106 protein-coding genes and 5 tRNA genes (1 of these 111 cut by a window edge) are annotated in these 111,264 nt (G+C 64.6%); 60 read left to right on the top strand and 51 right to left on the bottom strand.

Going from position 1 to position 111,264, the window contains the following annotated elements; all coding sequences use genetic code 11:
- The first annotated feature begins 43 nt into the window (after positions 1 to 43).
- Positions 44 to 841 (top strand): helix-turn-helix domain-containing protein, encoded by a 798-nt coding sequence (locus KUV26_RS00825; protein ID WP_222502255.1) that lies wholly within the window; start codon positions 44 to 46, stop codon positions 839 to 841.
- 2 nt (positions 842 to 843) lie between these two features.
- Here the strand turns inward: KUV26_RS00825 and KUV26_RS00820 are convergent, their stop codons facing one another.
- The 5 genes from KUV26_RS00820 to KUV26_RS00800 form a co-directional block, all read right to left on the bottom strand.
- On the bottom strand, positions 844 to 1,614 hold the full coding sequence (locus tag KUV26_RS00820; protein ID WP_222507016.1) for a DUF2189 domain-containing protein: 771 nt from the start codon (positions 1,612 to 1,614) through the stop codon (positions 844 to 846).
- Positions 1,615 to 1,862: 248 nt separating this feature from the next.
- Positions 1,863 to 2,990 (bottom strand): peptide chain release factor 2, encoded by a 1,128-nt coding sequence (prfB, locus tag KUV26_RS00815; RefSeq protein WP_222502253.1) that lies wholly within the window; start codon positions 2,988 to 2,990, stop codon positions 1,863 to 1,865.
- A 91-nt stretch (positions 2,991 to 3,081) separates the two neighbouring features.
- Complete coding sequence (locus tag KUV26_RS00810; protein WP_222502252.1) at positions 3,082 to 5,583, bottom strand: penicillin-binding protein 1A; 2,502 nt, start codon at positions 5,581 to 5,583, stop codon at positions 3,082 to 3,084.
- 167 nt (positions 5,584 to 5,750) lie between these two features.
- Complete coding sequence (locus KUV26_RS00805; RefSeq protein ID WP_222507015.1) at positions 5,751 to 6,983, bottom strand: N-acetylmuramoyl-L-alanine amidase; 1,233 nt, start codon at positions 6,981 to 6,983, stop codon at positions 5,751 to 5,753.
- Positions 6,984 to 7,067: 84 nt separating this feature from the next.
- Positions 7,068 to 8,213, bottom strand: coding sequence for a pyridoxal phosphate-dependent aminotransferase (locus KUV26_RS00800; RefSeq protein WP_222507014.1), 1,146 nt, complete (start codon positions 8,211 to 8,213; stop codon positions 7,068 to 7,070).
- On the opposite strand from KUV26_RS00800, the gene KUV26_RS00795 reads away from it, so the two are divergent.
- Both KUV26_RS00795 and KUV26_RS00790 read left to right on the top strand, forming a co-directional pair.
- Positions 8,212 to 9,591, top strand: a complete 1,380-nt coding sequence (locus tag KUV26_RS00795) for a M48 family metalloprotease (RefSeq protein ID WP_222507013.1) — start codon at positions 8,212 to 8,214, stop codon at positions 9,589 to 9,591. The genes KUV26_RS00800 and KUV26_RS00795 overlap by 2 nt on opposite strands.
- On the top strand, positions 9,588 to 10,352 hold the full coding sequence (locus tag KUV26_RS00790; protein WP_222507012.1) for a DsbA family protein: 765 nt from the start codon (positions 9,588 to 9,590) through the stop codon (positions 10,350 to 10,352). The genes KUV26_RS00795 and KUV26_RS00790 overlap by 4 nt, the downstream gene beginning before the upstream one ends.
- An 82-nt stretch (positions 10,353 to 10,434) precedes the next feature.
- Here the strand turns inward: KUV26_RS00790 and ispG are convergent, their stop codons facing one another.
- The 3 genes from ispG to hemA form a co-directional block, all read right to left on the bottom strand.
- On the bottom strand, positions 10,435 to 11,556 hold the full coding sequence (ispG, locus tag KUV26_RS00785) for a flavodoxin-dependent (E)-4-hydroxy-3-methylbut-2-enyl-diphosphate synthase (protein ID WP_222507011.1): 1,122 nt from the start codon (positions 11,554 to 11,556) through the stop codon (positions 10,435 to 10,437).
- 102 nt (positions 11,557 to 11,658) lie between these two features.
- Complete coding sequence (locus KUV26_RS00780; protein WP_222507010.1) at positions 11,659 to 12,885, bottom strand: helix-turn-helix domain-containing protein; 1,227 nt, start codon at positions 12,883 to 12,885, stop codon at positions 11,659 to 11,661.
- A 129-nt stretch (positions 12,886 to 13,014) separates the two neighbouring features.
- On the bottom strand, positions 13,015 to 14,250 hold the full coding sequence (gene hemA / locus KUV26_RS00775) for a 5-aminolevulinate synthase (RefSeq protein WP_222507009.1): 1,236 nt from the start codon (positions 14,248 to 14,250) through the stop codon (positions 13,015 to 13,017).
- Positions 14,251 to 14,639: 389 nt separating this feature from the next.
- Here hemA and KUV26_RS00770 point away from each other — a divergent pair, with 389 nt between their 5' ends.
- The 4 genes from KUV26_RS00770 (at position 14,640) to KUV26_RS00755 (ending at position 18,039) form a co-directional block, all read left to right on the top strand.
- Positions 14,640 to 16,031, top strand: a complete 1,392-nt coding sequence (locus KUV26_RS00770) for a M20/M25/M40 family metallo-hydrolase (RefSeq protein WP_222507008.1) — start codon at positions 14,640 to 14,642, stop codon at positions 16,029 to 16,031.
- Positions 16,032 to 16,377: 346 nt separating this feature from the next.
- On the top strand, positions 16,378 to 17,256 hold the full coding sequence (locus KUV26_RS00765; RefSeq protein ID WP_222507007.1) for an alpha/beta fold hydrolase: 879 nt from the start codon (positions 16,378 to 16,380) through the stop codon (positions 17,254 to 17,256).
- 114 nt (positions 17,257 to 17,370) lie between these two features.
- Positions 17,371 to 17,592, top strand: a complete 222-nt coding sequence (locus KUV26_RS00760) for a hypothetical protein (protein ID WP_222507006.1) — start codon at positions 17,371 to 17,373, stop codon at positions 17,590 to 17,592.
- Positions 17,593 to 17,652: 60 nt separating this feature from the next.
- Positions 17,653 to 18,039 (top strand): nuclear transport factor 2 family protein, encoded by a 387-nt coding sequence (locus tag KUV26_RS00755; RefSeq protein WP_222507005.1) that lies wholly within the window; start codon positions 17,653 to 17,655, stop codon positions 18,037 to 18,039.
- 46 nt (positions 18,040 to 18,085) lie between these two features.
- Here the strand turns inward: KUV26_RS00755 and KUV26_RS00750 are convergent.
- The 4 genes from KUV26_RS00750 to KUV26_RS00735 all read right to left on the bottom strand — a co-directional run bounded on the left by KUV26_RS00750 (position 18,086) and on the right by KUV26_RS00735 (position 18,741).
- A tRNA-Asp gene (locus KUV26_RS00750) sits at positions 18,086 to 18,162 on the bottom strand.
- A 67-nt stretch (positions 18,163 to 18,229) separates the two neighbouring features.
- Positions 18,230 to 18,306, bottom strand: a tRNA-Asp gene (locus tag KUV26_RS00745).
- 82 nt (positions 18,307 to 18,388) lie between these two features.
- Positions 18,389 to 18,465: transfer RNA gene (locus KUV26_RS00740), tRNA-Asp, on the bottom strand.
- A gap of 200 nt (positions 18,466 to 18,665) precedes the next feature.
- Positions 18,666 to 18,741: transfer RNA gene (locus tag KUV26_RS00735), tRNA-Val, on the bottom strand.
- A gap of 236 nt (positions 18,742 to 18,977) precedes the next feature.
- Here KUV26_RS00735 and KUV26_RS00730 point away from each other — a divergent pair.
- Positions 18,978 to 19,682 (top strand): hypothetical protein, encoded by a 705-nt coding sequence (locus KUV26_RS00730; protein WP_222507004.1) that lies wholly within the window; start codon positions 18,978 to 18,980, stop codon positions 19,680 to 19,682.
- Between the two features lie 34 nt (positions 19,683 to 19,716).
- Here the strand turns inward: KUV26_RS00730 and KUV26_RS00725 are convergent, their stop codons facing one another.
- The 4 genes from KUV26_RS00725 to KUV26_RS00710 all read right to left on the bottom strand — a co-directional run bounded on the left by KUV26_RS00725 (position 19,717) and on the right by KUV26_RS00710 (position 21,638).
- A complete protein-coding gene (locus KUV26_RS00725; RefSeq protein WP_222507003.1) occupies positions 19,717 to 20,286 on the bottom strand; it encodes a histidine phosphatase family protein in 570 nt (189 codons plus the stop codon).
- A 116-nt stretch (positions 20,287 to 20,402) separates the two neighbouring features.
- Positions 20,403 to 20,477 (bottom strand) — tRNA-Val (locus KUV26_RS00720).
- Between the two features lie 13 nt (positions 20,478 to 20,490).
- On the bottom strand, positions 20,491 to 21,051 hold the full coding sequence (locus tag KUV26_RS00715) for an HU family DNA-binding protein (protein WP_222507002.1): 561 nt from the start codon (positions 21,049 to 21,051) through the stop codon (positions 20,491 to 20,493).
- Positions 21,052 to 21,182: 131 nt separating this feature from the next.
- Positions 21,183 to 21,638, bottom strand: coding sequence for an Lrp/AsnC family transcriptional regulator (locus KUV26_RS00710; protein ID WP_222502224.1), 456 nt, complete (start codon positions 21,636 to 21,638; stop codon positions 21,183 to 21,185).
- A 133-nt stretch (positions 21,639 to 21,771) separates the two neighbouring features.
- Between KUV26_RS00710 and KUV26_RS00705 the strand changes: the two genes are divergently transcribed.
- Complete coding sequence (locus KUV26_RS00705) at positions 21,772 to 22,827, top strand: Glu/Leu/Phe/Val family dehydrogenase (protein ID WP_222502223.1); 1,056 nt, start codon at positions 21,772 to 21,774, stop codon at positions 22,825 to 22,827.
- Positions 22,828 to 22,975: 148 nt separating this feature from the next.
- Here KUV26_RS00705 and lon read toward each other — a convergent pair whose 3' ends face one another.
- The 4 genes from lon to tgt all read right to left on the bottom strand — a co-directional run bounded on the left by lon (position 22,976) and on the right by tgt (position 28,855).
- Complete coding sequence (gene lon, locus KUV26_RS00700) at positions 22,976 to 25,387, bottom strand: endopeptidase La (protein WP_222502222.1); 2,412 nt, start codon at positions 25,385 to 25,387, stop codon at positions 22,976 to 22,978.
- Between the two features lie 235 nt (positions 25,388 to 25,622).
- A complete protein-coding gene (locus tag KUV26_RS00695) occupies positions 25,623 to 26,282 on the bottom strand; it encodes a hypothetical protein (protein ID WP_261399695.1) in 660 nt (219 codons plus the stop codon).
- Between the two features lie 107 nt (positions 26,283 to 26,389).
- Positions 26,390 to 27,472 carry an alkene reductase gene (locus KUV26_RS00690; protein ID WP_222507001.1) on the bottom strand — a complete coding sequence of 361 codons (1,083 nt, stop codon included), beginning with the start codon at positions 27,470 to 27,472 and terminating at the stop codon, positions 26,390 to 26,392.
- 252 nt (positions 27,473 to 27,724) lie between these two features.
- Positions 27,725 to 28,855, bottom strand: coding sequence for a tRNA guanosine(34) transglycosylase Tgt (gene tgt / locus KUV26_RS00685; RefSeq protein WP_222507000.1), 1,131 nt, complete (start codon positions 28,853 to 28,855; stop codon positions 27,725 to 27,727).
- A 69-nt stretch (positions 28,856 to 28,924) separates the two neighbouring features.
- Between tgt and rimK the strand changes: the two genes are divergently transcribed.
- The 3 genes from rimK (at position 28,925) to KUV26_RS00670 (ending at position 31,728) form a co-directional block, all read left to right on the top strand.
- Complete coding sequence (gene rimK, locus KUV26_RS00680; RefSeq protein ID WP_222506999.1) at positions 28,925 to 30,331, top strand: 30S ribosomal protein S6--L-glutamate ligase; 1,407 nt, start codon at positions 28,925 to 28,927, stop codon at positions 30,329 to 30,331.
- Positions 30,332 to 30,562: 231 nt separating this feature from the next.
- A complete protein-coding gene (locus KUV26_RS00675; RefSeq protein WP_222502218.1) occupies positions 30,563 to 31,453 on the top strand; it encodes an SPFH domain-containing protein in 891 nt (296 codons plus the stop codon).
- A complete protein-coding gene (locus KUV26_RS00670; protein WP_222506998.1) occupies positions 31,453 to 31,728 on the top strand; it encodes an NfeD family protein in 276 nt (91 codons plus the stop codon). The genes KUV26_RS00675 and KUV26_RS00670 overlap by 1 nt, the downstream gene beginning before the upstream one ends.
- A 53-nt stretch (positions 31,729 to 31,781) precedes the next feature.
- Here the strand turns inward: KUV26_RS00670 and KUV26_RS00665 are convergent, their stop codons facing one another.
- Positions 31,782 to 32,537, bottom strand: coding sequence for an outer membrane beta-barrel protein (locus KUV26_RS00665; protein ID WP_222506997.1), 756 nt, complete (start codon positions 32,535 to 32,537; stop codon positions 31,782 to 31,784).
- Between the two features lie 243 nt (positions 32,538 to 32,780).
- On the opposite strand from KUV26_RS00665, the gene KUV26_RS00660 reads away from it, so the two are divergent.
- The 4 genes from KUV26_RS00660 to tpiA all read left to right on the top strand — a co-directional run bounded on the left by KUV26_RS00660 (position 32,781) and on the right by tpiA (position 35,913).
- Complete coding sequence (locus KUV26_RS00660; RefSeq protein WP_222502215.1) at positions 32,781 to 33,143, top strand: SUF system Fe-S cluster assembly protein; 363 nt, start codon at positions 32,781 to 32,783, stop codon at positions 33,141 to 33,143.
- Between the two features lie 122 nt (positions 33,144 to 33,265).
- The gene (locus tag KUV26_RS00655) at positions 33,266 to 34,489 is read left to right on the top strand and encodes a glycerophosphodiester phosphodiesterase family protein (RefSeq protein WP_261399694.1); all 1,224 of its coding nucleotides are present in this window, start codon (positions 33,266 to 33,268) and stop codon (positions 34,487 to 34,489) included.
- A 176-nt stretch (positions 34,490 to 34,665) separates the two neighbouring features.
- Positions 34,666 to 35,025, top strand: coding sequence for a HesB/IscA family protein (locus KUV26_RS00650; RefSeq protein WP_222502214.1), 360 nt, complete (start codon positions 34,666 to 34,668; stop codon positions 35,023 to 35,025).
- 138 nt (positions 35,026 to 35,163) lie between these two features.
- The gene (gene tpiA, locus KUV26_RS00645; protein WP_222506996.1) at positions 35,164 to 35,913 is read left to right on the top strand and encodes a triose-phosphate isomerase; all 750 of its coding nucleotides are present in this window, start codon (positions 35,164 to 35,166) and stop codon (positions 35,911 to 35,913) included.
- A gap of 179 nt (positions 35,914 to 36,092) precedes the next feature.
- Here tpiA and KUV26_RS00640 read toward each other — a convergent pair whose 3' ends face one another.
- The 5 genes from KUV26_RS00640 to KUV26_RS00620 all read right to left on the bottom strand — a co-directional run bounded on the left by KUV26_RS00640 (position 36,093) and on the right by KUV26_RS00620 (position 42,916).
- Positions 36,093 to 37,469, bottom strand: a complete 1,377-nt coding sequence (locus KUV26_RS00640; protein ID WP_222506995.1) for a TRAP transporter large permease — start codon at positions 37,467 to 37,469, stop codon at positions 36,093 to 36,095.
- Positions 37,469 to 38,146: a TRAP transporter small permease gene (locus KUV26_RS00635; RefSeq protein ID WP_222506994.1), complete on the bottom strand. Its 678-nt coding sequence runs from the start codon at positions 38,144 to 38,146 to the stop codon at positions 37,469 to 37,471. The genes KUV26_RS00640 and KUV26_RS00635 overlap by 1 nt, the downstream gene beginning before the upstream one ends.
- A gap of 99 nt (positions 38,147 to 38,245) precedes the next feature.
- Positions 38,246 to 39,247 (bottom strand): DctP family TRAP transporter solute-binding subunit, encoded by a 1,002-nt coding sequence (locus KUV26_RS00630; protein WP_222506993.1) that lies wholly within the window; start codon positions 39,245 to 39,247, stop codon positions 38,246 to 38,248.
- Between the two features lie 697 nt (positions 39,248 to 39,944).
- Positions 39,945 to 41,174: a sigma-54-dependent transcriptional regulator gene (locus KUV26_RS00625; RefSeq protein ID WP_222502209.1), complete on the bottom strand. Its 1,230-nt coding sequence runs from the start codon at positions 41,172 to 41,174 to the stop codon at positions 39,945 to 39,947.
- Positions 41,171 to 42,916 (bottom strand): ATP-binding protein, encoded by a 1,746-nt coding sequence (locus tag KUV26_RS00620; RefSeq protein WP_222506992.1) that lies wholly within the window; start codon positions 42,914 to 42,916, stop codon positions 41,171 to 41,173. The genes KUV26_RS00625 and KUV26_RS00620 overlap by 4 nt, the downstream gene beginning before the upstream one ends.
- 59 nt (positions 42,917 to 42,975) lie before the next feature.
- Here KUV26_RS00620 and KUV26_RS00615 point away from each other — a divergent pair, with 59 nt between their 5' ends.
- Positions 42,976 to 44,160 carry a cytochrome P450 gene (locus KUV26_RS00615; RefSeq protein WP_222506991.1) on the top strand — a complete coding sequence of 395 codons (1,185 nt, stop codon included), beginning with the start codon at positions 42,976 to 42,978 and terminating at the stop codon, positions 44,158 to 44,160.
- Between the two features lie 178 nt (positions 44,161 to 44,338).
- On the opposite strand, the gene KUV26_RS00610 is transcribed toward KUV26_RS00615, so the two are convergent.
- Entirely contained in the window at positions 44,339 to 45,247 is a 909-nt protein-coding gene (locus KUV26_RS00610) for a LysR substrate-binding domain-containing protein (RefSeq protein ID WP_222502206.1), read from the bottom strand.
- A 132-nt stretch (positions 45,248 to 45,379) separates the two neighbouring features.
- Between KUV26_RS00610 and KUV26_RS00605 the strand changes: the two genes are divergently transcribed.
- Complete coding sequence (locus tag KUV26_RS00605; protein WP_222506990.1) at positions 45,380 to 45,649, top strand: hypothetical protein; 270 nt, start codon at positions 45,380 to 45,382, stop codon at positions 45,647 to 45,649.
- Between the two features lie 38 nt (positions 45,650 to 45,687).
- On the opposite strand, the gene KUV26_RS00600 is transcribed toward KUV26_RS00605, so the two are convergent.
- Positions 45,688 to 46,155: an Lrp/AsnC family transcriptional regulator gene (locus tag KUV26_RS00600; RefSeq protein WP_222502204.1), complete on the bottom strand. Its 468-nt coding sequence runs from the start codon at positions 46,153 to 46,155 to the stop codon at positions 45,688 to 45,690.
- 210 nt (positions 46,156 to 46,365) lie between these two features.
- On the opposite strand from KUV26_RS00600, the gene cobA reads away from it, so the two are divergent.
- From cobA to KUV26_RS00565, 7 genes are all read left to right on the top strand, one after another.
- On the top strand, positions 46,366 to 47,121 hold the full coding sequence (gene cobA / locus KUV26_RS00595) for a uroporphyrinogen-III C-methyltransferase (protein WP_222502702.1): 756 nt from the start codon (positions 46,366 to 46,368) through the stop codon (positions 47,119 to 47,121).
- The gene (locus KUV26_RS00590) at positions 47,121 to 47,429 is read left to right on the top strand and encodes a DUF2849 domain-containing protein (protein WP_222502203.1); all 309 of its coding nucleotides are present in this window, start codon (positions 47,121 to 47,123) and stop codon (positions 47,427 to 47,429) included. The genes cobA and KUV26_RS00590 overlap by 1 nt, the downstream gene beginning before the upstream one ends.
- Positions 47,422 to 49,086, top strand: a complete 1,665-nt coding sequence (locus KUV26_RS00585; RefSeq protein ID WP_222506989.1) for a nitrite/sulfite reductase — start codon at positions 47,422 to 47,424, stop codon at positions 49,084 to 49,086. Before KUV26_RS00590 ends, KUV26_RS00585 begins: the two co-directional genes overlap by 8 nt.
- A 4-nt stretch (positions 49,087 to 49,090) precedes the next feature.
- On the top strand, positions 49,091 to 49,852 hold the full coding sequence (locus KUV26_RS00580) for a phosphoadenylyl-sulfate reductase (protein ID WP_222502201.1): 762 nt from the start codon (positions 49,091 to 49,093) through the stop codon (positions 49,850 to 49,852).
- Between the two features lie 5 nt (positions 49,853 to 49,857).
- Positions 49,858 to 50,253: a DUF934 domain-containing protein gene (locus KUV26_RS00575; protein ID WP_222502200.1), complete on the top strand. Its 396-nt coding sequence runs from the start codon at positions 49,858 to 49,860 to the stop codon at positions 50,251 to 50,253.
- A gap of 140 nt (positions 50,254 to 50,393) precedes the next feature.
- Positions 50,394 to 51,260, top strand: coding sequence for a ferredoxin--NADP reductase (locus KUV26_RS00570; protein WP_222506988.1), 867 nt, complete (start codon positions 50,394 to 50,396; stop codon positions 51,258 to 51,260).
- 135 nt (positions 51,261 to 51,395) lie between these two features.
- Positions 51,396 to 51,908: a hypothetical protein gene (locus KUV26_RS00565; RefSeq protein WP_261399693.1), complete on the top strand. Its 513-nt coding sequence runs from the start codon at positions 51,396 to 51,398 to the stop codon at positions 51,906 to 51,908.
- Between the two features lie 94 nt (positions 51,909 to 52,002).
- On the opposite strand, the gene KUV26_RS00560 is transcribed toward KUV26_RS00565, so the two are convergent.
- Complete coding sequence (locus tag KUV26_RS00560) at positions 52,003 to 52,539, bottom strand: hypothetical protein (protein ID WP_222502197.1); 537 nt, start codon at positions 52,537 to 52,539, stop codon at positions 52,003 to 52,005.
- A 369-nt stretch (positions 52,540 to 52,908) separates the two neighbouring features.
- Here KUV26_RS00560 and infC point away from each other — a divergent pair, with 369 nt between their 5' ends.
- Entirely contained in the window at positions 52,909 to 53,457 is a 549-nt protein-coding gene (infC, locus tag KUV26_RS00555) for a translation initiation factor IF-3 (protein ID WP_065269375.1), read from the top strand.
- A 457-nt stretch (positions 53,458 to 53,914) separates the two neighbouring features.
- Positions 53,915 to 55,960: an Ig-like domain-containing protein gene (locus tag KUV26_RS00550; protein WP_222506986.1), complete on the top strand. Its 2,046-nt coding sequence runs from the start codon at positions 53,915 to 53,917 to the stop codon at positions 55,958 to 55,960.
- Positions 55,961 to 56,036: 76 nt separating this feature from the next.
- On the opposite strand, the gene KUV26_RS00545 is transcribed toward KUV26_RS00550, so the two are convergent.
- From KUV26_RS00545 to KUV26_RS00515, 7 genes are all read right to left on the bottom strand, one after another.
- Positions 56,037 to 56,822: an FAD binding domain-containing protein gene (locus KUV26_RS00545; protein WP_222506985.1), complete on the bottom strand. Its 786-nt coding sequence runs from the start codon at positions 56,820 to 56,822 to the stop codon at positions 56,037 to 56,039.
- 56 nt (positions 56,823 to 56,878) lie between these two features.
- Positions 56,879 to 59,242, bottom strand: coding sequence for a xanthine dehydrogenase family protein molybdopterin-binding subunit (locus KUV26_RS00540; RefSeq protein WP_222506984.1), 2,364 nt, complete (start codon positions 59,240 to 59,242; stop codon positions 56,879 to 56,881).
- 97 nt (positions 59,243 to 59,339) lie between these two features.
- The gene (locus KUV26_RS00535) at positions 59,340 to 59,825 is read right to left on the bottom strand and encodes a (2Fe-2S)-binding protein (protein WP_222502193.1); all 486 of its coding nucleotides are present in this window, start codon (positions 59,823 to 59,825) and stop codon (positions 59,340 to 59,342) included.
- 163 nt (positions 59,826 to 59,988) lie between these two features.
- Positions 59,989 to 60,990: a molybdopterin-binding protein gene (locus KUV26_RS00530; RefSeq protein WP_222506983.1), complete on the bottom strand. Its 1,002-nt coding sequence runs from the start codon at positions 60,988 to 60,990 to the stop codon at positions 59,989 to 59,991.
- Positions 60,987 to 61,967, bottom strand: coding sequence for an XdhC family protein (locus tag KUV26_RS00525; RefSeq protein ID WP_409996935.1), 981 nt, complete (start codon positions 61,965 to 61,967; stop codon positions 60,987 to 60,989). Before KUV26_RS00525 ends, KUV26_RS00530 begins: the two co-directional genes overlap by 4 nt.
- Before the next feature lie 75 nt (positions 61,968 to 62,042).
- A complete protein-coding gene (locus KUV26_RS00520; protein ID WP_222506982.1) occupies positions 62,043 to 63,293 on the bottom strand; it encodes a vWA domain-containing protein in 1,251 nt (416 codons plus the stop codon).
- A 58-nt stretch (positions 63,294 to 63,351) separates the two neighbouring features.
- Positions 63,352 to 64,269 carry an AAA family ATPase gene (locus tag KUV26_RS00515; RefSeq protein ID WP_222502190.1) on the bottom strand — a complete coding sequence of 306 codons (918 nt, stop codon included), beginning with the start codon at positions 64,267 to 64,269 and terminating at the stop codon, positions 63,352 to 63,354.
- Positions 64,270 to 64,501: 232 nt separating this feature from the next.
- Here KUV26_RS00515 and KUV26_RS00510 point away from each other — a divergent pair, with 232 nt between their 5' ends.
- The 10 genes from KUV26_RS00510 to KUV26_RS00465 all read left to right on the top strand — a co-directional run bounded on the left by KUV26_RS00510 (position 64,502) and on the right by KUV26_RS00465 (position 75,779).
- The gene (locus KUV26_RS00510) at positions 64,502 to 65,578 is read left to right on the top strand and encodes a glycosyltransferase family 2 protein (protein WP_222506981.1); all 1,077 of its coding nucleotides are present in this window, start codon (positions 64,502 to 64,504) and stop codon (positions 65,576 to 65,578) included.
- Between the two features lie 98 nt (positions 65,579 to 65,676).
- Positions 65,677 to 66,633, top strand: coding sequence for a phosphoadenosine phosphosulfate reductase (locus KUV26_RS00505; RefSeq protein ID WP_222502188.1), 957 nt, complete (start codon positions 65,677 to 65,679; stop codon positions 66,631 to 66,633).
- Between the two features lie 64 nt (positions 66,634 to 66,697).
- Entirely contained in the window at positions 66,698 to 67,738 is a 1,041-nt protein-coding gene (pyrC, locus tag KUV26_RS00500; RefSeq protein WP_222506980.1) for a dihydroorotase, read from the top strand.
- A 131-nt stretch (positions 67,739 to 67,869) separates the two neighbouring features.
- Positions 67,870 to 69,384: a calcium-binding protein gene (locus KUV26_RS00495; RefSeq protein WP_222506979.1), complete on the top strand. Its 1,515-nt coding sequence runs from the start codon at positions 67,870 to 67,872 to the stop codon at positions 69,382 to 69,384.
- A 115-nt stretch (positions 69,385 to 69,499) separates the two neighbouring features.
- Positions 69,500 to 70,177: an orotate phosphoribosyltransferase gene (locus KUV26_RS00490; protein ID WP_222507490.1), complete on the top strand. Its 678-nt coding sequence runs from the start codon at positions 69,500 to 69,502 to the stop codon at positions 70,175 to 70,177.
- Positions 70,178 to 70,510: 333 nt separating this feature from the next.
- Entirely contained in the window at positions 70,511 to 72,037 is a 1,527-nt protein-coding gene (locus KUV26_RS00485; protein WP_222502185.1) for a replicative DNA helicase, read from the top strand.
- Between the two features lie 76 nt (positions 72,038 to 72,113).
- On the top strand, positions 72,114 to 73,106 hold the full coding sequence (locus tag KUV26_RS00480; RefSeq protein WP_315900044.1) for an agmatine deiminase family protein: 993 nt from the start codon (positions 72,114 to 72,116) through the stop codon (positions 73,104 to 73,106).
- Positions 73,107 to 73,219: 113 nt separating this feature from the next.
- Positions 73,220 to 74,257 carry an alanine racemase gene (alr, locus tag KUV26_RS00475; RefSeq protein ID WP_222502183.1) on the top strand — a complete coding sequence of 346 codons (1,038 nt, stop codon included), beginning with the start codon at positions 73,220 to 73,222 and terminating at the stop codon, positions 74,255 to 74,257.
- Positions 74,254 to 75,036 (top strand): MlaE family ABC transporter permease, encoded by a 783-nt coding sequence (locus tag KUV26_RS00470; protein ID WP_222502182.1) that lies wholly within the window; start codon positions 74,254 to 74,256, stop codon positions 75,034 to 75,036. Before alr ends, KUV26_RS00470 begins: the two co-directional genes overlap by 4 nt.
- A complete protein-coding gene (locus KUV26_RS00465; RefSeq protein WP_222506977.1) occupies positions 75,033 to 75,779 on the top strand; it encodes an ABC transporter ATP-binding protein in 747 nt (248 codons plus the stop codon). Before KUV26_RS00470 ends, KUV26_RS00465 begins: the two co-directional genes overlap by 4 nt.
- A gap of 8 nt (positions 75,780 to 75,787) precedes the next feature.
- Here the strand turns inward: KUV26_RS00465 and KUV26_RS00460 are convergent, their stop codons facing one another.
- Positions 75,788 to 76,411: a hypothetical protein gene (locus KUV26_RS00460; protein ID WP_222506976.1), complete on the bottom strand. Its 624-nt coding sequence runs from the start codon at positions 76,409 to 76,411 to the stop codon at positions 75,788 to 75,790.
- Positions 76,412 to 76,561: 150 nt separating this feature from the next.
- Here KUV26_RS00460 and KUV26_RS00455 point away from each other — a divergent pair, with 150 nt between their 5' ends.
- The 14 genes from KUV26_RS00455 (at position 76,562) to KUV26_RS00390 (ending at position 90,265) form a co-directional block, all read left to right on the top strand.
- Positions 76,562 to 77,014, top strand: coding sequence for a paraquat-inducible protein A (locus KUV26_RS00455; protein WP_222506975.1), 453 nt, complete (start codon positions 76,562 to 76,564; stop codon positions 77,012 to 77,014).
- Between the two features lie 146 nt (positions 77,015 to 77,160).
- Positions 77,161 to 77,943, top strand: coding sequence for a DNA repair protein (locus KUV26_RS00450; RefSeq protein WP_222506974.1), 783 nt, complete (start codon positions 77,161 to 77,163; stop codon positions 77,941 to 77,943).
- Positions 77,944 to 78,156: 213 nt separating this feature from the next.
- Positions 78,157 to 79,518, top strand: a complete 1,362-nt coding sequence (gene radA / locus KUV26_RS00445; protein ID WP_222502177.1) for a DNA repair protein RadA — start codon at positions 78,157 to 78,159, stop codon at positions 79,516 to 79,518.
- 42 nt (positions 79,519 to 79,560) lie between these two features.
- Positions 79,561 to 80,115 (top strand): CvpA family protein, encoded by a 555-nt coding sequence (locus KUV26_RS00440; protein ID WP_222502176.1) that lies wholly within the window; start codon positions 79,561 to 79,563, stop codon positions 80,113 to 80,115.
- 387 nt (positions 80,116 to 80,502) lie between these two features.
- Positions 80,503 to 81,183 (top strand): Hint domain-containing protein, encoded by a 681-nt coding sequence (locus KUV26_RS00435; RefSeq protein ID WP_222506973.1) that lies wholly within the window; start codon positions 80,503 to 80,505, stop codon positions 81,181 to 81,183.
- 265 nt (positions 81,184 to 81,448) lie between these two features.
- Positions 81,449 to 82,849, top strand: a complete 1,401-nt coding sequence (locus KUV26_RS00430; protein WP_222502699.1) for a selenium-binding protein SBP56-related protein — start codon at positions 81,449 to 81,451, stop codon at positions 82,847 to 82,849.
- Between the two features lie 3 nt (positions 82,850 to 82,852).
- Positions 82,853 to 83,512, top strand: a complete 660-nt coding sequence (locus KUV26_RS00425) for a hypothetical protein (RefSeq protein WP_222506972.1) — start codon at positions 82,853 to 82,855, stop codon at positions 83,510 to 83,512.
- 371 nt (positions 83,513 to 83,883) lie between these two features.
- Positions 83,884 to 85,404 (top strand): amidophosphoribosyltransferase, encoded by a 1,521-nt coding sequence (purF, locus tag KUV26_RS00420; RefSeq protein WP_222506971.1) that lies wholly within the window; start codon positions 83,884 to 83,886, stop codon positions 85,402 to 85,404.
- Positions 85,405 to 85,507: 103 nt separating this feature from the next.
- A complete protein-coding gene (locus tag KUV26_RS00415) occupies positions 85,508 to 86,095 on the top strand; it encodes a DUF2199 domain-containing protein (RefSeq protein ID WP_261399692.1) in 588 nt (195 codons plus the stop codon).
- A 123-nt stretch (positions 86,096 to 86,218) separates the two neighbouring features.
- A complete protein-coding gene (locus KUV26_RS00410; protein ID WP_222502172.1) occupies positions 86,219 to 86,479 on the top strand; it encodes a hypothetical protein in 261 nt (86 codons plus the stop codon).
- A gap of 134 nt (positions 86,480 to 86,613) precedes the next feature.
- Positions 86,614 to 87,261 carry an SDR family NAD(P)-dependent oxidoreductase gene (locus KUV26_RS00405; RefSeq protein ID WP_222502171.1) on the top strand — a complete coding sequence of 216 codons (648 nt, stop codon included), beginning with the start codon at positions 86,614 to 86,616 and terminating at the stop codon, positions 87,259 to 87,261.
- Between the two features lie 233 nt (positions 87,262 to 87,494).
- On the top strand, positions 87,495 to 88,289 hold the full coding sequence (gene surE, locus KUV26_RS00400) for a 5'/3'-nucleotidase SurE (protein WP_222506970.1): 795 nt from the start codon (positions 87,495 to 87,497) through the stop codon (positions 88,287 to 88,289).
- Positions 88,286 to 88,933, top strand: a complete 648-nt coding sequence (locus KUV26_RS00395; protein ID WP_222502169.1) for a protein-L-isoaspartate(D-aspartate) O-methyltransferase — start codon at positions 88,286 to 88,288, stop codon at positions 88,931 to 88,933. The genes surE and KUV26_RS00395 overlap by 4 nt, the downstream gene beginning before the upstream one ends.
- Positions 88,934 to 89,035: 102 nt before the next feature.
- Complete coding sequence (locus tag KUV26_RS00390) at positions 89,036 to 90,265, top strand: peptidoglycan DD-metalloendopeptidase family protein (protein ID WP_222506969.1); 1,230 nt, start codon at positions 89,036 to 89,038, stop codon at positions 90,263 to 90,265.
- Between the two features lie 75 nt (positions 90,266 to 90,340).
- Here the strand turns inward: KUV26_RS00390 and KUV26_RS00385 are convergent, their stop codons facing one another.
- From KUV26_RS00385 to KUV26_RS00350, 8 genes are all read right to left on the bottom strand, one after another.
- Positions 90,341 to 91,183 (bottom strand): ATP-binding protein, encoded by an 843-nt coding sequence (locus KUV26_RS00385; protein ID WP_222506968.1) that lies wholly within the window; start codon positions 91,181 to 91,183, stop codon positions 90,341 to 90,343.
- A 116-nt stretch (positions 91,184 to 91,299) separates the two neighbouring features.
- Complete coding sequence (locus tag KUV26_RS00380; RefSeq protein ID WP_222506967.1) at positions 91,300 to 91,890, bottom strand: TetR/AcrR family transcriptional regulator; 591 nt, start codon at positions 91,888 to 91,890, stop codon at positions 91,300 to 91,302.
- Positions 91,891 to 92,334 (bottom strand): methyltransferase family protein, encoded by a 444-nt coding sequence (locus KUV26_RS00375; protein WP_222506966.1) that lies wholly within the window; start codon positions 92,332 to 92,334, stop codon positions 91,891 to 91,893. It abuts the gene before it with no gap.
- A gap of 151 nt (positions 92,335 to 92,485) precedes the next feature.
- The gene (locus tag KUV26_RS00370; protein ID WP_222502164.1) at positions 92,486 to 93,127 is read right to left on the bottom strand and encodes a hypothetical protein; all 642 of its coding nucleotides are present in this window, start codon (positions 93,125 to 93,127) and stop codon (positions 92,486 to 92,488) included.
- Positions 93,128 to 93,298: 171 nt separating this feature from the next.
- A complete protein-coding gene (locus KUV26_RS00365) occupies positions 93,299 to 93,547 on the bottom strand; it encodes a hypothetical protein (RefSeq protein ID WP_222502163.1) in 249 nt (82 codons plus the stop codon).
- A gap of 126 nt (positions 93,548 to 93,673) precedes the next feature.
- Positions 93,674 to 94,567 carry a twin-arginine translocase subunit TatC gene (gene tatC, locus KUV26_RS00360; RefSeq protein ID WP_222506965.1) on the bottom strand — a complete coding sequence of 298 codons (894 nt, stop codon included), beginning with the start codon at positions 94,565 to 94,567 and terminating at the stop codon, positions 93,674 to 93,676.
- Positions 94,564 to 95,040 (bottom strand): Sec-independent protein translocase protein TatB, encoded by a 477-nt coding sequence (gene tatB, locus KUV26_RS00355; protein ID WP_222506964.1) that lies wholly within the window; start codon positions 95,038 to 95,040, stop codon positions 94,564 to 94,566. Before tatB ends, tatC begins: the two co-directional genes overlap by 4 nt.
- 6 nt (positions 95,041 to 95,046) lie before the next feature.
- Positions 95,047 to 95,262 (bottom strand): twin-arginine translocase TatA/TatE family subunit, encoded by a 216-nt coding sequence (locus tag KUV26_RS00350; protein ID WP_222502160.1) that lies wholly within the window; start codon positions 95,260 to 95,262, stop codon positions 95,047 to 95,049.
- A 226-nt stretch (positions 95,263 to 95,488) separates the two neighbouring features.
- Between KUV26_RS00350 and KUV26_RS00345 the strand changes: the two genes are divergently transcribed.
- Positions 95,489 to 95,797 (top strand): hypothetical protein, encoded by a 309-nt coding sequence (locus tag KUV26_RS00345; protein WP_222506963.1) that lies wholly within the window; start codon positions 95,489 to 95,491, stop codon positions 95,795 to 95,797.
- 71 nt (positions 95,798 to 95,868) lie between these two features.
- Positions 95,869 to 96,549 (top strand): helix-turn-helix transcriptional regulator, encoded by a 681-nt coding sequence (locus tag KUV26_RS00340; protein ID WP_222502158.1) that lies wholly within the window; start codon positions 95,869 to 95,871, stop codon positions 96,547 to 96,549.
- A gap of 61 nt (positions 96,550 to 96,610) precedes the next feature.
- On the opposite strand, the gene KUV26_RS00335 is transcribed toward KUV26_RS00340, so the two are convergent.
- The 5 genes from KUV26_RS00335 to KUV26_RS00315 all read right to left on the bottom strand — a co-directional run bounded on the left by KUV26_RS00335 (position 96,611) and on the right by KUV26_RS00315 (position 102,054).
- Positions 96,611 to 97,462 carry a GNAT family N-acetyltransferase gene (locus KUV26_RS00335; RefSeq protein ID WP_222506962.1) on the bottom strand — a complete coding sequence of 284 codons (852 nt, stop codon included), beginning with the start codon at positions 97,460 to 97,462 and terminating at the stop codon, positions 96,611 to 96,613.
- 42 nt (positions 97,463 to 97,504) lie between these two features.
- Complete coding sequence (locus KUV26_RS00330; protein ID WP_222502156.1) at positions 97,505 to 98,596, bottom strand: ABC transporter ATP-binding protein; 1,092 nt, start codon at positions 98,594 to 98,596, stop codon at positions 97,505 to 97,507.
- 53 nt (positions 98,597 to 98,649) lie between these two features.
- Positions 98,650 to 100,032, bottom strand: coding sequence for a sodium:proline symporter (locus tag KUV26_RS00325; protein WP_222506961.1), 1,383 nt, complete (start codon positions 100,030 to 100,032; stop codon positions 98,650 to 98,652).
- Positions 100,033 to 100,142: 110 nt separating this feature from the next.
- A complete protein-coding gene (locus KUV26_RS00320) occupies positions 100,143 to 101,264 on the bottom strand; it encodes a hypothetical protein (protein ID WP_222506960.1) in 1,122 nt (373 codons plus the stop codon).
- A 10-nt stretch (positions 101,265 to 101,274) separates the two neighbouring features.
- The gene (locus KUV26_RS00315) at positions 101,275 to 102,054 is read right to left on the bottom strand and encodes an SDR family oxidoreductase (RefSeq protein ID WP_222506959.1); all 780 of its coding nucleotides are present in this window, start codon (positions 102,052 to 102,054) and stop codon (positions 101,275 to 101,277) included.
- A 209-nt stretch (positions 102,055 to 102,263) separates the two neighbouring features.
- On the opposite strand from KUV26_RS00315, the gene KUV26_RS00310 reads away from it, so the two are divergent.
- The 4 genes from KUV26_RS00310 to KUV26_RS00295 all read left to right on the top strand — a co-directional run bounded on the left by KUV26_RS00310 (position 102,264) and on the right by KUV26_RS00295 (position 106,702).
- Positions 102,264 to 103,277: a Hint domain-containing protein gene (locus tag KUV26_RS00310; RefSeq protein ID WP_222506958.1), complete on the top strand. Its 1,014-nt coding sequence runs from the start codon at positions 102,264 to 102,266 to the stop codon at positions 103,275 to 103,277.
- A 157-nt stretch (positions 103,278 to 103,434) separates the two neighbouring features.
- A complete protein-coding gene (locus KUV26_RS00305) occupies positions 103,435 to 104,274 on the top strand; it encodes a glycoside hydrolase family protein (RefSeq protein ID WP_261399691.1) in 840 nt (279 codons plus the stop codon).
- A 184-nt stretch (positions 104,275 to 104,458) separates the two neighbouring features.
- Positions 104,459 to 106,264 carry a CHASE domain-containing protein gene (locus KUV26_RS00300; protein WP_222506957.1) on the top strand — a complete coding sequence of 602 codons (1,806 nt, stop codon included), beginning with the start codon at positions 104,459 to 104,461 and terminating at the stop codon, positions 106,262 to 106,264.
- 15 nt (positions 106,265 to 106,279) lie between these two features.
- Complete coding sequence (locus KUV26_RS00295) at positions 106,280 to 106,702, top strand: response regulator (RefSeq protein ID WP_222502150.1); 423 nt, start codon at positions 106,280 to 106,282, stop codon at positions 106,700 to 106,702.
- Positions 106,703 to 106,755: 53 nt separating this feature from the next.
- On the opposite strand, the gene KUV26_RS00290 is transcribed toward KUV26_RS00295, so the two are convergent.
- Entirely contained in the window at positions 106,756 to 108,210 is a 1,455-nt protein-coding gene (locus tag KUV26_RS00290; RefSeq protein WP_222506956.1) for an NADase-type glycan-binding domain-containing protein, read from the bottom strand.
- Between the two features lie 249 nt (positions 108,211 to 108,459).
- Here KUV26_RS00290 and KUV26_RS00285 point away from each other — a divergent pair, with 249 nt between their 5' ends.
- The 3 genes in view from KUV26_RS00285 to KUV26_RS00275 are tightly spaced (at most 38 nt apart) and all read left to right on the top strand, a layout consistent with a single transcriptional unit that may run on beyond the window.
- Positions 108,460 to 110,067, top strand: a complete 1,608-nt coding sequence (locus KUV26_RS00285) for a peptide chain release factor 3 (RefSeq protein ID WP_222502148.1) — start codon at positions 108,460 to 108,462, stop codon at positions 110,065 to 110,067.
- A gap of 38 nt (positions 110,068 to 110,105) precedes the next feature.
- On the top strand, positions 110,106 to 110,861 hold the full coding sequence (locus tag KUV26_RS00280; protein ID WP_222506955.1) for a hypothetical protein: 756 nt from the start codon (positions 110,106 to 110,108) through the stop codon (positions 110,859 to 110,861).
- Positions 110,851 to 111,264, top strand: partial view of a glycosyltransferase family 2 protein gene (locus KUV26_RS00275; RefSeq protein ID WP_222506954.1) — the beginning only. The gene runs 528 nt beyond the window's last position; only the first 414 of its 942 coding nucleotides appear in the window; it begins with the start codon at positions 110,851 to 110,853; its stop codon lies off the right edge, out of view. Before KUV26_RS00280 ends, KUV26_RS00275 begins: the two co-directional genes overlap by 11 nt.

Below are 111,264 nucleotides of genomic sequence, written 5' to 3'. Positions count from 1 at the left end.
AAGGGGAAAATTCTACGTAAAAGCGGAACCGTCAGGACCCGGAATGAACAGCCAGAACCGCTCCCCAGCCGACTTGAGGAACATGTTTGGCGCAAATTTGCGTCAGCTTGCGCGGCAATACCCGTCCATTTCGGAACTGTCTCGCCAGCTGGGCATCAACCGCACCCAATTCAACCGCTACCTCTCCGGCGAGAGTTTTCCGCGGCCGGATGTTCTGGACCGCATCTGCCGTTTCTTTGACGTCGATGCGCGTATTCTTCTGGACCCGGTGGACACGCTTTCCAAGGCCGGCCAGGTTGTAAACGGCGCCTTTCTGGCAGATTTCCTCGGCCACGGCGTGCAGCAGCTGACGGAGGAGTTCTTTCCCTCCGGTTTCTACCGCTTCACCCGCCGCAGTTTTATTAACGAAGAGAAGTTCGTGATCGGCCTGGTCTACGTCTTCCGGGCAGAGGGCGTCACCTATATCAAGGGGTTCGAAGCCAAGGAGGCAATGCTGAGCCAGGGCCTTCCTGCCACTCCCGGCGTGCGGGAGTTCCGCGGCTACATCAGCGGCCACGAGGATGGTGTCGCCTTTGTCATCGCGCGGCGCAAGGCAATGACCTACTCTTTCAACTACCTGGCGCGGGCGGCATCGCTGGAGAACAACTTCTGGTCCGGATACGTGGCCCGCACCGTCCGCGAAAACGGCGCCGGTGAACGGGTGACGCGGATGGTCTATGAGCATTTGGGCCGTGACACCGGCCAGGTTTTGGCGGCCGCCCGCAGCGCGGGTTTTGCAGATGAAAATGCGCTTCTGCCCTTCCACCGGCGCCTGCTGAACACCGGCCAGCCTTTCCGCTGACGCTAACTGGCGCCAGCCAGCCGGTAGATGTGCCAGGTGGCGTGGCCGAGCAGCGGCAGCACAAGAAACAGCCCCAGGAACCAAGGCAGCAGCGCCGCAAAGGTCAGAATGGCGATTGTGGCGGCCCAGATCATCATCACGATGAAATTCTGCTGCACGTACTGGAAACTGGTGATCATGGCAGTGACGAAGTCCACCTCGCGATCCAGAAGCAGCGGCAGCGCGATCACCGTGATCATGTAAAGCAACAGCGCAAACAGCGCTCCCACAACTGTGCCGACCGTCAGCATGGCCAGGCCGTTGACGGTCAGGAACACTTCGGCCGAGGTCGAGATGTTGGTCATGGTGGCGTGCCCCATGAACAGGGCAAAGATCATGTGGCCCAGAAAGAACCAGAACAGGAACACCACCACGATGATGGCGCAGATCGACGGCAGCTGGCGGCGGCTCTGCTGCAGCACGACACCCAGAATCCGGCCGACCGCAATTCCCCTACCCTGCTCCAGCCGGTGCGACACCTCATAGAGGCCGACCGCGGCAAAGGGGCCGATCAGCGGGAAGCCGATAGCTGCCAGAACCAGCCAGTACGTGGTGCCGGTGTGCACGGTGATCCAGGCCATTACCCAGCCCGCCAGCACATAAACCGCCGCAAAGAACAGCCCGTACAGCGGCTTCTTGCGGAAATCCTCCCAGCCGCGGCGCAGCGCCTCAAACAGCATTTGCGTCGTGACAGGCCGCAGCGGCGGTACGCCAAACGGCTTTTCTGTGCTCATCGCGCTCTGTTCTCCCCTCTGGCAGGCCTGCCCCGCCGGCGTCTCCCGGCTGTTCGGCTTCGTGTCCGATTGCAGCAATCAAAATGAGTCCGTTCAGCCTAGCCGCGAAACCAGGATTATAAAATGCCTTGCAGATGCATGATTTAGCGGCAGCCCGTGCCGGTATACGGAAAAGGGCCGCCCGCACCGGCAGCCCTTTTCACGCATTTCACCGGAAATCCGGCTGCCCCGCCCGGGCAGCGGCGGAGTCAGTCCTCGGCCTGCGCGTCGGCGCGGCTTTTGCCGGAAACATTCAGCGCCAGGGTGGCGGCCATGAAACCGTCGAGGTCGCCGTCCAGAACGCCCTTGGTGTCGGAAGTCTCATGCTGGGTGCGCAGGTCTTTCACCATCTGGTAGGGCTGCAGCACATAGGAGCGGATCTGGTTGCCCCAGCCCGCATCGCCCTTGGCCTCATGCGCCTCGTTGATGGCGGCGTTGCGGCGGTCCAGTTCCATCTGGTATAGGCGCGATTTCAGCGCCTTCATGGCAATATCGCGGTTCTGGTGCTGGGATTTCTCGGACGAGGTCACCACGATGCCGGTCGGCATGTGGGTGATCCGCACCGCCGAGTCGGTGGTGTTAACGTGCTGGCCGCCGGCGCCCGAGGAACGGTAGGTGTCGACGCGGATGTCGGCCGGGTTCACCTCGATCTCGATATTGTCGTCCACCACCGGGTAGACCCAGACTGAGCTGAACGAGGTATGCCGCTTGGCCGCCGAGTCGTAGGGCGAGATCCGCACCAGCCGGTGCACGCCGCTCTCGGACTTCAGCCAGCCATAGGCGTTGTGGCCGGAAATCTTGTAGGCGGCGGATTTGATGCCCGCCTCGTCGCCCGCGCTCTCGGATTGCAGCTCGACCTTGTAGCCTTTCTTCTCGGCCCAGCGCACGTACATCCGCGCCAGCATCGAGGCCCAGTCGCAGCTTTCGGTGCCGCCGGCGCCTGCGTTGATCTCCAGGAAGGTGTCATTGGCATCGGCCTCACCGTCCAGCAGCGCTTCCAGCTCCTTCTCGGCCGCTTTCTCTTTCAGCGCCGCCAGGGCCGCCTCGGCGTCCTTGATGACCTCGGCGTCGTCTTCCATCTCGCCCAGCTCGATCAGCTCGATATTGTCGGACAGGTCCTGCTGGATTCCCTTGTAGGTTTCAATCGAATCAACCAGCGCCTGGCGCTCGCGCATCAGCTTCTGCGCCGCCTCCGGGTCGTCCCACAGGTTCGGATCCTCAACGCGCGCGTTGAACTCCTCCAGCCGGTATTCGGCGGTTTCCCAGTTCATTCGCTGGGCCAGAAGCTCCAGCGATTTCTCGATGTCTGCGACGATATTCTGGGTTTCCGCGCGCATTTCAGTTCCTTGAAATCTCTTGTCAGGCTTGCGTGATAAACCACCCGCGCGCCGCGGGCAAGCGGCGCACGGGAGCCTTTGCAGAAGCAGGTTAGTAAAGCCCGCCGGAGCTAACGGTGCCGAAGGTCGCCTTGGGCCCCAGCACCGCAGTGCCGCCGCTGGAGGTGGTGACCTTGCGGCCCGATTGCTGCACCTCTTCGATCAGCGGCAGGTTCGATCCCATCGCAAAGCCGCCGTCATAAGTGAGGCCGAAGATCGGCTCCGCGCCATCCCGGAAATACTCCGCCACCACATAGGGCCCGGACGCATTGTCCGGCAGCCGGGCGCCGGTGTAGCGGTCGATCTTGATGAAATGGCCGCCCTCCGGCACTTCGAACGGGCCGCCGCCGAATTTCTCGGTCGCCTTCTTCATGAACTGCTGGAACACCGGACCGCACATGGTCCCGCCATAGGCGCCGCGGCCCATCGGGCGGGGCTGGTCGAACCCCATGTAGCAGCCTGCCACGATGTTAGAGGTGAAGCCGACAAACCAGACATCGCGGGAATCGTTGGTAGTGCCGGTCTTGCCCGCGGTGGGCACCGGCAGGTTGATCACGCTCGACGCCGTGCCGCGGTCCACCACCCCCTTCATCATGGAAGTCAGCTGATAGGCGGTGATCGGGTCCATCACCTGCTCGCGATCTGTGACGATGCGCGGCGCCTGACCGGGCGCCAATGCCGGGTCCGAGCAATCCACGCAGTCGCGGTCGTCATGGCGGTAGATGGTCTTGCCGAAGCGGTCCTGCACCCGGTCCACCAGTGTCGGCTGCACCCGCTCGCCGCCGTTGGCGAACATCGCATAGGCCGCCACCATCTTGTAGAGCGTGGTTTCCTCAGACCCCAGCGAGTTGGCCAGGAACGGACCCATGTTGTCATAAACGCCAAAGCGCTCGGCGTAGCCCGCCACCACCGGCATCCCGACCTCCTGCGCCAGGCGGATGGTCATCAGGTTCCGGCTCATCTCGATGCCGGTGCGCAAAGGCGTCGGCCCGTAGAACTTGTTGGTGGAGTTCTTGGGCCGCCACAGTCCCTGCGGCGTGTTGATCTCGATCGGGGCGTCGACGACGATGGTCGCCGGGCTGTAGCCGCTGTCCAGCGCCGCCGCATAGACGAAAGGTTTGAAGCTGGAGCCCGGCTGGCGCATCGCCTGGGTGGCGCGGTTGAACACCGAATGCTGGTAGGAGAAGCCCCCCTGCATCGCCAGAACCCGGCCGGAGTTCACGTCCATCGCGACAAAGCCGCCCTGCACTTCCGGCACCTGGCGCAGCGACCAGTGGCTGAAGGCATCGTCCTTCTTTTCAGCCCTGACCAGCACCACGTCGCCGCGTGTGAAATTGTCGGCGAAACTGCCCTTCATCCACTTGATGTCGGACCGAGGCACAGAGCCGGTGCCTTCGCTGTTCTCGACGCCGACGGTCAGGCTTTCGCTGCCGACCTCCAGCACCACCGCCGGATACCAGCGGCCGCCCAGAACGATGTCACGCGGCACATCGGCGGCTTCCAGCGCCGCGCGCCAGGCCGCCTCGTCCTTCAGCTGCTCCTCGGACAGCGTCACTCCGGTGCCGCGCCATTTCCCGCGCGAGCGGTCGTATTTCTCCAGCCCGCCGCGCATCGCCAGCGCTGCTTCGGCCTGCATCTCGTGGTCGATGGTGGCGCGCACGGTAAAGCCGCCGGTGAAGAACTCGCCCTCGCCGAAATCCTCAGTCAGCTGCCGCCGGATTTCGTCGGTGAAGTAGTCGCGCGGCGGCAGCGTGGTTCGGAAGCCCTCGAAATCGCCGTTCTGGACCGAGCGCAGCGGCTGCGCCACCTCAACCTCATAAACGTCCTTGGAAATATACCCGTTCTCGCGCATCTCCCGCAGCACGTAGTTGCGCCGCGCCAGCAGGCGCTCCTTCTGGCGCACCGGATGGTAGTCGGACGGCGCCTTGGGCATCGCGGCAAGGGTCGCCGCCTCATGCGGGGCCAGCTCGCCCAGGGTCTTGTTGAAATAGGTCTGCGCCGCGGCGGTCACGCCATAGGAGTTCTGACCGAGGAAAATCTCATTCAGGTACAATTCCAGGATCCGCTCCTTGTCGAGCGTTTCCTCGAGCCGGGTGGCGAGGATGATTTCCTTGATCTTGCGCTCGGCCCGTCGGTCGCCGGACAGCAGGAAGTTCTTCATCACCTGCTGGGTGATGGTGGAGGCGCCGCGCACGTTCTGCCCGCGTGAGCGCACCGCCTCGATCGCCGCGGCGGCGATGCCGCGGGCGTCATAGCCTGAATGGCTGTAGAAGTTCTTGTCCTCGGCCGAGATGAAGGCCTGCTTCACCAGATCCGGGATTTCCGCCGACGGGGTGAACAGGCGCCGCTCCTTGGCGAATTCATCGATTAGATGGCCTTCGCCTGAATAGATCCGGCTGATCGTCGGCGGCTGGTACTGGGCCAGCGACTCATGGCTTGGCAGGTCGCGGCCGTAAATCCAGAACACCGCCCCAATGGTCAGCGCCACCATCGCCACGCCAAGGGTGATGGTGCTGAAAATAGAGCCGAAGAAAGAAAGTATGAACCTGAGCACGGATGTTGGCCTTTCACGCGGGGTGCCGCCTATATAGGTGCGGCAACCGCCCGCGTCAAAACGGGAAAGGGAGGGTTAGCGCCGGGAGGGGTGGGAAAATCCTGCCAGATTTCACCGCACCCCGGGCGGGAAAGCGCCCCGCCCCCGGAAAACTGGCACGATTATGCCTACTGCCGCACCAGCGCCCGGCGGGCATCGTCCTGGGCGCGCCAGGTGATCAATCCGTTCAGAATGCCCCGGGCGGCCTTGGCGCGCCATTCAGCATCCACCAGATTGTTCAGGTCGCGCTTGCTGGACAGGAATCCGATCTCCACCAGGACCGAGGGGATATCGGCAGATTTCAGCACCGAAAACCCGGCAGAGCGCAGCGGACGATTGTTGATCGGGCGCTTCTGCCCGCGCAGGCCGTCGATCAGCGCCGCAGCCAGCGCGTCGCTGCGCGGCTGGGTTTCCTGCCGGGCCAGGTCCAGCATCACGCCGGTCACCCGGTCGTCCGCTTGGCTCAGGTCGGTGCCGGACAGAAGATCCCCGCGCAGATGCCGTTCCGCCAGTTTGGCAGAGGCCTGGTCGGAGGCCTCCCTGGACAATGTATAGACGGTGGAGCCGTGCGCGCGGCCCTCGGAGATGGTGTCGGCATGCAGGGATATGAACACATCAGCTCCGGCCTGATGCGCCATCGCGATACGGCGCTCCAGAGAGACAAAATAGTCGCCGTCCCGGGTCATCATCACGGTGAACTGGCCGGAGCGCACCAGCGCCTCGCCCAGTTCGCGCGCGAATTGCAGCATCAGGTGTTTTTCGATGATCCCATGTTCAGTCTCGGCACCCGGATCAATGCCGCCGTGGCCAGGATCCAGCATCACCAGAAGCGGGGCGTTCTCGTCCCGCTCCGTCTTGCCTTCCATCACCTGCGGCGCGGGCAAGTCCCAGCGCGGATCCTGCGGCGCCCCGGCGCTGGCGGCAAACTCTTCTGCGGCGACCGGCTCCAGCGTCACCGCCAGCCGGGCGGCGGCAGTGACCTGATCCACCGACATCGCGGCTGAAGCCACTTTCATGGGTTCCGCCAACTGCAGCACCAGCCGCGCCCAGCCGGGCACATAGGTCCCGAATTGCACGGCAGAGACCTGTTCGCCCTGGACCAGCTTATCCGCCGTCAGCCCGGTCCAGTCGACTTCCTGAAAGTCCAGCACCAGCCGCGGCGGTTCCGCCAGGGTAAACAGGCGGTACGGCACGCCTTGGCTGAGCCCCAGTGAGATCTCGGCCCCCTGCCCGGCGTCGCGCACCCGGCTGGCTTCAGCATCAATCCGCGCAAGCCCGCTGAAGCCGCTGCTGCCCGACTGCGCCCAGGCGCCCGCCGCCGCAGCCCAGATCAATGCGGTAAGAATTATCACTCTGCCCATGCTCGCCCCTTGCCCGGTCTTTTGGCCGGCAGACTAGGCAATTTGCGCAGACTTGAAAATCCGCCTTCTGCGGATATCCCCGGCTTACCCGCGCGAGGCCATGTACAGCGCCAGGCGTGCCAGCCCTTCCTCGATATCCGCGGTGGAGCGCGCATAGGAGAACCGCAGCGTGGCCGCGCCGCGCACGGGATCGAAATCCAGCCCCGGCGTCACCGCAACCCCTGCCTTTTCAAGGAGTTCCGCGGCAAAACTGCGGCTGTCATCCGTGAGGTCCGACACATCTGCATAGACATAGAACGCCCCGTCGGGCGGCGCGATTTTGGTGAATCTGGCCTTGGGCAGCCCCTCCAGCATCAGCTGGCGGTTCTTTGCGTAAACGGCCAGATTCTCCCGCATCTCATCCTCGCAGTCCAGCGCGGCCAGCGCCGCCACCTGGCTGGCGTGCGGCGCGCAGATGAACATGTTCTGGGCGATACGCTCCACCACCCGCACATGGTCCTCGGGCACCACCATCCAGCCGACCCGCCAGCCGGTCATCGAGAAGAACTTGGAGAAGGAATTAATGACGTAGCATTCATCCGTCAGCTCCAGCGCGGTCACTGCCTTCGCCTCATATTCCAGCCCGTGATAGATCTCGTCCGAGATGAAGCTGGCACCTTCTGCCCGGGCCGCATCAATCAGCGTGCCCAGTGCCGCATGGTCCAGCATGGTGCCGGTCGGGTTGGCGGGCGAGGCCACCATCAGCCCTGCCAGATCCTGCCCCTTCAGGTCCGCCGCAACCGGCTGCAGCCGGTTTTCCGGTGCGGTCTGGATATCTACCGGCGTCAGCCCCAGCGCTTTCAGGATCTGCCGGTAGGAAGGATAGCCCGGCGCGCCGATGCCGACCCGGTCGCCGCTGTCGAAAAGTGCGGTAAAGCTGAGCAGAAAAGCGCCGGAAGAACCCGGTGTCACGATCACCCGCTCCGGATTCAGATCGACGTTGTACCAGTCCCCGTAGAGCCTCGCGATCCGCTTGCGCAGTTCCGGCAGCCCCAGAGCAACCGTGTAGCCCAAGGCATTGTTTTCCAGCGCATTCCCCAGCGTCTTTAGCGCCCCTGACGGCGCCCCGGTCGAAGGCTGGCCCACCTCCATATGGATAATATGGCGGCCTGCCTCCTCGGCCTTGCGGGCAGCTTCCATCACATCCATCACAATGAAGGGATCGACCTCGGACCGGGTTGAGTTTCGCATGCTAATCTCCCAATGTGCGCGCATGAGTTTTGACCGTTTCTTCCGGCTGGCGTCAATCCCGGCTCTTTTGCTTTGCGCGCTGGTTCAGTTTGCAGCGGCAGCGCAAGCGGCCTCCATTTCATTGCTGCGCGATCCGGATATCGAACACGGGCTGAACCGGCTGGCGGCGCCGGTGCTGCGCGCCGCCGGACTCAACGCGAACCGGGTTCGCATCCTTATGGTCAATGACAGTTCCTTCAATGCCTTCGTCCTGGATTCCCGAACGATTTTCGTGAATTACGGGCTGATCCTGAAGGTCACCTCGCCGGAGATGCTGCAGGCCGTGCTGGCCCATGAGGCCGCCCACATCACCAACGGGCATCTGGCGCGGCGGATGCAGAACCTGCGCTCCGCCAGAAATGCCGCAGGGCTGGGCCTGGCGCTGGCAGCGCTGGCCGCTGCCGCCGGCGGCGGTGACGCGGCCGCAGGCGTTGCCATCGGCACCCAGAATTCCGCCTTGCGCAGCTTCCTTGCCCATACCCGCGCGGAGGAAAGCTCTGCCGACCGATCCGCTGCCGATTACCTGAACCGGGCCGGCATCAGCCCGCAGGAGCTGGTCGACCTGCACAAGGCCTTTGCCGGCCAGGAAGTGCTCAGCGCCGGCACCCAGGATCCTTACACCCGCTCCCACCCCTTGAGCCGTGACCGCATCCGTGCCGCGCAGGCCTATCTGGCGGCCCATGGCGACAAGGGCCGGACGAACGCCGAGGCGCAGTACTGGTTTGCGCGCGTCCGCGGCAAACTGTCTGCCTTTACCCGCGCCCCGAAATGGACCCTTCGCCGGGTGCGTGAGGAGCAGTTCAAGGACGTGCGCCTGATGCGCGAGGCGGCCGCCTACCACCGCCAGAACAGCCTCCAGAAGGCACTGAAAGCGGTCAACGGCGCCTTGGCCGCGCGCCCTACCGACCCGTTTTATCATGAACTCAAAGGCCAGATCCTGATCGAGAACCGCCAGTGGAGCGCAGCGCTTGCCGCCTACGGCAAGGCCGTGAGCCTTGCCCCCGGGGACCCGCTGGTCCTGACCGGCTACGGCCGCGCCCAGCTGGCGTCCGGCCAGCCCGAGGCGGCGCTCAAATCCATGGAACGCGCCCGCGCTATCGACTTCCGCAATACGGTGCTGCTGCGCGACATGTCGCTGGCCTACGCCAAGACCGGACAGACCGGCATGGCCGCCTTGGTCACTGCTGAACGCTATGCCTTGCAGGGGCGTCTGGATGACGCCGGCATTCACGCCAAACGGGCGGTCGCCCAGCTGCCAGCAGGCTCCCCCTCTGCCCGGCGGGCGCAGGACGTGCTGGCGGCCTATGAACAAGCTCAGAAGAGAAAGAGAAGAAAATGACCCTTTTCACCCGCACCGCCACTGCGGCCGCCACTGCCCTCGCCCTTGCCGGCGCGCCGGCGCAGGCCTTTGATATCAGCGCCATGTCCGAGGACGAACGAGAGGCTTTCGGCAATGAGGTGCGCGAATACATCCTGTCCAACCCGGAACTGATCCTGGAGGCAGTCGACCTTTTGGAGCAGCGCCAGCAGCAGGCCGAGGCGGCCCGCGATGACGTGCTGGTGGAGGAGAACCTGGCCGAGCTGCAGAACGACGGCTATTCCTGGGTCGGCGGCAATCCGGACGGCGACATCACCCTGGTCGAGTTCATGGACTACCGCTGCGGCTACTGCCGCCGCGCCGCGCCTGAGGTGGCCAAGCTGCTGGAAAGCGACGGCAATATCCGCCTTGTGATCAAGGAGTTTCCAATCCTGGGGGATGCGTCGGTGCTGTCCGCGCGCTTTGCCGTCGCCACCAAGCATGCGGCAGGCGATGACGCCTACAAGCAGGTGCATGATGCGCTGATCGAGTTCGGCGGCGAACCGAACGAGGTAGCGCTGCGCCGCCTGGCCGAAGGGCTGTCGCTGGATGCAGACGCGATTTTCGCCAAGATGGACAGCGAAGAGGTGACCGCCGAGCTGCGCCAGACCCGCGCGCTGGCGCAGAAGATGGCGATCTCCGGCACCCCGACGTTCGTGCTGGGCACGGAATTGCTGCGCGGCTACCTGCCCGCCGATCAGATGGAGATCATGGTGGCGGAGATCCGCGAGCAGCAGAGCTGATCCGAAAGCACTGGACCGGGGCTTTGCCCCGGACCCCAGAGTATTTTCACAAAAAGGAAGCCGGTTTAGCGCTTGAGACGCCTTATTCCGCTGCGCCCTGGGCCGCCTCGATCTGGGCGGCCTTTTTCTCGACCTCTTCAACGATGTGGTCGACCATCTGGTCGTTGGACATCTTGTGGCTGGCCTTGCCCGCCAGATAGACCATGCCCGACCCCGCGCCGCCGCCGGTGAAGCCTACATCGGTCATCAGCGCCTCGCCGGGGCCGTTCACCACGCAGCCGATGATGCTGAGGCTCATCGGGGTCTTCACATGCTCCAGCCGCCGCTCCAGCTTTTCCACCGTCTTGATTACGTCAAACCCCTGCCGCGCGCAGGACGGGCAGGAGATGATGTTGACGCCGCGGTGGCGCAGGCCGAGGGATTTGAGGATCTCGAAGCCGACCTTCACTTCCTCCACCGGATCGGCCGACAGGCTGACGCGCAGGGTGTCGCCGATGCCCATCCATAGCAACTGGCCGAGGCCGATGGCGGATTTGATGGTGCCTGAGACAAAGCCCCCCGCCTCGGTGATGCCGAGGTGGATGGGCGCGTCGGTGGCCTCTGCCAACTGCTGGTAGGCCGCGGCCGACATGAAGACATCGGACGCCTTCACCGAGATCTTGAACTCGTGGAAGTCGTGATCCTGCAGGATGCGGATGTGGTCCAGGCCCGACTCCACCATCGCTTCCGGGCAGGGTTCGCCGTATTTTTCCAGCAGATGCTTTTCCAGGGAACCTGCGTTCACCCCGATCCGGATGGAGCAATTGTGGTCGCGGGCGGCCTTGATCACCTCGGCCACGCGCTTTTCATCGCCGATGTTGCCGGGGTTGATGCGCAGGCAGGCAGCCCCGGCCTCGGCGGCCTCGATGCCGCGCTTGTAGTGGAAATGGATGTCGGCGACGATCGGCACCGGGCTTTCGCGCACGATCTCCTTCAGCGCCTTGGCGGACGCCTCATCCGGCACCGAGACCCGCACCAGATCGGCACCGGCCTCAGCCGCCGCCTGCACCTGCGCCACTGTCGCCGCCACATCGGTGGTCAGCGTGTTGGTCATGGTCTGGACCGCGATCGGGGCATCGCCGCCGACCGGCACGTTGCCGACGTGGATCTGGCGGCTCTTGCGGCGCTCGATATGGCGCCAGGGGCGGATGTGGTTCATCGACATGCGTTCGTGTCCCGGCTGGATCCTGTTAGCGCCTAGATACGTGCAGACGCCCGGCGCTGCAATGGCGGCACCAGGCGTCTTGTGCGAATTCCTGCGGCAGGATTATTCAGCGGGCTGCTGTTCCGCCTGCAGCTGCGCGACCAATGTGGCCAGCGCCTCGTTCTTGCCGTCCTGCAGGTCGGCCAGCTCAAAGCGGCCGGTGATCGCGTCGATCGACAGTTCGATGTTCTTGGTGACCTGGCCGCGCTTGCCGACCGGGCCGAAATGCTCACCATTGACAGCAAAGTAGATGGCGCTGCTTTCGCCGGTGCGCAGTTTCGGCGCATCTTCGGTCATTGGCACCTGGAACCGCTGGCCTGCATCCATGATGGTTTCCAGGATCACGCTGCCATCCGCTGCAGTGACCTGCACCCAGGAGGGACGCACCGCAACCATTTCGACGCCCGGCGCAACCTCTGCCACCACCTGCGGCACTTGCGGCCCGTGCTCGCCAGCCGGCAACGGGCCCGCGCCGTCAAACGGCAGGCTGGCGCCCGCCAGGCTGACCGATGGCACGTCCGGTGCCGCGAAATTGCCCAGCGTAGACGGATCAATGGTCGAGATCGGTGCATCGCGCGCCACCAGAACCGGTACATCCAGCGCCTGCGGACGGTACAGCCGGTCCAGCGCCTCCGCTGCCGGATCCTGGGAGCCTTCGGCCACTTCCAGCACCGCGCCGCTGAGCGGATCGAGATCGGCCAGCACCGCCGGGGTCTGGTCCACCGGTGCAAACTGCACCTGCTGAACCTCTTTCAGCACGGCCCAGCCGCCGTAGGTGATGCCGCCGATCAACCCGGCCAGCACCATCAGCGACCCGACGGCGCGCAGCTCGATCTGGCTCAGGATGCCGCTGGGAGCGGGAATGAACGGCGTGTTCGGCGAGGCGAAGGCATCGCCGCCCAGCCCCTTGGAAGCCGCTGCCGGCGCGCTGCCGGATTTGCTGCGGCTGGATGCCTCGGCCGACATGCCGTGCGCCACGGAGAAGCCGCTTTCCTTGCAGAAGTCCTGAAACGCCTGCTCCGCATCCATATTGAGATAACGTGCGTAAGAGCGCACATACCCCGCGATGAAACCGGGGGTGTCAAAGGCCGAGGGATCGGAATTTTCGATGGCTGCGATGTAGGAGGCCTTGATCCGCAATTCCCGCTGAACGTCCAGCAGCGATTTGCCCATCGTTGCCCGTTCGCCGCGCATCACGTCGCCAAGCTTCAGTTCGAAATCGTCAAAACCCTTCGGCTCTGCCGTTCCGTCATGTTCATTTTGCTTGCGCTGGGTGAAGCGCCCGATCATGCCTGCCGTCCCATCAATGCCTGCCGCCATCGTTCCAGAGTGGTGAAAGAATCACAATTGCGACTCAGATCCACTCATTGATTGACAACAGCGTAACACACTCAGCGTTAATTTACACTGATCAGTATGTTACCCGGCAAGTTCGGCACGATTCAGCGCACAATGCGACCACAATGCGTCCATTGCGTGGACCAGCGCGTCGATCTCCTTGGGACCGTGCACCGGCGACGGCGTGAAGCGCAGCCGCTCGGTGCCGCGCGGCACAGTGGGGAAGTTGATCGGCTGCACGTAGATACCGTAGTCCTCCAGCAAATGGTCGGACAGCACCTTGGTGTGCTTGGGGTTGCCGACGATCACCGGCACAATGTGGCTGCCGTGGTCGATGATCGGCAGACCCAACCCCTTGAGGCGCAGTTTCAGCACTTTGGCCTGGTCCTGATGCTTGTCGCGCAGGTCCTGCGCGCCTTTCAGATAGGCCACCGAGGCCGCCGCCCCGGCCGCCACTGCAGGCGCCAGCGAGGTGGTGAAGATGAAGCCCGGCGCATAGGAGCGGATGGCGTCGCACATCTTGGCCGAAGCCGCGATGTAGCCGCCCATCACGCCGTAGGCCTTGGCCAGGGTGCCGTTGATGATGTCGATGCGGTGGGCGAGCCGGTCCCGCTCGGTGACGCCGCCGCCGCGGGGGCCGTACATGCCGACCGCATGCACCTCGTCAATATAGGTCAGGGCGCCGAATTCATCGGCCAGGTCGCAGATTTCCGCAATTGGTCCGAAGTCGCCATCCATCGAATAGACCGATTCGAAGGCGATCAGCTTGGGCGCTTTGGGATCGTCGGCTTCCAGCAGTTCGCGCAGATGGGCGACGTCGTTGTGGCGGAAGATACGCTTGGCGCCGCCATTGCGGCGCACGCCCTCGATCATCGAGGCATGGTTCAGCGCGTCGGAAAAGATGATCAGCCCCGGGAACAGCTTGGGCAGGGTGCTCAGAGTCGCGTCGTTGGCGATATAGGCAGAGGTGAACAGCAGCGCCGCTTCCTTGCCGTGCAGATCGGCCAGCTCGGCCTCAAGCTGCTTGTGGTAAACCGTGGTGCCGGAGATGTTGCGGGTGCCGCCGGAACCTGCGCCGGTGGAGTCGATGGCGCCATGCATCGCGTCCAGCACAACCGGATTCTGCCCCATGCCAAGGTAGTCGTTGCCGCACCAGACTGTGATGTCCTGCTGGCTTCCGTCGGGCCGGGTCCAGACCGCATGCGGGTAATGACCCTTCTTGCGCTCGATGTCGATGAAGGTCCGGTAACGGCCCTCTTCGTGAAGGCTGGCAATCGCTGCGTCCAGTTTCGCGGTATAGTCCACCGGCATCTCCATAGCTAATTGTGCTCCTGCGGAGCACGCGGGCTGTGTAAAGGGCACGGGTCTTCTGACGATTAGGCCGCAATCACGTTCGCGAATGGTTACCCCAGGCGTCCCCTTCGATCAACTGCATACGCTCCGCCAGGGGTGCGCAACATTGATGCAGGTCAAATAGAGCTTAAACCATGCCCCGGCAAGGACAGCTGCGGCCAACCTGTGTCCGTTTGCGTCGTATCTGCCGCGCCTTCCGGCGGCTGAAGTTCAGGATCGGAAACCCCGGCGCCTGGAATAGCAGGAGAAATCCGGCACCATGACCTCTGGCCCCTCTTGATGCTCACTGCTAGGGTCCGCGGCAAATCGGCCCGGTTTCCGGGGCCTTCCCCGCAGATGCAGGAGAGCAAGAGATGGCATTGAATGACGTTCTGGACCGGATCGACGCAGAGCTGGACGCCGCAACCGGGCGGCTGATGGAGCTGCTGCGGATCCAGTCGATTTCGACAGACCCGGCCTACAAGGCAGAGTGCGACAAGGCTGCCGACTGGCTGGTCGCCGACCTGAACTCGATCGGCATCAAGGCGGAGAAACGCGCCACCCCGGGGCATCCGATGGTGGTCGGCCATGTGGGCGAGGAAAACACCGATGCCCCGCACGTGCTGTTCTACGGCCATTATGATGTGCAGCCGGTGGACCCGCTGAACCTCTGGAACACGCCGCCGTTCGAGCCGCAGCTGGAGGACACCCCGAACGGCACGGTATTCCGCGGCCGCGGCGCCTCTGATGACAAGGGCCAGCTGATGACCTTCGTCGAAGCCTGCCGCGCGTGGAAGGCGGTGAACGGCTCCCTGCCCTGCCGCATCACCTTCTTCTTCGAGGGCGAGGAAGAATCCGGCTCGCCGTCGCTGATCCCCTTCATGGAGGCCAATGCCGAAGAGCTGAAGGCCGATATCGCGCTGATCTGCGACACTTCGATGGTGTCGCGCGGGGTGCCGTCGATCTCCTCGCAGCTGCGCGGCATGCTGAAGGATGAATTCACCGTGATCGGCCCGCGCATCGACCTGCATTCCGGCCATTACGGCGGCCCCGGCCTGAACCCGCTGCGCGAGCTCAGCCGCATCGTCGCCTCTTTCTACGACGAGGAAACCGGAAAGGTGGCCGTCGAAGGCTTCTATGATGGCGTGCACGAGGTGCCCGAGGACCAGCTGCGCCAGTGGGAGGGCTGCGGCTTCGACGAGAAGGACTATCTCGACAACGCAGGCTACACTCAGGCCCACGGCGAAAAAGACCGTTCGGTGCTGGAACAGCAGTGGGCCCGCCCGACGCTGGAGGTGAACGGTCTCTGGGGCGGCTACAACGGCGCAGGCTCCAAGACCGTGATCCCGTCGGAGGCGCATTGCAAGATCACCTGCCGCCTGGTCGGCGACATGGACCCGGACGCGCTGCGGGTGAAGATCCGCAAACACGTTGAGGCGCAGCTGAAACCCGACTGCAAGGTGGTCTGGGACAACGATCTGGAGGGCTCCAAAGCCTCCGTCATGGACATCACCCGCCCCGAGTTCACCGCCGCCCGCGCCGCCCTGACGGACGAATGGCAGCGCGAGGCGGTATTCTGCGGCATGGGCGGCTCGATCCCGATCGCGGGCTTCTTCAAATCGATCCTCGGCATGGAATCGATGCTGGCCGGTTTCGCGAATGATGACGACGCCATTCATTCGCCGAACGAAAAGTATGACCTGAAGAGCTTCCACAAGGGCATCCGCTCCTGGGCCCGCATCCTGGATGCGCTGACCGCCAAGTAGCCGGCGGCGGGCGGACGCTCCGCGAAGCTCTGCCCGTTTGCCTGCCTTCCGGTGGCCGGGCCATGCGAGCATTGGCAGGGCCCTTGCCCTGCCCCACGCCGGCACAGGCGTACTCCCGCCCGTCATCACGCCTCTGGCGAGGCCCTCTTCCCGTTGGGCCCGGCGCCGCGGATGCGGCGCGCGCCGTGCAGCAGCACGGCGCCGGCCCCAAGGCTCTGCGGGGCATCTGTGATGCGCCGCAAGGGCGCGGGAGCCGCTCCCCTTGCGAGAATACAGCGGCACACTTGATCCTCTGCCGCCTTCAGGGTCCAATCCCGGTAAGGCGCCGCCGACAAGGGAGAAGTCCATGCCAGCATCCAAGCAATCCGGCACCCTGCAGGTGAACGGCCAGCAGATCGCCTACACCCTGCGCGGCGGCGGGCCGCCGCTGCTCCTCCTGCACGGTTTTCCGCAGACCAAGGAAATGTGGGAGGAAACCGCCCCTGCCCTTGCGCGCCGCTTCACCGTGGTGACAGCGGACCTGCGCGGCTACGGCGCCAGCTCCAAACCCGAAGGCGTGGAGGCAATGAGTTTCCGCAGCATGGCCGCCGACCAGCTGGCGCTGATGCAGGCGCTGGGGTTTCCCCGGTTCCACCTGGCGGGTCACGACCGCGGCGGGCGCACCGCGCACCGGCTGGCGCTGGATGCGCCAGAGGCCGTCGCCAGCCTCACCGTGATGGACATCATCCCAACACACACATTGCTGGACAAGCTGACGCAGCAGGTCGCCCGCACCTATTACCACTGGTTCTTCCTGGCCCAGCCCGCGCCGCTGCCGGAACGGATGATCGGCGCCGCTCCGCAGGCCTATTTCGAAAGCTGCCTATTGGGCTGGGGCCGCGCATCGCTTTCGGACTTCCCGCCTGCCGCCTTGACCGCCTACCGCCGCGCCTGGCAGGATCCGGCCTGCATCCACGCCATGTGCAACGATTACCGCGCTGCGATCGACGTGGACTTTCACGACGACGCCCGCGACCTGGGTCGCCGGGTCCGGTGCCCGGCACTGGTGCTCTACGGAGCCGAAGGCGCCATGGCCCGCGGCTATGACGTCGCTGCAACCTGGGAGCCCTGCCTGCAGGACATCACGGCACGGGGCCTGCCGGGCGGGCATTTCTTCATCGACAGCGCCCCGGATGAAACCGCCGCCGCGCTGCTGGAGTTTCTCACGCCCCTGCCGCCGCCCTGAAGCGGTGCCTGAACCGGGACGAAGCCCCGGGTTTCACGTGCGTTTAACGCACCCGGTTAAGGCTTGCTTATCGCTCTTGCCCTACCCTTTCCAGCATTGCAGATGGAGGCAGCGATGGCACAAAGCAGATTCAAACGCCCGCCCGGCTTCGAGGGCAACCAGACCGATCCGGAGGAAAGCTACCGCGCCGGCTATCAGCATGGCACCCGGGTGCTGCTGCGCTACCTGGAATCCCACCCCCAGCCCGACCTCGACCGCCTCAAGACATGGGTGAATGCGGAATTGACCGGCTGGCGCCACGACACTGAGGCGGCACCGAACCCGCCTGCCATCTGACCGCCCGCGGCCGCCGCCAAACGGCTTGCCTGACCCGTTTCCGGCAGTCAGGCTGGCGGCATGACGACAGCGATTCTGACAGACGGCCCGCAACTGGCCGAAATCCTGGCTCTGGAAACCAAGGTCTGGGAGGCGCTGGCCGCCGGCGATCCTGTGGCCGACGGGCGCCTGCTGACAGAGGATTTCCTCGGCGTATACCCAAGCGGTTTCTCGGACAAATCGGGACATTGCGATCAGCTGAAGGACGGGCCGGTGATGCGTGCGTACCGCCTTAGCAATGCACAGCTGAGAGTCATCACCGCTGAGGCCGTGCTGCTCAGCTACCGCGCCTCCTACCTGGCTGCGGGGGGATCTGAATGGAGCACGATGCTGATCTCATCCCTGTGGGAACAGGACGCCGGGAGCTGGCGCAACAGCTTCAGCCAGGACACCCCGGAAAACGAATAAGACGCGCCGCATGCGTATGCGGCACCAACATGACTGAAAAGGAAAGTGGCGCGGTTGACGGGGCTCGAACCCGCGACCCCCGGCGTGACAGGCCGGTACTCTAACCAACTGAGCTACAACCGCGCATGGGCCTTTCGGCCATGGTCCCCGTCCGGGGCGGACCCTGAAGCGCCAGGGCGGCGGGCGAAAGTGGCGCGGTTGACGGGGCTCGAACCCGCGACCCCCGGCGTGACAGGCCGGTACTCTAACCAACTGAGCTACAACCGCATTTTCGCCTTGCGGCAGACCGTCTCCGGTCCAGTTCCCCTCCGGGGCGGATCCTGATTAACCCCAGGATGAGGTACAGCAGTGGCGCGGTTGACGGGGCTCGAACCCGCGACCCCCGGCGTGACAGGCCGGTACTCTAACCAACTGAGCTACAACCGCCCGCTGCGCATTCAGCATCGCTGCCGAATGTTGGGCTGTAATATTCTCCACCCCCCAAAGCGTCAAGCGGTGTTTTGCCTTTTTCGGAGGTTTCCGGAAAAAAAATGATCTCCAGCCAGCAAGCCATTGAAAAATATATAAAACCAAGCCCGGCACAGGTGGCCGCAGCAGTTCGTTCGACGTATCTGTCTGAGGGGGAATGGTGGGTGATGAGAGACTCGAACTCCCGACATCTTCGGTGTAAACGAAGCGCTCTACCAACTGAGCTAATCACCCGGTGAGCGGGGATTTAGAGAATGCCGCCCGGCAGCGCAAGAGGCGGAAGGATTTTTTTTCCGGTTTTTCCACCGCCGCATCCCGCCCCTTCCGTGCAGCCGCGCAACACTCCGATCCGGCCGCCAGGCCGCGGCCCGATCATTATTGCCAACCGGTGCGGCGCTCCCCTAGCACCCTATCCAGCCGGCCCGGAAATTGCAGAGGACGGCCCACGCCACACGACTGGAGCAGTTTTCATGAAACGCATAATTGGCGCAGCAGCCGCGGCAGCGGCAATGGCCGGCAGCCTGCAGGCCGCCGAAATCACCGGCGGCAGCTTCGACCTTTCGACCTCCGCCTTTGCAGACGACACGGATTTTGCGCGCAAGGCGGTGGGCGGCGCGCTGGAACTCGGGTTTTCACGCGGTTTTTCCACCCAGCTCGACCTGTTCTACGCGGATTTCAACGCCACCCGCCTCGAAGGCGCCAATGCTACCCTTCACGGTATTGCCCACGTCAGCGACAGCACCTCGCTGGGCTTGTTCTACGGCGTCGAGGAAGCTGGCAACGATGAATACGACTTCTATGGCATCGAGGCCGGGCACGAATTCGGCTTTGCCGACGCGGAATTCTACTTGGGCGAAGGCGATGACGGCGCAATTTCCGGCACCATCGCCGGCATTGCCATCCGCAAGGACGTGACCAGCCAATTCACCATTAACGCAGGCCTCGACCATCTGGATCTTGGCAGCATCGACCTCACCCGGATTGCCGCAGGCGCCGAGTATGACATCGGCGAAGGCGCAAAGTTCTACGGCGAGCTCGGCTCACTGAACGCAGACGCGCAGAACCTGTCCGGCAACGAGGCCTTTGTCGGCATCGGATTCAAGTGGGACTTCGGCGCCAACCGCGGCACCACCTTCGGCCGCCGAGGGCTGGTGAGCAAGCTGCCGGGCCTCTGAGCCTCGCGCCGGGCCGCCGCCCCTGCGGCCCGGCTTACTCCAGGACCGTTTCCGCTCCGTTTTCCAGCACATAGACGCACCCCTGCCCGTTCGGCAGCGCCGCCATCCGGTCCCGCGGCAGGCCGCAGACGATCCCGCGCATCACCTGTCCCAGCAGCCCGTGCGCCACCACCACCGACGGCCCGGCCAGCGACTGCATGAAATCCAGGATGCGGGCGTGGAAACTGCCGTAGCCCTCGCCGCCCGGCGCTTCGCAGAACAGGTCCAGATTGCGCGGATTCGCCCTGTGGATCTGCGGGTACTCTGCCGCCACTTCCGCCAGAGTCATGCCCTGAAACGCACCGGCATAGGCCTCTGCCAGGCGCGGGTCAGTCACGAAAGGCGCACCGCCCAAAGCAATGTCCGCGGTCTGCTGCGCCCGCCCCAGGGGCGAGGCATAACAGGCCGGTTTCTGCGCCATGACGGGCGCCATCAGCGTTGCCTGCCTGCGGGCCTGCTCCACCCCCTGCGGCGTCAGCGGCGATTCCAGCTGCCCCTGGATTCGCCGCTCGGCATTCCATTCGGTCTGCCCGTGGCGCAGCAGCCAGATTTTCGGAAATTGCATCACATGCTCCCTGCCCGTCTTTTTTCAGGCAAAGTGGTAACGGCACACAGCCGCCTGAGGAACCCCGGAAACGCAAAAGGCGCTCAACCTTTTCAGGGAGCGCCTTTCGGGAAAGATGGTGGGTGATAAGAGATTTGAACTCCTGACATCTTCGATGTGAACGAAGCGCTCTACCACTGAGCTAATCACCCGTGAGGCAGGCTTTTAACCGTCAGATGCGGCCTCCGCAAGAGGGTCATTGGAAGATTTTTCACCTTCCGGCCCATTTTCTTCAGCAGCTTCCGCGGCGGCCGCCGGCTGGCGCAGCTTGCACACGAACACCTTGCCGTTGCTGCGTTCCTGGCTGCGGTTGACACGCAGCTTTCCAAAGGGTTTCAGGTTCAGTTCACGCCCCTCTGCAATGGCCTCTCCCAGCAGCGCCAGAACCGCCTCGACCACCGGTTTTGCGTCCTTTTTCTTGATGCCGGACCGTTCGACCGCCTGTTCCACCAGCTCCTTCTTGGCCAGCTCCGGCGCCGCCACCACCGGTTCGGCGGCCGCGACAACAACCGGCGCCGGGGCTGCCGGCTCCGCCGCCGGAACCGCAGGGGCCGGTGCGGGCGCCTCGGCCGCAGGCGCCTGACCGGCTCGCAGCTCGACCGGCGCCGGTTTCACCGCCGCAGGTTTTGCCGCGGCAGCCGTCAGCGTGCCACTCTTGCGCGCAGCGGTTTTGCGCGTGCCTGATTTACGCGCGGCTGAACTGTTCTTGCTGGTTGCTCGTGCCATGTTATGCCCCGTCTGCCTGTTTTCCCGCCCGCTTCGCCCGCGCCCGGCCGCCCGGAACGGGGGCCGCAGCCCGGCGGGCAGGCTTATCCTGTGCCCCAGCCTACCACAGCCTTCCCGCCGCCGTGAACCGGTCAGCAGGACGGCAGCGCGTCGCGTTGCAACATTGTCCTCAGGGTGAAACTGGACCGGGTATTGCGAATGCCTGGCACCCGCATCAGCCGGTCCTCCAGGAAGCGGTCGAAATCCGGCAGGTCCTCCGCCACCACCCGAAGCAGGATATCGCGGGTGCCGGTCATCAGGTAGCATTCCATCACCTGGTCGAACTTGCGCACCGCCTTCTCGAAGGCCTGCAGCGCATCGGTGGACTGCCGTTCCAGTTCCACCGCGACAAAGATGGTCACCGGCAGTCCCAGCTTGGCCTGGTCCACCCGCGCCGAATAGCCGCTGATGACGCCGCTGTCCTCGAGGTTGGCGACCCGCCGCGCACAGGGGGTCGGAGACAGGCCGATCATCTCCGACAGTTCGGAAATCTTCAGCCGCCCGTTGCGCTGGAGCGCGGCGACAATCTTGCGGTCAATCGAATCCATGGAGCTTTTCCCTAACGCAGGCGGCCTCCAAGGCAGTTTACCACCAAACAGCAGCTTTCCGGCAGGCTTTTTTGGTGAAAACCGGCGTTTGCGCGCTGGTAGTATCGGGAAAAGTTTTGGAGGAGCCATCCAGATGACAGTGACCGCCGTTTCGTCCAGCAGCCACGAAGAAATTTACCGTGTCGAGGAGCCCTCCGTTGGCCTTCTCGGCTTTATTGCCGTGCACTCCACCCAGCTGGGCCCGGCGGCAGGCGGCCTGCGCATGCGCCCCTATGCCAGCGAAGAAGAAGCGCTGACCGACGTCAAGCGCCTCAGCGAGGGCATGACCTACAAGAACGCGGCGGCCGGGCTGACCCTCGGCGGCGGCAAGGCGGTGATCATCGGCAACCCGGCCAAGGACAAGTCGCCGGAGCTGCTGCGCGCCTTTGCCCGCGCCATCGAGAGCCTGGACGGCCGCTACATCACCGCCGAGGACATGGGCATGAGCCCCGCCGACATGGCGGTCCTGGCGGAGGAAACCCGGTTCGTGGCCGGCCTGGCCGACGGCGCGTTTGCCAGCGGCGACCCCTCCCCGATCACCGCACGCGGCATCTTCAACGCGATCCGCACCGCGCGCGCACACAAGCACGGCAGCCGCAGCCTGGATGGTGTCACCGTATCGGTGCAGGGCCTGGGCCACGTCGGCTGGTATCTGTGCCAGCTCCTGCACGAGGCCGGCGCCAGGCTGGTTGTCACCGACATCGACGAGACCCGCGTCGAAAAGGCCATCGAATCCTTCGGCGCAAAGGCGGTGCCGCTGGCGGACATCTACAGCGCCGAAGCTGACGTGTTCGCGCCCTGTGCGATTGGCGGCATCCTGAACGCCGGGACAATCCCGCAGCTGAAGGCGGATATCGTCGCAGGCGGCGCCAACAACCAGCTGGCAACGGCGGAGGACGGCGCGGCGCTGCACGCCCGCGGCATCCTCTATGCGCCCGATTTCGTTGCCAACGGCGGCGGCATCATCAACGTCGCGACCGAAATCCAGCAGATCAAGGACCGCGAGGGCTTTGTCGCCGAGAAGCTGCAGGCGCTGGATGAAACCATGGCAGCAATCCTGACCCAGGCCAAGGCGGCGGATGTCAGCCCGGCGGAAATGGCAATTGCCACCGTTCAGGCCAAGATGGCGAACGCCAGCAAGGCCGCCTGAACCTTCCCGGCTGCAATGCCGCGGACGCACTCCCGCAGGCGCCAAGGACCATACGCCCCGGCAAGAAGGGCCAGAACGGAAGAGAGAACTGAAAAGGGCGGCCCCCTCGGACCGCCCTTTCCTTTTGCCGTATTGCTTGATCAGCGGATCAGTGCGCGGTCGCGCCTGCACCTTCGCCGGAACCTTTCAGCGCCGCCTTGGCGGCTGCGGCTTCTTCCGCCTCCTCATCCCATTCGATTGGTTCGGGCTTGGACACCAGCGCGTGCTCCAGAACTTCGGACACATGGCTGACGGGGATGATCTCCAGCCCCTCCTTCACGTTGTCCGGGATTTCCGGCAGGTCCTTTTCGTTCTCCTGCGGGATCAGCACCGTCTTGATACCGCCGCGCAGAGCCGCCAGCAGCTTTTCCTTGAGGCCGCCAATAGCGCTGGCATTGCCGCGCAAAGTCACTTCGCCGGTCATCGCAATGTCCTTGCGCACCGGGATGCCGGTCAGCACTGACACAATCGCGGTCACCATCGCCAGGCCGGCGCTGGGGCCATCTTTCGGCGTTGCGCCGTCCGGCACGTGCACGTGGATATCCAGCCGGTCGAACTGCGGCGGCTTGATGCCGATCTGCGGGCTGACCGACCGCACATAGCTCGACGCCGCCTCAATCGATTCCTTCATCACGTCGCCCAGCTTGCCGGTGGTCTTCATCCGGCCCTTGCCCGGCAGCCGCAGCGCCTCGATCGACAACAGTTCACCGCCGACAGAGGTATAGGCGAGACCGGTAACAACACCCACCTGATCCTCCAGCTCGGCCAGGCCATAGCGGTACTTCTTGACGCCCAGGAAATCATCCAGATTGTCCGCCGTCACGGTCACGCTTTCGGCTTCTTTCTTGACGATCTTGGTCAGCGACTTCCGCGCCACCTTGGCGATTTCGCGCTCCAGGTTCCGCACACCGGCCTCGCGGGTGTAGGTGCGGATCATCTCGGTCACCGCATCATCGGTCAGCTCGAACTCCTTGGCCTTCAGGCCGTGGTTCTTCACCTGCTTGGAAATCAGGTGCTGCTTGGCGATCTCGCGCTTTTCATCCTCGGTGTAGCCGGACAGAGGGATGATCTCCATCCGGTCCAGCAGCGGCCCGGGCATGTTGTAGCTGTTGGAAGTGGTGAGGAACATCACGTTCGACAGGTCGTACTCCACCTCCAGGTAGTGATCCATGAAGGTGTTGTTCTGTTCCGGGTCCAGCACCTCCAGCATCGCCGAGGCCGGGTCGCCGCGGAAATCCTGGCCCATCTTGTCGATTTCATCGAGCAGGATCAGCGGGTTGGTGGTTTTCGCCTTTTTCAGCGCCTGGATGATCTTGCCGGGCATCGAGCCGATGTAGGTACGGCGGTGGCCGCGGATCTCGCTCTCATCGCGCACGCCGCCCAGCGAAATGCGGATGAACTCGCGGCCGGTCGCCTTGGCCACGGATTTGCCCAAGCTGGTCTTACCCACGCCCGGCGGGCCGACGAGGCAGAGGATCGGCCCCTTCAGCTTGGCCGAGCGCTGCTGCACCGCCAGATATTCGACGATCCGCTCCTTAACCTTCTCCAGGCCGTAGTGATCCGCATCCAGGATTTCCTGCGCGCGGTTCAGGTCTTTCTTGACGCGGGACTTGTTGCCCCACGGGATCGACAGCATCCAGTCGAGGTAGTTGCGCACAACCGTGGCTTCCGCCGACATCGGCGACATGTTCTTGAGCTTCTTCAGCTCGGCCTCGGCCTTCTCGCGCGCCTCTTTCGACAGTTTGGTGGCGGCGATCTTCTCTTCCAGCTCGGCGATTTCGCCGGCGCCTTCCTCGCCGTCGCCCAGCTCCTTCTGAATGGCCTTCATCTGCTCATTCAGATAGTACTCGCGCTGGGTCTTCTCCATTTGGGATTTGACGCGTGTCTTGATCTTCTTCTCGACCTGCAGGACCGACATTTCGCCCTGCATCAGGCCATAGACCTTCTCCAGCCGCTCGCTGACGGAGAGCGTCTCCAGCAGTTCCTGCTTGCGGTCCACCTCGATGCCCAGATGGCCTGCCACCAGGTCCGCCAGCTTGGCCGGCTCGGCGGTCTCGCCCACGGCGGAGAGCGCCTCTTCGGGGATGTTCTTGCGCACCTTGGCGTAACGCTCGAACTCATCGCCGACGGTGCGCACCAGCGCCTCGGTGGTGGTGACGTCGCCCGGCATCTCGGCCAGTTCCTCGGCCTTGGCCTCGAAGAAATTGTCGTTCTCCAGGAACTCGGTGATCTTCACCCGGCTCTGGCCCTCGACCAGCACCTTGACGGTGCCGTCGGGCAGCTTCAGCAGCTGCAGCACATTGGCCAGCACGCCGACGGTGTAGATGCTATCGGTATCGGGATCATCCTCGGAAGGGTCGATCTGGCTCGACAGCAGGATCTGCTTGTCGTCCGCCATCACCTCTTCCAGGGCGCGCACCGATTTTTCCCGGCCCACGAACAGCGGCACGATCATGTGGGGGAACACCACGATGTCGCGCAGCGGCAGGACTGGGTAGGAGGAATTGAGTGGCTCTTGCATACTCGGTCCTTTGGTTAGGCAAGACGGCCCGGCCCCGGTATTGGCAGCTTTGGCCCGTCTCCTCATTGGATGTCTTTACTTGGTGGGGCGGTTTTGGGTTTTCAACCGCGGCACCTCAAGGCTGGGGCTCACCTTGCCCGCTGCGCGCCGGGACCACAAGGGCGCAAATGCAGGAAGGGTGAGCAAATGATGAAGGCCGCGCCGGGCGCCCCTGTGGATAACTCTGCCGCACCGATCAGCGCCGCAGCAGCGTGATCAGGCCGCGCTCCAGCCGCCCGCCCGGCCCGGTTTCGCGGTAGGTTCCGCTCATCCGGCCCTGGTCGACCAGGAACAGGCGGATATCCTGCCGCAGCACCTTTCCGGTGCCGGACTCGCGTTCTGCCAGCAGGTTCAGCCGCAGCATCCGGTCGGCGCCGCAGGGCAGCGCCCCAAGCGTCAGCTCATCGAGATAAACCTCCGTGCCTTCGGCCAGATCGCCGCGGCCCACGCTTTCAGCCCTCAGGCCTGTGCCGGGCTTCAATGGCGCCCGGTCCTCCACCCCGATGGGCAGGAACCCCAAGGCGGCGGAATCGGCCACCAGCCGCCCATTGCGGAATCGCAGCGACAATACCTCGCCCGTGCGCTGCGGCAGCGGCACCATCTCGATCCGCCCGCCCGCGGCCAGCCCGGCCTCGCCCGGCCCCTTCTGCACGACCCACTGCCCGCGCAGCGCCTGCGCGCCGCCCTTGGCCAGGTCCTCCAGCGGCACCGTGCAGCCATCCAGCCGCGGCGCCTTGAAGAAACTGGAGGCTTCGGCAAGCGATCCCGGTGCGGTCTGCACCGTCTGCGCCAGAACGCCGGAACTGCCGCTCAGAAAAGCCGCAACAGCCAATGCCTGATACCGGATCATCGCCATCCTCCCCGCATTTTCGGGCAAGCGTAGCCGTGAGGTCTTCACAACCCGTGAACGCTGCGGCGGCGAGGCGCAGAATGCCCCGCCGCCCTGATCCGGACTGCCCGGACCTACTCAGCCGCCTGCTGCAGCGCCGGGTAGTCCGTATACCCTTCGTCCCCTCCGCCGTAGTAGGTATCCGGATTACCCTCGTTCAGCGGCGCGTCCGCTGCCAGCCTGGCCGCCAGATCCGGGTTGGCAATGAACGGGCGGCCGAAGGCCACCAGATCCGCCTCACCGGCTGCTGTCCGCGCCAGCGCGGTTTTGCGGTCATAGCCGTTGTTGGCCATATAGGTGCCGGTATAAAGCTTGCGCAGCGCCCCGAAATCGCCCTCGCGGGCACCGCCGGTCTCGCCCTCGACCATGTGCAGATAAGCCAGACCGTAGCTGTTCAGCCGCTGGATAAGCGGTGTGTAAAGGCCGATGGGATCGCTGTCCGACACGTCATTGAAGGTGGCAAAGGGCGACAGGCGCAGGCCGATGCGGCCAGCCTCCCAGACCGTCAGCAGCCCGTCCAGGATCTCGAACACGATCCGGGCGCGGTTCTTGGGCGAGCCGCCATAGCCGTCGGTGCGGGTGTTCACCCCGTCCTTCAGGAACTGCTCCAGCAGGTAGCCGTTGGCGGCATGCAGCTCGACCCCGTCAAAGCCTGCGTCCTTGGCGTATTTCGCCGCCTGCACATAGTCCTCAACGACCCGCTGAATGCCCTCTGCGCTCAGCGCCTGCGGCTTGGAGGTCGGCACAAATCCCTCATGGGTGAAGGTCTGGGCCTCAGCCGCCGCATCGGTGGACGACACAGCCTTGGTGCCTTCGGGCAGCAGTGAGTCATGGGTGATCCGGCCCACATGCCACAGCTGGATGACGATCTTGCCGCCCTTCGCATGAACCGCATCGGTGACCTTGCGCCAGGCGGCGGCCTGCGCGGCCGTGTGGATGCCGGGGGTCTGGATATAGCCCTTGGCCTCGGCGCTGATCTGGCTGCCCTCGGTGATGATCAGCCCGGCGCCGGCCCGCTGGGCGTAGTATTCCACATGCCGGTCCAGCACCTCGCCGGTCTGGTCGTCGGCCCGGTTGCGGGTCAGGGGCGCCATCACGATGCGGTTCTTCAGCTCGATCGCGCCAGCGGCGCTGGCGGAAAACAATTCTTGGGTCACGGGGATTTCCCTCCGGTCAAAGTTTCCAGCAACAGGAATGTTGCCCGGAAGGAGCTGTGCATCCCGCCAGCCCCTTTCAACCCTCCAGTCTCAGGAATGTTAACCGCGGGCTGCCTTTTTCCCGGCCCGCGCAGCGGACGCCCCCCGGCCAAGCAGAAAAAATGCCTTGCGGTCAAAATGTTAAAAGGCCGCCCCAAGGGGCAGCCCATACATCGTTCACGAAAAGATGTGCGCCCGCCGCTGCTCCCAGCGTCACAACCGCTCAATATCCCCCTGCGCGCGGGTGTCGTGAAAGTCCTTCTGCCAGGCGTCGAACGTCCCGGCAGCAATCGCATCACGCATTCCCTGCATGATCTCCTGGAAATAATGCAGGTTGTGCCAGGTCAGCAGCATGCCCGAAATCATCTCGTTCGACCGGAACACATGGTGCAGGTAAGCGCGGGAGTAGTTCGAGCACGCCGGACAGCTGCAGTGCTCGTCCAGCGGCCGCGGATCGTCCTGGTGGCGGGCGTTCTTGATGTTCACGACGCCGTAGCGGGTGAACGCCTGGCCGGTCCGGCCGGAACGCGACGGCAGCACGCAGTCCATCATATCGATGCCGCGCGCCACCGCGCCGACGATGTCGTCGGGCTTGCCCACCCCCATCAGGTAACGCGGCTTGTCCTCGGGCAGGAAACCGGGGGCGTAATCCAGGCAGTCGAACATCGCCGCCTGCCCCTCTCCGACAGCCAGGCCGCCGACCGCGTAGCCCTCGAACCCGATCTGTTTCAGCGCCTCGGCGCTTTCCTCGCGCAGGTCCTGCTCCAACCCGCCCTGCATGATCCCGAACAGCGCGTGGCCCGGCCGGTCGCCGAAAGCCTCGCGGCTCCGCTCCGCCCAGCGCATCGACAGGCGCATCGATTCAGCAATCCGGTCGCGGTCCGCAGGCAGCGCCGGGCATTCATCGAAACACATCACGATGTCCGACCCCAAGAGCCCCTGGATCTCCATCGACCGTTCCGGCGTCAGCTCATGTTTGGAGCCGTCGACGTGGGACTTAAAGGTCACACCCTTCTCGGTGAGCTTCCTGAGCCCCGCCAGCGACATCACCTGGAAGCCGCCGCTGTCGGTCAGGATCGGGCGCTCCCAGTTCATGAACTTGTGCAAGCCGCCCAGCCGGTCAATCCGCTCCGCCGTCGGCCGCAGCATCAGATGGTAGGTGTTGCCCAGCAGGATATCGGCACCGGTGGCGCGCACGCTTTCCGGCATCATCGCCTTCACCGTCGCAGCCGTCCCAACCGGCATGAAGGCAGGGGTGCGGATTTCACCGCGCGGGGTGTTTATGACACCTGCGCGCGCCTTGCCGTCGGTTGCCTTCAGTTCAAAGTTGAAAAGCTCTGCCATCTCGTATTCCTGCCGTTACAATCAAACCGGCACACCGGTGATTCCCCCTAATGCCAAGGAGCCCCGCGCATGTCCACAGCCGACCCCGCACCGAAATTGAAACTCGGCTGGGAGGAATGGGTCAGCCTGCCGGACCTCGGCCTGCCCGCCCTGCGGGTCAAGGTCGACACCGGCGCCCGCACATCGTCGCTGCATGCCACCGGGATCGAAACCTTCGGCCCGGCAAGCGCCCCCAAGGTGCGCTTCATGGTGCACCCCATTCCCGGCCAGTACGATCTGGAAATCCCCTGCTCCGCCCTGATCAAGGACCGGCGCGAGGTCACCTCGTCTAACGGCGAAAGCGAGATGCGCTTTGTGATCGAGACCGCGCTGGAAATCGGCGGCCAGTCCTGGCCGGTGGAGCTGACACTGACCGACCGGCGCGGCATGGCCAAGCACATGCTGCTGGGCCGCCAGGCGCTGACCGAAAACGTGACCGTCGTGCCCGGCGAGCGCATGTGCCAGCCGGCGCTGGACTATTCCGTCTACGCCTCCGCCAACATCCGCAAATCCGCCCCCAAACGCGCCCTGCGCATCGCCGTGCTCAGCCGCGAAGACAATTATTCCACCCGCCGCCTGGTGGAAGAGGGCGAACTCCGCGGCCACACGGTGGAGGTGATCAACACCACCCGCTGCTACATGGCCCTGAACGCGCTGGCGCCGGAGATCCACTACGATGGCAAGCGCCTGCCCCGCTATGATGCGGTAATCCCGCGCATCGGCGCTTCTGTCACCCAGTACGGCACCGCACTGCTGCGCCAGTTCGAAACCCTGGGCACCTTCTGCGTCAACGGATCCGAAGGCATCACCGCCAGCCGCGACAAGCTGCACGCGCATCAGATCCTTGCGCGTCACAAGATCGGCATGCCTGCCACCGCTTTCGCCGCCTCGCCCAAGGACACCGGCAGCCTGATCCATATCGTGGGCGGCGCGCCGCTGATCGTGAAGCTGCTGGAAAGCACCCAAGGCAAAGGCGTGGTGCTGGCTGAAACCAAGAAGGCCGCCGAAAGCGTCATCACCGCCTTCCGCGGGCTCAAGGCCAACTTTCTGGTGCAGCAATTCGTCAAGGAGGCCGCGGGCGTGGACATCCGCTGCTTCGTGGTCGGCTCCAAGGTGGTTGCGTCGATGAAACGCTCCGGTGCAGAAGGCGACTTCCGGTCCAACCTGCATCTGGGCGGCAGCGCCGAGTCAGTCCGCATCAGCAAGGAGGAGCGCGCCACCGCCGTCCGCGCAGCCAAGGCCTTCGGGCTCAATGTGGCGGGCGTCGACCTCCTGCGCTCGGAAACCGGCCCCAAGGTGCTTGAGGTGAACTCCTCCCCCGGGCTGGAGGGGATCGAAAAAACCTCCTCCAAGAACATTGCCGGGCTGATTTACAGCGAAATCGAAGACCGGGTGCGCCCGGCGCCGATGCGGCGGCTCAAACCCTCCAGCAGCTGACACCGCGCGGCAAGCCCCTCCGGGCTTGCCAGCCTGGACTGCCGGGCGTCATATACGCTTGGAAACTCTTGAAACCGGCACCGCTAACACCCACTTGTATACCGTTGCACACAACGGGGCGTGTCATTGAACAAGGACAAGACTTCCGGCGCACAGCCCCTGCCCGGCGGGCCGCCGGACCCGGGTGCCCCGGCTCCTGCAGCCCCCGCTGACCAACCAAAGGAATTTTACATGAACGAAGACCTGTTCCTCGACCTTCTGTCCGGCAATCTTCTGTACCTGCTGGGTGCCGTTCTGCTGATCATCGTGATCCTGAAGGGCATCAAGATCGTGCCGCAATCGGAAAAATATGTGGTCGAACGCTTCGGCCGCCTGCACTCGGTGCTGGGGCCGGGCATCAACTTCATCGTGCCCTTCCTGGATGTGGCCCGCCACAAGATCTCGATTCTGGAACGCCAGCTCCCAAACGCCACCCAGGACGCAATCACCAAGGACAACGTTCTGGTACAGATCGACACCTCGGTGTTCTACCGCATCCTGGAGCCGGAAAAGACCGTCTACCGGATCCGTGACGTGGACGGCGCCATCGCTACCACCGTGGCCGGCATCGTCCGCGCCGAGATCGGCAAGATGGATCTGGACGAGGTGCAATCGAACCGCGCCCAGCTGATCACCCGCATTCAGGAAGCGGTCGAGACCGCGGTGGACGACTGGGGCATCGAGGTGACCCGCGCCGAGATCCTCGATGTGAACCTGGACCAGGCGACCCGCGACGCCATGCTGCAACAGCTCAATGCCGAGCGCGCCCGCCGGGCCGAGGTGACCAAGGCCGAGGGTCAGAAGCGCGCCGTGGAGCTGCAGGCCGACGCCGAGCTCTACGCCGCCGAACAGACCGCTAAGGCCCGCCGCATCCAGGCCGAGGCCGAAGCCTACGCGACCGAAGTTGTCGCCAAGGCCATTGCCGAAAACGGGCTTGAGGCGGCGCAGTATCAGGTGGCGCTGAAACAGGTGGAATCGCTGACCGCGCTTGGCAAGGGCGAGGGCAAGCAGACCATCGTGGTTCCTGCCCACGCACTGGAGGCCTTCGGCAACGCCTTCAACCTGCTGAAGGGAGGAAAGTGATGGACGCCCCTTTCTGGGCCTTGTGGTGGGTCTGGGGCGCAGCCGCCCTGGCCCTGGCCATCCTCGAGGTGCTGGTGCCGGGCTTCGTTTTCCTGGGCTTTGCCATCGGCGCGGCGGTCGTCACCCTGCTGCTGCTGGCAGGCGCCAGCATCAGCCTGCCGCCGCTGCTGCTAATCTTCGCCGCCCTGTCGCTGACCGCTTGGCTGGTGATGCGCCGCTACTTCGCCCTGCCCAAGGGCCAGGTGAAGACTTTCGACCACGATATCAACGATTGATCTTCCGGCCGGGGGTGCTGCAGCCGCGCGCGCCCGGTCTCCTTGACCGGCTGTCAGAACCGGAACCCGACCCCAGCCAGCAGGCTGTGCGTGACTGCATCATGGCGGAAGAAGCTGCCGGTGCCGCGGATGCCTTCCTGATAGTCCACCCCCAGCCCGCGGTACATGACATAGATCGAGGCCCGCTCCCAGCGGTCGTAGATCACGCCGCCCATGGCCGACCAGCTTTTGTCGGAGCCGCCGCCCAAACCGATGTCGGCCTCCAGCGCCAAGCTGATATCATCCGACAGGCGGCGCTCCCAGCGGAAGCCCGCGATCGGATCTGTCCAGTCCGCGCCCCGCCGCAGGGTGCCGCCCGGCACGGCGGCGGTCACATCCACCTCCCAGTGGCGCAGCCCCCCGAACACCTCGAACCGGTTGCGGCCCCGGGCAAACCTGTACGTCAGCACCGCCTCGCCCAGATTCTGGTCATAGCGCACAGAGGCCGGGCCCATTTCGGTTGCCCCGTCCGCATCGGCGTCCAGTATCGAATACCGCAGGCGGAACCCCAGATTGCTGCTGTGAACCCCCTCAAACTGCAGCATCCCGCCGGCTTGCAGCTGGTCAAAGGCATCACCGGCATCAATCTCCACATCTCCGCCGCTGCGGCCCAATTCAGTGGTGCTGTCGATGGAAGGCGCCAGGACAAAGGGGGTCAGCTGCCACTGCCAGCTGCCCTCGGCCCGGGCCAGAGCGGCAGCGGCTAAAAGCGCAAGAGCTGCCAGCAGAATGCGTGCAGATGCGCGGCGGAATGCAAACAGCTCAGGCACGGCTCCTCCCCGGACCCGCCAAGGACCGCGGTGCGGACGGCAATCGCACACCGGTCCGCTGCAGCATGGCAGCCTTCACGAAAACATTATGGGGGAGCCACAACTTAGCGCGAATCCGGGTGCAAATCAAATATTTGCGTTCCCAGGGCAAGGCAACCGGGCGGCAGCTTAGCGCCCGCCGCCTCTGGACGCCGGGCCGCATATTTCCTATATAAACCGTCGGAAAATCAAACCGGGATCCTCATGACCAACCCTGCCGAACCGCTCGAAGGCGCCCCTCTGATCGCGCCCTCCTCCGTCAGCCACCCGCTGTACGAAGCCGTCGTCGACGCCTGCCGCACCGTGTATGACCCGGAAATCCCGGTGAACATCTATGAACTGGGGCTGATCTACACCATCGACATCACTGACGAGAACGACGTGAAGATCATCATGACTCTGACCGCGCCGGGCTGCCCGGTGGCCGGCGAGATGCCGGGCTGGCTGGTCGATGCGATCTCCCCCGTGCCCGGCATCAAGAGCGTCGATGTCGAGCTCACCTGGGAGCCGCCCTGGGGCATGGAGATGATGTCTGACGAGGCCCGCCTCGAACTGGGCTTCATGTAAGCCCGGCCGCCACTCCGCTTCAGGTGTTACAAGACCTTCTTGCGCCCGTCATGCGGGCGCAACCCGGCTGTTACATTTGCGCGCCACTCTCGCCGCGAATGTGACCAACCGGAGACCTTTCCATGCGCCTTGCCCTGCCCGCGGCAGCTGCCCTGCTTTTGTCCACCGCCGCCTTCGCCGGCAATCCCCCGGCTGCGGCGGATGCGGGCCTCAGCTACGGCCCCCGCCCCGCCTATCTGATCTCCAAGCTGCCCGAGGGCGCGCTCAAGGACAACCTGCAGTCCTGCCTGGGCCAGACGCCGCAGCGCACGGATTTCTCCATCGGCCACCGCGGCGCGCCGCTGCTGTTCCCGGAGCACACCGTCGAATCCAATATCGCCGCCGCCCAGATGGGCGCGGGCATCCTGGAATGCGACGTCACCTTCACCAAGGATCTGGAGCTGGTCTGCCGTCACGCCCAGAACGACCTGCACACCACCACCAACATCCTGACCTCGGACCTGGCGGACACTTGCATTACCCCCTTCACCCCGGCGGACGGCGGGACCCCCGCCGCTGCCGAGTGCCGCACCTCCGAAATCACCCTGGCAGAGTTCCGCACCCTGCAGCCCAAGATGGACAGCGCCGACAAGACTGCCCTGACCGCCGCAGCCTATCAGGGCGGCACCGCCGGCTGGCGCTCCACCCTGTTTGCGGATGACGCCACGTCGATGACCCACGCGGAATCGATCGAGCTGTTCAAATCGCTTGGCGCCAAGTTCACCCCGGAGCTGAAATCTCCCGCGGTGGAAATGCCCTTCAACGGCTTCAGCCAGGCTGACTATGCCCAGAAGCTGATCGACGAATACAAGGCCGCCGGCATCCCGGCCTCGGACGTCTGGGCGCAAAGCTTCAACCTCGACGATGTGCTCTACTGGATTGAAAACGAGCCGGAGTTCGGCAAGCAGGCGGTGTTCCTCGACGCCAGCTACGACCTCGACGGCTTTGACCACAACAACCCGGCGACCTTCCCGCACGACTTTGCGGAGCTGCACGCCAAGGGCGTCAACTACATCGCCCCGCCGATGTGGATGCTGGTCACCTCGGAAGACGGCAAGATCGTGCCCTCGGCTTACGCCAAGGCGGCCAAGGCGGCAGGCCTCAAGCTGATCACCTGGACCCTGGAACGCTCCGGCCCGCTGGCCTCGGGCGGCGGCTGGTACTTCCAGTCGGTTTCCGGCCTGACCACCGATGACAGCATGTATTACCAGCTGCTGGATGTTCTGGCCCGGGATGTGGGGGTTGAGGGCGTGTTCTCCGACTGGCCCGCCACCACCACCTATTACGCGAACTGCATGGGGCTCTGACGCCCGTCCCTCCCCAAATGACGGACACCCCCATCACCGGCCGCCTCCCTGCCCAGGAGGCGGCCGCTTTTATTTCCGCATAACAAGTGTATGTTATTCTCCGGCCCCGCCGCATGTGGGGGTTGAGCCGCCCCCGCAGCCACCCTAGATAACAGGGGAAGCGCAAGGAGACATACATGTTCGGCATTCCCGGCAAACAGGCGGTGACCATGACGCCCAAGGCTGCGGCCCAGATCGCCAAGCTGATGATAAAGGACGGCCGCGCCGGCCTGCGCATCGGCGTCAAGAAGGGCGGCTGCGCGGGCATGGAATACACCATGGAATATGTCGACCAGGCCGACCCCAATGACGAGGTGGTCGAGCAAGACGGCGCCCGCATCCTGATCGCCCCGATGGCGCAGATGTTCCTGTTCGGCACCGAGATCGACTATGAGGTGACGCTCTTGGAAAGCGGCTTCAAGTTTAACAACCCCAATGTCGCCGAGGCCTGCGGCTGCGGCGAGTCGATCTCCTTCAAGGAAGTGCCCGGCAGCTGATCCGGCGCATCAGGGAAGACAGCAGCGGGCGGGGGCTTCCCCGCCCTTTTGCGTTCCCGGCGGGCGCGCAAGCGAATTGCGCCGCCCCGCTGCCGGTGCTACCAGTCACGCCCAAACAGGACATTCGGAGGCACCCCCATGCGGCGGAAACTGGCAGCAGGCAATTGGAAGATGAACGGCACTGGCGACAGCCTGGCTGAACTGGCGGCCCTGGCCGAAAGCCATGGCGCCCCCGCCGCCGACATCCTGATCTGCCCGCCCGCCACCCTGCTGTCGCGCGCCGCGGACACCGCCCGGGGCAGCGCCGTTGCCATCGGCGGCCAGGACTGCCACGCAAACGCCTCCGGCGCCCACACCGGCGATCTGTCGGCCGCCATGCTCAAGGATGCAGGCGCCTCCGCAGTGATCCTCGGCCACTCCGAGCGCCGCGCCGACCACGGCGAAAGAGACGCCCAGATCTGTGCCAAGGCAGAAGCCGCCATCGGCGAGGGCCTCACTGCCGTTATCTGCATCGGCGAAACCCTGGCGGAACGCGAGGCCGGCGACACGCTGAAAGTGGCCGGCACCCAGCTGGCAGGCTCCGTCCCTGCCTCGGCCGCCGGCGCCAACACCGTGATCGCCTATGAACCGGTCTGGGCCATCGGCACCGGCAAGGTCCCGACGCTGGAACAGATCGCCGAAGTCCACGATTTCCTGCGCGCCGAACTCACCAGCCGCTTCGGTGCCGAAACAGCAGACAGCATCCGCCTGCTCTACGGCGGCTCGGTCAAGCCGTCCAACGCAGCTGAAATCTTCGCCGTCTCCAACGTCGACGGTGCGCTTGTGGGCGGCGCCAGCCTCAAGGCCGCAGATTTCTCCCCGATCATCAGCGCATTGGAAAACAGCTGACATACCGCTGCGGCGCAAACCTCGGGATTGAGTATTTCCAGAAAGATGAAACTCAGGCAGTTTTCACCTTTGCCAAATACTCCGGGGTGAATTGGCCCGAAGGGGCAAGAGGGGCAGCGCCCCTGCCCTGAAATGAAAAACGCCCCGGTGTCCCGGGGCGTTTCTTTTTGCGAACTTTCCTAGTTCGTTATGATCTCCGGCCCCATCACCGCATTTGGCAGCACGGTGGACAGCCAGGGCACATAGGTGATCAGGATCAGGAAAACGAACAGCACGGCCAGGAACGGCAGCGCCGCGCGCACCACCCCCATCATCGGCATCCCCGCCACGCCCGAGGTCACAAACAGGTTCAGGCCCACCGGCGGTGTGATCATGCCGATCTCCATGTTCACCACCATGATGATGCCCAGATGGATCGGGTCGATGCCCAGCTCGATGGCAATCGGGAACACCAGCGGCGCCACGATCACCAGCAGGCCCGAGGGCTCCATGAACTGGCCGCCGATCAGCAGGATCACGTTGACGACGATCAGGAACATCACCGGCCCGAAGCCCGCCGACAGCATCGCGTTGGCGATATGCTGCGGCACCTGCTCATCGGTCAGCACATGCTTCAGGATCAGCGCGTTGGCGATCACGAACATCAACGTCACGGTCAGCTTGCCCGCCTCGAACAGCGTGTGCTTGGTGTCGCTGTGGAAGATGGCCGTGACCAGCGCATAAGGCTTCTTGATCAGCGGTGTTTTCGCTTCACCCTCGCCGTTCGACAGCGGCCCCATGTCCTTGTACACAAAAGACGCGATCAGGAAGGCATAGACCGCCGCCACAGCTGCCGCTTCAGTCGGGGTGAAAATACCGCCATAGATGCCGCCCAGGATGATCACGATCAGGAACAGGCCCCAGCCGGCCTCACGGCCCGAGGTGATGATCTCGCCCCAGCCCTTCCACTCGCCCTTCGGCAGGTTCTTGACCTTGGCCATCACGTAGATGGTGACCATCAGGAACAGTCCTGCCAGCAGGCCCGGGATGACGCCCGCCAGGAACATCCGCCCGACGGAAACCTCAACCGCCGCCGCATAGACCACCATCACAATCGACGGCGGGATCAGGATACCCAGGGTGCCTGCGTTACAGATCACGCCGGCCGCGAACTCCTTGGTGTAGCCCACCTGCCGCATGCCCGCGATCACGATGGAGCCGATGGCCACAACGGTGGCAGGCGAGGAGCCGGACAGCGCCGCAAACAGCATACAGGCAAAGACGCCGGCAATTGCCAGACCGCCGGGAAGATGGCCCACGCAGGCGATGGAGAAGCGGATGATCCGCCGCGCCACGCCGCCGGTTGTCATGAAACTGGACGCCAGGATGAAGAACGGAATCGCCAGCAGGGTGAAATGCCCTTCAAAGGCCTCAAACAGCGTGCCCGCAACAGAGGCCAGCGAACTGTCAGAATAGATCAGCAGAAAGATGGTGGAGCTGAGACCCAGCGAGACCGCAATCGGTACCCCGATCAGCAACAGGCCGATCACCATCGCAAAGAGGATTACCACTTCCATCAGTCATGCTCCCCGCGCTGCGCCTGCACTTCCGCAATTTCATCTTCAACTTCATGGCTGGCGACCAGCCGGTCGGCCTCGCCGCGGGCAATCTGCAGCGCCGCCTGGGCGAAGCGGAACACCAGGAGCAGCATCGACACCGGCAGCACCACATAAGGCACCACTTTCGGCAGCTTCTCGTAGGAGTCGCCGTAATTGATCAGGTCTTCCAGGAACTTGAAGACCCCCACCATCGGCACGTCCTGCACTTCATAGAAGCTCTGCGAGCGCGCCTTGAAATCCAGCCCGGTCGGGAACCAGCGGCCCGAGGTGGGCGGCAGGTCGGCAAACACCGCCCAGTAGTCATAGGCGCCTTTCAGCAGCAGCAGCGAAAACACCAGGCAGCAGGCCACAGCAAACAGGCCCACCGCCATGCGCGCGCCGGGCGCCAGCATGTTGACGATGGCATCGACACCCAGATGCGCATGGGCCTTGACCGCATAGGACGCGCCCAGCAGCACCAGCCAGGCAAACAGGAACACGGTGAGCTCAAGCGCCCACAGGATGTTGGAATTGAATACAAACCGCGCGATCACATTGGCGAATGTTATCGCCGTCATCAGCCCCAGCAGGAGCGCGATCAGAGTTTCTTCGAGTGAGTTGATAAGCCCGCTCGGGCCGGTTCTGGACCCCGCCATGGCTGCCTCCCAAATTTTGCGGAAAGGGGTGCAGGCGGCGGATCCCCGCGCCGCCTGCGGATACGGGGCGCCCATGGGGGCACCCCGGATAGGCCCGGTTTACAGGCCCGCGTTGATGGCTTGCGCGGCGTCGATCTTTTCCTGGCCGACGTCGCCTGCGAATTTCTCCCAGACCGGCTTCATCGCCTCGACCCAGGCCGCGCGCTGCTCGGGGGTCAGCTCGCGCACCACGCCGCCGGCATCGATGATCGCCTGCTTGGCCTCGCCGTTCACCTTGGTCGACTCGGCGTTGCGCACCGCGGTCACCTCGTTCAGGATGGTCAGGAACTGGTCGCGCACCTCGGGCTCCAGGCTGTCCAGCCAGTCGACGGAGGTCACCACCAGGTAATCCAGCGCGCCGTGATTGGTCTCGGTGATGCCGTCCTGCACCTCAAAGAACTTCTTGCCGTAGATGTTGGACCAGGTGTTCTCCTGGCCGTCCACAACTCCCTGCTGCAGCGCGCCGTAGACTTCCGAGAACGCCATCTTCTGGGGCGAGCCGCCGATCGCTTCCATCTGCGCCACCAGCACGTCCGAGGATTGCACCCGGAACTTCAGCCCGTTGGCGTCCGACGGCTCCACCAGCGGCTTGTTGGCCGACATCTGCTTCATGCCGTTGTGCCAGTAGGCCAGGCCCTGCAGGCCCCGGCGCTGCATCGAGTTCAGCATCTCCTGGCCGGTTTCGGAGGCCTGGAAGGCATCCACGGCTTCGATGCTCTTGAACATGAACGGCAGGTCGAACAGGCGGAACTGCTTGGTGAACTTCTCAAACTTCGACAGGCTCGGCGCCGCCAGCTGCACGTCGCCCTGCAGCATCGCTTCCAGCACCTTGTTGTCGTTATACAGCGTGGAGTTCGGATAGACCTCCATGCACATGGTGCCATTCATTTCCTCATTCACCCGCTTTTCCAGCAGTGCCGCGGCGATCCCCTTGGGGTGCTTGTCGGTGTTGGTGACATGGCTGAACTTCACCACGATCTCGCCGTCGTCACAGGCAGCGCTTGCCGCGCCTGCGGTTACAGCCAGTGCCAGTGCGGCGGCGGTAGTGGTCAGGAATTTCATGGTTTTTCCTCCCAGAAAAATCGTCTGTTGATCCGATGTCGATCCCAGCGCATGGCTGAGGTCCGCCCAGAGCATCCCAAGTTGCGGAAATCCGCTCAACAATTGATTCGGGAATCACATTGAAACATGATTTTCCGCAGTTTTGCATAGGCTTACGGAGCGGCCCAAAGGCGATCAGGCCGCGCCCTGCAAAAGCTGTGCGAAATCCCGCACAGGGCACTCCGGGCTTTGTGCGGAAATCCGCACAAATGTTAGCGCCCGACAGGCTTGCGGGAATCATAGGGCTTTTTTCAACCGGCACGTCTACGCCTGCCGCACTGCCGGAGGCACACCGCTGGTTTGACAAACAGGCAGTTGCAAACCGGGCCGCAAGCGGCTTGGTCATAAACGGTGTTGCGCAGCCACCGCACGCACCGCTTGCCGCTCCTTAACCCGGGCTTGCAATACTGCTTCCCGTCGCGACACCGGTGCGGACTGACACCCCGCACCTCCAGGAGATCACAGGGCCCCCGAGACCACCTCTTTGTTGGGTGCAGGGGCGTCCCGCACTGAAGGCTTCAGCGGACAGGGGGGCTTGCGACCCCCGTCCTCCCTCCGCCCATGGCCCCAACGGGGCTTTCCGGCGGCGCCGCCTCCTTGACTACCCCGGCTTCAGCGCCGGACAGAACGAACCGCAAGGCTCCCAGGCCCAGCGCCCTCAGCGGCGGTAATCCTCGGGCCGGATGCCATAGCGGGCCAGCTTGTCATAAAACGTCTTGCGCGGCAGCTTCAGGGCTTCCGCGGCCGCAGCCGCGCGCCCGTTGGCGCGGCCCAGCGCCGCGATCAGCAACGACCGCTCCACCTGCGCCATCTGCTCCGCCAGCCCCAGACCCGCTGCCGCCGAGGCCTCCTCCGGCATCCCCAGCACAAACCGCATCGCCGCAGACATCAGCGACCGCGCATTGCCCGGCCAGTCCTGCGCCATCAGCGCCGCCAGATGCTCCTGGCTGATTTCCGGCGGCTCGATCCCCGCCTGCTCCGCCGCCTGCGCCACGTAATGGCGGAACAGCACCGGGATATCGCCCGGCCGCTCCGCCAGCGACGGGATCCGCACCCGCATCACATCCAGCCGGTAGAACAGGTCCGGGCTGAATGCGCCCGCCTCCGCCCTGCCCGCCAGATCGGCGCTGGAGCCCGCGATGATCCGCACGCCGCCGCCCTGTTCCAGCTGCGCCAGCAGCGCGTACTGCGCCGCCTCCGGCAGCGCCTGCACCTCGTCCAGGAACAATGACCCGCCCGCCGCCTCCTGGCACAGTTGCGCCACCGTCTCCGCTGCCAGCCCGGCGGCGGGGCGCTTCACAAACGGCCCCTGCCCCGCGGGCGACATCAGGTGGATGACCTCCGCCACCTTGGATATGCCGCTGCCCGGCGCGCCGGTGACCAGAACCTCCGCGCCGGTCGGTGCCACCGCCCGCACCCGCTGACGCATTTCCCGGGCCTGCGGCGAGGTGCCGAACAGCAGCCGCGCCGCCGGATCGCCGCTCTCCAGCTGGTGCTTCAGGCGCCGGTTCTCCAGCACCAGCGCCCGGGTCTTCAGCGCCCGCTCCAGCACCGGCAGGAAATCGGCGGGCGCACAGGGTTTCTCGAGGAAATCAAACGCCCCCTGCGACATCGCCTTCACCGCCATCGGAATGTCGCCCTCGCCAGTCAGCAGCACCACCGGCAGCTCATCGTCGGCACCCCGCGCATAGTCCAGCAGGTGGAACCCGTCCCGCCCCGGCATCCGGATGTCGGACACGATAATGCCGTCGAACGCAGGGGTGATGTGGTCCTTGGCCGCCACGAAGGATCCGCAGACCACCACCTCCAGATCATTCAGCTCCAGCGTCTGCGCCAGCGCCTCGCGCACCGCCGCGTCATCATCCACTAAGAGAACCTTGCGGGTCATGCGGCGTCTCCCTTTTCTTCACCTTCGCGCCACGGCTCCAGCTCCACCGTGAACACGGCACCGCCGCCGGTGTTGGCGCCGCGGATATTGCCGCCGAAGCTCTGCACCAGGCCATAGGAGATCGACAGCCCCAGCCCCATGCCCTCTGAGCTGCCCACCGCCTTGGTGGAATAAAAGGGGTCGAACATCTTCTCCGGCTCCTTGATGCCGGGGCCGCTGTCCTGCACCCGCACCTGAAGGCGCGGACCGGTATCGACGCAGATGGAGATCACTTTCTCCATCTGCCCCTGCATCGCATCCGCTGCGTTGTTGATCAGGTTCACGAAGACCTGCGTCAGCCGCACCTCGCCGCCCCAGGCATGGACCGGTCCGCTGCAGGCCGCGGCATCCCAGCGCAGGTCGATATGATCCGCCTTCAGGCGCGGCGCCGTCAGCTCCACGGCGGCGTCGATCACCCTGACCAGGTCGACCCGCCCCATCGGCTCGCTCTCATTGCGGGCAAAGGCGCGCAGATTCTTGATGATCCGCGCCATCCGCGCCGCCATGTCGGCAATCCGGCCCAGGTTCTCGCCGGTCCGCTCCGCCTTTCCGCGCGCCAGGAAAGCGGCGCCGTTCTCGGCATACTGCTGAATCGCCATCAGCGGCTGGTTCAGCTCATGGCTGATGCCTGCGGACATCTGGCCCAGCGCCGACAGCTTGCCCGCCTGCACCAGCTCCTGCTGCGCCCGTTTCAGGGCCGCCTCGGCCTCCTCCCGCTCGTGCACCTCACGGCGCAATTGCGCGTTGGCCGCAGACAGGTCGCGGGTGCGCTGCTCGACCCGGCTTTCCAGAACCGCGTTGGCCTCCGCCAGGGTGCGCCGCCGCTCCATCACGATGAACAGAAGGGCGCCGAACGCCAGGCACACCGCCGCCAGCGCTGCCGCCTGCAGCGCCGCAATCCGCCGGGCCGGGGCCACATCGACCAGGATCTCCCCGGTCATGCCGATGACCGGCAGCCCGACCGACAGATGCAGCGCCCGGGCGGGCAGATAGGGGCTGCCCTCCAGGCGCCAGATCTCATGCCCGCCGTGGAAATCCCTTCCCGTCACCCTTGGGGTCTCCCCCGCCGCGCCGCGCCGCCAGAACAGCAGTTCCGAGCGGTTGGCGATAAAGACCACGCCGCTGCCGTTGGTGAAGAAGACCGCCGGCAAGGAGCCGCGCCAGGTCTGTTCCACATCGCCGACATCCGCGACCACCACCAGCGCGCCGCGTACCTGGCCGTCCTCCGCAAAGGCCGGCGCGGCGTAGAAATAGGACCGCTTGCCTTCCGGCTGCAGCACCCCGTGGCCGGTGCCCAGCGCCCCCTGCGTGGCCCGGATGAAATACTCTTCCTGCGCGACGCTGGCGCCGGTCACCCCTTCGGCCGCGGCCAGCACCCGGCCGTCGGCGGCGGCAAAAAACACATCCAGCGCCGCCGTCTTGTCCGCCACCTGCCGCAACAGCTCCGCCGCCCGCTCCCGCGCCGCCGGGGTGGATAAATCCGTGAGCGCCGGGTGCCCGGCCGTCAGCACCGCCAGCTCCTGGTAGACCTGCAGCTGGGTGCTGACCCGGTCCGAGGCCAGCGCCAGATCCGCCGCGCTGCGCTCTGCCAGGCTGTCCAGCGCCTGGCGGTATCCGTAAGACCAGACCATCAGCGCCAATGCCGCCACGGCCACCAGGAACCCGGCCGGCAGGCTCCAGCGAAGAACTTTATGTGTATTCATTGCGGCACGTTATCAAAGCGGCCCTTGCATTGGCCAGATGCAACGGCAACAACCGGCATATGAAGACCTTGATCCAATCCCCCACCGATCCAGCCTTTGTGCAGGACCCCTACCCCTTCTATGCCGCCGCCCAGGCCGCAGGCCAGCTGCACCGCTGGCAGGACTACGGCATGGTTGCCGCCTTCGGCCATTCCGCCGTGCACATGCTGCTGCGCGACCGCCGCTTCGGCCGTGAGGTGCCGCAGGAGCTGCGCACCGAGGCGCCCGCCCATCTTGCTCCGTTCCTGGCTGCGGAAGCGCATTCGATGCTGGATGCCGAACCGCCCCGCCACACCCGCTTGCGCAAGCTGGTGATGCGCGCCTTCACCTCGCGCGGGATCGCAGCGCTGGAACCGGGCATCAGGGACCTGTGCCACCAGCTGATCGATGCCTTCCCGGACCGGCCCTTCGACCTGCTGGACGCCTATTGCACCCAGGTTCCGGTCATTGCCATCTGCCGCCTGCTGGGCGTGCCGGAGGACATGGCGCCGCAGCTGCTGGACTGGTCGCACAGGATGGTGGCGATGTATCAGGCGGCGCGCACCGGGGCGACCGAACATGCCGCGGCGCAGGCGTCGCAGGAATTCACGGACTTCCTGCGCGGCTACATAGAGGAGCGCCGCAGCGATCCCCGCGAGGACCTGATCACCCGGCTGATCGCGGCGGAGGAGGAAGGCGACGCCCTGTCCACTGATGAACTGATCGGCACCTGCATCCTGCTGCTGAACGCAGGCCACGAGGCCACGGTGCATTCGCTCGGCAACGGCGTGAAAACGATGCTGCAGCAGGGCTGGCAACCGGACTGGCTGGCGCCGGAGGGCATCGAGGGGCTGGTGGAGGAAATCCTCCGCTTCGACCCGCCGCTGCACATGTTCACCCGCTACGCCTATGAGGAGGCGGAGGTCTTCGGCCACACCTTCCGGCGCGGGGACCAGGTGGCGCTGCTTTTGGGCGCCGCCAACCGCGACCCGAAGGCGCTGGACGATCCGCACCGTTTCGACCCGGCCCGGCCGCCCAAGGTGAACAAGAGCTTCGGCGGCGGCCTGCACTTCTGCGTCGGCGCGCCGCTGGCGCGGCTGGAAATGCAGATCGCCCTGCCGGTTCTGTTCGAGCGCTGCCCGGGCCTGAAACTGGCAGCCGCGCCGGAATACTCCAACACGTACCACTTCCACGGGCTCACGCGGCTGATTGTCACCCGCACCTGAGAACCGGGGTGCTCCCGCCCGCGCGGCAGGGATCAAAGATCCCCTGGCGCGGTTGGGCCGGGCGCCGCTGACGCGGCGCGGCGCCCCTAATTCACCTTTGGCCAAATACTCCGGGGGTGAGGCGCGCCGGCGCCGAGGGGACAGCGCCCCCTTCTTCCCTCCTGCGTTCGCCGCAACGTCACTCCGGCAGAGCCGACAGGGCCGACATGCAGGGGCCGTCCAGCAGCCAGTCCCGGAACGCGGCCACCTTGGGGTCGTTCCATTTCTGCCGCTCGCCGATCAGCGCATAGGCGCCGTCCGGGGTGCCGCAGGTCATGCCCGGGAACGGCAGCACCAGGTCGCCACGGGCCAGTTCCTCCCGGCACAGGGCCAGATCCGCCATCACCACCCCCGCCCCCATCACCGCCGCGCGGGTGGCCATGTCGAGATTCGGGAACACCTCGCCGCTGCCGGCGTCCACCTGCTCCACCCCGAAATGCTGCACCCATGCCGCCCAGTCGGCGCGGCGCGGGCTTTCATGCAGCAGCCGCTGGCCCGCCAGTGCCGCCGGGCCATCCGCCAGCGCCGGCAGCAGCGACGGCGCGCAGGCCGGGGCCAGCACCATTTCGAACAGCGGCAGCACCTCGATGTCCGGCGGCCGCCCGGGCCGGTTCTGCAGGGAAATGCCGAGGTCGTATTCCGCAACCTCAAACCCTTTGTAGCTGTAAAAATCCGTGGTCAGCCTCAGCTTGATTTCCGGATGCGCGGCGCGGAACTGCTCCAGCTGCGGCAGCAGCCAGCGGATCGACAGCGTCGGCGGGCAGATCACCCGCAGCTCCGACGCATCCGCGGCGACCCGCTCCACCTCGCGCAGCATCTTTGCGAAGGCCTCGGTCAGCACCGGGTAAAGCCGCTGCCCCGCCGTTGTCAGCTCCACCCCGCGGGCATTACGGTGGAACAGCAGCACGCCGATGTGCTCCTCCAGGATCTTCACCTGACGGCTGATGGCGCCGCGCGTGACGAACAGTTCGTCCGCAGCGGCAATGAACCCCTGATGGCGGGCGGCGGCCTCGAAGGCGCGCAGAGCGTTGAGGGGCGGCAGGCGCATACCATCACCTTGGATCAGCTTTCCTGATCCAAGGTGGAGAATAACTGGTTTGCGCGCAAGCCCCCGCCGGCCCTATTCCTCGAGGGCCGGAATGGAGTAGACGCCTTGTTTGCAGAAACCAGAAAAACGGGCATGCAGCCCCCCGCACCCTTTGCCCACGTTTTCCTGCAGTGGATTACTGGCCGCCCTGGGCCAAGCAAAGCTGAGCCTCGATCCGCGGAGGAACAGGCCGCAGAGGAACAGGCCATGGTGCACGTGCCGCTGTGCGAACTGGAGCGGCTGAACCAGATTTCGCCGCACCTGCTGGCCGATATTGGAGTGGCACGGGCCGCCTTTGCCGGGGACGCATCCCCCTGGCGGCTGAAAGACGGCCGGCATCTGCTGCTGCGCCCGCCGCTGTGACGGAAAGGAACGGCCGGCAGACCGCCGGCCGCGCGGCCTCAGCTGCCCAGCGGCAGCATGGTGGTCGACTTGATCTCCTCCATCGACAGCAGCGCGGTGACGTTGTGCACCTTCACCTCTGAGATCAGCGCCTGGTAAAACACGTCATAGGCGCGCGCGTTCTGCACCCGGACTTTCAGGATATAGTCAATGTCGCCCGCCAGCCGGTGCGCCTCCTGCACCTCCGGGCGTTCGCGCAAGGCTTGCAGGAACTTGGCCTGCCATTCCGCCTCATGCTCCGAGGTGCGGATGAGCACGAAGAAACAGGCCTCGAACCCCAGCGCCTCCGGGTCCAGCAGCACCGTCTGCTGGCCGATCACCCCGGCCTCCTTCAGCTTGCGGATGCGATTCCACACCGGGGTCTTGGAGGACCCGACCCGGCGGGCAATTTCATCCAGCGACTGGCTGGCGTCGCGCTGCAGCTCAGCCAGAATTTTCCGGTCCGTGCCGTCGATCCGCACCGTCATTCCTGTTTTCTCCTTTTGTGAGGACCAATCGGCCCGATGTCCCGCCGCGGCAAAACCAATGTTCTTATTTCCGCGCCCATATAGCGCAATACCGGGAATATTTCCTATATCTAACCGCAAGTCAAACACACTGCAGAGGGTACAGGAATGTCCGCACCATCGACACATGCTGCCAATGCCACCACTCACGTCCGTGGCGGCATGGACTGTATGGTTGCGGGCCAGGTGACCTTTGCAGGCTCCGGCCCCGGCGATGCAGAGCTTCTGACCCTGAAAGCCCTGCGCGCGCTGCAGACCGCGGACGTGATTTTGCACGACCGCCTGGTCAGCGCGGAAATCCTGGCGCTGGCGGGCCCGCAGGCGGTGCTGGAAGACGCCGGCAAGGAAGGTTTCGGCGCCCAGGTCAGCCAGGCGGACATCAACGCCCGTCTGGTCGAACTGGCCAAGCAGGGCAAAAAGGTGCTGCGGCTGAAGGGGGGCGACCCGGCGATCTTTGCCCGCCTGGACGAGGAGCTGACCGCCTGCGAGCAAGCCGGCATCGCCTATAGCATTATTCCCGGCATCACCGCCGCCTCCGCAGCCGTCGCCGCCATCGGCCAGAGCCTGACGCAGCGCGGCCGCAATACTTCGGTCCGGTTCCTGACCGGTCACGCGATGAGCGGCTTTGCCGATCACGACTGGGCCGCGCTGGCGCGCCCGGGCGAGGTTGCTGCGGTTTACATGGGCAAGAAATCCGCCCGCTTCGTGCAGGGCCGCCTGATCATGCATGGCGCCGACCGCGCGACTCCGGTGACCATCATCGAAAACGCCTCGCGCCCCGATCAGCGGGTGCTGGAAACAACGCTGGACCGCCTGCCCGCCGACCTGGATGCGGCCGGTTTCGGCGGCCCTGCCCTCACATTCCTGGGTCTTGCCCCGCGCCAGGCGGCGGCAGCCCTGAACGATCTCAAAACGGAGCTTGCATAATGGCCCGCGCCTTTACGCCCAAAGTCATCACCGCCAACGACCTGCTCGAGGGCGACGTGATCTATTTCACCGCTGACGGCAGCTGGACCCGGAACCTGTCCGAGGCCGAGCTGATCACCGACGAGGCGGAAGCCCAGCTGCGCCTGATCGAGGCGGAGAAGCAGAACATCAAGATCGTCGGCGCCTATCTGGCCGACGCCAAGGCCGGCCCGAACGGCCCCGAGCCGACCCATTTCCGCGAGGAATTCCGCCGCACCGGCCCCTCCAACTACTTCCACGGCAAACAGGAGGCTGAAGCCAATGTATAAGTACAACGAATTCGACGAAGCCTTCCTGGCCGAACGCAACGCCCAGTTCCGCGCCCAGGTCGAGCGCCGCATCGACGGCTCCCTCACCGAGGACGAGTTCAAGCCGCTACGCCTGATGAACGGTGTTTACCTGCAGCTGCATGCCTACATGCTGCGGGTCGCGATCCCCTACGGCACCCTGAACCCGAACCAGATGCGCACCCTCGCGCTGCTGGCCGAGAAGTGGGACAAGGGCTACGGCCATTTCACCACCCGCCAGAACATCCAGTACAACTGGCCCAAGCTGCGCGACCTGCCGGACATGCTGGACGCGCTGGGTGAGGTCGGGCTGCACGCCATCCAGACCTCGGGCAACACCATCCGCAACACCACCGCCGACCATTTCGCCGGCGCCGCTGCGGATGAGCTGACCGATCCCCGCCCCTATGCCGAGCTGATCCGCCAGTGGTCGACCGACCACCCGGAATTCCAGTTCCTGGGCCGCAAGTTCAAGATCGCCATCACCGGCAGCAGCGCCGACCGCGCCGTGATCAAGGCGCATGACGTGGGCCTGCAGGTGGTGGAGCAGGACGGCAAGGTGGGCTTCAAGGTCATCGTCGGCGGCGGCCTGGGCCGCACCCCGATGATCGGCCAGGTACTGCGCGAGTTCCTGCCGCAGGCGGATCTGCTGCCCTACCTGGAGTCGGTTCTGACCGTCTACAACGTGCTGGGCCGCCGCGACAACAAATACAAGGCGCGCATCAAGATCACCGTTTCCGAGAACGGCATCGACACCTACCGCGCGATGACCGAGGAAGCCTTCATGGCGATCCGCGGCCAGTACGACGGCACCGATCAGCAGTTGCTGGAAGAGATCAAGACGCATTTCCGGGCGCCGGAGTTCCGTTCCGCCCCGACCGATGCGTTCGATGCGGCCTATGCAAACGACCCGGTGTTCCGCGCCTGGGCCGACACCAACCTGCACGCGCACCGCGCCGAGGGCCACGCCATTGCCACCATCTCGATCAAGGCACATGGCCAGACCCCGGGCGACGCAACCGCTGAGCAGATGCGGGTGATGGCCGACCTGGCCGAGCAGTACGCCTATGGCGAGCTGCGCATCAGCCACCAGCAGAACGTGATCCTGCCGCATGTCCACAAGAACGACCTGCCGGCGATCCACGCCACGCTGAAGGCGCATGGCCTGGCCACCGCCAACATCGGCCTGATCTCGGACATCATCGCCTGCCCGGGCATGGACTACTGCGCGCTGGCGACCGCCCGCTCGATCCCGGTCGCACAGGAGATCGCAACCCGCTTTGACGAGCTGAAGATGGAGCACGACATCGGCCATCTGCAGATCAAGATCTCGGGCTGCATCAACGCCTGCGGCCACCACCACGTTGCCCATATCGGCATCCTGGGCCTGGACCGCGCCGGCGTCGAGAACTACCAGATCACCCTGGGCGGCGACGCCACCGAGACGGCTGCCATCGGCACCCGCACCGGCCCCGGCTTTGCCTATGACGAGATTGTTCCGGCCGTGGAACGGATTGTCGAGGTCTACATGGCCCAGCGTGAAAGCGCCGAGGAAACCTTCCTCGAAACCTACCGCCGGATCGGCATGGAGCCGTTCAAGGCAGCACTGTATCCCGAGGCTCAGAAAAAGGTCGCCTGATCTGATGTTCCATTCAGCCGGAAACAAGCCCGCCGGGGAAGCCGAGCTTCTCCGGGACCGGGAGCTGGCCGCCAAGGCGGAGGCGCTCAACGCGCGCTTCCGCCACCATTCGGCCACCTCGGTGATGGAGGGCGCATTGCGGGACGCGGGGCACATCGCCCTGGTCTCCTCTTTCGGCGCGGAATCCGTGGTGCTCCTGCATATGGCCGCGGTCATCGACCCGATGACGCCGGTTGTGTTCGTGGACACCGAACTGCTGTTCACCGAGACGCTGATCTATCAGCAGGAGGTGAGCGAGCGGCTGGGCCTGCGCAATGTGCGCATCATCCGCGCCGACGATATCGCCGAGAAGGACCCCTACGGGGCCTTGAAGTTCAGCGACAAGGATGCCTGCTGCACCCTGCGGAAAACCGTGCCGCTGCAAAAGGCGCTGGCGGACTATGACGGCTGGATCACCGGCCGCAAGCGGTTCCAGTCGGGATCGCGCGCGGCGCTGGAGTTCTTCGAGGTCGAAGACGGCACCGGGCGGCTCAAGATCAACCCGCTGGCCCACTGGGCGCCCGAGGACGTGCGCGCCTATATGGATGAAAACCGCCTGCCCCGCCATCCGCTGGTGGCCAAGGGCTACCCGTCGATCGGCTGCGCGCCCTGCACCAGCCCGGTCAAGGAAGGCGAAGACCCGCGCGCCGGCCGGTGGCGCGGGGAAAACAAGGAAGAATGCGGCATCCACGTGGTGGACGGCCAATTCGTACGCACAGGAGCGTGAGTGAGATGACTGTTATCGTGACCGACACCGGCTTTGCTGCCGATGACTGGACCGGCGGCTTTGACGGCGCCAACGTGCTGGAGCTGGCCTCGGACGCCAATCTGAACGACGTGTCGCTGGACGGCGTGGAGCTGGTGCGGGTGCAATTCCCCAGCTTTGCCGACGGCCGCGGCTTCACCCTGGCCCGCCAGCTGCGGCTGAAAGGCTTTGAGGGCCGCCTGCGCGCCTTCGGCCATGTGATCGCCGATCAGTACGCCATGGCGCGGCGCTCCGGCTTTGACGAGGTGGAGCTGAGCGACGAGCTCGCCGCCCGCCAGCCCGAGGACCAGTGGCTGGCCCGCGCCAACTGGAAGGCCCACAGCTACCAGGCCCGCCTGCGCGGCAGCACCGCTGCCCGCTGAGCCAGCCCCGAACCCGGGACGCTCCCTGAGACCGGTTCCGTTGCATCCCGCGCGGGGCCGGTTTCGCAAAACAGGGGGTTTTCCTGACCTGTATCAAAGACTAATCAGAGGTGCCGGCTTCTCCTCCGGCAGAGTAACCGATGAATGAGATGACCGCCGTGACCGACACCGCAACCGACCCGAAACCGGCCAAGGCCGTTCCGGCGCTGCCCGACGCCCAAACCGTGACCCAGGTGAAACACTGGACCGACCGGCTGTTCTCCTTCCGCTGCACCCGGCCTGCCTCCCTGCGCTTCCGCTCCGGCGAGTTCGTGATGATCGGCCTGATGAACGATCCGGACCCCAAGACCGGCAAGCAGAAGCCGCTGCTGCGCGCCTACTCCATCGCCTCCCCCTCCTGGGACGAGGAAATGGAGTTCTACTCGATCAAGGTGCAGGACGGCCCGCTGACCTCCAAGCTGCAGCACATCCAGGAAGGCGACGAGATCATCCTGCGCCCGAAACCGGTCGGCACCCTGGTGCATGACGCGCTGGTTCCGGGCAAGCGGATCTGGTTCTTTGCCACCGGCACCGGCTTTGCCCCCTTCGCCTCGCTGCTGCGCGAGCCGGAAACCTATGAGAAATTCGACGAGGTCATCATCACCCACACCTGCCGCGAAGCAGGCGAGCTATCCTATGGCCGCGAGCTGATCGAGAGCCTCAAGGACGACGAGCTGCTGAACGAGGTGATCGGCGAAGACTTCTGGAAGAAGATCAAATACTACCCGACCACCACCCGCGAGGAGAGCGCCAAGATGGGCCGCATCACCGACCTGATGCGTTCCGGCGAGGCGTTTGCCGACCTCGGTGTGCCGCCGCTGAACCCGGACAGCGACCGCGCGATGATCTGCGGCAACCTGGCCTTCAACCTCGAGCTCAAGGATCTCTTCGAGAACACCTACGGGCTTGAAGAGGGCGCCAACTCCAAGCCCGCGCATTTCGTGGTGGAAAAGGCGTTCCTGGACTGATCCGGCGCAGGGCTGGCCCTGCGGGCGGCCCCATTTTCGACACGGTTTTGACGGGAGGCTGCCGCCTCCCGTTTATCATTTGTTGGGGATGATTCCGTAATTCTGTGGCTGAGATCCAGAATGGAGCAGCACCAGATGCACAACGAAACGGCCCCCGGGCATACCCCCGTCTTCCAGTCCGTCCGCAGCGAAGCCGGCAAGGCCCGTGTCAACGCGGCGCTGGCCAGCTTCCAGAACCGCCCGGATCAGGTGCAACCGTCGATCCCGGAAAAGATTGCCGCCATCAAGGCGCGCTTCGACGCCCGCGCCATGGCGCCGCAGGACATTGACCGGATGTTCGACGCGCTGGTGCAGGCCGGCCACCCGATGACAGCGCCGATGCTGCTGCTGAATTCGATGGGCGAGCGCTTCCGCAGCCATCTCTCAGGCCTGTCCGGCAGGGATTACGACGGCGGCCGGACTTTGGATCTGATCGCGGTGGCGCAACTGCAGATCCAGCGCGCCCGCAAGCAGGGCGGCGCCAGCGGCGGCTGGGAAAGCTTCCTGGCGTTCCTGGTGCCGGAGCCGCCCGCGGCGCAGGCCGCCGCCGAGGCGCCCCTGGATCATATGGCACGCCTCGCCCAGCAAGCGCAGGCCCGGCCGAACTGACGGCGCGGCCGCCCCGTTCAGCCCTCAGCCCGAAGAAAAGGCGGCCGGGAAATCCCGGCCGCCCTTTGTTTGTCCGCACATCCAGCGGGCCCGGTCACTCGCCTGCGGTGGCGGCCTCGTCCGTTGCACCGGTTGCACCGGCACCGCTCTGGTTCAGCAGTTCCTCTGCGGTGGTGGTGGCGCTGTCCAGCGTCTCGGTGGCGGCGTCCTGGGTGGCGTCAGCCGCGCCGGCCGCTGCATCGGCGGCGTTGTCCATCGCAGTGGCAGCGGCATCGACCGCGGTGCCGCCGGAGTCTCCAGCCGCCTCGGACGCGCCTTCAAGCGCATCGTCCACAGCTTCCGAAACCGCACCGGCGGCCTGATTCACCGCATCCTGCACGGCCTCCACCGCCTCGCCGGCCGCTTCGGCGCCGGATTCAATGGCTTCTTCCACCGCCTCGGCCGCGTCCTGAGCCGCCTCTTCCGCAGCCGCTTCCGGCTCTTCCGAGGTTACCGGCGCGGTGCTGCTCTGCTCTTCCTGCACCGCCGGCGCCTCAGCCGGGGCCGGTTCCTGCACGTCCTGGCCGCTCACCAGCAGATAGGCCACCACCGCGGCGGCGCCCAGTCCCAGCACGATCAACAACTGTTTCATAGATCTCTCCTCACTCTTGCCGGCCCGTCACAGGCCGGGGCCGCTCCTGCTGCGGCATCTGCCCCGCCAGATGGCGATGCAACCGGCACAGCTCAAGGGGGAAGTTTACCACATCTTCGTCACGGGCGGCGGAGGAACGCCATTCCGCGCCAAACTGGCGGAACACCGCCGCAATCCAGCCTTTTCAAACTGTTGCGCCGCCGGTTCTGCCCGCCCCCGCACCGCCCCGGCAGCCGTTTTCAGGGCCATTTGCAACATGCGGCCTTGAAAAGAGGCTTTCCTGCCGCCATACCGCCCATAACGCTTGAATCACACGCGCGGGGGCAGTAGCGTTCCCGCACTTTTTGCAATGACAGAAGGATCGCAGTCATAGCCCGCAGACCTCATAACGCGCCGCCGCAACGTGACACCGGCCCGCGCGTCAACGAAAAAATCCGCGCCCCCGAAATCCGCCTGATCGGCGCCGATGGCGAGAACGTCGGGGTTGTGCACCCGGCGAAGGCCATGGACATGGCGGCAGAGGCCGGACTTGATCTGGTGGAAATCTCGCCCAATGCCAACCCGCCCGTGTGCAAGATCATGGACTTCGGCAAGTTCAAATACGAACAGCAGAAGCGCGAGAGCGAAGCCCGCAAGAAGCAGAAGATCATCGAGGTCAAAGAGGTCAAGTTCCGTCCCAACACGGACACCCATGACTACGATGTGAAGATGCGCAATGTCGTCAAGTTCCTGGAACACGGCGACAAGGTGAAGGTCACCCTGCGCTTCCGCGGCCGCGAGATGGCGCACCAGAACCTCGGCCGTGAGCTGCTGGAACGGGTCGCCGAGGACGTCAAGGAAATCGGCAAGGTCGAAAACATGCCGAAGATGGAAGGCCGCCAGATGATCATGATGATCGGCCCGCTGGCCAAGAAATAAGCCGCAGCGCCGATCGTGAAAGACACCGCCCCGCAGCCGCCGCTGCGGGGCTTTTTCATGCCATCGGCGGACCCCCGCCCAGCCAGCAGCCGCCAGCTTGCGGAAAAACGCCTGCCCGCATACAGTCCCGCCGTGCGACTCTGCAAGAAAGGCGCACACTGGTTGCGGAACCGTTCCAGCCGCCGCCGGGATTGATGGCAGTTCCACACAGCTCCATGACGCCTTCGGCGCAGCCGGAAGGGGGGCCTTTGGACCGGGATTGCATCTGATTTCATCGTGTTTCCGCAGCTTTTGAGCTGACCGCACGCCGGCCGCTGGCCGCAATGCATCCTCATTTGTCCAAAGTCCGGGGTGTGCGTTCCCTCTTCTCCAGTGCAGCCGGTCCGCTGCCCCGCCGGGGCAGAGGGCTTTGTTCTTGACCAGTACATGGGGGAAGCCTGCTATGGCACAATCTCAGATGTTTATTATTCCCGGTGAAGTCGACACCAAAATCACCATCAGCGAAATCATTGTGGACGGGAAAACCGCGCTGAAAATTTCGGTCGATGCCGACGAAAGCCTGCAGCAGGCCGATCTGCGCGGGCTGTTCTTTGACCTTGGCCTAGATGATCAGGGGTTCCTTGACGGTCTCAGCGTGATGGGCGCGGATGTAACGGATTCCCAGTTCAAGACCGACAAGGTCAAGGATCTGGGCAATGGCGCCAATCTGAACGGCGCGATCACCAAGAAGGGCAACGGGTTTGACGCCGGGGTGGAATTCGGCACCCAGGGCATCGGCAAGGACGACATCGACAGCACCATGTTCGTTCTGAAGCACGACAGCCTTGATCTGGACATTTCGCTGCTCGACAACGTGCGCTTCGGGGTGCGCTACACCTCGGTCGGTCCCGAGGGCGAGCGCGAGGACTCGCTGAAGATCGTCGGCTCATCGCAGGGCACTCCGGTGGCCAACAAGGATCACCTGACCACCGATGAGGACACCAAGAAGACCATCAATATTCTGGACAATGACAGCGATCCGGACGGCGATCCGCTGACGGTGACCGACATCAGCGGCGGCACGGTGGGCGCCTACTTTGCCGTGACCACCGACGGCGGCCGCGAGGGCAAGGTAAAGGTGGAAGCGGACGGCACGTTCACCTTCAATCCCAAGGACAACTTCCAGGACCTAGCCGAAGGCGAGATGGACACCGTTGAACTGAAGTACCAGATCAGCGACGGCAACGGCGGCACCGACTGGGCCAATATCTGCATCAAGATTGTCGGCGTGAACGATGCGCCCAAGGCCGAGGACGACGGCCCGTTCTTCATCGAATCCAACGATATGGACAACTTCGTGGTGCTGGCCAACGACACCGATGTGGACAGCGCGATCGATCCGTCGACGGTGATGTTCTCCGGCGCCTCCGGCACCGCGGCCAATGACAGCGGCGAGCTGAAATACACTGCTCAGGACATCGGCGGCGACCTCATCGACGACTCTCTGGCGGATACCTTCGTCTACACCGTGGATGACGTCGAAGGCGCCACCAGCAATCCGGCCAATGTCACGGTCAATGTGATCGACCCGCTGGTGGAGACCAATACCGACGATGCGACCGGCGGCAACGGCCAGGCCCTCAGCCTGACGCTCAGCACCGAGGACAGAACCTTCAACGACAGCAGCTTTGTCAGCGTCGATATCGGCGCCGGTGCCGTCAGCCAGAATGTGAACGTGTCCTTTGTCATCGATGGCTCCGGCTCGATCAGCAGCAGCGAATACACCCAGCAGCTGATTGCGGTGCAGGATACCATTGACGATTTGCGCACCGCTTACACCGGCTCTGCCGCCACGGTCACCGTGCAGCTGGTGCAATTTTCGCTCAACGCGCAGCAGAACACCTTCGATCTGTTTTCGCCAACGCTGGACGACATCACCGGAGGAACCCCGCTCTCACCACAGCTCGGCGGGTTCACAAACTACGAGGCAGCGCTGCAGCTTGCCGATGCCTTCTTCAGCGGAAAGGCGGCTGAAGACAATTTCATGCTGTTCACCTCTGATGGGGAGCCGAACCGGCCAATTCCCGATGCTTTTGTCTTCGGCGATGAGGTGACTTCGCTGAACGCCAGCAACGTCAGCATTACCGCAGTTGGATTTGGCGGCGCCAACCAGGCCACACTGGATACCATCGACAACACCGGCGGTTCCGAGGTCGTGGCCAATGCGGCCGCCCTGGGCGATGTCTTCGCCGACTCGCCGATCTTCCCGGCGGACCTGATCAGCTTCGCATTGTCGGTGAACGGCGGGCCGGTTCTGTTCGACGAAACGGACTTGAACCCGCTCGGCGGCGGCGCCTTCGACCTGGATAGCTTGCTGCTGATGCTCGACAACAGCCACACGGCGAACAATGTCGTCACCGCAACGGCAACTTTCGACACCGACAATGACGGCATTGCGGATGAAACCCTGACAGCGATGACCAACATCAACGGCACCGACGGCAGCGACGTCATCTTCGTCTGACCGCCCGGCCTTCCGGAACACGGCAGCGCGCAAGGCTTTCCTTGCGCGCTGGATTTCCGTCCGGCTGACGCCGCAGTCAGGCGGCGGCAACCGCGCGTTTGGCCATCACTTTGACCAGATGGGCGCGGTATTCCCGGGTGCCGTGCAGATCGCCGATCATACCGGCCGCATCGACGCTGTGGCCGTCCAGCGCATCCGGCGCAAAACTGGCGTCCAGCGCCGCCTCGGCCTCGCGCCAACGGAACACGCCCTCCTCCGAGGCACCGGTCACAGCCACCCGCACCCCCGCGGCGTATTTCGCAACAAAGACGCCGACCAGCGCAAAGCGCGAGGCCGGCTGCAGGAACTTCTGGTAGTTGGCTTTTTCCGGCACCGGGAAACGCACCGCGGTGATGATCTCGCCCTCCTCCAGCGCCGTCTCGAACAGGCCGCGGAAGTACTCATCGGCGGTGATCTCGCGCCTGTTGGTGACGATGGTGGCGCCGCTGCCCAGCGCCGCCGCCGGATAACAGGCCGCCGGGTCGTTGTTGGCAAGCGAGCCGCCGATGGTGCCGCGGTTCCTGACCGCCGGGTCGCCGATATGGCTGGCCAGATCCGCCAGCGCCGGATAGCTGTCCGCCGCAGCCTCTGCCACCGCGGCATGGGTGACGGCACCGCCGATGGTCAGCACGCCGTCATTGTCGCCGATCTCCTTCAGCTGCGGAATGCCGGTGAGGGAGACCAGTTTCGACGGCATAGCCAGCCGCTGCTTCAGGGTCGGGATCAGTGTCTGCCCGCCGCCCAGCGCCTGCGCGTCCTCCTCCGCCAGCGCGGCTACCGCCTCCGCCACGGTCGCGGGTTTCACGAATTCGAATTCATACATTTCGTATCCTTTCCGAAAATACTCCGGGGGTATGGGGGCAGCGCCCCCATGAACCCTTACCCGTTCATCGCCGCCCAGACCCGCGGCGGCGACAGCGGCATGTCAATATGGGTGACGTTCTTGCCGCCCGACTGCAGCGCGTCGATCACCGCGTTGACCACCGCAGGCGGCGACCCGATGGCGCCGGCCTCGCCGCAGCCCTTCACCCCCAGCGGGTTGTGGGTGCAGGGCGTCTGGCAGGAATGGTCCACCTGGTAGAACGGCACATCATCCGCCCGCGGCATCGCGTAATCCATGTAGGAGGCCGACAAGAGCTGGCCATCCTCGTCATAGGCCGCATTCTCCAGCAGCGCCTGGCCAATGCCCTGCCCCAGCCCGCCGTGGACCTGGCCGTCGACGATCATCGGGTTGATGATATTGCCGAAGTCATCCGCCGCCGAGAACCGTTCGATGGTGACCTTGCCGGTGTCCGGGTCCACCTCCACTTCGCAGGCATAGGCGCCGGCCGGATAGGTGAAGTTCGCCGGGTCATAAAACGCGGTTTCCTCCAGCCCCGGCTCCAGCTCCTCCAGCGGGTAGTTGTGAGGGACGTAAGCCGTCAGGCAGACATCGCCCCAGGCCACTGATTTGTCGGTGCCCGCGACGGTGAACTGGCCGTCCTTCAGCTCAATGTCAGCATCCGAGGCCTCCATCAGATGGGCGGCGATCTTCTTGGCCTTGGCGATGATCTTCTCGGTCGCCCGCACCATGGCCGAGCCGCAGACCGCGATGGAGCGCGAGCCGTAGGTGCCCATGCCGAACGGAACCCGCCCGGTATCGCCATGCACGATATCGACCATGCCCTCGTCGATGCCGATCATATCCGCCACCACCTGCGGAAAGGAGGTTTCATGCCCCTGCCCGTGGCTATGCGCCCCGACAAAGACGCTGATGGTGCCAGTCGCGTTCACCCGCACAGTGGCCGCGTCATAAAGCCCGGCACGCGCGCCCAGCATGCCCACGATGTTGGAAGGCGCAATTCCGCAGGCCTCGATATAGCAGTTGACGCCAAAACCGCGCAGCTTGCCGTTCTTCTCGCTCTCGGCGCGGCGGGCGGCAAAGCCTGCCAAATCGGCGACTTGTTCCAGCTTGTCCATGGTCGCCACGTAATCGCCGGTGTCATAGGTCAGCGCCACCGGGGTTTCATAGGGAAACTCGGTGATGAAGTTCTGACGCCGCAGCGCAATCGGATCGGCGTCCAGCTCGCGCGCGGCCTTGTCGATCACGCGCTCCAGCTGATAGGTCGCCTCCGGCCGGCCGGCACCGCGGTAGGCATCCACCGGCACGGTGTTGGTGAACACAGTCTTGACGTTCACCTGCACGATCGGCGTCTTGTAGTTCCCCGCCATCAGGGTGCCATGCAGGTAGCTGGGCACCGAGGTCGAAAACGTCGACAGATACGCACCCATATTGGCCATCGTATTGGTGCGCAGCGCGGTGAAATTGTTGTCTGCATCCAGCGCCAATTCGATCTTGGTCACGTGGTCGCGGCCATGGGCGTCGGAGATGAACGCCTCTGCCCGGGTCGAGGTCCATTTCACTGCCCGGCCGCAGGCCTTGGCGGCGAAGGTGCAGAAGGCTTCCTCGGCGTAGTGGAAGATCTTGGAGCCGAAGCCGCCGCCCACATCCGGCGCGATCACCCGCACCTTGTGCTCCGGCAGGCCCAGCACAAAGGCGCACATCAGCAGGCGGATCACGTGCGGGTTCTGGCTGGTGGTGTGGAGCGTGTATTCATCCGTTCCGCGGCTGTAATCGCCGATGGCCACGCGCGGCTCCATCGGGTTGGCAACCAGGCGGTTGTTGACCAGTTCCAGTGTTGTCACATGGGCGGCACTGTCAAAGGCCGCCTGCACCGCGTCGTCATCCGGATTGCCGAACACCCAGTCATAACAGAGGTTTGAACTCAGATCCTCATGCACCTTGGGGCTGCCGTCCGCCAGCGCCTTGGTCATGTCCACCACCGCTGGTTTGTCGCTCAGGTCGAGGTCGATGGCCTCGGCGGCGTCGCGGGCCTGTTCCAGCGTGTCGGCCACCACCGCGGCAACGATTTCGCCCACATGGCGGATGGTATCATGCGCGATGATCGGGTGGCGCGGCTCCTGCTGCGGGTTGCCGTGGCGGTCGGTCACACCCCAGCCGCAGGGGATGCCGCCCACTTCGGCAAAATCGGCGCCGGTGAAGATCTTCACCACGCCGGGCATTGTCTCAGCCGCGGATGTATCGATGGAATTGATGGTTGCATGGGCCACATCCGCGCGCAGGAAATGCACGTATGCCTGGCCGTTCACGTTGATGTCGTCGGTATAGTTCCCGGCTCCTGTCAGGAACCGCACGTCCTCGCGCCGCTTGGGGCTGGCGCCGATGCCGTTATCCTTGGGCATGTCTGGTCTTCCTCCCTGGAGGGTGCTGCCGTGGCGCACCTCTTGGTCAACTTCTCCTTGTTCAGCTCAGGCCGCGGTCCGGCCTGGGGTCGTCATTTCACTCCGCCGCAATGGAGGAGACATCCTGGCCCGAGGCCGCCATGATCGCCTTGACGATGTTGTGGTAACCGGTGCAGCGGCACAGGTTGCCCTCGAGGTAGTCGCGGACTTCCTGCTCGCTGGGCTTGGGGTTGTCCTTCAGGAGCGCTGCGGCCGACATCACCATGCCCGGCGTGCAGAAGCCGCATTGCAGTCCGTGGTGGTCCTGGAAGGCCTGCTGGATCACGTTCAGAGAACCGTCGGCGTTGGCCTGCCCCTCGATGGTGGCGACCTCGGCGCCTTCGGCTTCCAGCGCCAGCATGGTGCAGGATTTCACCGCTTTGCCGTCCACATGCACCACGCAGGCGCCGCACTGGCTGGTGTCGCAGCCCACATGGGTGCCGGTCAGCCTTAGCGTGTCGCGCAGGAATGATGACAGCAGCGTGCGCCCTTCGACCTCGCCGCTGGCAGCCTTGCCGTTCACGGTCATTGAGACCTTGGCCATAGTACCCTCCCTAAGCTTGATTTTTGTCTGGCTGGGGAGAGTTAAACACGGAGACCGCAATCCGCGAAGTGTTTTAACAGGGTCGCGGTGGGGAAATTTCCCGTCAGAAGCGCTTACCTATGGTTGTGACCTTGCGTCATCAATCACGCGCTGCGGCGCGGCATCACCCTTCAGCGTCGCGCCGCGGCATCGGCCGGGTGGGAATCTCTTTCAGCAGCCCGCCGACGCCCATTGCGGCAATATCGGCGGAGCGGACGGGAATGCCGCAGATCACCCGCTCCAGCACCCAGTCTGCGCCATTGAGCGCCGGGGAGCGGGCGCAGCCCGGCAGGCCGATCACCGGCTTGCCACGCAATGCGCCCAGAAACAGCAGGTTGCCGGGATCGACGGGCATGCCGAAACGGGTCACCGTGCCGCCTGCCTGCCGCAGCCCCTGGGGCGCCACGTCGTGAGGGTCGGAGGTGGCGGAACCGGTGAGGATCAGCACCAGCTGCCCAGGTGCGTTTGCGACGGCTTCGGCCAGTTCCGCCTCGCGGTGCGGCACCACCACCCGCGGCGAAAGCGTTATCCCCATCCGGTGCAGGCGGCCCGCCATGGCGGCACGTCCCTTGTCCGGAGGGGTGTCTTCCGTGACCGCCGTTTCGATCAGCGTGGCGGAGGACAGGACCGGCGGCAGCACCCGGATCGCATCCCCTGCCCCCGCGCTGGCGCGGCGGATGGCGTCGGCGGGCACGCCGTAGGAAATGATCTTGATCGTTGCCAGCATCCCGTCCGCATCGGCGCGGTGATAGTCCGGCACGGTGGCGACGGTGATCATCGGGTCCACCGCGTTGACCGCCTCCAGCCTGCCCCGGTCCAGCCGCACCAGCCCGGCGCGGGCGGCATAGAGGTTCACCCGCCCCGTGCCGGCGCCGGAAATCCGGATGCCCTGCGCGGACGGATCCGGCACCAGCGCCTGTGCCAGAGCTTCGGCGGCGGCGTCCTCGTGCATGTCCGCGGGGTCGAGCCGGGCAACGGTCAGCACTTCATGGCCGGCGGCGGCCAGGGCTGCGAGGTCTTCGGGCCGCAGCACCGTGCCCTTCGCCACCTTGCGGCCGGCCCCTTGCAGGGAGTGCGCAAGGATTGCGCCTTCGGCGTCCTGCAGGGGAATTGCACCGAACCTCATGGCTGCTTGCCGCGCAGCACGGCGGTCATTTCCGCGAGGATAGAGACGGCGATTTCCGCCGGGCTGGCGGCGCCTATGTCCAGGCCGACCGGGCCGTGGATGCGGTTGATCTGTTCCGTTGTGAACCCGGCCTCCTGCATGCGGGCGATGCGGGCGGCGTGGGTCTTCTTGCTGCCCAGCGCACCGATGTAAAACACCTCTGCGGCCAGCGCCGCCTGCAGTGCCGGGTCGTCCAGTTTGGGGTCATGGGTCAGCAGCACCAGAGCGGTGCGGGTATCGAGGCCGAGCTTTTCGACGGCTTCGTCCGGCCAGTCGTCCATCAGGGTCTCGCCGGGGAAACGCTCCGGCGCGGCAAAAGCCGCGCGCGGGTCGATGATCACCGGGTCATAGCCGGCAATCCGCGCCATCGGCACCAGCGCCTGGGTGATGTGGACCGCACCGACGCAGACCAGCCGCAAAGGCGGGTTGTGGACCGCCACAAAGGTCTCTCCGTCGTCTTCCAGCCCGGAGCGGTCCATACGCATACGGTCCGGATACTCTGCGCGGGCGAGCCGCCGGGCGCCGGTTGCGAGGTTCACTTCATAGGCCGCGGGGGTACGGCTGGTACGGGCGGCCACCAGCTCTTCCAGCAGTTCCGCAGGCAGCGCGGAACCGACCGGCTCCACCAGCACCTTGATGGTGCCGCCGCAGGCCAGGCCGACGGCAAAGGCGTCCTCGTCGCTGACGCCGAATTCCAGCAGCCGGTGTCGGCCGTCCTGCAAGGCTTCGAGCGCCTCCACTACCACCGCACCCTCGACACAGCCGCCGGAGACTGAACCCTCGATCTGCCCCTCGCCGGACACCACCAGCTGCGCGCCGGTGCGGCGCGGGGCGGAACCCCAGGTCTGCACCACGGTGGCCAGCGCCGCGCCGGTGCCGGCCGCGTGCCACTCCAGCGCGGTTTCGGGGGCGTGTTCAAAGGGGGGCATGGTCTGCATCGGCGGGCCTTCCGGGTTCCGGTGGTGTTTGCTGACAAAATCGGCACTTGCCCCCCGGATTGCAAGCGGCGGCGGCTAGAGCAGTGCCATCAGCCGGGCCTTCTCACCCGCGTCGGAGGGGCTGGAGATCACCTGCGCCAGATCCTGCAGCGAGGCGATGGAGTGGCCGGCGCGGAAACTGTCGGTATAGGGCAGCATGGCGCAGATGCCGGTGGCCTTGGGGGCGAACCCCTCCCAGCGCAGCAGCGGGTTCAGCCAGATCAGGCGGCGTGAGGACAGCTGCAGGCGCTGCATTTCCCGTGCGAGGTCTTCGGGACCGCCGCGGTCCAGCCCGTCGGTGATCAAGAGCACCACCGCGCCCTGCCCCATGACGCGCCGCGACCAGTCGCGGTTGAAGGCATGCAGGCAATCGCCGATCCGGGTGCCGCCCTCCCAGTCCTGCGCCTCTGCCCCCGCGGCGGCCAGTGCTGCGTCCACGTCGCGCTGCGCCAGATGTCGGGTGATGTTGGTCAGGCGGGTGCCGAAGGTGAAGCCGTGCACCCGCGCCCAGCCCTGCCCCTTTGCATTGGCGGCGGCGTGCAGGAAATGCAGGATGATGCGGCTGTACTGGCTCATCGAGCCGGAGATGTCGCAGAGCACCACCAGATTGGGCCAGCGGATGCGGCGCTTGGCGCGGGCGATGGCTTGAAGATCGCCGCCCTGGCGTGCGGCATTGCGCAAAGTGCGGCGCCAATCCGCACGGTGCCCCCGCGGCGCTGCCATCAGGCGGCGGGACTGGATGGGTGTCACCGGCAGCTTCAGTTGGGCAAGCACACGCTTGGCGGCGGCAATCTCCGCAGTGCTCATCTGTTCGAAATCCAGCGTCCTCAGCCGTTCCTCAGCCGACATGGTGCGGGAGGCGTCTATCTCAATCTCGGTACCTTCCGGCTCCGTTTCCGGGAGGTCCGGCTGCTCCAGCATGCCGTCAAGCAGCGCCTCGGCGGCGCGTTTTTCGGCGGGCTTTGCGGGGCGGTCCTGCTGCACGCCGCGGATCGCCGGCAGCATCGCGGCCATCATCTGCTCAAGGTATCTGGGATCGCGCCAGAACAGGCGGAAGACCTGGGCAAAGACAGTGCGCTGCTTCGGCTTGGTGACGAAACAGGCGTGCAGCGCCCAATAGAAATCCTGACGGCTGGTGAAGCCCGCAGCGGCCACTGCCTCCACCGCGTCCAGCACCCGGCCCGGGCCGATCGGAAGCCCGGCCTTGCGCAGGGCACGGGCGAAATGGGTGAGGTTGCGGACCAGCTTGGGATTGTCCGGCAGGGAAAGCGGCGGAAAGTCAGGCACTACCGTTCATGGGGGCGCTGCCCCCATACCCCCGGAGTATTTTGGGAAAAGTGAAGCATCAGGCCGCGTCCAGGCTGGCCTTGGCCTGATCGAGGATGCGCTTGGCCTCGGAACCGTGCAGGCGGGCGATGTCGTCCTGGTATTTGAGGATGGCGCCCAGGGTGTCGGCGATCACCTCCGGGCTGAGGGCGATCACGTCGAGGGCCAGCAGGCAATTGGCCCAGTCGATGGTTTCGGCGACGCCGGGTTTCTTGAACAGATCCTCGGTGCGCAAGGATTGCACAAAGGCGACGATTTCGCGGCTGAGCTGTTCGCTGGCCGCGGGCGCGCGGGCGTTCAGGATTTCGACCTCGCGGGTGAAGTCCGGGTAGTCGACCCAGTGATAGAGGCAGCGGCGTTTCAGCGCATCATGCACCTCCCGCGTGCGGTTGGAGGTGAGGATCACAACCGGCGGTTCCGGCGCGCGGATGGTGCCAAGCTCGGGGATGGTCACCTGGAAGTCGCTGAGCGCCTCCAGCAGGAAAGCCTCGAAGGGTTCGTCGGTGCGGTCCAGTTCGTCGATCAGCAGCACAGGGGCGCCGTGCTCGTCCGGGCGCATCGCCTGCAAGAGCGGGCGTTCGATCAGATAGTCCTGCGAGAACAACTCGTCTTGCAGGGCGGCGCGGCCGGCGCTGCCAGCGGCCTCACCCGCGGCTTCGGCGGTGCGGATCGCCACCATCTGAGCAGCGAAGTTCCATTCATAGACGGCGCTGGCGGCATCCAGCCCCTCGTAGCATTGCAGCCGGATCAGGCGGCGGCCGAGGCCTGCGGCCAGCGCCTTGGCGATCTCTGTCTTGCCGGTGCCGGCCTCGCCTTCCAGGAACAGCGGGCGGCCGAGTTTCAGCGACAGGAACACCACGGTGGCGAGCGCCCGGCCGCAGACATAGCCCTGCCGCGACAGCAGTTCCTGCACCTGTTCGATCGACTGCGCCTGCATGGCTCACCTCCCGGCTGTGACCCGCCCAACAGGCCATGCGCAGGCCAATCGGTCAAGCCGCGCGGGGCGCGACGCTGCGGCCCCGGCTGCGGCGCGCGCGCTGTTCTGGAGGGTTTGTATCGCAGCGGCCTTCGGGTAAGACTGGCGGCAAAGCAGTAAAAGGCCGAGGCATGAGCGACACATCCCAGATGCGGTTTTCACCGGCAGCACCGCGCTGCGGGCGGGAGTGACGATGCGGGTTCTGGCCATCCTCTGCGTGCGCAACGAGGGCGCGTTCCTGCTGGAATGGCTGGCCCATTACCGGGCCGCCGGCTTTACGGATTTCCTGGTGTTTTCAAACGATTGCCAGGACGGCACCGATGCGATGCTGGACCGCCTACAGGGCATGGGGCAGCTGGCGCATGTGCGCAACGGCGGGCCTTACGGCACTGAAGGCATCCAGTTCACGGCGCTGAAAATGGCGGACAAGCACCCGCAGATGAAATCCGCCGATTGGGTGCTGGTAGCGGATATCGACGAGTTCCCCTGCATCAAGACCGGCGATGGCACGGTGGCGGCCCTGCTGGCGGCACTGCCGCAGGCGGATGCCGTCACCCTGACCTGGCGGCTGTTCGGCAATGGCGGCGCGGTTGCGTTCGAGGACCGACCGGTGACCGAGCAATTCACCCGCTGCGCGCCGGAAGTGATCCACTGGCCCTGGCGGGCTGTGATGTTCAAGACGCTTTACCGCAACGACGGCACATATGGGAAATGCGGTGTGCACCGGCCCCGAAGCATCCGCGACAAGGCGCGGCTGGAAACGTTCCGCTGGTTCGACTGCGAAGGACGCGAGCTGGGCGGGGACTTCAAGACCAAGCGGCTGTTTTCCGATTACGGCCGGCCGAACACCCAGCTGGCGCAGCTGAACCACTATCCGCTGGGCGCAATGGAAAGCTATGTGCTGAAGGCCGACCGCGGCCGCGTGAACCGGCAGGCCGGGCTGGGCATGGATTACTGGGTGGAGCGCAACTATGCCGCTTGCGAGGACCATGCGATTGACCGCTATGCCGCCCGGCGCGGCACTTTGCAGGCAGGGCTGATGGCGGATGCGGAGCTGGCCCGGCTGCACAGGGCGTCGGTGGACTGGCGCAAGGCGCGGTTCAGGGAGCTGATGCTGGCGGAGGAGAACCGGGCACTGTTTGCCCGGCTGATGATGACGCCGCCAGCGCGGCCCCTGACGGCGGCGGAAGGCGCCGAGATGCGCCGCTATGCGATGCTGGGTCTGGCGGCCGAAGGCGGCAGGCCGCCGGCCACCCCGCCCGGACCGTAAACCGGCCTGAGTTTTTCTAATTTTAGCCTTATTTGTCACCTAAGTGTAAATTAACAAAAGCGCCGTAAAGCGTACCGGGGGTATCAAAGGTGGCAGCGATGCAGGACGGACTCGAAAATCTGGAAGAGGACCTCTCCGGTCTGAAACCCGCCCAGTGGAAGGCCCGGATGGCGGCGCTGGCGGAAGAGCACGGCATGTTCCAACCGCTGGGCGACAAGCATTTTGCCACCTTCATCGACCAGGGCAACACGCTCTTGGTGACCTTTGAAACCATGCAGGGCATCCACAACCTGTCGGATCAGGCGCAGCCGCTGGGATTCGATCTGGTGAAGAACCTGGGCTGGTCGCATATGTGCGTGGTCTCCGACGGCGACACCTGGTTCCGCGAGGGGCGGATCTACGGCTTTTTCGACCAGCTGATTGACGACGGCTTCTTTGACGAGTTCGACAATGTGATCTTTTACGGCGCAGGCCCCTGCGGCTATGCGGCGGCGGCCTATTCGGTGGCATCGCCGGGGGCCACCGTGGTGGCGGTGCAGCCGCAAGCGACACTGGACCCGCGGATGACCGAATGGGACGACCGCTTCACCGAAAACCGGCGCCTGTCGTTCACCGACCGCTACGGCTATGCGCCTGATATGCTGGATGCGGCGGCTCAGGCCTTTGTGATCTATGACCCCTACGAGCGGCTGGACGCGATGCATGCGGCGCTGTTCGCCCGCAAGAACGTCACCCGGCTGCGGGCCGCCAACATGGGCGGCGCGGTGCAGACACGGCTGATCGAGATGGAGATGCTCTATCACATCCTGTCGCTGGCGGGCAGCGGCAAGCTGTCAGACGCGGCCTTTTACAAGCTGTTCCGGGCGCGCCGCAACAACTCCTTCTTCCTGCGCAACCTGCTGGGCCGGCTGGAGCGGGAGGACCGCGGGGTGCTGATGGCGCTTCTGTGCCGCAATGTGACGGAGCGGATGCGGGCGCCGCGGTTCCGGCGCCGTCTGGAGGAGATGAGGAAGCGCGCCGAAAGCGGCGAATTCAGGATTCCGGACAAACGCTGAGCGGGCTTCGGCCACGCGCATTCAGCCGCTTTGTTTCCCAGCCGCCATGTGCTAACGCACGCGCATGACCGACACGCTGACCATCCCCCGCCCCGACGACTGGCACCTGCACCTGCGCGATGGCGCGATGCTGGAAGCCGTACTGCCCGAAACCGCCCGCCATTTCGGCCGTGCCATCATCATGCCGAACCTGGTGCCGCCGGTGGTGACCGGCGCCCAGGCCGCTGCCTACCGCGACCGCATTCTGGCAGCGCTGCCGGAGGGGATGGCGTTCGAGCCGCTGATGACTCTGTATCTGACCGAGGACACCGATCCGGCGGATGTGGCCGCAGCCCATGCCAGCGGGCTGGTCAAGGCGGTGAAACTCTACCCGGCGGGCGCCACCACCAACTCCGCCTCCGGTGTACGCGATTTCGACAAGGTGCGCCCGGTGCTGGAGAAGATGGCCGAGATCGGCCTGCCGCTGTGCACCCACGGCGAGGTCACCGACCATGACATCGACATTTTCGACCGCGAAGCGGTGTTCATCGACCGGGTGCTGGACCCGATCCGCGCGGCGACTCCCGGCCTGCGGGTGGTGATGGAGCATATCACCACCAAAAACGCGGCGGAGTATGTGGCGAGCCAGGACAAGGATCTGGGCGCGACGATCACCACGCACCATCTGATCATCAACCGCAACCACATCCTGGTCGGCGGCATCAAGCCGCATTACTACTGCCTGCCGGTCGCCAAGCGCGAAGAGCACCGGCTGGCCCTGCGCGCCGCCGCGGTCTCGGGCGATGCACGGTTCTTCCTGGGCACCGACTCGGCGCCGCACACCGATCCCAACAAGGAAAGCGCCTGCGGCTGTGCGGGCTGTTTCACCGCCACCAACACCATGCCCCTGCTGGCGCATGTGTTCGAGGAAGAGGGCGCGCTGGACAAACTGGCGGGCTTTGCCTCGGAACACGGTCCGGCGTTCTACGGCCTGCCGGTGAGCGGCGGGACGCTGACCCTGACCAAGGGCGATGCGCCTGTGCAATTCCCGGAGAAGATCGAGAGCGGAGACGGGCCCGTCACCGTGTTTGATCCGGGCTTCCCGGTCTATTGGAGTGCCGAATAGCAACACACGTTAACCATTTGGCAAGAACTCCCCCCTGCCCCTTGCCGGGAATCAGCGGCCCGTTTCAACCTCCGGACCATTGATTTCTGCCAGTGATTGAAACTGGCCTTATACCGGTAAGGGGCAAGGGTATGACTACTTTTACATTCAGCGGCGCGCGGGTCGACTTTGTCGACGGTGACCCGTCGGCCGTTAGCACAATCGAAGCGGACGTGACGGTTCCGAACGCCACCGCGACTTTCACCTACTCGATTACCGGCTACGATGATGGTGTCGCAATCATCGACATGAATGACAATGTCATCCAGGCGATCATTGGAGGTGTCAACCTGGACAACCCGGGTTTCATAGTGAATTCCGAAGAGACCCTGATTACGCAAGTGACATGGTCCGGTGGTACCAGCGTGGTGCTGATTGTCAGCTTGGAAACCGGCCCTGCCACTGACACGGAGTTTTATTTCGTGCTAGACGGCGCACCGCTGCCGGACGTAGACTCAGTTGCTGACTGGAACAACTTCGACTCCTCGATCACCGGCCTCACCGATCCCACTGGCGCACTGGCTCCCGGCCGGGTCATATCCTGGGCCTCGCTAGACCATACCGGTACCACTGAGCACGATGAATTCTGGGGCACACCGGGCGCCGACACCTATTTCGGCAATGCTGGCGACGACTTTTTCGTCAGCTCGGCAGGCGCTGACACCTACCGAGGCGGCAATGGCGGTTTCGATCAGGTCGCCTTTACCTGGGATCCCAATGGCGTGACCGCAAACCTGGCGACCGGGCAGGCAACCGATGGCTGGGGCCGGACTGACCGGCTTTTCAGTATCGAGATGCTGCGCGGCTCTGCCCATAATGATCTGCTCATCGGCAATGGCGGCAGAAACTATTTCCGCGGTATTGAAGGCAATGACACCATCCGGGGCGGGTCAGGCCGGGACGAAGTCCGCTATGACCGCGACGCACGCTACGGCGGCACTAATGGTGTCGAGGTTGACCTGGCGACGCAGACGGCGACCGATGGCTTTGGCGACACGGACCGCGTGTTCAGCATTGAGGACGTGCGCGGTTCTGCCAAGGGCGACAGAATCTTTGGCAATAGCGCGGCCAACAAACTGGACGGAGAAGCAGGATTTGACCGGTTGCTTGGCAGAAATGGAAACGACCTTCTGTTAGGGGACGGAGGGAATGACACGCTGAACGGCGGCGATGGCCGCGATACGCTGAATGGCGGCGTTGGCCGTGACCTCCTGCTCGGCGGCCGTCATAATGACAGGCTGGCCGGCGCCGGAGGCAATGACACGCTAAATGGCGGAGGAGGCAACGACACTCTCTTCGGCGGCACTGGCAATGACCGGATGATCGGTGCGGCCGGTAATGACAGGCTTTTCGGCAACGGCGGCTCTGATACGTTTGTTTTTGCAAACGGGTTCGGCAAAGACACCATCGGCGGTTTCAATGCGCTGGACAATAACGAGAAGATCAATCTCAGCGCCGTGAGCAGTATCACCGGCTTGACTGATCTGCGCAACAATCACATGACCCAGTCGGGCAATGACGTCATTATTGACGATAGAAGCGGGAACACCATCACCCTGACAGGTGTTCAGCTTTCCGATTTGGACGCCGGTGACTTTATTTTCTGAAACATTATTGGGCTGGGCTTTCTCCGGGTAGACCCAGCCTGTTTCCAGGGCTTCATTCTTGCGGCGTTCCGGGCTAAGGACTGCAAAACCGCTGCCGAAAAGGATGCCTGACGCCATGATCCCCTCCTCCTACCCCTCGACAGAAGAAATCGCCCGGCTGTCGGCCCGGATGCTGCTGGAAATCGGCGCGGTGAATTTCAACACGGATGAGCCTTACACGCTGGCCTCCGGCCTGCCCTCGCCCAGCTATATCGACTGCCGCAAGCTGATCTCCTTTCCGCGCATCCGCACTACGCTGATGGATTTCCTCACGGTGACCGTGATGCGCAACGCCGGTTTCGAGGCGTTTGACAATGTTGCGGGCGGCGAAACGGCCGGCATCCCCTTCGGCGCCCTGGTGGCCGAGCGCATGGCGCTGCCGATGACCTATGTGCGCAAGAAGCCCAAGGGCTATGGCCGCAATGCCCGCATCGAAGGGGTGATGACCGAGGATCAGCGGGTGCTGCTGGTGGAGGACATGACCACCGACGGCGGCTCCAAACTGTCCTTTGTGGATGCGATCCGCGAAACCGGCGCCTCCTGCGGCCACACCGCGGTGATCTTCTATTACGACATCTTCCCAGAAACCACCAAACGCCTGGGCGACCACGGCGTTGAGCTGCATTACCTCTGCACCTGGTGGGATGTTCTGGCCGAAGCAAAAGCGCAGAAAAGCTTTAGCGACGAGACCCTGGCCGAGGTGGAAAAGTTCCTGAAAGACCCGCGCGCCTGGCAGGAAGCACATAAAGCTTGAGGCGGATCAAGGGCTTCGGGCGGGGGCAGATTGCCCGCTGTTTCGAGGCCGTAAGCCGGATCGGCGGACATCCGCTTTACGCGAAGTGAAGCGTTACGGGGCGGGCTGTGGACAAGCCTGCCCCGAATCGTTTCCCTCTTCGGCTCACCCGCAGATCTAGGGGCCTTTCCAGGCCCGCCCCCATCATGTAGCCTGAACAGGACAGGCTTACTGGCCTTTTATGGTAAACGGCCCACAGTGCCCATGCGGTTATCCACAAGGGATCCACAGAGATTCCCAGATAGGAAAAACGCCCTTTGCGGCCTATAAGCGGGCCGAGCGACGAGAGCAGTGATGAACGAGATTACCCCTTTCGACGGCGATATGCCGCCCCCCGCCCCGATGCCGGAAACCAGCCCGGCCGAGACCGCGATGCCGGACAATGAACTGCCGCATTCGGTGGAGGCGGAGCAGCAGCTTCTGGGCGCGATCCTGACCAACAATGAGGTCTACGACAAGATCGCGCTGATCATCGATTCGTCGCATTTCTACGACCCGGTCCACGCCCGCATCTATGAGGTGGCGGCGGCGCGGATCTCCAAGAACGCGCTGGCCTCGCCGGTGACGCTGAAGGCGTTTCTGGAGGACCACGAGGGGCTGAAGGAACTGGGCGGGCCGGCCTATCTGGCCAAGCTCGCGGGCGCGTCGATCTCCGCCTTTGCGGTGCGGGATTACGCGCAGATGATCTACGACCTGGCGATCCGGCGCGAGCTGATCGCCCTGGGCCAATCGATTTCGGACAAGGCACGCCGCGTTGACGTGGCATCAGAACCTAAAGAGCAGATCGTTGAGGCAGAGCAGGCGCTTTACCAGCTGGCAGAGCAGGGCCAGACGGAGAGCGGCTTCAAATCATTCCTGAAGGCCGTCACAGAAGCGGTCAATGTGACCAACGAGGCGTACCAGCGGGGCGGCGGCATGGCCGGCATCTCGACGGGCCTGGTAGACCTCGACAAACAACTTGGCGGCCTGCATCCCTCGGACCTCCTCATCCTTGCGGGCCGCCCCTCTATGGGGAAGACGTCGCTGGCGACCAACATCGCCTTCAACGTCGCCAAGGCATATAAACGCGGGGTGAAACCCGACGGATCGGAAGGCGCGCTGGACGGCGGCGTGGTGGGCTTCTTTTCGCTCGAGATGAGCGCCGAGCAGCTGGCGGGGCGTATTCTGGCGGAAGCGTCAGAGATTTCCTCGCACAAGATCCGCCAGGGCGACATGACCGAAAGCGAATTCCGCCGCTTTGTGCAGGCGGCAAAGGACCTGGAAAGCTGCCCGCTGTTCATTGACGACACGCCCGCGATCCCGATCTCGCAGCTGGCCGCGCGCGCCCGCCGCCTGAAGCGGACCCACGGGCTGGACCTTCTGGTGATCGACTATCTGCAGCTTTGCCGCGGCATGTCCGACAACCGGGTCAACGAGATCGCCGAAATTTCGATGGGGATGAAGGCGATTGCCAAGGAACTGAACATCCCGGTGATCGCGCTGTCGCAGCTGTCGCGTCAGGTGGAAAACCGCGAGGACAAGCGCCCGCAGCTGTCGGACCTGCGGGAATCGGGCTCGATCGAACAGGACGCCGATGTGGTGATGTTCGTGTTCCGCGAGGAATACTACAAGGAACGGGAAAAGCCCGGCGACCACGAGCTGGAGAAGATGGAAGAGTGGAAGCAGGCGATGGAGCGGCTGCACGCCAAGGCCGAGGTCATCGTCGGCAAGCAGCGTCACGGCCCCATCGGCACGGTTGAGCTGTCGTTTGAGGCACAGTTCACCCGCTTCGGCAACCTCGCCAAGGCGTGGCAGCAGGGCCATGAGGACGGCGGTTATTAACCGCCGCCGGTTTCTGGCCGGCTCAATGGCCGGTGCCGCGGGCGCCGGCGCGCTGTCCATTGCGGGAGGTCCGGGCATGGCACAGGACGGGTGCCGGGTGCCGCCCGAGGAGGCGCCGCATCAGCTGACATTCATGCAATGGCCGGTGACGCCTGAGGTCTATGGCACCGGGCGCTACCGCAGGCAGGTTCAGAACCAGATTGCGCGAATTGCCAATACGGTGGCCGCGTTCGAGCCGGTGATCATGCTGGCCGCACCGGAAGATCACGCCCGCGCCCGGCGCAAGCTGTCCGGCAGCGTGGAGTTGTGGGACATTCCGGCGGATGACCTGTGGTGCCGCGACTCCGGGCCGCTGTTCGGGCGCGGCGGAAACGGGAAATTGTCGGTGCGGCAGCTGAATTTCAACGGCTGGGGCCGCTACAATCTGCCCAATGACGAGCGCATCGCCGCACGGGTGGCGGAGCGGCTGGGGCTGCCGCTGTTCGACAGCGGCATCACAGGCGAGGCCGGCGGCGCCGAGGCGGACGGGCATGGCCTCTTGATGGCCAACGAAAGCAGCTGGGTGAACAGCAACCGCAATCCCGGCCTGGGCCGCACAGAAATCGAAGTGGCCCTGCTGGCCGCTTATGGCGCGGACCGGTTGATCTGGGGCAAGGGGGTCAAGGGCCAGGATGTGACCGACGACCACATCGACGGGCTGGCGCGATTCACCGGTGACAGCCGCGTGCTGATGATGCTGGCAGAGACTCCTGTGACGGATGATCCCTTTGATGCCTCGGCCCGCCAGTTGCAGCGGCGCCTGCTGGACGCGGGCCTCCAGGTGGACACTCTGCCCTGGCCTGAGGCCGGTCGGATCAGAGACCCGGACAGCCAGTGCAGCTATGTGAATTTTTACGTCTGCAACGGCGGAGTGATTGCGCCGCAAAGCGGCGACAAGCGCACCGATGCGCTGGCGACAGAGGCGCTGCGGCGCCACTACCCCGGGCGCGAGCTGGTGATGCTGGACACCGATCTGCTGGCGGAGCTTGGCGGCGGCATCCATTGCGCCACCCAGCAGATGCCGGCCTGAAAACCGCGGCGCATGGCCGAGTGATCCGGCGATTGCGGCATGCAGCTGCCGGTTCGCCCCTTTGCGGCGGTTTTCCCCCTTGACGTGCGCCCTCCCCGTGTCATGAACACGCCATGAGCACGGCAAAATTGACAATCAACCTGGATGCGCTGGTCACCAACTGGCGGAATCTGGATGCGCTGACCCGCTGCGAGACAGCCGCGGTGGTCAAGGCGAACGGCTATGGTCTGGATGCAGGCCGGGTGGGCAAGGCGCTGGCCAAGGCAGGCGCCCGCAACTTCTTTGTGGCCGCGGCCGAGGAAGGCGGCGCGCTGCGCCGCGCGCTGGGGCCGGGTCCCGGCATCTCGGTGTTCTCCGGTCACATGGAGGGCGACACCAAGCTCCTGAAGGATTTCCAGCTGACGCCGATGCTGAATTCGCTGGACCAGATGCTGCGCCATTTCGAAAGCCTGCCGGGCCATCCGTTCGGGGTGCAGCTGGACAGCGGCATGAACCGGCTGGGGATGGAGCACGGCGAGTGGGCCGCGGTGGCGGAGATCGCCCTGGGCCAGAACCCGGTGCTGCTGATGTCGCACCTGGCCTGCGCGGATGAGCCGGACCACCCGATGAACGCGCAACAGCTGAAAACCTTCCGCGGCATGACCGACGGGCTGGAGGTGCCGCGCTCTCTGGCGGCCACCGGCGGCATACTGCTTGGCCCTGACTATCACTTCGACCTCTGCCGCCCCGGCGTCGGCCTCTATGGCGGGATGCCGTTCAAGGACGCGGTGCCGGTGGTGCAGCTGGACCTGCCGGTGATCCAGGTGCGCGACCTGGAGCCGGGCGAGACCGCAGGCTATGGCAACACCTGGACTGCAAAGCGCCCCAGCCGCATCGCCACCGTGGCCGCCGGATACGCGGACGGCTTGCACCGGGCGATGGGCAATGGCGGCATCCGGGTTTATGCCGGCGGGACCCCCTGCCCCGTGGTGGGTCGCATCTCGATGGACCTGATTACCGTCGATGTGACGGAGCTGGCGGAGGTGCCGGATATGCTGGCGATCCTCAATGAGCAGCAGACCGTGGACACGCTGGCCGATGCTGCAGGCACCATCGGTTATGAGATCCTGACCTCGACCGGCCACCGCTACGCACGGACTTATCTGGGATGAATCCGCTCGCACTCCTGGCCCGGCTGGGCCGCACCGCACTGGCCGGACTGGCCGCTGTCGGCCGGGCGGCCCTGTTTGCGCTCAGCGCCTTCAGCCACATGGTCCGCCCTCCCTATTATCCGCGCGAGTTCTTTCAGGCACTGCTGAACGTCGGCTGGCTGTCACTGCCCGTCGTTGGCCTGACCGCGATTTTCACCGGCGGCGCGCTGGCGCTGCAGATCTACGCCGGCGGCGCCCGTTTCAACGCCGAGGCCGTGGTGCCGCAGATCGTTGCCATCGGCATGGTGCGGGAACTTGGCCCGGTGCTGGTCGGGCTGATGATTGCGGCGCGCGTGACCTCGTCCATCGCTGCCGAGATTGCCACCATGAAGGTGACCGAGCAGATCGACGCCCTTGTCACGCTCTCCACCCATCCGATGAAATACCTGGTGGCACCGCGGGTTCTGGCGGCGCTGATCACCGTGCCGGTGCTGGTCGGTGTCGGCGACATCATTGGCATCATGGGCGGTTACACGGTGGCGGTGCAGAACCTTGGCTTCAACCCGGCTGCCTACCTCAAGAACACGGTAGACTTCCTGGAGGCGCTCGACATCATCTCCTCGCTGGTCAAAGGCGCGGCCTTTGGCACCATCGCGGCGATGATGGGCTGCTACTACGGCATGCAGTCGGGCCGCGGCGCGCAGGGCGTGGGCCGCGCCACTAAGGGCTCGGTCGAATCCGCAGCCGTCCTGATCCTGGCCGCCAACTTTGTCCTCACAGGGGTGTTCTTCTCGCTATGATCCGCATGGAAAACGTCCACAAGGCCTTTGGTGATAACCGCGTGCTGAACGGCATGAACCTGGAGATCGCCAAGGGCACCTCGATGGTGATCATCGGCGGTTCCGGCACCGGCAAATCGGTGGCGCTGAAAAGCATCCTCGGGCTGATCCAGCCCGACAGCGGTGAAATCTATGTCGATGGCAAGCCCGCCGGATCAGGCGACCGCGACAAGTTTCTGGCCCGCTTCGGCATGCTGTTTCAGGGCGGCGCACTGTTTGACTCGCTGCCGGTCTGGCAGAACGTGGCCTTCCGCCTGCTGCGCGGCGCGCTGAAACGCCCGGCAGAGGAAGCGCGGGATATCGCCATCGAGAAGCTGCGCCGGGTGGGGCTGAAGGCGAATGTTGCCGACCGTTTCCCGGCGGAGCTGTCGGGCGGCATGCAGAAACGCGTCGGCCTCGCCCGCGCGATTGCCGCCGAGCCGGAGATCATCTTCTTTGACGAGCCGACCACCGGCCTCGACCCTATCATGTCGGGCGTGATCAACGACCTGATCCGCGAGATCGTGGTGGAGATGGGGGCCACCGCCATGACCATCACCCACGACATGACCTCGGTCCGGGCGATTGCCGACAATGTGGCGATGCTGCACGGCGGGGTAATCCAGTGGACCGGCCCGGTGGCCGAGATGGACGCCTCGGGCGATCCCTACATGGAGCAGTTCATCCACGGCCGCGCCGAGGGGCCTATCGAGGCGGTGCGGTGAAGGAGATTTTAGTTTGGACAACTATAGGTGATCGAAGCATCTGTGCCGTAATTCGTTCCAGTCAGAATCAAAGAACAGGTATTATCACCGCTCATAAATGGCAGCGATTGCCCTAATTGCAATTGCTGATTGGTTGCTCCTCCAGTCACCGTTAGCCTCGCATAGTCTGTACTAACGGTACCGACTGCCACAAACACTTTCCCAGGCACTAGAGCCTTCGATGTGTATTGAGGAATGAGAACTTCTCCAAGTTTTTCAAAGTCGCTAGAAATTATTGCGGACAACTCTTCACGCTCTGATCTCACCTGTGCAAGCTCTGCCTGAACTTCCCTAAGTTGCTGTCTAAGGTCGGCCGCGGCCCCCTGTTGGTGCGCGACTTCTTCTTCCAGTGTGCGCAAAGACACCAGCAACTCTTCTTTCTCGCCAAGGGAACTATCGAGTTCCAACAAGCGAGAAAGAAATGATCTGCTATCAATACCGTTAGCCTTCTTTTCGGCGTCCAACAGTTTTTCAAGGGCGGAAACTTTCGAAGACGACGTGTCTTGGCCTAGCTTATACCCTCCAGCTAAAGCTGCTGGGATCACGACAACAAGTGTCGCTATGAATGTCCCGACCCAGAATTTTGTATCCACTGTAGCCTTCCTCTTTCAAACTTGGTTGCGATGAGTACTATCTTCAAACATTTCAAAACAACATGCCGCACCGCAAATCCAGGCCGTTTTCCCTTTCCAATCCGGCGTCAAACGCACAAGTCTTGGCGGACCTGCAAAAAACGAGCCGCCATGATCCTCCGCCTCCTCACCCTGTCGCTGCTGATCCTCTACCCCGTCGCCTGGTTTGCGCCCTTGATGCGGGCGGGGCTGCTGCCCATTTTCGGGCTCAGCGAGATCTCGGTGATCACCGGCCTGCAATCCTTATGGAGCAGCGACGCGGTGCTGGCGCTGATCGTCACCTTCTTTGCGATCTTCGCCCCATACCTCAAGACCATCGGCACCGCGCTGGTGCAATGGGAGCTGATGGACGCGCGGGTGCAGAAGGTGCTGCATGTGCTGGGCAAGCTGGCGATGGCCGATATCTTCCTGATCGCGCTCTACATAACCCTGGCCAAGGGCATTGGCCTCGCGACTGTCGAAACCGCCTGGGGGCTCTATCTGTTCACCGGCTGCATTCTGGCGTCGATTGTGTTGGGGATGCTGACGGAACGCGCCGCTCAGGCACAGCAGGAAATGCGTTAAGCCCTTGATCCGGCGGAAAACCGCTCCATTTCATAGTGCCGGACAAGAGAAACCATCGTCATGGGACCGGCCAGCTGCGCCCAGACCGGGCCTCCCCCCTGCCCCGCCGGCCCCTTGGCTGCATGCGCACCTGCTGGAGGGGGCCAATGGCCGGCATTCAATCCATCCTGTTCACCGCGCAAACCGTGCTGTTGCGGGTTGCGTTCCTTGCCATTTGCGCTGCGGCGCTGGCGGCGCTCACGGCGACCCTGCTGGCGGCGCTTGGGGTCTGGCCCTGGCTGACGCTGCAGGCGGGCATCGGCGGCGAACCGCTGCCGCAGGCCGGCATGATCGCGCAGACAGGCCTGACCGCGCTGCTGGTGATGCTGGCGTTCTTCTTGCCCGCCAACAAGCGGATAATGGCGCTGGAAACCTCGCACCGGAACTTTGCCCTGCAGATGCAGGATGTGCAGCGCGCCTATCAGACCGCGCATGCCGCCGACCGTGCCGGCACGTTCAAGCTGGCCTCGGAATTCGACTCGGTGAAGCAGCGGATCACCTACCTGCGCAGCCATCCTGACCTGGCCAAACTGGAACCGGAGGTGCTGGAGCTGGCGGCCCAGATGAGCCAGGTCAGCCGCGATCTGGCAGAGGTCTACTCCGATGCCAAGGTGGCCCGCGCCCGCCAGTTCCTGCAGCAGCGCCAGGAGGAGCTGGAAGCCTTCACTGCCCGGCTGGAGGACGCCAAGGTGATCCAGCAGGAGCTGCGCCAGTGGACCCGCGATGTCGAAGTCGAGGAAAGTATCGCCAAATCGCACCTGACCCGGCTCCGCAGCGAGCTGTTTGAGCTGCTGCCGGAACTGTCGGCACAGCTGCAGACGCCGCCCGACGGCTCCGACCCCGAGGCGGGCAGCGTGGTCCCGATCCAGCCGCCGCGGCGCGCCGACTGAAACGCTCTGCTTGCTTCAGAAGCAGCTATGCGGCCGGGGCCCTGCCCCCGGCCGCGGCGTGCCGTTCTCGGAAGATAATCAGCCGGATGAAGATTGGAGCCTTCCTTCACCTCGCCCCCAATATCCCGGAGCGCGAGGCAGAGCCTCGCATCCCCCGGCGCAGCACGCGCAGCCCCCCTTGAACAAAACGGAAACATCTGCCACTGATCCAGCATGGCAAAAACATCTTTCTCCTGCTCCGCCTGCGGAGCCAGCTTTTCCAAATGGTCGGGCCGCTGCGAGGGCTGCGGCGAGTGGAACACCATCTCCGAGGATCAGGGGCTCAGCTCCGGTCCCGCCAAGAAGTCGCTGGGCGTCAAGCGCGGCCGCACCATTCAGCTGACCGACCTGTCCACGCGGGAAACCCCGCCGCCGCGCGCCTGCTGCGGCGTGGGGGAACTGGACCGGGTGCTGGGCGGCGGGCTGGTCGAAGCCTCCGCCATTCTGGTCGGCGGCGATCCCGGCATCGGCAAATCCACCCTGCTGCTGCAGGCTGCGGCACGGTTTGCCCTGTCCGGGGTCAAGACAGTCTATGTCAGCGGCGAGGAGGCCTCCGCCCAGGTGCGGATGCGGGCGCAGCGGCTGGGACTGGCGGATGCGCCTGTGCAGCTGGCGGCGGAGACCAACCTGCGCGACATCCTCACCACGCTGGAGGCGGAGAAGCCGCAGCTGGCCATCATCGACTCGATCCAGACCATGTGGGCCGATCATGTGGACAGCGCGCCCGGCTCGGTCAGCCAGGTGCGGGCGGCGGCGCATGAGCTGACCACCTTTGCCAAGCGGCACGGGATTTCGGTGGTCATGGTCGGCCATGTCACTAAGGAGGGGCAGATCGCGGGTCCGCGGGTGGTCGAGCACATGGTTGACACGGTGCTCTATTTCGAAGGCGAGCGCGGCCACCAGTTCCGCATCCTGCGGGCGGTCAAGAACCGCTTCGGCCCCGCGGATGAGATCGGCGTCTTTGAGATGACCGGCAGCGGCCTCAGCGAGGTGATCAACCCCTCTGCTTTGTTCCTGTCGGAACGCGGCGAACCCTCGCCCGGGTCGGTGGTGTTTGCGGGGATCGAGGGCACGCGGCCGGTGCTGGTGGAAATGCAGGCGCTGATCGCGCCGTCGCCGCATTCGCAGCCGCGCCGCGCGGTCGTCGGCTGGGACTCGTCCCGGCTGGCGATGATCCTCGCGGTGCTGGAGGCCCGCTGCGGCATCCCCTTTGCCGGCCTCGACGTGTACCTGAACGTGGCGGGCGGCATGAAGATCTCCGAACCTGCGGCAGACCTTGCCGTGGCGGCAGCGCTGCTGAGTGCGCGGGAAGACGTCGCCTTGCCCGCCGATACGGTGGTTTTCGGAGAAATTTCGCTATCCGGCGCGCTCCGGCCTGCACCGCAGACCGAAAACAGGTTGAAAGAAGCGCAAAAACTTGGTTTCACGGCGGCGATTGCCCCTGGCGGCAGCAAAACCGTGTCCGTGAACGGCCTGAACCTCAGAAAGTCAGGCGATCTGGCAGGTTTTGTTGGCGAATTTTTCGGGGCCGGCTAAAGTCGCAAAAATTTTGAGATCGCAGGCAAACGGGCGAGGGACATGGAAGGTTTCACAATCATCGACGGGGTCGTGGCCCTGGTCATCGTGGTATCGGCGCTGCTGGCCTATTCGCGCGGTTTTGTGCGCGAGGCGATGGCCATCGCCGGCTGGATCGCCGCGGGTGTGCTGGCCTTCATCTTTGCGCCGCAGGTCGAGCCATTGATGGCGGAAATCCCGGTCATTGGCGACTTCATCGCCGACAGCTGCGAATTGTCGATCATTGCCGCCTTTGCGGCGGTGTTTGCGCTGGCGCTGATCGTGGTCTCCTTCTTCACGCCGCTGTTCTCCACCCTGGTGCAGCGCTCCGCGCTTGGCGGACTGGATCAGGGCGCAGGCTTCTTCTTCGGGGTGCTGCGCGGTATTCTTCTGATTGCGATTGCCTTCTTCCTCTATGATGTGGTGATGACCGGGCAGAGCTTCACAATCGTTGACGAAAGCCGCTCTGCCGAGGTGTTTGCGCGCTTGACCGGCAAGATCGAGGAACGCAATCCGGAACAGGCCCTGGGCTGGGTCACCGAGCAATACGAAGCTCTGATCGGCGCCTGCGGGCAGTAATTCCAAGGAATTACCACCAAGAGACAGAAGCGCGGGCGCCCTAGGGGCGCCCGTTTTGCTTTGGTTTCAATGCGTTCACACAGTTATCCACAGGATGCAGCCGGGTGCAGTTAACAGCGCAACCCCGAATTAACACTTTGTTAACCAAAGAGAATCGGGGATTTCGGCCCTCATTCTGGTGTCTCAAAAATTGCGGAGAGTCTTAACAAATCCTCAGCCCGCGCCGCGGAAAGGTTAACAATCCCCGGGAAAAAACCGGTTTTGTCCCCAAAATTTCGCGCCATCCCGAAATGCGACGCAAGCCTGCCCCAATTTGGTCCCAATTCGGGGGCGATATGGCTTCAACGGCAGGACGCCGGGACGAAGACGCTCAGAAGGGACATCAAAATGCAGCTGGACCACACCACAGATTTCGCCGACTACCTGCCGGTTGATGTGCTGCTGCTGACCAATCCGCTGCCGCAGTCCCCGAAACCGGCCGCCAAGCGCGCCCGCATCCGCAGTGGCGGCTTCCTGCCCGGCACGCTGGTGGAGACCGCAGAGGGCTTCAAGCAGGCCCGCGACGTCAAACCCGGCGACATGGTGTTCACCTTTGATGGCGGCGCCCAGGAAGTGAAGGCGGTGAAGCACGCTGTGCCGCGCCTGACCACGCTGATGCACATCCCGGCTGGCGCCCTGGGCAATGACACCGACCTGATGCTGCCCTCCGACCAGAAAGTGGCGCTGGAGATGGACACCGCGGAACGCCTGTTCGGCCTGCCGGTTGTCATCGCCAAGCTGATCGCGCTGGCCGGCTACAAGGGCATTACCGCAGCCGCGCCGGAGCGTCTGGGCCGCATCCATTTCGAATTCGAAGAGGAAGAACTGGTCTGGGCCGAGAGCGGCATGCTGCTGCCCGCCGGTGACGCCGCCGAGGATTCCGCTTTTCACCAGCTGTCCCTAACCGAGACCCGTCAGGTTCTGGCCAGCGACGAAGGCCGTGCGCTGTCGCAGACCGGCATGGGCGCGGTTGACGCCCGCCTGCCCAGCCCGCTGGACAACCTGCTGGACCGTATCCTGGCGGCCTGATCCCCGCCGCACCAGTTTCCTCCCCCCTCAGGCCCGCCATTGCGCGGGCCCCTTCTTTGGCGGCTGGCGGAGCGGCAGGCACGGCCCCGACCAGAAAAAAATGCCTGCGAAGCACGCAGGACCGCCTCCTGAGCGGAACGCGCGTTCCCCCGCCACCCGCTTCGCGAAAAAAATTGCCCGTGATTTCGATGTGTGCCAGCATCCTCCGCAGGCGCGGACCATGCAGCAGAACACCCTGCGCCCGGTACATAGGGAGGATTTGACGATGAACTTGCGGCCCGACCCAACATTTCACGCAACACCCAAACTTGCCATGGAGGCCCCAGCGGAGAAGCTGGCCTTCACCCTGATGCTGAGCCCCGATTTCTCGCAGCCCGACGGGCTGGCGGTGGTCGACGTCGATCCGCAGTCGGACACATACGGCCAGATCGTGCATAAGCTGATCATGCCTAACAAGGGCGACGAGTTTCACCATTTCGGCTGGAACGCCTGTTCCTCCTCCCTGTCGCCGCTGTCGGGCCATGCGTTCCTGGAACGGCGCTACCTGATCATTCCCGGCATCCGCTCCAGCCGGATCTATGTGGTCGACGTCAAGGAGCCGCTAAAGGCGAAGATCCACAAGATCATCGAACCGGAGGAGGTTTTTGCCAAGACCGGGTACTCCCGCCCGCACACCATCCATTGCGGCCCCGAGGGCATCTATGTCTCGACCCTGGGCGGCGGCGGCCAGGACGGCACCGACGGACCGCCGGGCATCTTCATCATGGATTGCGAAACCTTCGATATCCTCGGGCGCTACGAGATGGACCGCGGCAAGCAGGACAAGCATTACGATTTCTGGTGGAACCTGCCGCGCGACTACATGGTGAGTTCGGAATGGGCGCTGCCGCCGCAGTTCGAGAACGGCATCGTGCCGGAAGATCTGCTGAGCAACAAGTACGGTCATTCTATCCACTTCTGGAACCTGCGCCAGCGCAAGAACGTGCAGACCATCGACCTGGGTGAAAACCACCAGATGGCGCTGGAAATCCGGCCCGCGCACGATCCCTCGCGCGATTACGGTTTTTGCGGCGTGGTGGTGGACACCACCAATTTGCAAGGGTCGATCTTCACCTGGTGGCAGAAGGACGACGGCACTTTTGAGGCCAGGAAGACCATCACCATCGACCCGCGGCCCGAGAAGCCGGAAAACCTTCCGCCGCTCTTGCAGGGGTTCGAGGCGGTGCCGCCCTTGGTCACCGACATCGACCTGAGCATGGACGACAGGTTCCTTTATGTGTCCTGCTGGGGGCTGGGCGAGATGCATCAGTATGATGTCTCCGACCCGATGAACCCCAAGCTGACCGGCAAGGTCGAGGTCGGCGGCATTGCGCGGAATGCCAAGCATCCGAACGGCAAGGATTTTGCCTATGGCCCGCAGATGGTGGAGATCAGCCGCGACGGCAAGCGGGTCTACTGGACCAATTCGCTTTATTCCACCTGGGACGACCAGTTCTACCCCGATGCCGAAGGCGGCCAGATGGTGATGGCCAAAGCGGGTGAAAATGGCGGGCTGGAGCTGGACAAGGATTTCTATGTCGAGTTTCCCAAAGGCTACCGCAGCCACCAGATCCGGCTGGAGGGCGGCGACTGCTCCACCGATAGCTTCTGCTACCCCTCCGCCTGACGCGTGGCAGAGATCAGCACGGCAGCGGCCCTGTGGGGGGCCGTTACGCTTTCGGGTGTGTATCACGGTGTGAACCCCGGCATGGGCTGGCCGCTGGCGGTCTCAGCTGCGCTGATGGAACGCGCGCAGGGCAGCCTGTGGCGAGCCTTGGCCGCGCTGGCCGCGGGGCATCTGCTGGCGATGGCGGCAGTGCTTTTTCCGTTCTCGGCGCTGCTGGTGCTGGTCGAATGGCAGCGGGAGATCCGGACCGGGGCCGCCTGCTTGGTTATTGCGCTTGGCCTCTACCTGCTGTGGAACCGCCGCCACCCGCGCGTGCTGGCGCGGGTGGCGCCGTCGCGGCTAGCGCTATGGTCGTTTCTCGCTGCGATGGCGCATGGCGCCGGGCTGATGCTGGTGCCAATCTACCTAGGGATATGCGCCACCGTACAGACCGACGCGGGCCACGCCGCCGCCGGGGCGCTGATGACAGGCAATGCGGGCATCGCCGCCCTGGTGGCCCTGGCGCATACGCTGGCGATGACGCTCGCAGGCGGAGCCATGGCCTTTGGCATCTATCACTGGCTGGGGCTGAAGTTCCTGTCCAAGGGCTGGTTCAACCTCGATGCGGTCTGGGCGCTGAGCCTGGTTCTGGTCGGCGCGGTGTCGCTACTGACGCTGCATTGATTGCGGTGGCGCGCCCTGCCCGCACATTCGGCAAACCACCCCTATTGCCGCAGCGCAGAAGGGAAATGTGATCCTTTGATGACAGCAGCGGCGAAAGCCTCTATGTGAGGGCGCGAACAGGAAACGGATTCGGAGCCACACCGCCTTGCCGCTGCTGCAGACGCTGCCCGCCTGCCCTTGTGGACCTGACCTGATGCGCGCGGCGCCGGGGTGCAGGGCTGCAACCGGTCATCAGGCTCCGGACGCTTTGCCGGCATGGACCTTTGGCGCGGCAGGATTGGCGCAGGCACGGAAAAATGCGCTAGACTGCCGCCAGCACCGCTTCCATCAGCCATCGAACAGCAAAGCCTAATCGGGATTGGAGCCAGCCAATGTGCGGGATTTTGGGGATCGCAAGCCGGGACACGGAAGTCTTCGCGGAGATTTATGACGGGCTTCTCATGCTGCAGCACCGCGGCCAGGACGCCTCGGGCATCGTGACCTACACCGGCGAGTTCTTCCGCGAGCGCAAGGCCAACGGGCTGGTCAAGGACGTGTTCGGCCCGTCGGATGCGGAAACCCTGACCGGACGCGTCGGCATGGGCCATGTGCGCTACCCCACCGCCGGCTCGCTGAGCGCGGCAGAGGCGCAGCCGTTCTTTGTCAACGCGCCCTATGGCATCTATCTGGTTCACAACGGAAATATCACCAATACCGCTGAGCAGCGCGAGAAGGTGACCGGCAAATACAGCCGCCACCTGCGCACCACCTCCGACTCGGAAATCCTGCTGAATGTCCTGGCCGACAAGGTGGCCGATGCGATCAAGGTCAACGGCAACGCCGAGCCGATCCGCAACATCTTTGCCGGCGTGAAAATGACCATGGAGCGGGTGCAGGGCGCCTATTCGGTGCTGTGCATGATTGCCGGTGTCGGCATGCTGGCTTTCCGCGACCCGCACGGCATCCGGCCGCTGTCGCTGGGCAAGCGCCCGGCGCAGGGCGACGGTGATGACTACTGCATCGCCTCCGAAGATGTGGCCTTCGGCATCAACGGGTTCGAGAAGCTGCGCGACGTGAAGGCCGGTGAGGCGATCCTGATCGATCTGGACGGCAACATGCATACCTTCCAGGCCGTCGAGGGCAAGCTGACCCCCTGCATTTTTGAGTATGTCTACCTGGCGCGCCCGGATTCGATGATGGACGGCGTCTCGGTCTACAAGACCCAGCTGCGCATGGGCCAAGCGCTGGCCAAGCAGATCCAGGAGTCGGGTCTGGAAATCGACAGCATCATCCCGGTGCCTGATTCGGCCCGCCCCGTGGCGCTGGAAGTCGCCAACTCCACCGGCATCCGCTACCGCGAGGGTCTGGTGAAGAACCGCTACGTCGGCCGCACCTTCATCATGCCGGGCCAGGCGGAGCGGCAGAAATCGGTGCGCCGCAAGCTGAACGCGATCCCGCTGGAGTTCAAGGACCGCAACGTGCTGCTGATCGACGATTCCATCGTGCGCGGCAACACCATCAAGAAAATCGTGCAGATGTGCCGCGAGGCCGGCGCCAAGAAGGTCTATATCGCCTCTGCCTCGCCGCCGGTGGTTTTCCCCAACGTTTACGGCATTGACATGCCGACCAAGCATGAGCTGATCGCAAACGGCCTCAGCATCGAGGAAATCCGCGAAGAACTGGGCGCGGATGCGCTGTTCTACCAGAAGCTCGAGGACCTGATCTGGGCGGCGCAGGAAGGCAACCCGGACATCCAGGGCTTTGACTGCTCCTGCTTTGACGGCAACTACATCACCGGCGTCACCGACGAATACCTGGATGCGCTGGAAAGCAGCAGCCGCGTCAGCGCCAAGATCCAGGACATGCCGGCGCCCGGCGCGTCCTGGAACGCCTCCAAGCTGGCCACCGGCTGAGGCACCGCCGCAACAGGGGTTTGAACTTCGGCCTGCATCGGCGTATGAGAACCCGGAACTTTGCATGGGAAGGCGCTGGCCATGACGGCCCGCGCCTTTTCCTATGCTCCTGACGAAAGGCCGCCCCTTGGACGCGCATCTTGCCCGCATGCTGACCTCTCCGCGCCAGTGCCGCTGCTGCGGCGCGACTTTCGCGCAGTTGCTCAGCCTCAGCTGCGACCGGCCCGACATCTGCGCCGAGGATATGGAGGTGGAGGACAACTCCGCCGTCCTGGCCACCCGCGGCGATATTCTGACCGAAGACTTCTGCCGCCTGGGCGATCTTCGCTTTGTCCGCGCGGTGCTGGCGATTCCGCTTAACGGCACCCGCGGCGAAGAGTTCATCCTGGGCACCTGGGCGAGCCTCAGCCGTGATGACTTCGATGCCTATCTCGACCTGTTCGAGATGCGCGAGACCGACAAGCTGGACGACCGCCCGGCCTGGCTGGCCAATGCGATTCCCCCGGATATGCCGATGCCGGCGGGCTGCATGCTGGAGATGCGCCCAGGCGGCCAGTACCCGGAGCTGAAGGTTTCCGAGCAGAACCATCCGCTCTATCCCCTGCAGAAGGACGGCGCGGCGCTGGAGGAGCTTCTGGAACTGCTGTATGCCTATGGCCACGATCTGCCGTCGCTGGTCTATGACGCCTGACGCCGGATCATCGGCAGGCTTCCACTCACCCTGACGCAGCTTTCCGCCGAGGGCGGACCTGCCCGCTTGCAGCGGCTGCGGCGGCGCGCCAGATACCGTCCGGATCAACGAAGGACGGACGAGATGGCGAATGAGCAGACCTCTGCCAAGGTAGCGGGGCTGGCGACCCTAACCAACGCAGTGAACCGCAACAACCTGAGCCTGCTGGGCGTCTACGGGCCGGAGGACAGCCTGACGGCGCTGATCCGCCTGCCTTCCGGCCGCACCCGCACGGTGACCCGCGGCACCAGGCTGTCGCAGGGCCAGATCATCGCCATCGACGCCCATGGCCTAGTGCTGAACCAGCGCGGCGAGACCAAACGCCTGATGATGCCCGGCAGCTGAACCGGGCTGTGCTGCAGCGGCGGGGCAGGTTTCAGCGGAAATTCTGGCAAGCGTTTCCGGAAAACTCCTGCTCGCGCGGCAGCCCTGTCCGCCGCCCCTTGACCTGCCCGCGCGGGCGGCCCAAGAAGACGGCCATGACAAATAAAATCGCTCTCATCACCGGTGCATCGCGCGGCTTGGGCTACGCCCTGGCCGAGGCACTTGCGCCCACCCATCACATTGTTGCAGTCGCCCGCACCACCGGCGCGCTGGAGGAGCTGGATGACCGCATCAAGGCGGCGGGCGGCTCTGCCACCCTGGCGCCGATGGACATCACCGTGCCGGAGGCGATGGCGACGCTCTGCCGCGGCATTCATGACCGCTGGGGCAAGCTGGACCTGTGGCTGCACACCGCGATCCACGCGACTGCGCTGTGCCCGGCACCCTCGGTGGCCCCCAAGGACTGGAGCAAGGCCGTGGCGGTCAATGCCACCGCCACCTCGGTGCTGATCCCCTATGTTGCGCCGCTCCTGGGCCAGTCGGGCCGCGCGGTGTTCTTTGACGACCCCAAGGCGGAGGGGAAGTTCTATGGCACTTATGGCGCCACCAAGGCCGCGCAGATGGCGCTGGCCCGTAGCTGGCAGGCCGAAAGTGAGCGCACCGGCCCCAAGGTGAAGATCCTGGAGCCGAAGCCGATGGCCACCGCCCTGCGGGCCCGTTTCCATCCAGGCGAAGACCGCGCAGCGCTTGCCACCATTCAGGACGAAGCCCAGCGCCTGCTGCCGCAAATCCTGGCGGACTGACGTCTGCCGCGTGCCCGCGCTGCGCCCCGGCGCGGCGTGGCGCCCGGCCCAAGACTTCGGGCGGCATCTTCGATGCAAGCGAAAGGCGCGGGAGCCCGCGCTGGCCGCCCCGGCTGTTGCCTCCCTGCCCCGCTTTGCTGCGGATGCCGCTTCCGGCCGCGAAAACCTTGCCCCGTTCCGGCACAGGTCCTATTCAATCGAAAACCCGGTTGAAGACGGCAGGCGGACATCTCATGCGCATTCTGATCACCAATGACGACGGCATCAGTGCCGAAGGGCTGAAGGTTCTGGACGCCATCGCCCATGAGGTCGCAGGTCCCGGCGGCGAAGTCTGGACCGTGGCTCCGGCATTCGAACAGTCCGGCGTCGGCCATTGCATCAGCTATACCCGCCCCACCATGCTGAGCCAGCTGGGGGAGCGCCGGTTTGCCGCCGAGGGCTCGCCTGCTGACTGCGTGCTGGCAGGCATCCACGTGGCGATGCATGACCAGAAACCCGATCTGGTGCTGTCGGGTGTGAACCGCGGCAACAACTCGGCTGAAAACGCGCTTTATTCCGGCACCCTTGGCGGTGCGATGGAGGCCGCCCTTCAGGGCATACCCGCGATGGCGCTGTCGCAGTATTTCGGCCCTGCCAACCGCGACACGGGCAATCCGTTCGAAGCCTCTGCAGTGCATGGCGCCGCACTGGTAAAGAGTATCCTGGCCGCCCAGCCGCGGGACCAGCAGGATTACCGACTGTTCTACAACATCAACTTCCCGCCTGTGCAGGCCGTGGATGTTAAGGGCACACGGGTGGCCCCGCAGGGCTTCCGCCGCGGCAGCCATTTCTCCGCCGTGGAGCAGCTTTCACCCACCGGCCGCCGCTGCCTGTGGATCCGCGGCGGCAACCAGCATGTGGAGGCGACGCCCGGCTCCGACGCCGCGGTGAACCTCGACGGCTATATCTCAGTCACTCCGATGCGCGCCGACCTGACAGCTCGGGACGCAATGGCGGCCCTGAAGGCGATTGAGAGCACCGGCACATGAGCGGACCCGATCCGGAAACGAAGATGCAGTTCCTGTTCTCCGTGCGCTCGCGCGGGGTGACCGACCAGAAGGTGCTGGAGGCGATAGAGGAAATCGACCGCGGATTGTTCGTGCGCGGCATCTTCTCGAAACGGGCCTATGAGGATGTGCCGCTGCCGATTGCCTGCGGCCAGACCATCTCGCAGCCGTCGGTGGTGGGGATGATGACACAGGCCCTGCAGATCAGCCCCCGCGACACGGTTCTGGAGGTCGGCACCGGTTCCGGCTACCAGGCGGCGATCCTCTCCAAACTGGCGCGCCGGGTCTACACGATCGACCGCCACGCAAGGCTGGTGCGCGAAGCCCGGGCAGTATTCGAGCAGCTGCAGCTCTCCAATGTGACCTCGCTGGTGGGCGATGGCAGCCACGGCCTCAGCGAACAGGCCCCGTTCGACCGCATCATCGTGACCGCCGCGGCAGAGGACCCTCCCGGGCCGCTGCTGGCGCAGCTGAAGGTGGGCGGCATCATGGTGCTGCCAGTGGGCCAGTCCGACCACGTCCAGACCCTGATCCGGGTGCGCAGGACGGAGGAGGGGCTGGAGTATGACGAATTGCGCCCGGTGCGCTTCGTTCCGCTGCTTGAGGGCCTGGGGAAAGACACGTAAACTAACGGCGGAATCCAGCCGAGCCGCAAATGGCATGGGCTATAGTGATTGACGCGAGAGAATCCCCGCGAAAAAGGGGATGCGTGTTTTGAGGAGAGCAAAATGACCCGGATCCCCCCCGCCCGGACCATATTCTGCGGCCTGCCCCGCGCCCGGCTGCTGGCGGCGCTGCCGCTGGCTGGGATGCTGGCGGCCTGCCAGAGCCCTCTGGACTACGACCTGCGCGGCCAGATCGGCGCCTTCAACACCGCAAGCGCGGCGCAGTCGGCAACCGCGAACCGGCCCGCCCCGGATTCCCGCGGCCTGATCTCCTACCCGTCTTATCAGGTGGCCGTGGCCCAGCGCGGCGACACGGTAGCGGATGTGGCCGCCCGCATCGGCCTGCCGGCGGACGAAATTGCCCGTTTCAACGGCATGCAGACCGGCGACAAGATGCGCCAGGGCGAGGTATTGGCGCTGCCGCGGCGCGCGCCTGCCGGCCAGCCCGGAAGCAGCACGCCCGGCTCAGTCGATATTGCCGCATTGGCGGGCCAGGCCATCGACACCGCACCACTGACCTCCCCGAACCCCGGTTCGGTGACCACGACCGAAATCCAGGCCGCCCCCAAACCGCAGCCCGCCAAGGTCCAATCCGGGCCGGAGCCGGTGCGCCACAAGGTGAAGCGCGGCGAGACCGCCTATACCATCTCACGGCTGTACCAGGTCCCGGTGAAATCGCTGGCGGAGTGGAACGGGCTGGGCAGCGATTTTGCGGTGCGCGAAGGCCAGTACCTGCTGATCCCGCTGAAGGAACAGAAGGCCGCCGCGGTGGCGCCCGCAGCGGCGCCCGTGGTGGTAACAGAGCCGGGAGCAGGCTCCGAAACCCCGGTGCCGCCCAGCGCCAGCAAACCGCTGCCGCAAGAGAAGGTCGAACCCGCCGCGGTCAAGCCGGCGGCGGAAAGCCTGCCCAAACCGGAGCTGCCGGAACCCACCCGCAAGAGCAGCGCCGCGATGGCTTATCCGGTGCAGGGCAAGATCATCAAGACCTACTCCAAGGGCCGCAATGACGGTATCGACATTGCCGGACCCGCAGGCGCGCCGGTCAATGCCGCCGAGGCCGGCACCGTGGCTGCGATCACCAAAGATTCCAACAATGTGCCGATCGTGGTGATCCGCCACAGCCAGAAGCTGCTGACGGTCTACCAGAACGTCGGCAACATCACCGTGAACAAGGGCGACAGCGTGGTCCGCGGCCAGCGGATTGCCTCGCTGCGCGGCGGCGACGACGCCTATGTGCATTTCGAGGTGCGCGACGGGTTCGAAAGCATCGATCCGCTGAACTACCTGAACTGACGGCGGCAAAAGCCAGCAACCAACAAAAAAGCCCGGCGGTTTGGCCGGGCTTTTCCATTTCCGGCTTCCGCCCGGTCAGCGCAGCGCCACTCCGTGGCGACCGGCCAGATCGGTGAAGAACTGCCACGCGACCCGGCCTGACCGGGCGCCGCGGGTCGCCTGCCATTCTACCGCCTCAGCGCGCAAGATATCCGCGTCCACCCGGACGCCATAGGCTGCACAATAGCCCTCGATCATCGCCAGATATTCGTCCTGGTCGCAGGGGTGGAAGCCCAGCCACAGGCCGAAACGGTCCGACAGAGACACCTTCTCCTCCACCGCCTCCGACGGGTTGATGGCGCTGGAGCGCTCGTTCTCGATCATGTCCCGCGGCATCAGGTGGCGGCGGTTGGAGGTGGCATAGAACACCACATTCTCCGGCCGCCCCTCGATACCGCCGTCCAGAACCGCCTTGAGGCTCTTGTAGTGCTGGTCGTCATGGCTGAAGGAGAGGTCATCGCAGAACAGGATAAACCGGTGCTCCGACCCGCGCAGATGGTTCAAAAGCCGCGCCACCGACGGCAGATCCTCACGCTGCAGCTCCACCAGTTTCAGCTCCGTATGGTCCGCCGCCAGCGCCCCGTGCACGGCTTTCACAAGGCTCGATTTCCCCATGCCGCGCGCGCCCCACAGAAGCGCGTTGTTGGCAGCGAACCCCTGTGCGAACCGGCGGGTGTTCTCCAGCAGCGTATCGCGGGAGCGGTTGATGCCGACCAGCAGGTTCAGATCAATCCGGTTCACGCTCTCCACCGGCTCCAGACGCTCCGGCCCCACATGCCAGACAAAGGCACTGGCAGCGTTGAAATCGGGTGTTTCCAAAGGCGCAGGCGACATCCGCTCCAGCGCCTCTGCAATTCGGGTCAATGCGTTCTGGTCCATGGGGTGCCTCCGTCCGTCAGTCGCCGGATTTCAAAGCATGTTCGCAGCGGGGCGGCAAGAGGGCGGGTGCCGCATGAACGATGTGCCTCCGCCTGAAATGCCATGCCAGCCCAGTTTCAATTCCTGTCCGCACCGGAGAATGCCGCGGCGAGAAACTTGCACACCGCCTTAGCCCGCTCATCGGTGGCAGAACTGCGGAAGCGGACGATATTCTGCGGTGTCCGGAACAGCAAGGTGCAATCCTCTGCCAGCTGCACGGCGGTGTCGGTCCCGCAGGACGGGCTGAAACCGCTGACAATCTCTCTCAGGTCCCGGCGCAGCCTGTCCGTATGCGCTTGAACAACGTCCGCATGGCCCTCCGCCAGTTGCAGATAGGCCAAGAACAGATCCGGGTTCCGGTCGTAACGCTTCCGTTTCAGATGCAGCGTGCCAAGCACCCACGTTTCCAGCCGGGCGGCCGGCGGCAGGCTGCTTTGAACCGCGGCCGCCGACACGCTTTCCACCTCGGCAAACCATTGCTGCGCCAGCGCCCGGACCAGGTCCGACTTGCTGGCGAAGAACGTGTGCAGATAAGACTGCGACATCCCGATGCGCCGGGCGATACCGGAGAGCACCAGCCGCTGGCCGTTGCTCTCCACCAGCATCCGCTCGGCCTCTTCAAGAATACGGGCCTGTATCCCGTGAATATCCGGTTTGGGTCGGGCCATTCAGATCCATCTGCGTGTTTGCTTGGTGTAGCTATCATACGCGGCGCCGAACAGGCTGCGCAGGCGGTGCTCCTCATGCGGTATATACCAGAAACTGGCGGCTGCCAGGAAGATCAAGGGCGCGGCCAGGGCGCACCAGGTGTTGACATAGAACGCAGCCGCCACGAGAAGCAGCAGGAAGCCAAGGTACATCGGGTTCCGGCTGTACCGGAACGGCCCGTCCGTCAACAGGCCCTTGGGGGCCTTGAAGGTGTGGATCTCGGCACTGTTCCTCTTGAAATGCCAGCGGCCCCAGAAAAGCACCGCCAGCCCCAGGATCAGTGCAAAATCCCAAGGCATTGGCGCATCCGGACGCATGGCCAGCGCCCGGGGGTGCAACGCTTCCAGCAGGACCAGAGCCGCCAGCAGCAACAGAACGAGTACAGGGGGAATCAGCTTTTTCATAATGACCTCCGATTATAAATAATAAAAAAATTCTTTTATTATTTACTGCCAGAGTCAAGCGCGCACAGCCGCCGCCGACCGAAGTGTCAAAGCGCGACATTTCCGGCGCGCCCTGCCATTACCAATCACTGGCGCCTTCCCCGAGGCCGCCTCAATCCGCCGCGAAGCAATAGAAATAGCCGTTGCCGCCTGTGGAGCGCAGGTTCTCGGCGCTGCAGCCGCGGGAGTCATGGGCGGCGTTCCAGGACGTGTTGCCGCCGCCGTGGCGATCATGGTGGCCGACCGTTGCAGAGCCTTCGCCGTTGGAAGTCCAGTTCGAGCAGGTCTTGTCGCCCTCCTGCCAGGGGAAATAGGCGGTGCCGTCCTCCTGAGTGCCGGTCAGGATGTCATGCTCATTCGGGTCGTCGCCGCGCCCCTTGATGCGGTTGCCGTTCTCGTCCACCGCCGTCCGCAGGTACAGGTTGGGCATGATGTGCAGCTGGTCCAGGTCCACCGCAATCAGCTCGCCGTTGGCGTTGTACCAGGGGCCGGTGCCGATGCGGGAGCGGGCGGAGATGCCGCGCTTGCCCTCTTCCTGGGTACTGAGGTACGCGCGCCAGGTGCGCCCGGTAGAGCCCGCCGCCTCTGCCAGGCTGGCGCAATGGGCATCCGCCCCCTCCAGCCCGCCAAGGTTGCCGCCGTCGCCCAGGCCGGAGGACGTGACGAAGAATCCCATTGGCGGATCTTCCGCCTGCGACACCGATGCCAGCGCGCAGGCCGCGGTGCAGGTCAGGACAGCGAGAAACTTGTTCATGGAAACCTCCCATTCTCCAGGACTGGGTGCAGGATGCCGCATGGGACCGGGCAAGGATACGCCAGAGGGCGGGTTTCACGAAAGCGTGTTAAGAGGGACGCCTAAGCTCCAACTACCGTCGCTTACTTTTGCGCTGAAGAGACCGATTTGCCTCTCGGACAGATTTAAGCACTATTTGCTCTCCTCTATGAGGCGTGCAATCACGATGTCCGGCTTGCCGTAGGGAAACTGTTCCGCATCAAAATCGATCAAGTGCTCATGGTCATACCCCGTGCCCATAGCCTTCATATCCGCCGCACACTTCATTGCGAACTCTGCAAATTTCCTCGCTTCCTCTGGGGATTCGAAGCAAACGGTCGCTGCAGCGAGTTCCAAGAGCCTTTCGCTGCCGTCTGTTTGTTCATAGCCAAAAATTTTCATCCAGTATCACCTTTGACTAATCTTGAACGTTGTGCCGAAGGCGGAAGCAACTCCCCCCTGCATTGATGAGTAAAAAAGGCGCGCCATCCTTGGCGCGCCATTCGATTTCAAGTCTCCACAGGCCCGTCAGCCTTTTCCGTCACCGGCGGTGTCGGCGGTCACCGGATCGTCGGGATGGGCTTCCATCTCCTCATCATCGTAGTAGCCTTCCGCCCGCAGCTGCGCCTCGCGCTTCTTCTCGACACGGCCCACCAGGAAGATCGAGATTTCGTAAAGCCCGTAAACCACCACAAACAGGATGATCTGAGTGATCACGTCCGGCGGTGTCACAAGCGCTGCCAGCACCAGGATCGCCACCACCGCATACTTGCGGACCGATCCCAGGCCCTCGGCGCTGACCAGCCCGGCCTTGCCCATCAACGTCAGCAGAACCGGCAGCTGGAAGCAGAGGCCGAAGGCCACGATGAACTTGATCGTCAGGTTCAGATACTCCTGGGCAGAGCCCTGGAACACCACGCTGAGCCCCTGGTTCACCTCCTCGCCGACCACGGCCTCGCCGCCGGAGCCGAACTGCTGGAAGCCCAGGAAGAAGTCATAGGCTAGCGGGGTCACCACATAGAAGGCAAAACTGGCGCCCAGGAGGAACATAAAGGGCGATGCGATCAGGAAAGGCAGGAACGCCCCCTTTTCGCTTTTATAAAGCCCCGGTGCCACGAACCGCCACATCTGGAAGCCGATGTAGGGGAACGCCAGGATGAAGCCGCCTAGGAAGGAGATCTTGATGGCGACAAAGAACCCCTCCTGCGGGCTGATGAAGATCAGCGCACAGTCCTGGCCGCCCTCGGCCAGCACCTGGCACAGTGGCGCGGTGAGGAAGTTGAACACCGGCGTCGCCACGGTGAAACAGATCACCATGCCGACGATGAAGGCCGCAACCGAATGGATCAGCCGGTTGCGCAACTCGGCCAGATGCTCGATCAGCGGCGCGGTTGAGTCGTCGATCTCATCCGACTTGCTCATGACTTGGCCTCTTCTTCACTGGGCGCCGCAGGCTTAAGCGCCGCTTCAGCAGCTTCCGCCTTGGCCAGCGCCTCCTCGGCCTCGCGCGCCTTGCGCTCGGCAGCGGCACGCGCCGTCGACGCCTGAATTTTCTTGGCATCCTCGGCACGCTGCGCTGCCAGCTTGCCGGTTTCGCTGTCGGGGTCGTATTTGGCGGGATCGATCGACGTTGCCATCTCCTGCGCGGCCTGTTTGACCCCGTCCATGGCAGTGCTCATCGGATTCGATGCAGCCTTCAGCCCCTTGGCGACCTCATTCACCCCAGCCTCATCCGCGGCCTGATGCATGGCGCTGCTGAACTCGCGTGCCATTCCCTTGGCCCTGCCGACGAACCGCCCGACATTGCGGAACAGCACCGGCAGATCCTTGGGGCCGACGACGATCAGCGCAACCACGCCGATGACCAGCAGTTCGGTCCACCCAAGATCGAACATGGCCGCTTAGGCCTTGTCTTTTTCGGTCTCGGGGGTGACGTCCTTTGCCGATGCGGCAGCGTCTTCCTCGAGCTCCTTGGAGCCTTCGTTGATGCCCTTTTTGAAGGAGGTGATGCCCTTGCCGACTTCACCCATCAGAGAGGAAATCTTGCCGCGGCCGAACAGGACCAGAACCACGACGGCGATGAGCAGCAGGCCAGGCAGGCCGATGTTGTTGAGCATGTGTATCTCTCCTTGCGTGATCCGGCGCAAGTTGGCGGCGCCGGGAGAATTGTTCTCTACGGGTTTAGCGCGCAGGCCGCTTTGAGCGGAAGCAACAAGCCCGGCAGAAACACCCCGCAAAGCCCGGATTCCGCGGTTTTTGCCGCCTGCCCGCATACAACTGACAGGTTTATGTCAGTTGCAGGGAGGTAAATCCAGCCCATCGCATCATTCAAGGAGAAACGTGATGAGCAAACATGTCGCCGAAATCGTGACCTTCAAGCTGGCCGATGGAGTGAGTCCGGCAGATTTCACAGCGCTAATGCAGCGCACCGAAGGGTTTGTCCGCGCCCAGAACGGTTTTATCACCCGGCAGCTGAGCCAGGGCGAGGATGGCAGTTGGACCGACTATGTGGTGTGGAAGGATATGGCGACGGCGCAAAAAGTGGCCAAGACCTTCATGCAGCAGGAGTTTGCCCCCGAAGTTGTGGCAGCGCTTGCCCCGGACAGCGCCAGCATGCGCCATGAGGAGGTGCTGTGGCAGATGGCACCCTAAGCGTGCCGGGCTGCGCCTGCGGGCTAGGCGCAGCCCTTGACCTCCCGCCTCCCCCGCGCGAAGGCTGGATCATGCGCCGCACCGACCGCCTTTTCGAGATCATCCAGATTCTGCGCGACGGCAAACTGCACCGTGCCCAGGACATCGCCGAGCGGCTGGAGGTTTCCACCCGCACCATCTACCGCGATATGGACACGCTGGTGGCCTCCGGCGTGCCAGTGGAGGGAGAGCGCGGCGTCGGCTATATGGTGCGTGAGCAGATCAGCCTGCCGCCGCTGACATTGACGCCGGAGGAGCTGGAAGCGCTGAACCTTGGCATGGCCATCGTGGCGGAGGCCGCCGACCCGGACCTGAAGGCCGCTGCCCTTTCTCTGGCGGCCAAGGTGGACGCGGTGCTGCCGGAGCAGACCATTGCCGAGGCCGATGCCTGGAAATTTGCGGTCTACCCTTTTTCGGATGCGGCGCGAGCCTTTGCCCACATGCCCGCGCTAAGGGCCGCGATCAAAGCCCGGCAGAAGCTGCAGCTCAGCTACCGCCGCATCGACGGCACCCTGACAGAGCGGAGAATCCGCCCCCTTCACATGGAATACTGGGGCCGGGTCTGGACCCTCACCGCCTGGTGCGAAACCCGCAGCGCCTTCCGGGTGTTCCGGGTCGACCTGATCGAAGACGCCTCTGCCCTGCCCGAGCTGTTCGTGGACGAACCCGGCAAGCGCCTGCAGGACTACGATCCTTACGGGAACTCTGGCTAAGCTTTTTCATCTTTCTCAAAATACTCCGGGGGAGCCGCCAGCGGCGGCGGGGGCAGCGCCCCTAACCCAGCTCAAAACTGGTGACACCATAGATCAAATCCGTCTCCAGCTGCGGCGCAGGCCCGCGGTACATCCGGGCGGTCTCAAACACCGGTTCCAGCCCGAGGCCGCGCGCCATCTCAACCGCCGCAGCATGGGGCTCCGGCACATCCAGAAACACTTCCTGCCCCGCAGGCAGTTCCTGCAGCAGCCGCGCCAGAACCGCCTCGGCCGCCGGGCGGGACACCGCCACCAGCGGCCCGATTTTGCAGCCGCTGCCGCAGGGCCGCAGGGTGCCAAACCCGGCCAGCCTGCCGTCCCGGTATGCGGCAAAGGAATGATGGCCCTCCGCCCCCAGCCACTGCTGCCAGAAAGCCTGGCGCGCCTCCGGAAAGACGCGCGCATCCAACGTATCCAGCTCAGCCGCGAGGGCAGTCAGCATCTGTACATCGAACTCAGGCGATGCCGCCAGCACACCAGAGGGCACCCCGCCAAAGCGGATGTTGCGGTACGCCAGCTCAAAGCCGGACCGTCGGTAATTGTCCTGCTGGTCCACCACCCCATCTAGGCCGACAACCCGGCTCCCGGCATGCTCCAGCGCCTGCTGCCACAAGGCATACCCGTAACCCTGCCCGCGGAATTCCGGCGCCACGATGTAAAAGCCGAGGAAGGCGAACGCCTGCCCGTAGTTCACCACCGAGATGCAGGCGATCATCTGCCCGTCCAGAAACCCGCCCCAGAACCCTTCGGGGTCAAGTGAGGCAAAGCAGGCGGCATCCTGATAACCGGGGTTCCAGCCTTCGCGCGCCGCCCAAACCACCGCGGTCAGGATCTCCGCGGGCGTCAGCGGCCTGATCTGATAGCTGTTCTGCATCCGCACCTCCGGCTTCCCTGGCTGCAGAATGCCTCCTGACGCTCAGGCGGGGAAGACAAAACAACGGTTTCGGCGCACCGTCAGCCACATCACCCGGCCGGGTTCCGGCAGGAAGACGTTGGGCACCGTGGCCTTCAGAACCGAGCCATCGAAATCCATCCGGAACTCGACCAGGCTTTCGCTGCCCAGAAAGCGCGCGCGCTCGACCACCGCCCGGGCCGGCACCCCGTCGCTGGGGGTCGGCAGCGGCCCCTGGCCGCCGCGGTCAAAGTCGATGCGCAGGTGCTGCGGGCGGAACACGATCTCCACCGCGGTGCCATCCGCCACCCCCGGTGCCAGGAACTCGCCAAAGGCGGTGCGCGCCAGCGCGCCGTTCACTTCCGCCTTCAGCACGTTCACATCGCTGAAGAACGCCACCGCCGCCTTGTCCACCGGGTGGGTATAGACGTTATATGGTGCGCCCTGCTGCACGATCCGCCCGCCGCGCATCAGCGCAATCTCGTCGGCCATCCGCATCGCCTCTTCAGGCTCATGAGTGACCAGCAGGACAGCGGTATCTTCTTCCTTCAGCAGGCTCAGCGTTTCATCCCGGATGCCGTCGCGCAGCCGATTGTCGAGCCCGGAGAACGGCTCATCCATCAGCATAATCCGCGGCCGGGGCGCAATCGCGCGGGCCAGGGCCACCCGCTGCTGCTCGCCGCCCGACAATTGGTGCGGATAGCCGTCGATGAAGCGCTTCAGCGACACCCGGTTCAAGAGCTCTTCGACCCGCGCCCGCTTCTCGTCTTTGCTGCCCTTCAGCCCGAACCCGACGTTGTCGGCGACGCTGAGATGCGGAAACAGCGCAAAGTCCTGAAACATCAACCCGATCTCGCGCCGTTCCGGCGGCACCCGGAACACGGTGTCGCAGATCAGCTTGCCGTCGACATAGATCTCGCCGCTGTCCTGCATCTCCACCCCGGCGATCATCCGCAGGGTGGTGGATTTGCCGCAGCCCGACGGGCCAAGCAGGCAGGTGACCTGCCCGGCCTGGATCTGCAGCGACACGTCATCCACCACTGCGCGGCCTTCGAAGAAGCGCTTGATGTTGCGGATTTCAAGACGGGGGGCTGGAGTTTGGCTCTGCACGTGCACCTGTCGCCTCTTGCGGTCCCAGACGGTTTCCGTCGGGTTTTGCCGAAGCTCTATCAGCCCGCCTGCCCTGCTTCAACCCTGCGGCTGCCGGCCGCCGCGGCGGCAAAACCGGCCAGCAGCACAACCAGGCAGATCTGCAGCAGCTGTTCGTATTTGTGCCCCTCATAAAGCAGCGCCGCGACGGCCGGCAGATCGCGCAGCATATAGGCCGCCGCCCCCGCCATCGCCGCGGCAAAGCTGGCAAGATAGGCCCAAAGCGCCACCTGCCGCCCGGCCAGCGCCGCCGCCAGCACCGGCGTGAGGAACATGGATGCCGTGCCCGAGACCGCCACCGCGTCGAACAGCGTCTGATTGCCCCAGAGCGTCAGCGCGCCGCCTGCGGCGGCAAAGCCCAGCATTGCCAGCCGGCCGCCCGCCAGGGTGCGCGGCGCCAGGCGCAGCTCCTCGGTCACCAGGCGCGCGGCACTGCTGAGCGCCGAATCCAGCGTCGACAGCGCCGAGACCAGCAGCGAGACGATCAGCAGCACATAGACCCAGCCCGGCAGAATCGCGGCCCAGGTGCCCAAAAGCTGCCCCTCGTAAGCTGCGCCTTCGAGCGAGGCCTGGATGCCGAAGAAACCGAAGCCGATGATGCAGAGCGCAGAAATCCAGAAGGCATGCAAGAAGCTTTTGCGGGTGGTGGCGGGATCGGCGAGGAAGCCGCGGTCCATCATCACCGGGTCATGCACCGGGTAGGAGAACACCTGCAGCGCGGCAACCGCCAGCAGCACCCAGCCGTTGTGCGCCCCCGCAGCCCCCGGCGCGGTCAGCACCGCGCCGATGTCAAACCCCGGCCGCAGCATGAGCGCCGCCAGCGCCGTGCCGAACACCGCTAGGAACACCAGCATCTGGATCACATCGGTGCGCAGCGCCGCCGACAGCCCGCCCCAGGCGGAATAGCCCAGCGCCAGCAGCCCGACGGCAACGATGGCGATGGTCTCGGCGCCCTGGACCTGCGGCAGGGCGGCGGCGAAGATCAGCCCGACCACAAGGAGGTTGGCAAAGACCTCGGACAGAAGCCGCAGCGCGATCACCAGGTTGTAGGCCATGGTGCCGACAGCGCCGAACCGTTGCGCCAGCCAGTCCTGAACCGACCCTGCCCCCTGCGCGCGCATCCGCCCGACGATATAGCCGCCGGTCAGGAATGAGCCGTAGTAGGCCGCATATGCCAGCGTGCCGGCAATGCCGTAGTAGAAGCCCAGGATCGCCGCATTCATCAGCGAGCGCGCGAAGATCCAGGTGGTGACCTGCGACAGAACCAGCGTCCACAGCCCCGGTGCGCGGCCGCTGGCAGCCTCGCCGCCGAAGAAGCCGCCCACGGTCACCCGGCGCGGCGCGAAAATCAGGCTGAGGGCAATGACGGCCGCAAAGAGCGCGGTGATGGCAAAGGCTTGCATGGCGGGTTCCCGTGATGTGACCCGCCCCGGACTAGCAGCGGCGCCCGGCCGCTGCCAGATCTTGCACAGGAACGTGATGCCGCGTCAGCCGCTGCGCCGCCGCGCGGCCCTCAGGCCTCCGGCAGCAGCTCAAAGGCGGCTTCGGCGCGGACGCGGCCGTTGACCATCAGCTCCACCCGGTGCGGACCCGGCACCAGCCGAAAGGTCGTGGCATCGCCCTTCAGCTTGTGCTTCTTGGCCAGCTCCAGTGTGCCGCCGGTGATCTTGGCCTGCTTCAGCTTGAACACCTTGGCTGAGGTTCTGCCCGCAGGGCGCTGGAAATGCAGGATATAATCCACCAGTACCGGCGCCCCTGCCGCACCCTGCAGTCGACAGGAGAAATCCAGCGACTCGCCGATGCGCACCGCTCCCGGCGCCTGGATTCGGGTGTCCAGCTCCAGATCCGGGTCATAGCCCAGCATTTTCATCGCCCGCGGATCGCCTGCCTTGACCAACCCGCGCAGGGCGTGGGCGGTGATCCAGTCCAGCTCCCTTCGGGTCTGCGCCCCGGCGGCCTGCCAGCGCTCCAGCCGGTCCATCACCAGAGCGGGTTTCTTCTTGGCGATGTCGTTGAGGTGATTGGCGACCGAGCGCGTCACGAAGCGCGCGTTGTCGCCGTGCAGCCGGTCCAGCAGCGGCAGCGGATCGGCCAGCGCCAGCCCCACCGCCTCGCCCCAGGGCAGCCTGGGCCGTGTGCCCTCGCTGACCAGGCGGCGGACGTGATAGCTGGAATGCCCGGCCCAGCCCTCCATCCGCGCCAGCACCTCAGCAGGCCAGCGGTTCAGGAAGGGGCGGATGGCCCATTCCATCGAGAAGCGCTGGGTGATCTCCTCCAGCAGGTCCAGCGACAGATCGCGGTGATCCTCCAGCCCGCGGCGGGCGACATATTCGCCCAAAGGGGCAAAGATAAAATCGCCGAAATCACCATCCTTCAGCGACGGGTCCAGCGGAGGCGGCAGCGCGCGCAGCAGAACCGGCGCCGCATCGGGGAGGCTGGCGGGCAGATGCTCTGCCAGCACACCGGCGATCAGCGTGATGCGCTGCTTCAGCTCCAGCGCGGGCAGATCCGCCATCACCTGCGCCTCGAAGGCGGCAGCATCAAATCCAGCGTCAGTCGCAGAAAAAAGGCCCGCCAGATAGCGGACCTTGTCGCGGTTGAACAGCTGGTCTTTCAGGGAAAACCCGCTGGCCATGCCCGGCTCCTTACATCGTGGTGTTGGTGGCGCCGCCATCCAGCAGGATGTTCTGGCCGACCATGAAGCCCGCGTGCTGCGAGCAGAGGAAGGCGCAGGTGGCGCCGAATTCCTGGCGGGTGCCGTAGCGGCCTGCCGGAATGGTGGCGCAGCGCTGCACCTTGGCCTCTTCGGCGGTGATGCCCTGCGCCTTGGCGGCGCCATCGTCCAGCGACACGGCGCGGTCGGTGGCGTGGATGCCCGGCTGCAGGTTGTTCATGATGACGCCCTGTCCGGCCACCTGGCGCGCGGTGCCCGCGACATAGCCGGTAAGCCCGGCGCGTGCCGCGTTCGACAGCCCCAGCACCGGGATTGGCGATTTCACCGAGACCGAGGTGATGTTGACCACCCGGCCCCAGCCGCGCTCCATCATGCCCGGCACCAGCGCCTTGATCAGCGCGATCGGCGTCAGCATGTTTGCATCCAGCGCCTTGATGAAATCTTCGCGGTCCCAGTCAGTCCACATGCCCGGCGGCGGGCCGCCCGCGTTGGTCACCAGGATGTCCACGCCCTTCGCTGCATCCAGCACCTGCTTCTGGCCCTCCGGCGTGGTCACATCGGCGGCAACGGTCGCCACATCGACGCCGTACCGATCACGGATTGCCTGCGCGGATGCCTCCAGCGCCCCGGCGCCGCGGGCGTTCATCACCAGGTTCACCCCGGCCTCTGCCAGTGCCTCGGCACAGCCGAGCCCAAGCCCCTTGCTGCTGGCGCAGACCAGCGCACGCTTGCCCGAAATACCCAGATCCATCTTTGTCCTCCCTCGGGAATCTTCTCAGTTGTCGCAGAGATTGCACCGGCCGTTCCCCGAAGGCCAGCCCCGCAGTACCCGCCCCGAAGGTTAAACTGCCGGAAAAACAGCGCCTTCCCTCCGCCGTTTCGCCACAATTTCAGAGCAATTTCACCAGACAGGAAGCTTTTCAGGGGCTATATCCGAATGAAGAACCTCAGCAGAACCGCATGGGACAGACAGTGACCGCCAGCCTTTCCTCCGTCCAGGCCTACCCGGCCGAGCGTTTCCGCGTGGAATACGGCGCCAACATGGGCGACTCTCTTGGCGTGCTTGAGGATCTGGTGCTGGATGACATCTATCTGCTGGACAGCGCGGCGCCGCCGAGGCGCCTGGGTATCGCCGCCCATCATGACGGCAGTCTTTCGATTGACGACGGCACCGCCATCGGCACCCCCGGCGCGGTGCTGCACCTGGACTGCCTGCTCACCCTGATGCCCGACCGCGGGCCCAACACCGAGATTCTGGTGATGGTGGAAGCCGACTCCGAGGGCTATATCGCCGCGATTTTCCTGGTGCCGCTGGCGCCGCTGCAGGCGCAGATGCCTTACACCCTCGTCAAGGCGGAACGTGAACCGGCCCGGCGGAAGCTGGCGCAATCAGCCTGCGTTTCCTTCACCCGAGGCACCCGCATCACCCTGTCGACCGGAGAGCAGCGCCGGATTGAGGACATGCGACCCGGCGACCGGGTGCTGACCCGCGACGACGGCATTCAGGAGGTGCGCTGGGTCGGCCAGTCCACCCTGCGCGCCGTCGGCGACCTCGCCCCGATCCTGATCCGCAAGGACGCCCTGAACAACTCGAACGACCTGATCGTCAGCCCCAGCCACCGGCTGATGGTCTACCAGCGCCGGGACGAGATCGGTGCCGGCGCGCAGGAACTGCTGGTGCGCGCCCGCGATTTGGTGAATGGCGGCAGCGTGGTGGTGCTGGACGGGGGGTTCACCGACTATTTCCAGATCCTGTTTGACCAGCACCACATCATCTACGCCGAAGGGATCGCGGCCGAGAGCACCTTCCTCGACCCCGTGACCCGCCCGGTGCTGCCGGATGAGTTCTGGACCGCCCGCCCCGGTTTCCTGCCCGATTCGCACAGGCGCGGTGCTTACGGGCTGGACGTGAGCCGGTCGCTGCTGGACCGCCCGGACGCGGTGCGGCTCCTGAAGCGGGCATCGCTGCGCTGAGCCGCGCAGCCGCAGCGGCGGACAAACGGTTTCCCTTTCACCTCAGGCAGTTGCACAGATGCGGGCAAATTGCCGCCAATTGCATCTGTATCTAGTAGCATCGACCTGACACACCTACCAGATCCTGCTATGCTGCTGGCAACAACAAGAGAGCAGTATGATCAGGCACATTTTCCTCACGTTGGGGCTCATGCTATTGGCATGGCCTGCCGCGGCGCAGAAAGCAGGCGTCGGCGCCTGGGAGAATTCCAGCAACAGCATCCTCAGCTGGATAGAGGACACGCCGGGTCTCGGCTGGTACTACAACTGGCGGCCGGACCAGATGTACCACAGGGGCCGCCAGAACCGCTCTGTCGAATTTGTGCCGATGATCCATGGCGCAGGCGATGTCAACAAGCGCATCCGGTCGGACCGGAAAGTGACTGCTCTGCTCGGCTTTAACGAACCCGACGGGCATACCGGAGGCCACCAAGCCGGCATGACCGTGGACAAGGCGGTCAAACTGTGGCCGAAACTGGAACGCCATGGGCTGCGCCTGGGCAGCCCGGCCACCACCCAGTCCGGAACCCTGGGGCGCAACTCCTGGCTGCGACGCTTTATGGACCAGGCCGAGGGCAAGGGGCTGCGTGTCGATTTCATCGCTGTTCACTACTACTCCGAAGACGGCAACGTCGGCGATTTTGAGCGATGGCTGCGCGCCGTGCACCGCGAATACGGCCGCCCGGTTTGGGTGACTGAATTCGCCCATATCGATTGGTCCCGCCCCGCTGCGGCCAGCCACGCCGGCAACGCCGCCTTTGCCCGCAAGGCAATTGCGATGATGGAGCGCCTGCCCTTTGTCGAACGCCACGCCTGGTTTGCAGCCAACCCTTACCCCTGGCAGGGCCGCGCGCCGCAAATCAATCTCTTGCGCGACGACCTGACCCTGACGCCCTCAGGCGATGCCTTCACCCGGGCCGTCAGCCGCGCAGCGGGACTGCAGGTCGCCAGCAATTGATCCGCTGCAATGCTGCCGGGGCGTCCGTCAAACAGCCTGGCTGAACCTGGGGCTGTTCCTGTCGCGCGGCTGACGGCCCGCAGGATCTGCGCCGGACTATTTCATCACAACCATTACAGCCGTTTACCATTTATTAAATCGCGCCAAAGCAGAATAAAGCCGCTGCGTAAAGGGTGTGATTTTGATGATGAAAAGTTTCCCCGGTACCGGAAGCTGGCACCGCCTCCTCCGGGACAGCCACCTGCCCCTGGTTCATGCTCTTGTCATCGGCCTCTCGCTGATGATGACGCTTGGCGCCTATGTCTATGCCAGCGCGCAGACCGACACCCGCATCGAAAACGCCTTTAAGGCCGCCCGTGATCAGGCCGCCGGGCTGATTTCCGCCCGGATGGAAAAGTACGAGGACGCCCTGTGGGCCGGCGTCTCCGCGGTCCAGTCCCATGGCGGCGACATGACCTACCGGCAATGGAAGGACTTCGCGCGCGCGCTGCGGGTGGATCAAAGATATCCCGGCATCAATGGGATCGGCATCATCCATCATGTCGGTCCCGGCCAGTATAATGCCTATCTGCGGACCCGGCGCAGCGAACGGCCGGAATTTTCAGTTTACCCGGCCCATGACAACAGCGTCCGGCTGCCCATCTCCTTTATTGAACCCGAGGATATGAATGCCGCAGCGGTTGGCCTGGACGTCGCCCATGAATCCCACCGGCGGAAGGCAGCCCTGGCCAGCAGCACGACCGGCGAGGCCCGGATCACCGCCCCGATCGTTCTGGTGCAGGACGAAAGCAGCACGCCGGGGTTCCTGTTTTATGCTCCGTTCTACTCGGGCAGTGACACCGCGGGCCGCCACGAACGCGAGCAAAGCTTTGACGGCCTGGTCTACGCGCCTTTTGTGGTCCGCAAGCTGATGGCCGGCCTGCTGTCCAAGGAACTCAGGAACGTGCGTTTCAGCATCAGCGACCAGGGGCAACTGATCTATAATGAACATGATCCTGAGGACCCTCAGCACGACCCGGCCCCCAAGTTCACTGAGACAGTTGAGCTGGAGGTTTACGGCCGCACCTGGACCATAGATTTCCGCACCACCCTCGGGTTCCGCCAGGCGCATTCCTACTCGCAGCCGACACTTATCCTGATTGGCGGCCTCGTGATCGAAGCGCTGGTGATCTCCCTTTTGTTCATGATGGCCCGCTCCAGCCAGCGCGCCAGGGCCTACGCAGCGCGGGTTACCACCGACCTGCAGGAAAAGAGCGTGAAACTTGAGAAGGCGAACGAGGAGTTGGAGCAGTTTGTCTATATCACCTCCCACGACCTGAAGACGCCGGTGCGCAGCATCGGCACGCTGACGGAGATGATCCAGGAAGACCTGGAAGACTATTTCCGATCGGCTGATGCGGACCCCGAAGTGGCCGCCAACCTGGCCCGCATAAGCGAACGCGTGGACCGGATGAATGAGCTCACCCAAGGGGTCATGGAGTATGCCCGCACCGGCAAACACTCGTCTGAGGACAAACCGCTCTGCCTGGGCAGGATGGCCGAAACGCTCCGCTCCGACTTCGGACTGGCCGGCAGCCAGCTGGAACTGCACGGCAACGTGGCGCAGATTGCAGCAGACACGTTCAACTTTGCCCGCGTGGTGGAAAACCTGGTGGGCAATGCGGTCAAGTACCACCCGTCGCCGGACACCGCGAAAATCACCGTCCGCGTCGAGGATGCAGGCCTCCGCTACGATGTCTCGGTCCGCGACAACGGCGCCGGCATCGCACCGGAATACCACAGGAAGATTTTCGAGGTCTTTCAGACCCTGCGGTGCCCGGGCCAGCCGGAAAGCACCGGCATCGGCCTCGCCATCGTGAAGAAATCGGTCGAACGGCACGGTTTTGAAGTGACCCTGCATTCAGACACCGGCAAAGGCGCCGACTTCCGGTTCAGCTGGCCAAAGGCCGGCGCCGGAGCCCCCGCCGCCCCGCAAGCCCAAGCCGCCTGACGTGGAGATCACCGAATGAATATCCTTCTGGTCGAGGACAATGACGTGGAAGCGCTCATCATGGAGCGCATCCTGAAGAAACACAGCCCCTCCGCCAGGGTTGTCCGGGCCTGCGACGGGCTGGAAGCGCTGGAAATCCTGACCTCGGAGCAGGACCAGATCCTGCCGCAGCCATTCTTCATCCTGCTGGACATCAACATGCCGCGCATGAACGGGCATGAGTTCCTGGACGAGCTGCGCGCCAGGAAGGAGATCGCCAGCAGCTTCGTCTTCATGTTCTCGACGTCCGGCAACCCCGATGACATCGCCCGCGCCTATCAGCGCAATGTCAGCGGCTACATCGTCAAGCCAAGCTCTTCAGCCGCCACCAAGGAGGTGCTGAGCGCTCTGCAGGACATGTGGGAAATCTGCACCCCGCCCCAGAGCGCCGGCCGCTGACACCAGCGCGGCCGGCGGGGCGCCATGCCGCAGCAGCGGCTGGGCGGGCGGGGTCAGCGGAATTGTATCTCGCTGATCGCGGTGTCCCGGTACCTGGTCCCGTGGTACACCCCGGTCAGGGTGAAGGTGATCCAGGTGACCTGCCCCAAAGGCGGCAGGCTCAGCTCCTGCAGGCCGTCCCGGTCCTGCAGCTCCACCTCGCCCCGGAAGCCGGCCGAGGTCTGCACCGTCATCGACCGGACCCGGCTGTTTTTCAGGAAGATATCCCGGCTCTTGCCATAGCCGTTGGCGATCAGCACCCGGCTGACCTGCTGCGGCCCCGGAAAGGCAAAGCGAAGGACCTCCCCTTCGCCGTCATCCGCCCGGCCTTCTACCCAGGCGGTGCTGGCGCTGCCGTCCGACAGCATCGCCCCCGAGTAGGCATTGCGCCCCTGGGGCGCCAGATGGGAGGACACGCACAGCTCGCCGCCAACGGTGCCGAAGCGGCCCCGGTGGCAGCTGTAGGCCGGAGTTGCGGGCAGCGGCAGATGCCGTTGGGGCTGGGGTACCGGCGCATCAAGGCCGGCCAATGCCTCCAGTGCCAGGATGACATAGAAATTCTCCGGCTGTTCCCGGTGAGCCTCCACAAACGCCTGCCAGGCGGCCCGGGTATTGATCCGCTCGGCCAGCCGGTATTTCTGGCTGATGCTGTCCGCCGGCAGGGCTGCCGGTGCGCTGCCGGTCTGTGCCGCCGCCGGACGGGTGTGGAAATAGAAGTCCCCGGTGATCGAGCTGGTCTCCCACGGCACCTGCCGCTCCTGCGTGGCAGCCAGCACCTCGCTGCGCGCGGCCTTGAACACGGCCTCGATCGTGCGGCCGCCGCCTGCCGATATCGCCCCGGCCAGCGCTTTGGTATAGGGGGAGTTCGCGCCGCTGCCATCGAGCGCCACGTCGCCCGGCGCAGTGGCATAAGCGATCAGCGTGCCGCGCGGCGCATCCACCGGTGCCAGCCCCCGCGCCGCCGATCGGGCAGAGGCGGCAAAGGGATTGTTGCGGCAAGCATCCAGAATGACGATGTTGATGCTGGCATTCGATGAATTCATCACCCGCAGAAAGCTGTTCACATTGACCGCTTCCAGGTCGATTTCATCCTCGCTGGTGATGGCGGCGCTGACCGGCACCAGATAGTTCTCCCCGTCCACTTGCACGCCGTGCCCGGCATAATAGAACAGCCCGGCCTCCACCCCGTCGCCGCGCAGCCGCCGCCCGAACCGCAACAGCGCCTGTTTCATGCCGCCCAGATCCGCGTCCAAAAGCGTGGTCACCTCGAATCCCGCCCCTTCCAGTGCCCCAGCCATCACCCGCGCGTCATTGCCGGGATTGGCCAGCGGAGCGGTATGGGCGTAGTTCGAATTGCCTACGACAAGCGCGATCCGCTCCCCGGCCCGGGCCGCCGCACCGGCGAGCGTGACAAGAACGAGGACCGCGCCTGCGGCCGCGGCCCGGATCAGCCAAAATCGATGCAGCATCCCGCCTCTTTCCCGTGGTTTGCAAACAAGGGCTTGCGGCCATCTAGGCAAAGACGGCGGAAAAAATCAATTGCGGCAGCGGAGTGCGCGCGGCCGCATGTCCCAGAAGGCACGGCGCAAGAGTGGCCGCAGCGCGCGCGCAGCTGCGTAGTTTTTAGTGCCTCAACCGTGCCTGCCAGCCTTCAAACCAGCACGGGGCCGCGCCCCGTTTTTCTTGCCTCTTTCGGCATTCCTGCTATACGCGCGCTCATGCTGGATTCCGTCACAAACCGCCCCGAACTGCCGCCCGAAATTGCCCGCCGCCGGACCTTTGCGATCATCTCGCATCCGGACGCCGGCAAGACCACGCTGACTGAAAAGTTTCTCTTGTACGGCGGCGCGATTCAGATGGCCGGACAGGTGCGCGCCAAGGGCGAGGCGCGGCGCACGCGCTCGGACTTCATGCAGATGGAAAAGGACCGCGGGATCTCGGTCTCGGCCTCGGCGATGTCTTTCGATTTCAGCGGCTTCCGCTTCAACCTGGTGGACACGCCGGGCCACTCGGATTTTTCCGAGGATACCTACCGCACGCTGACGGCGGTGGACGCGGCGGTGATGGTGATCGACGGCGCCAAGGGTGTGGAAAGCCAGACCCAGAAGCTGTTCGAGGTCTGCCGCCTGCGTGACCTGCCGATCCTCACCTTCTGTAACAAGATGGACCGCGAAAGCCGGGACACCTTTGAGATCATCGACGAAATCCAGGAAATGCTGGCGATCGACGTGACCCCGGCCAGCTGGCCCATCGGTGTCGGCCGCGACTTCATCGGCTGCTACGATATGCTGCGCGACCGGCTGGAGCTGATGGACCGCGCCGACCGCAACAAGGTGGCGGAAAGCATCGAGATCAACGGCCTGGACGACCCCAAGCTGGCCGAGCATGTCCCCGCGCACCTGCTGGAAAAGCTGCTGGAAGAGGTCGAAATGGCCCGTGAGCTGCTGCCCGCCTTGGACCCGCAGTCGGTGCTCGAGGGCCACATGACCCCGATCTGGTTCGGCTCCGCGATCAATTCCTTCGGCGTCAAGGAGCTGATGGACGGTATCGGCAAATACGGCCCCGAGCCGCAGCCCCAGTCTGCCGAGCCGCGGCAGGTGGCGCCGGATGAGAAAAAGGTCGCCGGGTTCGTGTTCAAGGTGCAGGCCAATATGGACCCCAAGCACCGCGACCGGGTGGCATTCGTGCGGATGGCCTCGGGCCATTTCAAGCGCGGGATGAAGCTGACCCATGTGCGCACCAAGAAGCCGATGGCGGTGTCGAATCCGGTGCTGTTCCTGGCCTCTGACCGGGAGCTGGCGGAGGAGGCCTGGGCCGGTGATATCATCGGCATCCCGAACCACGGCCAGCTGCGCATCGGCGACACGCTGACCGAGGGCGAGGCGATCCGGGTGACCGGCATCCCGTCGTTTGCGCCGGAACTGCTGCAAGGCGTGCGCGCAGGCGATCCGATGAAGGCGAAGCACCTGGAAAAGGCGCTGATGCAGTTTGCCGAGGAAGGCGCCGCCAAAGTGTTCAAACCCTCGATCGGCTCCGGTTTCATCGTCGGCGTGGTCGGCCAGCTGCAGTTCGAGGTGCTGGCCAGCAGGATCGAGATGGAATACGGGCTGCCGGTGCGCTTCGAGGCCAGCCAGTTCACCTCGGCCCGCTGGGTCAGCGGCGACAAGGCGGCGGTGGAGAAGTTCACCAACGCCAATAAGCAGCACATCGCCCATGACCACGACGGCGACATTGTCTATTTGACCCGGCTGCAATGGGACATCGACCGGGTGGTGCGCGATTATCCGGACTTGAATCTGACCGCGACCAAGGAAATGATGGTGTAACCGCGCAGTCATTGGACCCAAAAATATTGAAACCCGCCATGGACCTGGATCAAGAAAACTACCCTGGCGGGTTCTTCACCCTGATGCGTCGGCTGGAAAAGCGGGAGTGGCCGTTTGACAACCCGCTTGCAGCCTTGCCGCCCGCAGATTGCGACCTGACGGCACTCCTCGAACAGCGGATTTCTGAGGTTCCCGACACGTCGGACATGGCTGAGGACCGCTGCAACGCTCTGCGCAAGCAAGCTCTGCTGCGGGCGGAGTTTTCCGGACAGCCGGAGCTGTGGGCGCTGCACGCGCTATGCATAGCAATACTGCGCCGGCAGCCGCCGCACCCGCTGGCCCGGCAGCTGTTCCTGCGCATCTGGACAGAGCATGGCAAAGACCTGGCCGCCGGGCTGCCGGTGCGCTGGCTTATCGCCGCCGCAACCACCTTTGCCGATCACGGGGAAACCATCGACCAGCGCCTGGGCGGCCAGGGGCTGATGCTGCTGTTCGACCTGATCAAGCTGCACGACAGCGAACGCCGCGAAAGCCGCCGCAAGAACAGCGTCGGGTTTCCCAGGCAGCGCGGCGGTCCGAAACCGGACGATCTGGCCTTTGGCATGGTCCCCTACGCGCTGGAGCGGGGCGACCTGGATATGAACCTGCTCGCCCGGCTGTGGCGCCATGCCGAGAATGACGCGGTTCTGCGCCCCTTGGGTGTGCAGATGCTGCGGATGGTGATGAGCGACCCGCGCAGCATCTTTGGCCGTATCCAGCGCTACAAGAACAGGACAGGTCGCGATGACGGCTGAGCCTGTCAAATGGGGCATCGTCAGCACCATCAAGGCTGACACCAGGGCCATTCTGGATTTTGCCGCCTATCATCTCGACCTGGGCGCCCACCGGCTGCATATCTATCTGGATGAGCCGAACCCGGAAGCCTATGCGCACCTGAAACAGCATCCCAAGGTCAGGGTCACCACCTGTGACGCCAGCCATTGGAAGCGGCTCAAGAAGCACCGTCCGGTCAAGCACCAGGTCCGCCAGACACTGAATGCAACCCACGCTTATGAGCGAATCCAGACGGAATGGATCGCACATATTGACGTGGATGAATTCCTGTGGCCGTCCTGCGATCTGGGGCAGATGCTGGCTGCACTGCCGCAGGGCGTCCTAAGCGCCCGGGTGCGTCCGCTGGAGGCCTTGGCGGGACGC

The organism is Leisingera daeponensis (assembly GCF_019801465.1).
Classification (GTDB): domain Bacteria; phylum Pseudomonadota; class Alphaproteobacteria; order Rhodobacterales; family Rhodobacteraceae; genus Leisingera; species Leisingera daeponensis_A.
Note: the sequence above shows the minus strand (reverse complement) of the source record. Positions and strands in the feature narration are given on the sequence as shown.

Excerpts from the sequence above, each read along its gene's own strand:
- KUV26_RS00825 (WP_222502255.1), top strand. The coding sequence starts at position 44 with ATGAACAGCCAGAACCGCTCCCCAGCCGACTTGAGGAACATGTTTGGC.
- KUV26_RS00820 (WP_222507016.1), bottom strand. The coding sequence starts at position 1,614 with ATGAGCACAGAAAAGCCGTTTGGCGTACCGCCGCTGCGGCCTGTCACG.
- prfB (WP_222502253.1), bottom strand. The coding sequence starts at position 2,990 with ATGCGCGCGGAAACCCAGAATATCGTCGCAGACATCGAGAAATCGCTG.
- KUV26_RS00805 (WP_222507015.1), bottom strand. The coding sequence starts at position 6,983 with ATGGGCAGAGTGATAATTCTTACCGCATTGATCTGGGCTGCGGCGGCG.
- KUV26_RS00795 (WP_222507013.1), top strand. The coding sequence starts at position 8,212 with ATGCTAATCTCCCAATGTGCGCGCATGAGTTTTGACCGTTTCTTCCGG.
- KUV26_RS00800 (WP_222507014.1), bottom strand. The coding sequence starts at position 8,213 with ATGCGAAACTCAACCCGGTCCGAGGTCGATCCCTTCATTGTGATGGAT.
- KUV26_RS00790 (WP_222507012.1), top strand. The coding sequence starts at position 9,588 with ATGACCCTTTTCACCCGCACCGCCACTGCGGCCGCCACTGCCCTCGCC.
- ispG (WP_222507011.1), bottom strand. The coding sequence starts at position 11,556 with ATGTCGATGAACCACATCCGCCCCTGGCGCCATATCGAGCGCCGCAAG.
- KUV26_RS00780 (WP_222507010.1), bottom strand. The coding sequence starts at position 12,885 with ATGATCGGGCGCTTCACCCAGCGCAAGCAAAATGAACATGACGGAACG.
- hemA (WP_222507009.1), bottom strand. The coding sequence starts at position 14,250 with ATGGAGATGCCGGTGGACTATACCGCGAAACTGGACGCAGCGATTGCC.
- KUV26_RS00770 (WP_222507008.1), top strand. The coding sequence starts at position 14,640 with ATGGCATTGAATGACGTTCTGGACCGGATCGACGCAGAGCTGGACGCC.
- KUV26_RS00765 (WP_222507007.1), top strand. The coding sequence starts at position 16,378 with ATGCCAGCATCCAAGCAATCCGGCACCCTGCAGGTGAACGGCCAGCAG.
- KUV26_RS00760 (WP_222507006.1), top strand. The coding sequence starts at position 17,371 with ATGGCACAAAGCAGATTCAAACGCCCGCCCGGCTTCGAGGGCAACCAG.
- KUV26_RS00755 (WP_222507005.1), top strand. The coding sequence starts at position 17,653 with ATGACGACAGCGATTCTGACAGACGGCCCGCAACTGGCCGAAATCCTG.
- KUV26_RS00730 (WP_222507004.1), top strand. The coding sequence starts at position 18,978 with ATGAAACGCATAATTGGCGCAGCAGCCGCGGCAGCGGCAATGGCCGGC.
- KUV26_RS00725 (WP_222507003.1), bottom strand. The coding sequence starts at position 20,286 with ATGCAATTTCCGAAAATCTGGCTGCTGCGCCACGGGCAGACCGAATGG.
- KUV26_RS00715 (WP_222507002.1), bottom strand. The coding sequence starts at position 21,051 with ATGGCACGAGCAACCAGCAAGAACAGTTCAGCCGCGCGTAAATCAGGC.
- KUV26_RS00710 (WP_222502224.1), bottom strand. The coding sequence starts at position 21,638 with ATGGATTCGATTGACCGCAAGATTGTCGCCGCGCTCCAGCGCAACGGG.
- KUV26_RS00705 (WP_222502223.1), top strand. The coding sequence starts at position 21,772 with ATGACAGTGACCGCCGTTTCGTCCAGCAGCCACGAAGAAATTTACCGT.
- lon (WP_222502222.1), bottom strand. The coding sequence starts at position 25,387 with ATGCAAGAGCCACTCAATTCCTCCTACCCAGTCCTGCCGCTGCGCGAC.
- KUV26_RS00695 (WP_261399695.1), bottom strand. The coding sequence starts at position 26,282 with ATGGCGATGATCCGGTATCAGGCATTGGCTGTTGCGGCTTTTCTGAGC.
- tgt (WP_222507000.1), bottom strand. The coding sequence starts at position 28,855 with ATGGCAGAGCTTTTCAACTTTGAACTGAAGGCAACCGACGGCAAGGCG.
- rimK (WP_222506999.1), top strand. The coding sequence starts at position 28,925 with ATGTCCACAGCCGACCCCGCACCGAAATTGAAACTCGGCTGGGAGGAA.
- KUV26_RS00675 (WP_222502218.1), top strand. The coding sequence starts at position 30,563 with ATGAACGAAGACCTGTTCCTCGACCTTCTGTCCGGCAATCTTCTGTAC.
- KUV26_RS00670 (WP_222506998.1), top strand. The coding sequence starts at position 31,453 with ATGGACGCCCCTTTCTGGGCCTTGTGGTGGGTCTGGGGCGCAGCCGCC.
- KUV26_RS00660 (WP_222502215.1), top strand. The coding sequence starts at position 32,781 with ATGACCAACCCTGCCGAACCGCTCGAAGGCGCCCCTCTGATCGCGCCC.
- KUV26_RS00655 (WP_261399694.1), top strand. The coding sequence starts at position 33,266 with ATGCGCCTTGCCCTGCCCGCGGCAGCTGCCCTGCTTTTGTCCACCGCC.
- KUV26_RS00650 (WP_222502214.1), top strand. The coding sequence starts at position 34,666 with ATGTTCGGCATTCCCGGCAAACAGGCGGTGACCATGACGCCCAAGGCT.
- tpiA (WP_222506996.1), top strand. The coding sequence starts at position 35,164 with ATGCGGCGGAAACTGGCAGCAGGCAATTGGAAGATGAACGGCACTGGC.
- KUV26_RS00640 (WP_222506995.1), bottom strand. The coding sequence starts at position 37,469 with ATGGAAGTGGTAATCCTCTTTGCGATGGTGATCGGCCTGTTGCTGATC.
- KUV26_RS00635 (WP_222506994.1), bottom strand. The coding sequence starts at position 38,146 with ATGGCGGGGTCCAGAACCGGCCCGAGCGGGCTTATCAACTCACTCGAA.
- KUV26_RS00630 (WP_222506993.1), bottom strand. The coding sequence starts at position 39,247 with ATGAAATTCCTGACCACTACCGCCGCCGCACTGGCACTGGCTGTAACC.
- KUV26_RS00625 (WP_222502209.1), bottom strand. The coding sequence starts at position 41,174 with ATGACCCGCAAGGTTCTCTTAGTGGATGATGACGCGGCGGTGCGCGAG.
- KUV26_RS00620 (WP_222506992.1), bottom strand. The coding sequence starts at position 42,916 with ATGAATACACATAAAGTTCTTCGCTGGAGCCTGCCGGCCGGGTTCCTG.
- KUV26_RS00615 (WP_222506991.1), top strand. The coding sequence starts at position 42,976 with ATGAAGACCTTGATCCAATCCCCCACCGATCCAGCCTTTGTGCAGGAC.
- KUV26_RS00610 (WP_222502206.1), bottom strand. The coding sequence starts at position 45,247 with ATGCGCCTGCCGCCCCTCAACGCTCTGCGCGCCTTCGAGGCCGCCGCC.
- KUV26_RS00605 (WP_222506990.1), top strand. The coding sequence starts at position 45,380 with ATGCAGCCCCCCGCACCCTTTGCCCACGTTTTCCTGCAGTGGATTACT.
- KUV26_RS00600 (WP_222502204.1), bottom strand. The coding sequence starts at position 46,155 with ATGACGGTGCGGATCGACGGCACGGACCGGAAAATTCTGGCTGAGCTG.
- cobA (WP_222502702.1), top strand. The coding sequence starts at position 46,366 with ATGGTTGCGGGCCAGGTGACCTTTGCAGGCTCCGGCCCCGGCGATGCA.
- KUV26_RS00590 (WP_222502203.1), top strand. The coding sequence starts at position 47,121 with ATGGCCCGCGCCTTTACGCCCAAAGTCATCACCGCCAACGACCTGCTC.
- KUV26_RS00585 (WP_222506989.1), top strand. The coding sequence starts at position 47,422 with ATGTATAAGTACAACGAATTCGACGAAGCCTTCCTGGCCGAACGCAAC.
- KUV26_RS00580 (WP_222502201.1), top strand. The coding sequence starts at position 49,091 with ATGTTCCATTCAGCCGGAAACAAGCCCGCCGGGGAAGCCGAGCTTCTC.
- KUV26_RS00575 (WP_222502200.1), top strand. The coding sequence starts at position 49,858 with ATGACTGTTATCGTGACCGACACCGGCTTTGCTGCCGATGACTGGACC.
- KUV26_RS00570 (WP_222506988.1), top strand. The coding sequence starts at position 50,394 with ATGAATGAGATGACCGCCGTGACCGACACCGCAACCGACCCGAAACCG.
- KUV26_RS00565 (WP_261399693.1), top strand. The coding sequence starts at position 51,396 with ATGCACAACGAAACGGCCCCCGGGCATACCCCCGTCTTCCAGTCCGTC.
- KUV26_RS00560 (WP_222502197.1), bottom strand. The coding sequence starts at position 52,539 with ATGAAACAGTTGTTGATCGTGCTGGGACTGGGCGCCGCCGCGGTGGTG.
- KUV26_RS00550 (WP_222506986.1), top strand. The coding sequence starts at position 53,915 with ATGTTTATTATTCCCGGTGAAGTCGACACCAAAATCACCATCAGCGAA.
- KUV26_RS00545 (WP_222506985.1), bottom strand. The coding sequence starts at position 56,822 with ATGTATGAATTCGAATTCGTGAAACCCGCGACCGTGGCGGAGGCGGTA.
- KUV26_RS00540 (WP_222506984.1), bottom strand. The coding sequence starts at position 59,242 with ATGCCCAAGGATAACGGCATCGGCGCCAGCCCCAAGCGGCGCGAGGAC.
- KUV26_RS00535 (WP_222502193.1), bottom strand. The coding sequence starts at position 59,825 with ATGGCCAAGGTCTCAATGACCGTGAACGGCAAGGCTGCCAGCGGCGAG.
- KUV26_RS00530 (WP_222506983.1), bottom strand. The coding sequence starts at position 60,990 with ATGAGGTTCGGTGCAATTCCCCTGCAGGACGCCGAAGGCGCAATCCTT.
- KUV26_RS00525 (WP_409996935.1), bottom strand. The coding sequence starts at position 61,967 with ATGCAGACCATGCCCCCCTTTGAACACGCCCCCGAAACCGCGCTGGAG.
- KUV26_RS00515 (WP_222502190.1), bottom strand. The coding sequence starts at position 64,269 with ATGCAGGCGCAGTCGATCGAACAGGTGCAGGAACTGCTGTCGCGGCAG.
- KUV26_RS00510 (WP_222506981.1), top strand. The coding sequence starts at position 64,502 with ATGCGGGTTCTGGCCATCCTCTGCGTGCGCAACGAGGGCGCGTTCCTG.
- KUV26_RS00505 (WP_222502188.1), top strand. The coding sequence starts at position 65,677 with ATGCAGGACGGACTCGAAAATCTGGAAGAGGACCTCTCCGGTCTGAAA.
- pyrC (WP_222506980.1), top strand. The coding sequence starts at position 66,698 with ATGACCGACACGCTGACCATCCCCCGCCCCGACGACTGGCACCTGCAC.
- KUV26_RS00495 (WP_222506979.1), top strand. The coding sequence starts at position 67,870 with ATGACTACTTTTACATTCAGCGGCGCGCGGGTCGACTTTGTCGACGGT.
- KUV26_RS00490 (WP_222507490.1), top strand. The coding sequence starts at position 69,500 with ATGATCCCCTCCTCCTACCCCTCGACAGAAGAAATCGCCCGGCTGTCG.
- KUV26_RS00485 (WP_222502185.1), top strand. The coding sequence starts at position 70,511 with ATGAACGAGATTACCCCTTTCGACGGCGATATGCCGCCCCCCGCCCCG.
- KUV26_RS00480 (WP_315900044.1), top strand. The coding sequence starts at position 72,114 with ATGGCACAGGACGGGTGCCGGGTGCCGCCCGAGGAGGCGCCGCATCAG.
- alr (WP_222502183.1), top strand. The coding sequence starts at position 73,220 with ATGAGCACGGCAAAATTGACAATCAACCTGGATGCGCTGGTCACCAAC.
- KUV26_RS00470 (WP_222502182.1), top strand. The coding sequence starts at position 74,254 with ATGAATCCGCTCGCACTCCTGGCCCGGCTGGGCCGCACCGCACTGGCC.
- KUV26_RS00465 (WP_222506977.1), top strand. The coding sequence starts at position 75,033 with ATGATCCGCATGGAAAACGTCCACAAGGCCTTTGGTGATAACCGCGTG.
- KUV26_RS00455 (WP_222506975.1), top strand. The coding sequence starts at position 76,562 with ATGATCCTCCGCCTCCTCACCCTGTCGCTGCTGATCCTCTACCCCGTC.
- KUV26_RS00450 (WP_222506974.1), top strand. The coding sequence starts at position 77,161 with ATGGCCGGCATTCAATCCATCCTGTTCACCGCGCAAACCGTGCTGTTG.
- radA (WP_222502177.1), top strand. The coding sequence starts at position 78,157 with ATGGCAAAAACATCTTTCTCCTGCTCCGCCTGCGGAGCCAGCTTTTCC.
- KUV26_RS00440 (WP_222502176.1), top strand. The coding sequence starts at position 79,561 with ATGGAAGGTTTCACAATCATCGACGGGGTCGTGGCCCTGGTCATCGTG.
- KUV26_RS00435 (WP_222506973.1), top strand. The coding sequence starts at position 80,503 with ATGCAGCTGGACCACACCACAGATTTCGCCGACTACCTGCCGGTTGAT.
- KUV26_RS00430 (WP_222502699.1), top strand. The coding sequence starts at position 81,449 with ATGAACTTGCGGCCCGACCCAACATTTCACGCAACACCCAAACTTGCC.
- purF (WP_222506971.1), top strand. The coding sequence starts at position 83,884 with ATGTGCGGGATTTTGGGGATCGCAAGCCGGGACACGGAAGTCTTCGCG.
- KUV26_RS00415 (WP_261399692.1), top strand. The coding sequence starts at position 85,508 with ATGCTCCTGACGAAAGGCCGCCCCTTGGACGCGCATCTTGCCCGCATG.
- KUV26_RS00410 (WP_222502172.1), top strand. The coding sequence starts at position 86,219 with ATGGCGAATGAGCAGACCTCTGCCAAGGTAGCGGGGCTGGCGACCCTA.
- KUV26_RS00405 (WP_222502171.1), top strand. The coding sequence starts at position 86,614 with ATGACAAATAAAATCGCTCTCATCACCGGTGCATCGCGCGGCTTGGGC.
- surE (WP_222506970.1), top strand. The coding sequence starts at position 87,495 with ATGCGCATTCTGATCACCAATGACGACGGCATCAGTGCCGAAGGGCTG.
- KUV26_RS00395 (WP_222502169.1), top strand. The coding sequence starts at position 88,286 with ATGAGCGGACCCGATCCGGAAACGAAGATGCAGTTCCTGTTCTCCGTG.
- KUV26_RS00390 (WP_222506969.1), top strand. The coding sequence starts at position 89,036 with ATGACCCGGATCCCCCCCGCCCGGACCATATTCTGCGGCCTGCCCCGC.
- KUV26_RS00385 (WP_222506968.1), bottom strand. The coding sequence starts at position 91,183 with ATGGACCAGAACGCATTGACCCGAATTGCAGAGGCGCTGGAGCGGATG.
- KUV26_RS00380 (WP_222506967.1), bottom strand. The coding sequence starts at position 91,890 with ATGGCCCGACCCAAACCGGATATTCACGGGATACAGGCCCGTATTCTT.
- KUV26_RS00375 (WP_222506966.1), bottom strand. The coding sequence starts at position 92,334 with ATGAAAAAGCTGATTCCCCCTGTACTCGTTCTGTTGCTGCTGGCGGCT.
- KUV26_RS00370 (WP_222502164.1), bottom strand. The coding sequence starts at position 93,127 with ATGAACAAGTTTCTCGCTGTCCTGACCTGCACCGCGGCCTGCGCGCTG.
- KUV26_RS00365 (WP_222502163.1), bottom strand. The coding sequence starts at position 93,547 with ATGAAAATTTTTGGCTATGAACAAACAGACGGCAGCGAAAGGCTCTTG.
- tatC (WP_222506965.1), bottom strand. The coding sequence starts at position 94,567 with ATGAGCAAGTCGGATGAGATCGACGACTCAACCGCGCCGCTGATCGAG.
- tatB (WP_222506964.1), bottom strand. The coding sequence starts at position 95,040 with ATGTTCGATCTTGGGTGGACCGAACTGCTGGTCATCGGCGTGGTTGCG.
- KUV26_RS00350 (WP_222502160.1), bottom strand. The coding sequence starts at position 95,262 with ATGCTCAACAACATCGGCCTGCCTGGCCTGCTGCTCATCGCCGTCGTG.
- KUV26_RS00345 (WP_222506963.1), top strand. The coding sequence starts at position 95,489 with ATGAGCAAACATGTCGCCGAAATCGTGACCTTCAAGCTGGCCGATGGA.
- KUV26_RS00340 (WP_222502158.1), top strand. The coding sequence starts at position 95,869 with ATGCGCCGCACCGACCGCCTTTTCGAGATCATCCAGATTCTGCGCGAC.
- KUV26_RS00335 (WP_222506962.1), bottom strand. The coding sequence starts at position 97,462 with ATGCAGAACAGCTATCAGATCAGGCCGCTGACGCCCGCGGAGATCCTG.
- KUV26_RS00325 (WP_222506961.1), bottom strand. The coding sequence starts at position 100,032 with ATGCAAGCCTTTGCCATCACCGCGCTCTTTGCGGCCGTCATTGCCCTC.
- KUV26_RS00320 (WP_222506960.1), bottom strand. The coding sequence starts at position 101,264 with ATGGCCAGCGGGTTTTCCCTGAAAGACCAGCTGTTCAACCGCGACAAG.
- KUV26_RS00315 (WP_222506959.1), bottom strand. The coding sequence starts at position 102,054 with ATGGATCTGGGTATTTCGGGCAAGCGTGCGCTGGTCTGCGCCAGCAGC.
- KUV26_RS00310 (WP_222506958.1), top strand. The coding sequence starts at position 102,264 with ATGGGACAGACAGTGACCGCCAGCCTTTCCTCCGTCCAGGCCTACCCG.
- KUV26_RS00305 (WP_261399691.1), top strand. The coding sequence starts at position 103,435 with ATGATCAGGCACATTTTCCTCACGTTGGGGCTCATGCTATTGGCATGG.
- KUV26_RS00300 (WP_222506957.1), top strand. The coding sequence starts at position 104,459 with ATGATGAAAAGTTTCCCCGGTACCGGAAGCTGGCACCGCCTCCTCCGG.
- KUV26_RS00295 (WP_222502150.1), top strand. The coding sequence starts at position 106,280 with ATGAATATCCTTCTGGTCGAGGACAATGACGTGGAAGCGCTCATCATG.
- KUV26_RS00290 (WP_222506956.1), bottom strand. The coding sequence starts at position 108,210 with ATGCTGCATCGATTTTGGCTGATCCGGGCCGCGGCCGCAGGCGCGGTC.
- KUV26_RS00285 (WP_222502148.1), top strand. The coding sequence starts at position 108,460 with ATGCTGGATTCCGTCACAAACCGCCCCGAACTGCCGCCCGAAATTGCC.
- KUV26_RS00280 (WP_222506955.1), top strand. The coding sequence starts at position 110,106 with ATGGACCTGGATCAAGAAAACTACCCTGGCGGGTTCTTCACCCTGATG.